This window comes from Sulfitobacter sp. R86518, assembly GCF_042466275.1.
GTDB classification, from domain to species: Bacteria; Pseudomonadota; Alphaproteobacteria; order Rhodobacterales; family Rhodobacteraceae; genus Sulfitobacter; species Sulfitobacter pontiacus.
Genome location: NZ_JAXHCA010000005.1, coordinates 2,501 through 117,843 on the forward strand (window position 1 = coordinate 2,501; position 115,343 = coordinate 117,843).

Consider the following 115,343-nt stretch of genomic DNA (forward strand, 5'->3'; position numbering starts at 1 on the left):
TCGTAAAGAGAGATACAGTTACTTTGAGAGTAATCTTGAAGTAACAAACAACACGATCTGATCGCACCGCGTTAGGTGATGATCTCGGTTGCTGCTCCTTTTGGAGCCGGCGTTTACTTGACTGTTTCCTCGGTCTTTTGAACGTATCGCGACTGAAAGCGACGTGTTGTCCAAGTCAAGTACACTAACCAGAGTAGTGACGCCTGCTTCCTGCACGGAAGGTAGGCTAGATGCACTACTCGCTGTCCACTCTGAGAGAGTGGGCGGGTAAAAGTATGCTTTTGATCTGGAATAAGGGAAGACAGTTTCTTACCAGCTTCTGTCTCCCGCGTTGGACTGACGTCCTGCACTCTACCGGCCGTTTGAGGGTCTAAATTGTCCTCAAGTAGCCGAATAGGCGGTAGGACATTAAATCAGTCTTTCTTTTTCTGGATCAAATCAAGCGCGAAAAGGGCGTTTGGTGAATGCCTTGGCAGTAAGAGGCGATGAAAGACGTGATACTCTGCGATAAGCCATGGGGAGCTGAGAATAAGCTTTGATCCATGGATTTCTGAATGGGGCAACCCACCTGATTGTTTATTGTTGTCCTACCGCTTTGCTACTTGAGGACGTAAGTTCGCAGGTAACAGACGGTGGGTTCATCAGTAAGCAGAACCAGGTATTTATAGACTGAATACATAGGTTTATAAAAGCAAACCCGGGGAACTGAAACATCTAAGTACCCGGAGGAAAGGAAATCAATTGATACTCCCCTAGTAGCGGCGAGCGAACGGGGACCAGCCGAGCCATGAATGTGGTTAGAATGCGTTGGAATGCGCAACCAAAGTGGGTGATAGTCCCGTATAAGAAGCATGATTGGACGTATTAAGTAGGGCGGAACACGTGAAATTCTGTCTGAAGATCGGAGGACCACCTTCGAAGGCTAAGTACTCCTTACTGACCGATAGTGAACCAGTACCGTGAGGGAAAGGTGAAAAGCACCCCGACGAGGGGAGTGAAACAGTACCTGAAACCGAACGCCTACAATCAGTTGGAGGGTCTTTACGGCCTGACAGCGTACCTTTTGTATAATGGGTCATCGACTTGGTCTCACAAGCAAGCTTAAGCCGTTAGGTGTAGGCGTAGCGAAAGCGAGTCTTAATAGGGCGTTGAGTTTGTGGGATCAGACCCGAAACCGAGTGATCTAGGCATGGCCAGGTTGAAGATAAGGTAACACTTATTGGAGGACCGAACCCACATCCGTTGAAAAGGATCGGGATGAGCTGTGCCTAGGGGTGAAAGGCCAATCAAACTCGGAGATAGCTGGTTCTCTGCGAAATCTATTTAGGTAGAGCGTCATCCGAATACCCTCGGGGGTAGAGCACTGGATGGGTAATGGGGCCCCACAGGCTTACTGATCCTAACCAAACTCCGAATACCGAGGAGTACTAGATGGCAGACACACAGCGGATGCTAACGTCCGTTGTGAAGAGGGAAACAACCCTGACCTACAGCTAAGGCCCCTAATTCATGGCTAAGTGGGAAAGCAGGTGAGACGACCAAAACAACCAGGAGGTTGGCTTAGAAGCAGCCATCCTTTAAAGATAGCGTAACAGCTCACTGGTCTAAATAAGTTGTCTTGCGGCGAAGATGTAACGGGGCTCAAGCCATGAGCCGAAGCTTAGGATGCATTAATTGCATGGTAGCAGAGCGTAGTGTGACATAGTTCCATGTCTCCTTAGCCCTTCGGGGTATTGGAGACGCGGAGCTTTCTGTGAAGCCGGCGCGTGAGCGATCCGGTGGAGAGATCACTAGTGAGAATGATGACATGAGTAGCGACAAAGAGTGTGAGAGACACTCTCGCCGAAAATCCAAGGGTTCCTGCTTAAAGCTAATCTGAGCAGGGTAAGCCGACCCCTAAGGCGAGGCCGAAAGGCGTAGTCGATGGGAACCAGGTTAATATTCCTGGGCCAGATGGAAGTGACGGATCTCGAGGGTAGTTCATCCTTATCGGATTGAATGGGCTGCTTAGAGGTCCCTGGAAATAGCTCCATCGCTAGATCGTACCCTAAACCGACACAGGTGGATAGGTAGAGAATACCAAGGCGCTTGAGAGAACTATGTTGAAGGAACTCGGCAAAATACCTCCGTAAGTTCGCGAGAAGGAGGCCCGGTTCCTAGGCAACTAGGGGCTGGGGGCACAAACCAGGGGGTGGCGACTGTTTATTAAAAACACAGGGCTCTGCGAAGTCGTAAGACGACGTATAGGGTCTGACGCCTGCCCGGTGCCTGAAGGTTAAAAGGAGGAGTGAGAGCTCTGAATTGAAGCCCAGGTAAACGGCGGCCGTAACTATAACGGTCCTAAGGTAGCGAAATTCCTTGTCGGGTAAGTTCCGACCTGCACGAATGGCGTAACGACTTCCCCGCTGTCTCCAACATAGACTCAGCGAAATTGAATTACCGGTCAAGATGCCGGTTACCCGCGGTTAGACGGAAAGACCCCGTGCACCTTTACTACAACTTCACACTGGCATTAGGCCGAACATGTGCAGGATAGGTGGTGGGCTTTGAAACGTGGACGCCAGTCTGCGTGGAGCCTCCCTTGAGATACCACCCTTGTTCTGCTTGATGTCTAACCGCGGTCCGTTATCCGGATCCGGGACCCTGTGTGGTGGGTAGTTTGACTGGGGCGGTCGCCTCCTAAATCGTAACGGAGGCGCGCGAAGGTTGGCTCAGAGCGGTCGGAAATCGCTCGTTGAGTGCAATGGCAGAAGCCAGCCTGACTGCGAGACTGACAAGTCGAGCAGAGTCGAAAGACGGCCATAGTGATCCGGTGGTCCCAAGTGGGAGGGCCATCGCTCAACGGATAAAAGGTACGCCGGGGATAACAGGCTGATACTGCCCAAGAGTCCATATCGACGGCAGTGTTTGGCACCTCGATGTCGGCTCATCTCATCCTGGGGCTGGAGCAGGTCCCAAGGGTACGGCTGTTCGCCGTTTAAAGAGGTACGTGAGCTGGGTTTAGAACGTCGTGAGACAGTTCGGTCCCTATCTTCCGTGGGTGTAGGATACTTGAGAGGAGTTGCCCCTAGTACGAGAGGACCGGGGTGAACGATCCACTGGTGGACCAGTTGTTATGCCAATAGCAGTGCTGGGTAGCTATGATCGGACAGGATAACCGCTGAAGGCATCTAAGCGGGAAGCCCCCCTCAAAACAAGGTATCCCTGAGAGCCGAGATAGACCATCTCGTCGATAGGCCAGAGATGTAAGCGTAGTAATACGTTCAGTTGACTGGTACTAATTGCTCGATAGGCTTGATTTGATCCAGTAGAAGAAAGACTTTCTACTCGGACAAAAGCATACACATACAATCAGTCGTACTGACTTGGACAAATCCTTACCCAGAATGGTGAGGGGGGCGGGAACGCGCATCCTTCGGATACGCTCTCTCCCGCTTGTTGCTCTTTTGCCAATGGCAAAAGCAGCAACATAGAGGTTTTACTCGGTTTGGTGGTCATAGCGTAAGCAAAACACCCGATCCCATCCCGAACTCGGCAGTTAAGTGCTACTGCGCCAATGGTACTGCGTCTTAAGACGTGGGAGAGTAGGTCACCGCCAAACCTAGCAAAACCTCTACGTATCTCTCAACGATGACAATTAATAAGCCAATACAATAACATTGGCCACAGCCGCGGGATGGAGCAGCCCGGTAGCTCGTCAGGCTCATAACCTGAAGGTCGTAGGTTCAAATCCTACTCCCGCAACCAAATACAAAAAATACGATGTAAAAAACGCCGCATCACCTGCGGGCCTTGTGGAGTTTTGAGCCAACGTAATGGGGCGACGGGTGACCTGATAGTAACGTAGGTACCGCGACTTATAGCTGAATTTTCGGAAGTGGGATACTTCGGAAACACGAAGATTTGCACAGAGACACCTCAGCAAGAGCGCAAACTGTAACCGCTCCGCTCCATAAACCTGAACGCGCCCTAGAGCCGCAGCAGGCGTGCCTCATGGCGTTTCAGCGTGTTACGCGCGGCGTTGTATTGCTTTATCCCGATCTGCTCGGAAAGCGAGGGGAACAGCGCCAGGATCTCGTCGCGTTGCGCTTGGCCGATACTTTGGAGTGTCCTTACTCCCGGCTGAAAGCTTTCTGTCCATGCCCCGTCCGACAGCACAAGCTGATGGCTTTCGAACATCAGGTGCACGTATTGAACAGAAGGAGGCGTGAACGTCCGGATCGTGTCACCATTCACCAAGTGCTTCGCGGCGACGAGGACTTCATCCTGACCAAAATGTAGCATCGATCGCGCATCGGAAAGCAATATTCGGTGGTTGGGTGAAACGATAAGGTCCCGTTCTGGCGTTCCAGCGCCGAGAGCACCCGCCGTGATCAAAACGGGGCGCAGGTGTGGATAGACGACCAGCTCCGCCGCTGTCAGCTGACGTGCACCGACCCAAGAGACTTTCTGCATTCCGTGGTCGCGTGTGATGACAGCGTCACCGGCTTTCAAGTGCTCTACAGGGGTTTCGCCTTTTGCAGTGGCGATCAGGCTGCCAGCGGTGAAACATGGGACGGTATTTCCGACATAGAACTTGCCGTTGCCATCCTCCAAAGTACCGGATGCGATGGAGCCGTCGCCGTCAAAATCCTGGTCCGTATTGCGGTCAATCTTGAGTGTGCCGATATTGTCGCCCGCATTGGTACCTGGTGCCACCAGTAGATTCCCAAATGTCGGCGCGCTTGGGTCGTTGGCACCGCTTTCAGTGCGGGGCACCAGAACGTTGGCGTTGAACCGCACGTAGGTGTCGCCAAGTCCGCTGACATCGCTTTGGATATTCGCCGATTGGCCGGGATTCATCGGAACGTAATTATATTGGACGATGCCGGCGTTATAGTCGGCAGCACTGGCATAGACCTTGATCCCGATGAAGGACGAGCCCCCGTCAAGTTCACCGTCTGCCGTTTCATTCTGTGTAATGAATTCGATGATGGCATCGTCAGCGAAAGGCTGGCTGCCACCGGAAAGTGTCATCTGACCAGCGCCGTCTTGGCCTGCGCTGGAGTTTGTGGACACAGCGGGATTGTTGATAACATCGATACCAAACGCAAAAAAGCTCGCCATCTCTTTATCCTCTGCTGGCCTGTGGGTCGGTCAAATGATCCGGATCGGCCTAGTTTATAGTAATCTCCGCAAATTCATTAGCGATAAGTGGCGACAAATCGACTTAACTTTTGACATATCACATGGATGTGAAGCGGGTCTGACGCCTGTGGGGCGTCTTTGATGGCGCTGTCGATGGTGGCTGGTATGCCGCAGATGCGATGCTGATTTGAAAGGGCAGTTCGATGGGCAGGGACAACGATCGCTAAGGCATCACTAAGTAACAGTGAAACAAAACAGCGACTTATCGGGGATAAGTGGTGCCCAGGAGAGGACTCGAACCTCCACACCGTTGCCAGTACTAGCACCTGAAGCTAGCGCGTCTACCATTCCGCCACCTGGGCACAGGGGGGTTGTGAGGGAGCGTTTATTGTTGTGGGGCGGGGGTGTCAATTGGATTCTCGCAACAAAATGAAACGGCGTTAAAATAAATCCGGAAAACCGAGGTTTGGTGCGGTGGGTCGGGCTTTCGAGGCGATCTCTGCCGGAATTGCTGCTTGTTCCCGAGGGGGGCTGGATGTATCTGTAGCGCTAGATTTTCTGGTCAGGGGTATCATCATGGCAAAGCTGGTCACGGTTTACGGCGGCTCCGGGTTTGTGGGGCGGTATATCGTTCGTCGCATGGCGTTGGCGGGATGGCGGGTGCGCGTCGCGGTGCGTCGCCCGAACGAGGCGCTGTTTGTGCGCACCTACGGCACCGTCGGCCAGGTCGAACCGGTCTTTTGCAACATCCGTGATGACGCGTCGGTACGCGATGCGCTGCAGGGCGCTGATGCGGTGGTGAACTGCGTCGGTATTCTGGCCGAGGCGGGGAAAAACACCTTTGACGCCATTCAGGCCGACGGGGCAGAACGCATTGCGCGCTTGGCCGCCGCCGAAGGGATCGCGCGTTTGGTGCAAATCTCTGCCATCGGGGCGGATGCCGAGGCGGATAGCGAATACGCCCAGACCAAGGCGATGGGGGAGGCCGGTGTGCTCAAGCATATGCCGCAGGCTGTTATCCTGCGCCCCTCGATCGTGTTCGGCCCCGAGGATGACTTCTTTAACCGTTTCGCTGGTATGACGCGGATCAGCCCCGCGATCCCTGCTGTAGGGGCGGATACGCTGTTCCAGCCCGTCTATGTAGATGATGTGGCCCACGCGGCGGAGCTTGCGGTGACAGGCAAGGCCCCTGCCGGTATTTACGAATTGGGTGGCCCCGAGGTCGAAAGCTTTCGCGGCCTGATGCAGCGTATGCTTGACGTGGTGAACCGTCGCCGCATGGTCGTCGCCTTGCCGACTTTCGTGGCGAAGGTGATCGCCTTTGGCCTTGATGTGTTGCAGTCGGTGACGCTAGGCCTGGTTAAGAACAACACGCTGACCCGCGATCAGGTCAAGAACCTGGCGCATGACAATGTTGTGGGCGAGGGGGCGCAGGGCTTTGATGCTTTGGGGATCAGCCCGGTGTCCATGGGCTCCGTCCTGCCCGAGTACCTGTGGCGGTTCCGCCCCTCGGGCCAGTATGACGAGATCAAGCAATCCGCGAAGAACCTGCGGACCTAACGATTTTGATGTCGAATTTGGAAAGGCCCTGCCGGCGACGGCGGGGCCTTTTGCGTTAGCTGTAGGCGTATACCAAAAGCGCTGTCCCCAGCAGGATGCGATAGATGACGTAGGGGGTGAAATTCACGCTGCGCAGCAAGCGCATCATCAGGACCAGTGCCGCCAGTGCGGCAACAAAGGCAAAGCCCGCAGCGATCGACGCGTCGCGCGCGAGCTGCGCGTCGGCTTGCCCGATCACATCCAGTGACAAAAGCGCGCCAGAGGCGAGGATCGTGGGAATCGACATCAGCATAGACAGTGTGGCAGCGCTGGCGCGGTCGTAGCCCAGTTTGCGGGCGGCGGTGATGGTGATGCCCGACCGCGACGTGCCGGGGATCAGCGCAAGGGCCTGCGCCAGACCCATCCAGGCGGCACCTTTGATATCCCAGTCGCCGGACTCCCGATCGCTGCGCCCCGTGTGATCCGCCCAATAGAGCACAATACCGAAGAGCAGCATGGTCCAGCCGATCACCGCGACAGAGCGGAGCATCTCGTCAATCCCCAGCAATTTGATCACCAGCCCGGCGACCAGCACCGGTAGTGTTGCGAGGATCAGCAGGGCGGCCAGCCTTGCGCCGGGGGTGTCCATCTTGCCGCGCAGCAGGCGACCAAGCCCGATGGTGGCTTCTGCGACCTCGGACCGGAAATAGAGCACGACCGCGAGAAGCGTGCCCACATGCACCGCGACATCAATCGCAAGCCCCTGATCCGGCCCGCCGGTCAGCGTGGGCAGCAGGATCAAATGACCCGAGGAAGAGACGGGCAGAAACTCTGTCAGACCCTGAATGATTGCGACAAGCAGCAGTTGGAACAGGGTCATAAGGGTGGCGGCCTTTGGGTCATTTGCGATGCCACAGGCGTATAACTTTGGGGGGCTGGAAGGGAAGTCCGTTGTTGGGTCCGAATCGGACATAAATATGTGATAAATTTGCGGGAGTTTTGGGGTCGATATGAAATAAACCGCATATAGGTCAGCAATGCTGCCTTTATAATCGTTTGGCCCCTGTGTATGAGGGGGCAGCAACGTGTTTCAGGCGGAGAGATCCAAGATGGCAAAGCAGCCAATGCTCAAGTTTACAACGGTTTCCCGGGATATGCCCGAAAAACGGATGCCGAATCTGCGTCGTGAAGACTTTAAAGAGATTTATGCGGAATACGCGGATGAGAAAGCGCAGGAGCAGTCCAGCCGCTGTAGCCAATGTGGCGTTCCCTATTGCCAGACCCATTGCCCGCTGCACAATAACATCCCCGACTGGCTGCGCCTGACCGCCGAAGGGCGTCTGCAAGAGGCCTATGAGGTCAGCCAGGCCACCAACACCTTCCCCGAAATCTGCGGCCGCATCTGCCCGCAGGACCGTCTGTGCGAAGGCAACTGTGTGATCGAACAATCCGGCCACGGCACTGTGACCATCGGCTCGGTCGAGAAATACATCACCGATACCGCGTGGGAAAATGGCTGGGTGCAGCCGATCAAGCCCAAGACCGAACGCGCAGAATCCGTTGGCATCATCGGCGCGGGCCCCGGTGGTCTGGCCGCAGCGGACGTGCTGCGCCGCGCGGGTGTGCAGGTCACCATCTATGACCGCTATGACCGCGCGGGTGGTTTGCTGACCTACGGCATCCCCGGTTTCAAGCTGGAAAAAGATGTGGTCATGCGCCGTAACGACCAGCTGGCCGAAGGTGGCGTTAACTTTGAATTGAACTGCGATGTGGGCGTCGACATCAGCTTTGCCGATATCCGCGCCAAGCATGACGCCGTGATCATCGCGACGGGCGTCTATAAAACACGTGACATCCAGGCCCCCGGCGTGGGCGGCGTTGGTCTTGAGCGCGCGATTGATTTCCTGACCGTGAGCAACCGCAAAAGCTTTGGCGACAAGGTAGAGGAATTCGATTCCGGTCGTTTCAATGCCGAAGGGAAGCGTGTCGTCGTGATCGGCGGCGGTGATACCGCGATGGACTGTGTACGGACCTCGATCCGTCAGGGGGCGACCTCGGTCAAATGTCTGTACCGCCGTGACCGCGCCAACATGCCCGGCTCGCAACGCGAAGTGCAAAACGCCGAGGAAGAAGGCGTGGTCTTCGAATGGCTATCAGCGCCCAAAGGGTTCGTCGGTGATCCGGTGACCGGCGTCGTCGTGCAAAAGATGCGCCTTGGCGCGCCGGATGTCTCGGGTCGTCAGGCCCCCGAGGTGATCGAGGGTGCCGATTATGTCGAAGAGGCGGATCTTGTGATCATGGCGCTTGGCTTTGAACCCGAAGACCTGCCCACGCTGTGGAACACGCCCGAGCTGCCGGTCAACCGTTGGGGCACGGTCAAGGCCGACTATATCACCGGCGCGACCGAGCTGGATGGCGTCTATGCCGTGGGCGATATCGTGCGCGGTGCGTCGCTGGTGGTCTGGGCCATCAAGGACGGGCGCGACTGTGCGCAGGCGATCCTTGAAAAGATGGGGGCCAGCGTGGCCATCGCGGCCGAATAAGCGCCCCTTTCAACTGATATTTCGCGCCTCGGGCGCGCCCGATTTAGGAGATTCCAAATGACCAAATATGATGACGCCTGGGTAGCACGCGAAGAAGCAAAACGCGCCTTCATGGCAGAAAACGGTCTGTATTCCGAAGAAGAAGAGCATTCATCCTGCGGGGTGGGTCTTGTTGTGAACATCGACGGCTCCAGCAGCCGCGCGGTTGTCGAAAACGGGATCAAGGCGCTCAAGGCGATCTGGCACCGTGGTGCGGTGGATGCCGATGGCAAGACCGGCGACGGCGCGGGCATCCACGTGCAGATCCCCGTCAACTTTTTCTACGATCAGGTGCGTCGCACCGGTCACAGCCCCCGCGAAGGCGAATTGATCGCCATCGGTCAGGTCTTTCTGCCGCGCACCAACTTTGCCGCGCAGGAAACCTGCCGGACCATCGTTGAAACCGAAGTGCTGCGGATGGGCTACTATATCTACGGCTGGCGCCACGTGCCCGTGGACACCTCTGTTCTGGGGGAAAAGGCCAACGCGACCCGTCCCGAGATCGAACAAATCCTGATTTCCAACGCCAAGGGCGTGGACGAGGAAACATTCGAGCGCGAGCTTTACGTCATCCGTCGCCGCATCGAAAAAGCCGCGCTGGCGGCTCAGGTGCCGACGCTTTACATCGCGTCGATGTCCTGCCGGTCGATCATCTATAAGGGCATGATGCTGGCGCAGGATGTTGCCAACTTCTACCCCGACCTGATGGATGAACGCTTTGAATCCGCGTTTGCGATCTATCACCAGCGCTATTCGACCAACACCTTCCCGCAGTGGTGGCTGGCGCAGCCCTTCCGCATGCTGGCCCATAACGGCGAGATCAACACGCTCAAGGGTAACGTCAACTGGATGAAAAGCCACGAGATCCGGATGGCCTCGGGCACCTTTGGCGACATGGCCGAAGATATCAAACCGATCGTCGCCGCGGGGTCGTCCGACTCTGCCGCGCTGGATTCGGTGTTCGAAGTCCTGGTGCGCGCGGGTCGTTCGGCCCCGATGGCGAAAACCATGCTGGTGCCTGAAAGCTGGTCAAAGCAGGCGGTCGAGCTGCCCCAGGCATGGCGCGACATGTATTCCTATTGCAACTCGGTGATGGAGCCTTGGGATGGTCCCGCAGCGCTGGCCATGACCGATGGCCGCTGGGTCTGCGCCGGTCTTGACCGAAACGGCCTGCGCCCCATGCGTTTCGTCGTCACCGGTGACGGCATGCTGATCGCGGGTTCCGAGGCGGGGATGGTCCCGCAGGACGAGGCGAATGTCGTGCGCAAAGGCGCGCTTGGCCCCGGTCAGCTGCTGGCGGTCGACATCGAAGAAGGCAAGATGTTCGGCGACACCGAGATCAAGGACAAGCTCGCCGCGTCGCGTCCCTTTGGTGAATGGGTCGGCAAGATCAACGAGCTGGACAAAGCGCTTGGCGATGTCGAGGAAAAGGCCCTGTTCTCGGGCGATGAGCTGCGCCGCCGTCAGGTGGCAGCGGGCTATACCATCGAAGACCTCGAGCAGATCCTGGCACCGATGGCCGAAGATGCGAAAGAGCCCTTGGCGTCCATGGGCGATGACACCCCGTCGGCGGTTCTGTCGAACCAGTACCGCCCGCTCAGCCACTTCTTCCGCCAGAACTTCAGCCAGGTCACCAACCCACCCATCGACAGCCTGCGCGAATTCCGCGTCATGAGCCTGAAAACGCGGTTCGGGAACCTCAAGAACGTGCTGGATGAATCCAGCGCCCAGACCGAGATCCTCGTGCTCGACAGCCCGTTCCTCGCGAACGCGCAGTTCGATCAGTTGATGACCGAATTCAACGCGAACTCCGTCACCATCGACTGTACGTTCGAGCCGGGCGGCAACAACCTGAGCGAAAACCTGCGCCGCATCCGGGACGAGGCAGAAGACGCCGTGCGCTCGGGCGCTGGTCACATCGTGCTGACCGACCAGTTCAGCGATGCGACCCGCGTGGCGATGCCGATGATCCTTGCGACATCTGCCGTGCACAGCCAGCTGACCCGCAAGGGCCTGCGGACATTTACCTCGCTCAATGTGCGCTCGGCCGAATGTGTGGACCCGCATTATTTTGCCGTGCTGATCGGCTGTGGTGCCACCGTGGTGAACGCCTACCTTGCCGAAGATTTGCTGGCGGATCGTATCGGGCGTGGTCTGCTGGACATGACCCTGACCACCGCAATGGCCCGCTACCGCGAGGCGATTGATCAGGGCCTGCTGAAAATCATGGCGAAGATGGGCATCAGCGTCATGTCCTCCTACCGTGGCGGCCTGAACTTCGAAGCCGTAGGGCTGAGCCGTGCGATGTGCGCGGAATACTTCCCCGGCATGACCAGCCGTATCAGCGGGATCGGTGTGACCGGTATCCAACGCAAAGCCGAAGCGGTCCACGACCGTGGTTGGCAGGGTGATGGCGTCGTCATGCCCATCGGCGGCTTCTACAAGGCGCGCAAATCCGGCGAGACCCACGCATGGGAAGCATCGTCGATGCACATGCTGCAAATGGCCTGCAACAAAGCGTCCTACCAGATGTGGAAGCAATATAGCGCCAAGATGCAAAGCAACCCACCGATCCATTTGCGCGACCTGCTGGATATCAAGCCGCTGGGGGCCCCAGTGCCCATCGAAGAGGTCGAATCCATCACCTCTATTCGCAAGCGTTTCGTGACGCCGGGCATGTCCCTTGGCGCGCTGTCGCCCGAGGCACACAAGACCCTGAACGTCGCGATGAACCGCATCGGGGCCAAGTCCGACTCTGGCGAAGGCGGCGAAGATCCGGCGCACTTCGTGCCCGAGGCCAACGGCGACAACCCGTCGGCCAAGATCAAGCAGGTGGCGTCGGGCCGTTTCGGTGTGACTGCCGAATACCTGAACCAGTGTGAAGAGCTTGAAATCAAGGTCGCTCAAGGGGCCAAGCCCGGCGAGGGTGGTCAGCTTCCGGGCATGAAGGTCACCGACTTGATCGCCCGTCTGCGCCATTCGACCAAGGGCGTGACCCTGATCTCGCCCCCGCCGCACCACGATATCTATTCGATCGAAGACCTTGCGCAGCTGATCTATGACCTCAAGCAGATCAACCCGCGCTGTAAGGTGACCGTGAAGTTGGTGGCGTCCTCGGGCGTTGGCACGATTGCGGCCGGTGTGGCGAAAGCCAAGGCGGATATCATTCTGATCTCGGGCCACAATGGCGGCACGGGTGCCTCGCCTGCGACCTCGATCAAATATGCGGGTCTGCCGTGGGAGATGGGCCTGACCGAAGCGCATCAGGTTCTGGCGATGAACAACCTGCGCGACCGCGTCACCCTGCGCACCGACGGTGGTTTGCGCACAGGGCGTGACATCGTGATGGCCGCGATGATGGGGGCCGAGGAATACGGCATCGGCACTGCCGCGCTGATCGCGATGGGTTGTATCATGGTGCGTCAGTGCCAGTCCAACACCTGCCCCGTCGGCGTCTGCACCCAAGACGAAGCGCTGCGTGGCAAGTTCACCGGCAACGCGGATAAGGTTGTGAACCTGATCACCTTCTACGCCACCGAAGTGCGTGAATTGCTCGCCTCTATCGGGGCGCGTAGCCTGGATGACGTGATTGGCCGTGCCGATCTTCTGGCACAGGTCAGCCGTGGGTCTGCGCATCTTGACGATCTGGATCTTAACCCGCTGCTGATCACCGTCGATGGCGCGGCAGAGATTGTCTATGACCGCAACAAGCCACGCAACGCTGTGCTGGACACGCTGGACTCTGAAATCGTGCGCGACGCCGCGCGCTTCCTTGAAGATGGCGAGAAGATGCAGCTGAGCTATGCGGTGCAGAACACGCACCGTACCGTGGGCACCCGCGTCTCAAGCCACATCATCCGCAACTTCGGCATGAACAACCAGCTGCAGCCCGATCACCTGACGGTCAAGCTGACCGGTTCGGCAGGGCAGTCGCTGGGGGCCTTCGCGGCACCGGGGCTCAAGCTTGAAGTGTCCGGCGATGCGAATGACTATGTCGGCAAGGGTCTGTCGGGCGGCACCATCGTCGTGCGCCCGTCTATGGCGAGCACCATCGTCGCCTCTGACAATACCATCATCGGCAACACGGTGCTTTATGGTGCGACCAAGGGCTTTTTGTTCGCAGCAGGCCGTGCCGGTGAACGTTTCGGCGTTCGGAACTCGGGCGCGCATGTGGTGATCGAAGGCTGCGGCAGCAACGGGTGTGAATACATGACCGGCGGTGTGGCCGTGATCTTGGGCGAGATCGGCGCGAACTTTGGCGCGGGTATGACGGGCGGTATGGCCTATCTCTACAACCCCGATGGAAAGGCCGACAAAATGCTGAACCGCGAAACGCTGGTGACCTGCCCTGTCACGGTCGAGCATTGGGAAAACCAGCTGAAGGGCCTGATTGAACGGCACCTGCAGGAAACCAACAGCCGCAAGGCCGAAGACATCCTGCAGCACTGGGACATTGAAAAGGATAACTTCCTGCAGATCTGCCCCAAAGAGATGCTGGTCCATCTGCCCGCCCCGCTGAGCGTCGAAGAACACGCGATCCCGGCGGAGTAAGCAAAACGGATAGATCGGGCGCGGGGGAAACCTCGCGCCCGATTTCTTTTGTGCGTCGCCCACGCTTTACCAGGGCCGCAACCGGCCTATAGTTACGGGATGATCAAAACACTTACCTCTCGCGTCCGGCTGATGGCGCTTTTGCTGGTGGGGCTCGCGCTTGCGGCCTGTACCGATGCTGCGCCCAAGGGCGGCGGCGATATTCTGGTGATTGGCGACTCCGTCATGGCGTGGAACGGATCAAGCGATCAGGCGATCCCCGATGCGATGGCAGCCAGCCTCGGGCGCAATGTGGTCAGCAAGGCCGTCCCCGGGGCGCAGTTCAGCAATGACAGCACGCTCTTGTCCGCTGTCGGTTTCGACATTCAGGATCAGTACCCCGGCGGGCGGTGGAACTGGATCGTGGTGAACGGCGGGGCCAATGATCTGGGGTTCAACGACTGCAAATGCGGGGCCTGCACGCCTGTGGTCGACACGCTAATCGCGGCGGATGCCGCTACTGGGGAAATCCCCGCCTTCCTGTCGCGATTGCGCAGCACGGGCGCGCAGGTGATGTGGATGGGGTATTACGCCGGCAATGGCAAAGGGTCATTCGAGGGCTGTCGCGATGATCTGGTGCTGCTGGAACGCCGCATCGCGCGGTTTGCGGCACAAAACCCGGGGGTGACATTCCTTGATTCCGAAACCGTCATCGACCGTCAGGATCCCAGCCTGTTTGCCAGCGATAACACCCACCCGTCGCCCAAGGCCTCGGCGCTGATCGGGGCCTATCTTGCAAAAGGGATTTCCGCCCGCAGTGCCCGTTCACAATAAGCCATTGCCACGATATAGCTGATGGCTATGGCAAAACGCGCATCCTCCAAATCCAAGGGCAAAGCCAAGTCCAAGACCCCGTCCCCTGCGGCGCAGCTGCGGTCGCTCAAAAGGCGTGTGGTTCGGGGCGCGTTCAAGCTGGTGCTCGCCGTGCTTGGCCTGTTGATCGCCCTGGTGTTGCTGTTTGCGGTGATCAACCCGCCGACGACCCCCTATATGTTCAGCGAAGGCCGTAGGCTGGGGGGCGTGGACCAGCAATGGGTCGCGCTGGAAGACGTGGCCCCTGTCATGGCGCGGTCTGTCGTGGCGGCGGAAGATGCGAATTTCTGCGAACACTGGGGCTTTGATCTGGCCGCGATCAAACGTGCCATCGCCGAAGGATCGAACCGCGGGGCATCCACCCTGTCGCAGCAGACGGTCAAGAACGTCTATCTCTGGCATGGCCGCACATGGTTGCGCAAAGCGCTTGAGGCCGGGATCACGCCGCTGGTTGAAACCGTCTGGACCAAGCGGCGCATCATCGAGGTCTATCTGAACGTGGCCGAGTTCGACGAAGGCATCTTTGGTGTCGATGCTGCGGCGCAACATTACTTTGGGGTGATTCCCGCCAAGCTGACCGCAACCCAAGCGGCGCGGCTGGCCGCGATCCTGCCGTCGCCGAAAACCCGTTCGGCCGCGCGCCCCTCTGCCGCGGTGCGCAAGCGCAGTGCCCAGATCCGCGATGGTGCGGCGACAATCAGCAAGGACGGACGGGCAGCCTGTTTCGAGAGTTGAAAAACCCAACCAAGACGGGCATGAGGATGAAACCCCTGTTTGTTAGTACCGGAACCCCTTATGGCTCGCCTGTTTCACGTCCCGCTTTCGCCGTTCTGCCGCAAAGTCCGGCTGAGCCTCGCTGAAAAGAAGATCGAGGTCGAACGCGTCGAAGAGCGGTATTGGGAGCAAGACCCAGATTTCATGCGCCGCAATCCGGCGGGCAAGGTGCCCGTATTGCAGCTTGACGGCATCATCATGTCCGAAAGCGCCGCGATCTGCGAATATATCGAAGAGACTCGCCCCGAACCGTCGCTGATGCCCTCTGATCCGGTTCAGCGGCTTGAAGTGCGTCGTCTGGTCAGCTGGTTCGACGACAAGTTCCACGACGAGGTCACCTCGAAGCTGCTCTACGAACGGGTGAACAAAAAGGTGATGAAACAAGGGTTTCCCGACAGCCGCAACGTCAAGGACGGGGCCAAGGCGATCAAGTATCACATCGACTATATGGCGTGGCTGCTGGACCACCGGCGCTGGCTGGCAGGCGACGTGATGACGTTGGCCGATTTCGCGGCGGCGGCGCATCTGTCTTCGCTCGATTATATCTCGGATGTGGACTGGAACCGGTCCGACGTGGTCAAGGACTGGTACGCCAAGATCAAGTCCCGCCCCGCGTTCCGGTCGTTGCTGGCCGATCAGGTGCCGGGCTTCCCGCCGCCAAAGCATTACAATGACCTTGATTTCTGATCCACGCCGCGCCCGATGTCTGTGACATCGGCTGCCGATACGGACGCCCTGCGGGGCCGGTTGGTGGCGCAGGCGCTGGACGAAGGCTTTGTCTCCTGCCGGATTTGCCGCCCCGACGCGGTGCCTGATGTGCCCGCACGGCTGCAGGCGTTTGTTGATGCAGGCTATCACGGGCAGATGGCGTGGATGGCGGACCGCATGGCGTGGCGCGGCAACCCTGCCGCCCTTTGGCCCGAGGCGCGGTCAGTGATCATGCTGGCCGAAAGCTACACCCCCGAATACGACCCGACCGAGGTGCTGAACCACCCCGACAAGGCGGGCGTATCTGTCTATGCGCAGGGGCGCGACTACCACGACATCGTCAAGAAACGGCTCAAGCGGGTGGCGCGATGGCTGGTGGCGCAGGAACCCTGCGAGGTGAAGGTCTTTGTCGACACGGCCCCCGTGCCGGAAAAGGCGCTTGGGCAGGCGGCGGGGCTGGGCTGGCAGGGCAAGCACACCAATCTGCTAAGCCGCGACTGGGGGAACTGGGCCTTTCTGGGCGCGATTTTCACCACGTTGGATTTCACCCCCGACACGGCAGAGGTGGATCACTGCGGGTCGTGCCGGTCCTGCCTCACGGCGTGCCCGACCAATGCCTTCCCCGCGCCCTACCAGCTGGATGCGCGGCGCTGCATTTCCTATCTGACGATCGAACACAACGGGCCGGTCGACCTAGAGCTGCGCAGCAAGATGGGCAACCGCATCTACGGCTGTGACGATTGCCTTGCCGCCTGCCCGTGGAACAAATTCGCCGTCGCAGCGAGCGATTTGCGCTATCACGGCGGTGTCGGAGCCCCCGATCTGGCAGAGCTGGCGACGCTGGATGATGCGGCCTTTCGTCTGCGGTTCAGCGGCTCGCCGATCAAGCGGATCGGGCGCAACCGGTTCATTCGCAATGTGCTTTATGCCATCGGCAATTCCGGTCAGGCGCGTCTGACCCCTGTGGCGCAGGGCTTGTTGGACGATCCGGACGCCACTGTCGCCGACGCGGCGCAATGGGCCGTGGCCCGTCTGCGCAAAAACCACGGCTGACAGGGCTGGACCGCTGGGCCGGAACAGGTAAACCCTAGGAAAACGGTGCAAGGATAGTTGAATGGCGCTTTTGCTTGGGGTCGATACGGGCGGCACCTATACGGATGCGGTGCTGATCCGCGATGAAACCACGGTGATCGCATCGGCCAAGGCGCTGACCACCCGCGCCGATCTGGCCATTGGTGTGGGGCAGGCCGTGCGCCGCGTGCTGGCGGCGGGCGATGTTTCAGCGGGTCAGGTGGCGATGGCGTCGCTGTCGACCACGTTGGCAACCAATGCGCTGGTCGAAGGGCAGGGCGGGCGTGTCGCGTTGATCTATGTCGGCTTCAAGGAACGGGATCTTGAGACGCACGGGCTGGCAGGGGCGCTGAACGGTGACCCTTATCTGATCCTTGGCGGGGGTCATGACCACGCAGGCGCAGAGCGTGCCCCGCTGGACGAAGCCGCGCTGATCTCCTTTTTGACCGAGCAGCGTGAACAGGTCAGCGGTTTTGCCGTCGCCAGCCAGTTCGCCACGCGCAACCCCGCGCATGAACAACGCGTCGCCGCCTTGGTGACGCAGGTGACGGGGCGGCCCGTGTCGGCCTCGCATCAGCTGTCGGCCAAGCTCAACGGGCCGAAACGGGCGCTGACGGCGGTGCTGAACGCGCGGCTGATCGGGATGATCGACCGGTTGATCGGGCGGGCCGAGGATGTGTTGACCGACATTGGCGTCGCGGCCCCGTTGATGGTCGTGCGGGGGGACGGGGCGCTGATCTCTGCCGCGCAGGCACGGGAACGGCCGATTGAAACGATCCTCAGCGGGCCTGCGGCCTCTATCGTGGGGGCGCGGTGGATGACCGGTGCGGCCCGTGCGTTGGTCAGCGATATTGGCGGCACCACCACCGATGTGGCCCTGTTGCGCGATGGCCGGCCTGCGATCGACCCCGCAGGGGCCCGTGTCGGCAGCTACCGCACGATGGTAGAGGCCGTTGCCATGCGCACCACTGGTCTGGGGGGCGACAGCGAGGTGCATTTCCTGACCGAAGGCTTGCAGGGGGGTGTGACGCTGGGGCCCAAGCGGGTCTTGCCCATTGCCCTCATCGCGACGGAGGCACCCGAGGTGGTCCATGCAGCGCTTGATGCGCAGCTGCGCAGCACCACCCCCGGCGAATATGACGCACGCTTTGTGCGTGCCGTGGCAGGTCAACCGCGCGAGGGGATCTCGGCGCGTGAACAAATGCTGCTGGACCGTATTGGTGACGGGCTGCACCCGATGGCCGACATCCTGCGCGCCCGCATAGAGACAGGCGCGCTGAAACGTCTGGTAGAGCGTGGCTTGGTCCAGCTGGCCGGCGTTACGCCATCGGACGCAAGCCATGTGCTGGGACGGGTCGCGGCGTGGGACGCAGAGGCCGCAGGCAAGGCGCTGCGGTTGTTTGGACGGCGACGCACAGGCGCGGGGCAGATGCTGGCCCCTGATCCCGCCGCTATGGCGCAGATCATTGTGGATCAACTGACCGAACAGACCGCACTGGCCATGCTGGAAGCGGCGCTGGCGGAAGAAGAGCCCGCCTTTGATACAGACCCCGAAACGCTGGCCCGCCACGAGCTTTTGCAGCGCGGGTTGCGCGGGCACGCGGGGCTTGTGCGGATCGAGGCGGCGTTGAACGTGCCGGTGATCGGGCTGGGGGCCTCTGCCGCGGCTTATTATCCGGCGGTGGGGGAACGGCTGGGCACGCAGATGATCCTGCCCGAACACGCGGCAGTGGCCAATGCCATCGGAGCAGTCGTGGGCCGGGTGACCATGCGGGAAAGCGGCACGGTGACCTCGCCCGCAGAGGGGCGGTTCAGGGTGTATCTGGCCGACGGGCCGCAGGATTTCACGGATCAGACACAGGCGCTGAGCACGCTTGAGGCAACCCTGCGCGACAAGGCAGAGGCGGCGGCGCGGGCGGCGGGGGTGGTCGATGTGCAGATCGACGTGCAACGCGACATCCGCCACGCAGAGGTCGAAAGCCGCAAGGTCTTTATTGAAGCGCTGCTGACGGTCGAGGCGACAGGCAGGCCAAGGGTCGCATCGGCCTGACGCCGCCCAAAAGAAAACGGCGCAAACCCGAGGGGCTGCGCCGTTTTGCGTTTATTCTGCTGCCGCGCGTTTGGGCAGGACCCAATCGGGGCGCGGGAAGTGGCAGGTATAGCCGTTTGGAATACGCTCCAGATAATCCTGATGCTCGGGCTCTGCTTCCCAGAAATCGCTGACGGGTTCTACCTCTGTCACGACTTTGCCCGGCCAGATGCCCGATGCCTCTACATCGGCAATCGTGTCCAGCGCGGTGGCTTTCTGGTCCTCGTCGACATAGTAGATCGCCGAACGATAGCTCAGCCCGCGGTCATTGCCCTGACGGTTCAGCGTTGTCGGGTCGTGGATCTGGAAAAACAGTTCCAGCAGATCACGATAGCTGATTACGTCGTCGTCAAACATCACCTCGATCGCCTCGGCATGGGTGCCGTGGTCGCGGTAGGTGGCATTGGGCACATCGCCGCCCGAATAGCCCACGCGGGTCGATAGAACCCCGTCGCGTTTGCGGATCAGGTCCTGCATGCCCCAAAAGCATCCTCCGGCCAGTACTGCGCGTTGTTCGCTCATGCTACATCCTCCACTTGGTTGATATAATCGCCATAGCCTGCGTCTTGCATGTCGTCACGATGAATAAAGCGCAACGAGGCGGAATTGATGCAATAGCGCAGCCCGCCACGATCCGCGGGACCGTCGGGGAAGACGTGGCCCAGATGGCTGTCCCCATGGGCGCTGCGCACTTCGGTGCGGATCATCCCCAGCGACGCGTCACGCAGTTCGGCGACATGGGCCGGTTCTATGGGTTTGGTAAAGCTCGGCCAGCCGCAGCCGGAGTTGTATTTGTCCGAGGACGCGAACAGCGGCTCGCCAGAGACGATGTCTACGTAGATGCCCGGCTCTTTGTTATCAAGCAGCTTGCCCGTGCCCGGCCGTTCGGTGCCGTTCTGCTGGGTGACACGGAATTCTTCGGGGGACAGAGCGTTAATGGCGGCGTCGGTCTTTTCATAGGTCGGCATGCGAGGCTCCTTTGCGGTTTGATACATTAAATGGGGCCTGCGCGGGTTTTTCAAAGGGGTAATGCACCGACGCACCGATCTGTGACCGCCCGCCTATCGCCCAACCCCTTGGCTTGCAGGTCAGGCCCGGCGCTGCCGCGAGACCTGAACCGCAAGAATACCCAAGGCAATCACAGCGACACCGATGATATCCTGAACCCCCAGCGGTTCGCCCAGCAACAGCCAGGCAATCGCCACCCCAAAAAACGGGTTGAGGAAATGGAAGGTCGCGGCGCGGGTGGCTCCGATACGGTTGACCAGCCAGAACCAGACCACCGTCGCCAGCAGCCCCGGCACCAGACAGGTATAAAGGAAGGCCAGCGCCAGCGGCCAGCTTGGGCTGATGTGCGGCGTCTCGAACAGCAAGGTCGCAATCGACAGCGCGACGCAGCCGACAAGCATCTGCAAGCCCACCACCATCAGGAAGTTCCCGCCAGAGGTCGCACCGCGCACCAGCAGGGTCGCCGCAGAGAGCGCGACCACACCGACGCCGCATAGCAGCAGCCCTGTCAGATCGACGCCGCCGCTGATCCTTGCGCCCATAATGATGGCCACCCCGATCACACCTGCGATCAGCCCTGCGATGCCCAACGGCTTGAGCTTTTCCCCCAGAAACAGCCATGTCGCCAGACCGACCAGCAACGGCATGGTCGAGGCGATGATCGCCGCCAGTGACGCCTGTACGGTCTGCATCGCGACAAAGTTCATCCCCAGATAGACCGCGTTTTGCAGCACGCCGAAAATGATCGTTGCCCGCCATTGCGCAGGCGTCAGCCGCCACGTCTGCCCAAGCGCCAGCGCGACCCCCACGCCGATCAGGCCAGAGATCAGATACCGCGCCGACAAAGCCATCAAGGGGGACGCGTCCGCGACGATGATCCGTGCCGACGTAAAGGCAGAGGACCACATGACGGCGAAGGCCAGCCCCATGAGAATTGCACGTATATCCATGAGGGGGCCTTTCAGGTTTTCCAGTGGGCGGAGACTTCCGCAGTTGCCCGACAGGGGCAAGCGCATTCAGCGCAACGCAGACCTGCGCCAAACGCAAAGGGCCGCCCGTGGGCGACCCTTTGTCAGAACAGACTGTGATCAGTCTTATTCGTTAACGCTATCTTTCAGCGCTTTCGCGATGGTCATCTTAACAACCTTGTCCGCGTCTTTCTTGAACTGTTCGCCGGTGGCAGGGTTGCGCACCATACGCTCGGGGCGTTCGCGGCAGTAGATTTTGCCAATGCCGGGAAGTGTCACAGCGCCACCGCCGGAGACTTCTTTGGTGATCAACGCGCAAACCGCGTCCAGTGCCGCGCTTGCTGTTTTCTTGTCTTCGCCCATTTCCTCAGCCAAAGCCGCGACGAGCTGGGTTTTTGTCATTGGTTTAGTTGCCATCTTGTTTTTCTCCTTCGTCCGCCCGGATTAGGGCCTCACGCGCAGAATGTAACGGTATGTTGTGGCTGAACACAACGAATAGGTCGCAAGAAACCGCGAAAACATGCTATTTTCAGCCGATTTCGGCCTTTAGAGAAAGGCAGTTTCGTCAAACGAGCGCAATTTTCGGCTATGCAACCGCTCTAGCGGCATATCGCGCAGCTGTTCCATCGCGCGAATACCGATCATCAAGTGTCGTGCGACCTGCGTTTTGTAGAAATCAGACGCCATACCGGGCAGCTTCAACTCGCCATGCAAGGGTTTGTCCGAGACGCATAGAAGCGTGCCGTAGGGCACCCGGAAGCGGTAGCCGTTGGCCGCAATCGTTGCGCTTTCCATATCCAGCGCCACGGCGCGCGACTGGCTGAGCCGTTGCACCGGACCGGATTGATCGCGCAATTCCCAGTTGCGGTTGTCGATGGTGGCAACGGTGCCCGTGCGCATGATCCGCTTCAACTCGTAGCCCTCAAGCTGGGTGACCTGTTCAACGGCGTCCTCCAGCGCGATCTGGATCTCGGCCAGCGCGGGGATCGGAACCCAGACCGGCAGGTCGTCGTCCAGCACGTGATCCTCGCGCAGATAGCCATGCGCCAGCACGAAATCCCCAAGCGCCTGTGTGTTGCGCAAACCGGCACAGTGGCCGACCATCAGCCACGCATGGGGCCGCAGCACGGCGATGTGGTCGGTCGCGGTTTTCGCGTTGGATGGGCCGACGCCGATGTTGACCAGCGTGATCCCGGACCCGTTCGCGCGCTTGAGGTGGTAGGTCGGCATCTGCGGAGTCTTGACCGACGCAGGCAGCGGCGCGTCGCCGTCCGAAATCTCGACATTGCCGGTAGAGACGAAGGACGTGTAGCCGCTATCGGGGTCACGCAACATAGCGCGGGCGTATTCCTCGAACTCGGTGACGTAGAACTGGTAGTTGGTGAACAGCACGTGGCTTTGGAAATGTTCGGGATCGGTCGCGGTGTAATGCGTCAGCCGTGCCAGCGAATAATCGACGCGCTGCGCGGTGAAGGGGGCCAGCGGGCGCACGTTGTCCAGCGGCAGATAGGTGCCGTTGACGATGTCGTCATTGGTTGTGCTCAGGTCCGGCACGTCAAACACATCGCGCAGGGTGAAATCCGCGGCACCTTCCTGCGGGATCGTCACGCTGTCGTCATTGCTGACCGCGAAATGCACGGGGATTGGCGTGTCGGATACCGCGATGGTCACGGGCTGGCCGTGGTTTTCGATCAGCAGACGGATTTGTTGTGTCAGGTAATGTTTGAACAATTCTGGCCGCGTGATCGTGGCCGAGAAGGTGCCGGGGGACGACACATGGCCGAACGACAGCCGTGAATCCACCTGCGCATAGCTGGAGGTGGTAAACCGGATCTCGGGGTAGAAGGCCCTGATCCGCGTTTCCGGGGCGGCGCTGTCCATCGCCTTCTGGAAATGCGCGCTCAGAAAGCCTGTCGCTTGGCTGTATAGCTCGATCAGCCGCGCAACGGCGGCAGCGGCATCGGTGAACTGTTCGGCGGGGCGGGCGTCTGGGGTAAGGATTCTGGTCATGAAACAGGCTCTAACAAAGGAATAAATTCAAAACTGCGCACATCGACCAAGCCGAGGTCAGAGATGCGCAATTCGGGAATGACAACAAGCGCCAAAAGCGAATGCTGCATATAGGCGTTGTTCAGCGTGCAGCCACAGTCGCGCATTGCCTGCATCATCGCCTCGGTCTTGGCGGCGACGTCGGAGGCCGGGTTGTCGGACATCAGGCCAGCGATCGGCAGCTCGACCATGGCCAGCTCTGCCCCGTCCTTGAAGATGGTGATCCCGCCGCCAACCTCGCGCAGACGGTTCGCGGCCATCGCCATATGCTCGGTATCGGTGCCCACCACGATCATGTGGTGACTGTCATGCGCCACGGTGGACGCCATCGCCATCGGCCCCCGATAGCCAAAGCCCGACACAAGTGCGTTGACGACAGTGCCGGTGCCGCGGTGCCGTTCGACCAGCGCGATCTGGCACACTTCGCCCGTGGACTGCACGCGGCCTTCGGTCACCGGCAGCTCGAATTTCAGCGCGCGGGTGGGGGCCTGATTCTCGACCACGCCGATGACATTGGCGGTGACGGCATTGGCCCCCGCAGGTGCGGTGATCTGGAAATCATCCGCGCCAAGGGCTTTGCCCATGTTGACGGTCTGCCGCGCATGGGGCGGCCAGTCGTAATGCGGGCAGTCTACCAGACACGCGCCATCCTCGGCCACGATCTGCCCCCGCGCGATCACCGTCTCGATGGGGAGTGTCTTGAGGTCAGAGGTCAGGATCACATCGGCCCGCCGCCCGGGCGTCAGCGACCCGATCTCGCGTTCCAGCCCAAAGTGGGTCGCGGTGTTGATCGTCGCCATTTGCAGCGCGACCAAAGGATCGCAGCCGCAGTCAATGGCATGGCGCACCACGCGGTTCATATGACCGTCATTCACCAAGGTGCCGGAATGGCAGTCATCGGTGCACAGGATCATGTTGCGCGAATCCAGCCCTTTTTCGGTGATCGCGGTGATCTGTGTTTCCACGTCATACCACGCGGACCCCAGCCGGATCATCGACCGCATCCCCTGACGCATCCGCGCAATGGCATCCGCCTCGCAGGTGCCCTCGTGATCATCCGCAGGGCCGCCCGCCACATAGGCCGCAAAGGCAGGCCCCAGATCGGGTGAGGCATAGTGCCCGCCCACTGTCTTGCCCGCGCGTTGCGTTGCGGCAATCTCGGCCAGCATCTTGGGGTCGCCCGCGGTCACACCGGGGAAGTTCATCATCTCGCCCAGACCGATGATACCGGGCCAGTGCATGGCCTCGGCGACATCCTCTGCCGTGATTTCAAAGCCGGTGGTTTCCAGACCGGGGGCAGAGGGCGCACAGGACGGCATCTGGGTGAAGATGTTCACCGGCTGCATCAGGGCTTCGTCATGCATCATGCGCACGCCTTCCAGACCCAGCACATTGGCGATCTCATGCGGGTCGGTGAACATCGACGTGGTGCCATGGGGGATCACAGCACGGGCAAATTCCGCCGGTGTCAGCATGCCGCTTTCGATGTGCATATGCCCGTCACACAGGCCGGGGATCATATAGCGGCCCTTTGCCTCGATCACCTTGGTCGTGTCGCCTTTGCAATGGCTGGCGTCCGGCCCGACAAAGGCAATGCGCCCCGCCTTGATCGCGATATCATGGTCCGGCAGGGTTTCGCGCGTGTGCACGTTGACCCAGATACCGCCGGTGATAATCGTATCCGCAGCACTGCGTCCTGCCGCAACAGCGACCAGTTGATCGGCCACATCGGGCCACGAGGGGAATGTGTGTTCTTTCATACCTGACGTTGACACGAAGATCGCCCGAGGTTCAAGCCAGAGCCGTCCAGCGCCGTGGCGTTTGCACTGTCCGTGCCGACTGGGCTAACTGTCTGCAACCGACAGGACATAAGGCGACCCCATGAAGATCATGTTTGTGCACCAGAATATGCCCGGCCAATACCGCGAACTGGTGCAATGGCTGGCCGATCAACGCACACACCAGATCTATTTCCTGACCCAACGCAAAAACCCGCCCCGTTTTGATGGCGTCGAGACACGGGTCTACAAGGCGCACCACAGACCGGCAGAGAATGCATATGGGCTGTCGAAGAACTGGGAGGAATCTACCGGCAACGGCTTGGGGGCCGCCCGCGCGGCCAAACAGATCGAGACCCGCGAAGGGTTCAAGCCCGATATCGTGGTGGGGCATGTGGGCTGGGGGGAGCTGACGTTTTTCAAGCAGATCTGGCCCGATGTCCCGATCATCGGCTTCTTCGAGTATTACTACAGCGATACCGGCGGCCCTGTGGGGTTCGACCCCGAAGACCCCGTGACCGAGAATACCCCCTTTCTATTGCACGCGCGCAATGCCGTGCCGCTGGCCAATATCGAAACCGTCGATGTCGGGCTCAGCCCGACCTACTGGCAGCGTGACCGTTTCCCGCAAAGCTTTCACCGCAAGCTCTATGTCTGCCACGACGGGATACGCACAGACCACCTGCGCCCCGATCCGGCGGTGACGCTCAAGCTGGGGCGGATGGATCGCGCGCTGACCAAGGATGACGAGGTGCTGACCTTTGTGTCGCGCAACCTTGAACGCACGCGGGGCTTTCATGTGTTCATGCGCGCATTGCCACGCATTCTGAAACAACGCCCCGATGCGCGGGTGTTGGTGGTGGGGGGCAACGACACCTCTTATGGCGGCAAAAGCAAACACCCCGGGGGACTGCGCGCCGAGATGGAGGCAGAGGTGGGCAAGCACGTCGATTGGTCGCGGGTGCATTTTCTGGGCAAGCTGTCCTACGAGGATTACCAGAGGGTTATTCAGATCAGCCGCTGCCATCTTTATCTGACGATGCCATTTGTGCTGTCGTGGTCCCTGCTCGAGGCGATGGCGATGGGCGCGACGATTGTCGGCTCTGACGTGGCCCCCGTGCGCGAGGCGATTACCCACGGCGAAACCGGTCTGCTGTGCGATTTCTTCGATCCCGATGCGCTGGGCGATCAGGTGGCGGAAGTGTTGGGCAATCCGGCGGCCTATGCGCATCTGGGGCCTGCGGCGCGGGCGCATGTGGTCCAGACGTACGACTTCCTGACCAAATGCCTGCCGGAACATATCGCGCAGATGAATGCATTGGTCCCCGAGGGGCAGCGGATCGCCTTGCCCCGGACCCCCACCACATAGAAAGGACGCCTCATGGAGAAAACCCTGTTGTCGATCGGGCATGGCTTTAGCGCGCGCGCCCTCGCCGCACGGCTGGTGCCGCAGGGCTGGCGCATCGTCGGCACCACGCGCAGCCCCGACAAGGCAGATGCCATCGCGGACACAGGCGTTGAACCCGTCGTCTGGCCGGGGGCCGATCTGGGGGCGTTGATCGCGCAGTTTCCCAATGTGCTCGTCTCGGCCGGACCGGACAGCGCAGGCGATCCGGTTTTGAATGCGGTCGAGGATGCGGTCATTCGCGCCGCGCCCGATCTGCGGTGGGTCGGCTACCTGTCGACAACGGGGGTTTACGGTGACCACGACGGCGATTGGGTGGACGAGGACACGCCGCTGACGCCCTCGACCAAGCGCGGACGCGCCCGTGTCACGGCAGAGGCACGGTGGCAGGCGATCCCCGATCTGCCGCTGCATATCTTTCGCCTCGCAGGGATCTATGGCCCCGGACGCGGCCCCTTTGCCAAGGTACGGGCCGGAACGGCGCGGCGGATCATCAAGCAGGGGCAGGTCTTCTCTCGCATCCATGTCGAGGATATTGCCCAAGCGCTTGAGCTGTCCTTGCAGCGGCCCGACCCGGGCGCGGTCTATAATCTGTGCGACGATGACCCCGCGCCGCCGCAAGACGTGATCGCCCACGCGGCAGAGCTGCTTGGCCTGCCCGTGCCCCCCGCGATCCCCTTTGATCAGGCCGATATGACCCCCATGGCCCGCAGCTTTTACGCGGAAAGCAAGAAGGTTCGGAACGACCGTATCAAGCAGGCGTTAGGCTGGGCACCGCAGTTCCCCACCTATCGGGCCGGGCTGGCGGCATTGCTTGCACAAGACAGCTGACCTTTGGGGGGTATATGCACAATATCGAGGAGCGTAGCCTCACCCATCTGCTGGACGGGATGGAGCAAGCGGCCAGCCGCGAAATGGTCACGATCAACGATGTGCTGAACGAATTCGGAGAGCGGTCCCTGCTTCCGTTCATTCTGCTGGCCGCGCTACTGTTGGTGTCGCCGCTGTCCGGTGTCTTTGGTGTGTCCAGTTTCATGGCGATGGTGATCATCGTGCTGTCGGCGCAGGCGGTCTATGGGCGCAAACGTCTGTGGTTGCCGCAGTTCCTGCTGCGCCGGGAGGTCAAGTCATCGCGGTTGCTGTTCTGCGTGCGGTGGCTGCGCAAGCCTGCGGCGTTTTTTGATCGCCACTCGGGCAAAAGGCTCCAGTTTCTGACGACAGGCCCGATGCGTCTGCTGACGTTGGTGACCTGCGTGATCCTGCCTGTGGGTTGGCCCTTGCTTGAATTCGTGCCCTTCGCGTCGTCCTTCGGGGGCGGGACGGTGGCGCTGTTCGCCTTCGGTCTGTTCACCCGTGACGGGCTTTATGTGCTGCTGGGGTATCTGACGATCCTGCTGACATCGCTGACCTTTTACGCCGTTATTTTCTGATTACCCCAGATAGGCGCGCAGCGCGTCGGGCGGGTTGTCCATCAGCGCTGCGGCAGGCTGCGGCGGATGCGCGGTGCCACCTTCGACAAAGATCACCTGATCTGCGATGCGGCGCACGTCCTCGGGGGCGTGGGTGACCATGATCAACGCGGCTTTGGTCTCTGCGGCGAGGGCGGCCACCAGATCCAGCATGTCGTTGCGCAGGGCGGGGCCAAGTGCGGCAAAGGGTTCGTCGAGCAGCACAAGCGGGCGGGCTTGCACCAGCACCCGTGCGAGGGCCACACGGCTTTGCTGCCCGCCGGAAAGCTCGGCAGGCTTGCGGGCAGCCATCCCCTGAAGCCCGACGCGATCGAGCGCCTCGTGTACACGGGTTTGTTCCGCGGTGCCGAGCCGCACGTCGGGGCGCAGCCCCAGCCCCACATTCTGCATCACGCTGAGATGGGGAAAGAGGTTGTTATCCTGAAAAAGCATCGTCATCGGCCGCGCACCAGGGGCGGCTTGGGTGATGTCCTTGCCCTGCCACAGCAGCCTGCCGGACCTGAGCGGAATGAACCCGCAAAGCGCCCCCAGCAGGGTGGATTTCCCCGCACCCGAGGGGCCGATCACCGCATAGGTCTGCGCGGGCGCTAGGGTCAGGTCAGCGTGCAGGGTAAAGCTGCCTTGGGTGATCTGTGCGGTCTCAAGCGTCAGCATGCCAGCGCCCTCCCTTGTCGAATATCCAGAAAATCCCAAGCGACAGCGCCAGCAGGATCAGGGCCGCACCGGCCGCGGCCTCCATCCGGTAGGCCCCCATCAACCGGTACATCTGCAGCGGCAGGGTGGCACTGTCGGGGTCGGCGAACAAGGCGATGACCCCCAGATCCCCCATCGACAGGGCACCGGTCAGCCCCGCGGCAAAGCCGATCTGCGGGCGCAAGCGTGGCAGGATCAGCCAGCGCCAAAGCGGCCATCCGGTCAGTCCCAGCATCTGCGCCTGCCGGCCATAGATCTGCACCGTGTCGCGCAGTCGGGGCACCAGAATACGCAGGGCAAAGGGCAGGGCCATCAGCGCATTGACCAGCGCCGTGACGGGTAGGGCCAGCGCAAAGGGGCTGGCGAAAGGATTGATCAGAATGAACCAGCCGGTGCCGATCATCAGCGGAGAGGCGGCTAGACCCAAGAGGCCGACGGCCTCTACCCCGCCGCGGGCGCGGGTCGCGATCCATCCGGCAAGGGGCAGGGCCAAGGCCAGCAAAACCACCACGCTGATCAGCGCCACGGTGAGTGAGGTGCCCGCTGCCTGCCACACGCTGGCGGGCATTTGCGGCAGGCCGATCACCCCGCGCAGCACGACCGAGGTCAGGGGCAGCAGCAGAAACCCCGCCGCCAACGTGATGAACAGCGCGTCGAGCCCGCGTTGCAGCCCACCACGTGCGTCCCAGCGGTGCAGGGGTCGGTCCTGCCCGCCGCCCAGACTGATCGCGGGGATGATCCACAGCGCCAGCGCGGCGGTGCTGCCCGCAAGCCCAAGCTGCACCAGCGACAGCAGGGCTGCACGGTTCAGGTCAAAGTCGAAACGGAACGCCTGATAGATCGCAAGCTCGATCGTCGTGGCGCGGGGGCCGCCGCCGAGGGTCAGCGCGACCGCAAAGCTGGTCAGGCAGATCACAAAGATCAACGCTGCGGTGCCGGGCAGGATTTGCCGCAGGAGGGGAAGCTCGATGCTGCGAAATACCGCGCGCGGGGTCAGGCCAAGCTGTGCGGCCAGCCGGAACCGTTCCGCGGGCACGGTCTGCCACGCCTGCAACAGTAGCCGCGTGGCCAGTGGGAGGTTAAAGAAGACATGCGCCAGCACCACGCCGTGCAGCCCGTAGATCGTGATGCCGGGCAATCCGACCGCCGCCAGCGCCGCATTGAGCCAGCCCGCGCGGCCAAAGACCGCAAGCACCCCCAGCACGGCGACAATCACCGGCAGGATGAACGGTGCCCCCAGCAGCGTGACCAGCAACCCGCGCCCGACAAAGCGCCGTCGCGCCAAGGCGCGGGCGACAGGGATCGCCAGCACGGTAGACAGCAGGGCGGAAAGCGCGGCCTGTTGCACAGTAAACCGGATCGCGGACCAATCGGCCGGGCCAAGCCCGCTGCCGAACTCGGCCCGCCACAGCACCGCCCCCACCGCAGCAAGGATCAGCGCCGCAACCAGAATGGCGGCGCTGACGCCGGATTTCGTGCTTATTGCGACAGCGCGGAGAGCCATTCGGCCAATGCTTCCTCGCGCAGGGCGGGCACGTCATCGTTTGGGATCAGCAGCGCCTTGCCCGGTTCGATCAACTGTTCAAAGCCTTCGGGCAGCCCGCCTTGGGGCGTGACGGCAGGGTACATCCAGTTGGTCGTGGGCAGCACCGATTGCGCCGCGTCCGATACCATGAACTGCATGAACTGATCGGCCAGCTCGGGCTGGTCGCTGCCCGCCAGCTTGCCGACCACTTCGATCTGCATGTAGTGGCCTTCGTCAAAAGCGGCAGCGGCTTTGGTCGCGTCCTCTTCGGCGATCAGGTGGTAGGCGGGGGATGTGGTATAGCTCAGCACCATGTCGGCCTCGCCTTCAAGAAACAGGCCGTAGGCTTCGGACCAGCCCTTGGTCACGGTCACGACGTTATCTGCCAGACCTTCCCAGATCGCAGGGGCCTCGTCGCCATAAGCGTCCTTGACCCACATCAGCAGGCCCAGACCGGGGGTGGAGGACCGCGGGTCCTGGATCACGATCTTGAGGTCACTGTCGGCCAGCGCGCGAAAATTCGCGGGCGGGGTCAGATCAGCGTTATGGACAAAGGCGAAATAGCCCCAGTCATAGGGGGCAAAGCTGTCGTCTTCCCATGTGACCGGCAGGTCATAATCCGCGTTCACTGTGGCGGGCGCGAACAACCCTGTTTCCTTGGCCGCCGCGATCAGGCTGGTATCAAGACCCAGCACCAGATCGGCGTCAGACCGCGCGCCTTCCAGCTTGAGCCGCGCCAACAGCGCCGCGCCATCGCCCATGCCTACGAATTTCAGATCGCAAGCGCATTCCGCCTCGAAGGCCGCTTCGATCACAGGGCCGGGGCCCCATTCGGCGACAAAGCTGTCGTAGGTATAGACCACCAGTTCGGGCGTCTCGGCCCATGCCTGCGTGGCGAAAAGCGTGGTGGCAGCAAGTGTAAGATACTTCATGGCATCCTCCAAAATGCGGCGTCAGAAAGCGTTGGAGGTGTATCCAGACCTTCCCTCCGCCGGTGTTAACCGGTTCAGGTTCAACGGGTCCGTGCGCGCACATCTCAGCCTGTCAGGCCCCCCGAGGTGTCTTATCGGTAGAACGCCTGTCGCCCGCGCGCAAGGTGAAACCCCTTGAGGCATGGTGCAGCCCCCGTTAAGGATCACCGCCAAAGGAGCACCGCCCATGTCGATCAACAGCTTTGGCCATCTTTTCCGCGTGACCACCTGGGGCGAAAGCCACGGGCCTGCTTTGGGGGCCACGGTGGACGGCTGCCCTCCCGGTGTGACGATCACCGAAGAGATGATCCAGCACTGGATGGACAAGCGCAAACCCGGCCAGAACAAATACACCACACAACGCCGCGAGGCGGATGAGGTGCGCATCCTGTCGGGCGTGTTCGAAGGTGTCACCACCGGCACGCCGATCCAGCTGATGATCGAGAACACCGACCAGCGGTCGAAAGATTACGGCGACATCAAGGACAAGTTCCGGCCCGGTCACGCCGACATCACCTATTTCCAGAAATACGGCATCCGCGATTATCGCGGGGGCGGGCGGTCCTCGGCACGTGAAACCGCATCGCGTGTGGCGGCGGGTGGACTTGCGCGCGAAGCGATCAAGGCGATTGCGCCGAATGTGCAGATCACCGGCTACATGGTGCAGATGGGCCCCCACAAGATCGACCGCGATGCGTTCGATTGGGACCAGATCGAACAAAACCCGTTCTGGGTGCCCGACGCCAAAGCGGCAGAAGAGTGGGCGGCGTATCTGGACGGTCTGCGCAAATCCGGATCCTCCGTCGGTGCGATCATCGAGGTGACAGCGCGCGGCGTGCCCGCGGGCCTTGGCGCGCCGGTCTATGGCAAGCTCGACACCGATCTTGCCGCCGCGATGATGAGCATCAACGCCGTCAAAGGCGTGGAGATTGGCGAAGGCATGTCCGCCGCCATGCTGACCGGAGAGCTGAACGCGGACGAGATCAGCATGGGCCCCGACGGCCCTGTCTATTCGTCGAACCACGCGGGCGGTATTCTGGGCGGCATCAGCACCGGTCAGGACATCGTGCTGCGTTTCGCGGTCAAGCCAACGTCAAGCATCCTGACCACGCGCAAGACAATCACCAAATCCGGCGAAGATACGCAGATCATTACCAAAGGCCGCCATGACCCCTGCGTTGGCATCCGCGCCGTGCCGGTGGGCGAAGCGATGATGGCCTGCGTCCTGCTTGACCATATGCTGTTGCACCGCGGTCAGGTTGGCGAGAACCGCGGCATCATCGGCTAAGTCGCGCGGAACGCTTGGATTTTCCGCATGTTGGCGGGAATACGACGCGCAAGTTGACGCGGGGTCTTGCAACTTGAAACCTGCAGGCGCAAGCATGCGCCATGCAAAGCACCACGACAGAGCACCGCCCCGGCCGGGCCATCGCCCTTAAACTGGGGGCAGTCTTTCTGTTCTCGGTCATGGCGGCCCTCATCAAGATCGCGACGGCAACCGTGCCCGCCGCCCAAGCGGTGTTCTACCGGTCGTTCTTTGCCTTCCCGATGATCATCCTGTGGCTATGGCAAAGCGGCGACCTGCGCGACGGGCTGAAGCCCAGCAATCTGATGGGTCACGTCTGGCGCGGCGTTTTCGGGACCACGGCGATGGCGCTGACCTTTGCCGGGCTTAGCCTGCTGCCCCTGCCAGAGGTCACCGCGATCGGCTATGCCACGCCGCTTTTCACGGTAATCTTCGCCGCGATATTCCTGGGCGAACAGGTGCGTGTGTTCCGACTGTCTGCGGTGGCCGTGGGGTTGATCGGCGTGCTGATCGTTCTGTACCCCCGCTTTACCGTAGGCGGGGATAGTGTGTCGCAGCTTGCCATGCTGGGCGCGATGATGGTGGTTGCCGCGTCGATCATGCGCGCGCTTGTCCAGATCCACGTGCGCCGATTGGTGCAAACCGACAGCACGGCGGCCATCGTGTTCTATTTCTCGCTCACCGCAACCTGCCTGTCGTTCCTCACGCTGCCCGCAGGCATGGTGATCAACTGGGAGCCGCTTTGGTGGGTGAACCCCGGTTGGCAAGTCTCGGCGCTGTTGATCCTGTCGGGCATGATCGGCGGGGTATCACAGATCATGATCACGGCCTCTTACCGCTTTGGCCCGGTGTCGATGCTGGCCCCGTTCGACTATGCCTCTATGCTGTTCGCGGTGTTGATCGGCTGGGTGCTTTTCAGCGAAATCCCGACGCCTGCAATCCTAATCGGTGCCGGTCTGGTCATCGCCGGCGGTGCCGCGATCATCTGGCGGGAACGGCAGTTGGGACTGGATCGATCCAAATCCAAGGCCAGCAGCACGCCGCAGGGAACGCCCAGCTGACCGGTTGAAATTACGTGCCCTGATTGAATTTCATGTTAGCCTAACCCTCTAGGGTGTGGAGCAGCGGATATCCCGTCGGTGCTGCACCCTGTTTTCTGGGAGGGAAGAAAGATGAAATTTACCAAGATTATCGCAACTGCCGTGTCCATCGGCGTCGGGGCATCTGCCGCATGGGCGCAAGACTGTGACCATTCGCATTGGGGCCCTGACGACCAGCTGGGATCGGCGAACCTGATCTCGACCGAGCGCACGTTGCAGGCCGCCAAGCTGATCAAGCAGGGCAAATCGATGCCGCTCGGGATCGTGATCGGGCCGGATACACCTGCCTTCCCGCCCCGTTCGCTGAGCCTTCAGGTGGTCCAGCCGAACCAGCACGGCGGCCAAAAGCTGTCGTCCTTTGGCTACGAGGGCAATTATAACGACGATCTGCTGCAAACCTGGATCGGTATCGGGTCGCAGTTGGACGGGCTTGGGCATCTGGGCGAAGACGGGATGTATTATAACTGCCTGGACGAAAAGGAAATCTCGGCGATCAGCGGCCTGACCAAGTTGGGAACGCATGCCGTGCCGCCCTTGGTCGGGCGCGCCGTGATCATCGATATGGCCAAGCACATGGGCAAAGATGTGTTGGCCGCCGGTGAGCATTTTGGCGAGGCAGAGATTACCGCCGCGATGGAGGCGCAGCAGATCACGGTAAACGAAGGTGATATCGTGCTGTTTCACACGGGCTGGACCGACGGCATGATGGAAAGCGACCCGACGGCCTGGGGGTCCACCGAACCGGGGCTGAATAACGAAGGCGCGGTGTTTATGGCATCGATGAACCCGATGGCCGTGGGCGCAGACACATGGGGCCTAGAAGCCATTCCACCGAAAGAGGGGGACAAGGTGTTCTATGGCCATGTCACGCTGCTCAAGGATAACGGCATCTATATTCTGGAGACGATGAACACAGGCCCGCTGGTCGCGGAAGGCGTGCAAGAGTTCATGTTTGTGCTCGGGCAGCCGCTGATCAAGGGCACGGTACAGGCGATGATCAATCCGGTCGCGCTTTACTAATACGACGTGCTGCACCGCAGGCGCGGATATGAAAACGGCGCGGGGGGAGATCCCCTCGCGCCGTTTGTTTTGATGGGGCAGTTCAGGACCGGACGAGCTTTTCGTAGTCTTCCGAAATCTCGCGGGTGAGCGCGCCGACCTCGAAGGTGTAGTCGCCGATCTGTCCGACGGGTGTGACCTCGGCCGCGGTGCCGGTCAGCCAGCATTGCTCGAAGCCTTCCAGCTCTTCCGGCATGATGTGGCGTTCGTGCACGGTCAGGCCCTTTTCCTTGAGCATCCCGATGACGGTCTGACGGGTCAGCCCGTTGAGGAAGCAATCGGCCAGTGGCGTGTGCACTTCGCCGTCCTTGACGAAAAAGATGTTCGCGCCGGTCGCTTCGGCCACATAGCCACGGTAGTCCATGAACAGCGCGTCGGAACAGCCCTTGGCCTCTGCCGCGTGTTTGGAGGTGGTGCAGATCATATACAGGCCCGCTGCTTTGGCGTGCACGGGGATCGTTTCGGGCGACGGGCGCTTCCACTTCGAGATGTCGAGCTTGGCGCCCTTCATCTTGGCGTCGCCGTAATAGTTGCCCCATTCCCAGCCCGCGATGGCCAGACGTACAGGGTTGCGCGCCGCCGAGACCCCCATGTCGGGGCCGGCACCACGCCACGCGACCGCACGGACATAGGCATCGGTCCAGCCGTTCGCCTTGAGCATTTCGTATTTTGCGGCTTCGATCTCGTCCACGGAATACGGGATTTCGAAGTCGAGGTATTGCGCCGATTTGCGCAGCCGTTCCGAATGCTCGCGGCCTTTGAAAATCTTGCCATTGTAGCAGCGTTCGCCCTCGAACACCGATGACGCATAGTGCATGGCGTGGGTCAGGATGTGGACATTGGCGTCGCGCCAATCGACCATTTTACCGTCCAACCAGATTTTGCCGTCGCGATCGTCGTATGCGCCGTCCATGATGTATCCTTCCTCAAAGCACCTCGGGATTTATGAAAATTGCGTGAAACCCGCTGCGTGCAGACATATAATTACGCAAAACATGGGATTCGATAGCCTTTGACTCTTGGAAAGTCAATAACGCTGACGTAAGCTCTTGGCGCAGCAAGGGGAGAGTATAATGGCAGACGGACGCGGCCCATCATCACACACGGGCGAGAACCTGCTGTTCCTGACGGATGAACAGCTGCGGCAGGGGATCGAGGCGATGTTTTTTGCCTACCGCGGTTTTACAGCCGACCCTGACAAGATCCTTGTGGATATGGCCTATGGCCGTGCGCACCACCGTGCGATCCACTTTATCAACCGGGCGCCGGGCACAACGGTAAACAACCTTCTGGGGATTTTGGGTGTTACAAAACAATCCCTTAATCGTGTATTGCGCACGCTAATCGCCGATGGTCTTGTCAAAAGCCAAGTGGGAAAAGCAGACAAGCGGGAGCGGCACTTGTATCTGACTGACGCCGGGCGCGCGCTCGAACAGACATTGTCTGATGCACAACGGATGCGGATGCGCAGTGCGTTCCGCGACGCGGGCCCCGAGGCGGTCGCCGGTTTCCGCACCGTGCTAGAGGCGATGATGGACCCCGAAATGCACCATTGTTACACCCGTCTGAAGGAAAACGGCGCGTGAACGAGGCCGACGCACACCTGCTGATCGTCGATGACGACGAACGTATTCGCACGCTGCTGCAGAAGTTCCTGATGCGGCACGGATTCCTTGTGACCTCGGCCCGCGATGCCGCCCATGCGCGGCGTATTCTGGCGGGGCTGGATTTTGACCTGATCGTGCTGGATGTGATGATGCCGGGCGAGGATGGTCTAAGCCTGACCCGCAGCCTGCGCGAAGACATGCAAACGCCGATCCTGCTGCTGACCGCCAAGGGCGAGACGGGCAACCGGATCGAAGGGCTGGAAGCGGGGGCGGATGATTACCTTGCCAAACCGTTTGAACCCAAAGAGCTGCTGTTGCGGATCAACGCGATCCTGCGGCGTATGCCCGACACCCGCGTGGCTGATACCGCGCCCAAGGTGCTGTCGATGGGGCCGATCCGCTATGACATCGAACGCGGAGAGCTGTGGCAGGGCGACGATCTGGTGCGGCTGACCGCCACCGAAATCCAGCTGATGCGCATTTTCGCGGCCCAACCGGGTGCTGCGCTTAGCCGGTCAAAACTGGTGGAGGAACTGGGCCGTGACCGCGGGCAGGCGCAGGAACGTGCTGTCGATGTGCAGATCACCCGTTTGCGCCGCAAGATCGAAGACAATCCCAAACAGCCCCGCTATCTGCAAACCGTGCGCGGCGCGGGCTATATGCTCGCCCCCGACTGATCACCCGCTGCCTTGGCGGTAAATGTGGTGTCGTGGCGTAAGAGAATTTGCGCCCAAGAAATCGGCACGGTCACTGGAAGCCATGGCGCGGGCGGGCTATGGTCAGGCCAAGTTTGATTGATGGGATTCACGGCAATGACGGATACTCCGGTAGAAGAGATGAGCTTTGAGGCAGCGATGGCCGAACTGGAAAAGGTTCTGGGCCAGCTGGAACGCGGCGATGTGGCGCTGGATGAAAGCATTTCGCTTTACGAACGCGGGGCCAAGCTCAAGAAACGCTGCGAGACCAAGCTGAAGGAAGCCGAAGAGAAAGTCGCGCAGATCACGCTGGATGGCGACGGCAACCCTGTCGGAGTGGCTCCCGTTGGCGGGGTTTGACATCTCGCTTGAGACAGAGCTGACGCGCAAACCGTTTCATGCGGCCATGCCCCATGCTGCGGATCTGGCGATTGGCCAGATCCTGCACGGGCTTGGCGGGTTGGACGGCACCGTGGCCGAGGCGATGCGCTATGCCGTGACAGGCGGCAAGGGCCTGCGGGCCTTTCTGGTGATCGAAAGTGCGCGGCTGCACGGGGTGATGGACGCGCAGGCCGCCCCCGCCGCCGGCGCGATCGAGGCGCTGCACGCCTATTCGCTGGTGCATGATGACATGCCTTGTATGGATGATGACGCCCTGCGTCGGGGTCAACCCACGGTCCATGTGAAATGGGACGAGGCGACGGCGGTTCTGGCGGGCGATGCGCTGCAGACATTGGCGTTTGAACTGGTCGCGGCAACGGGCTGCGGCGACGCTGAGCGGGTTGCGCTGGTCACGGGGCTGGCGCGGGCTGCCGGTGTGCGCGGCATGGTGGGCGGGCAGGCGATGGACATCGCCGCCGAAACCGCGCGCCAGCCGCTGACGCTGGACCAGATCACAACGCTTCAGGCCGGCAAGACCGGTGCGCTGATCGAATGGGCCGCGACGGCGGGGCCGGTGATGGCGGGCGATGATGCCGCCGCGCTGCGCAGCTATGCGCACAACCTCGGGCTGGCGTTCCAGATCGCGGATGACATTCTAGACGTCGAAGGCGATGCCGCCACGGTGGGCAAGGCCGTGGGCAAGGATGCCGATGCGGGCAAAGCGACCTTTGTGTCGCTGCTGGGGCTGGACCCCGCCCGCGCCCGTGCCCGTGATCTTGTCGATGCTGCCTGTGATGCCCTGTCCCCCTACGGCAGTGACGCCGAAACCTTGCGAGACGCGGCCCGCTTCGTTATTGCCCGCAAAAGCTGATCCGGTGGAGAGCCAGATGACCGATAGACCAGATACGCCCCTTTTGGACCGGGTGAACCGCCCTGCCGATCTGAAGAATTTCTCGGATGCAGAGCTGGTGAAACTGTCCCATGAACTGCGGGCAGAGACGATTTCTGCCGTATCAGAGACGGGCGGCCATCTGGGCGCGGGTCTGGGCGTGGTTGAACTGACGGTCGCGATCCATTCGGTGTTTGATACGCCCAAGGACAAGCTGATCTGGGACGTCAGCCACCAGTGCTACCCGCATAAAATCCTGACCGAACGCCGCGACCGTATCCGCACCCTGCGGATGAAAGACGGGTTGAGCGGATTTACCAAACGCAGTGAATCCCCCTACGACCCCTTTGGTGCTGCGCATTCGTCGACCTCTATCAGCGCGGCTTTGGGCTTTTCGGTGGCGCGTGATCTGGGCGGCAATGTCCCCGAAGGTCTGGGCGATGCGATTGCGGTGATCGGCGATGGGTCGATGTCGGCGGGCATGGCCTATGAGGCGATGAACAACGCGGGTCATCTGAAAAAACGGATGTTCGTCATCCTGAACGACAACGAGATGTCGATCGCGCCGCCGGTGGGGGCGATGTCGACCTACCTCAGCCGTCTTTATGCCGAAGAGCCGTTTCAGGATTTCAAAGCCGCGGCCAAGGGCGCTGTCAGCATGTTGCCCGGCCCGTTTCGCGAAGGGGCCAAGCGCGCCAAGGATATGCTCAAGGGCATGGCCGTGGGCGGTACGTTGTTCGAACAGCTTGGGTTTTCCTATCTCGGGCCGATTGACGGGCATGACCTGAACCAGTTGCTGCCGGTGTTGCGCACGGTCAAGGCGCGGGCGACGGGACCGGTGCTGATCCATGTGATCACCAAAAAGGGCAAGGGCTATGGCCCCGCCGAAGCCGCCCGTGACAAGGGCCACGCGACCGCCAAGTTCAATGTGCTGACGGGCGAGCAAAAGAAAGCGCCGTCAAACGCGCCCAGCTATACCCGCGTCTTTGCGGACAGCCTGATCGCCGAGGCTGCAAAAGACGACAAGATCTGCGCCGTGACGGCCGCGATGCCGGATGGGACAGGGCTGAACCTTTTCGCCGAACGCTACCCCAGCCGGTGCTTTGACGTGGGCATCGCGGAACAGCACGGTGTGACATTCTCTGCCGGATTGGCGGCGGGCGGGATGAAGCCGTTCTGCACGATGTATTCGACCTTCCTGCAGCGCGGCTATGATCAGGTGGTGCATGACGTGGCGATCCAGCGCTTGCCGGTGCGCTTTGCGATTGATCGCGCGGGGCTGGTGGGGGCCGATGGGGCCACTCATGCCGGTGCCTTTGACGTGGCGTTTTTGGCGAACCTGCCCGATTTCGTCGTCATGGCCGCCGCGGATGAGGCAGAGCTGGTGCATATGGTTGCCACCGCCGCGGCCTATGACGACGGGCCGATTGCCTTCCGCTTCCCGCGTGGCGAAGGCGCGGGCGTGACCATGCCCGAACGCGGCGAACCGCTGGAGATCGGCAAGGGGCGCATCATCGCCGAGGGCAAGCGCGTGGCGTTGCTGTCCTTTGGCACGCGCCTGTCAGAGGTGGAAAAAGCCGCCGAGGCGCTGCGGGCCAAGGGGATCACACCGACCATTGCCGACGCCCGCTTTGCCAAGCCGCTGGACCGCGAGATGATCCTGTCGCTGGCCGCCGATCACGAGGCGCTGATCACCATCGAAGAGGGTGCAATCGGCGGTTTTGGCAGTCATGTGGCACAGCTTCTGGCGGATGAGGGCGTGTTCGACGCGGGGCTGAAATACCGGTCTATGGTGCTGCCCGATATATTTATCGATCAGGCGAGCCCCGCGGATATGTATGCGGTCGCGGGGATGAACGCCGAACATATCGAGGCCAAAGTGCTGGATGTGCTGGGCATCGCCAGCATCGGGGCGCAGCGGGCCTGACGCACAGGCCCGCGCAGTAAACCCGTCTTACGCGTCAAGCAGTTGACGCGCCGCGACGATGCCAAGCGCTGCCGAAGCGGCCTCGCGGCCCTTTTCGACGAAATGCGCGCGGTAGATCGCATTGTGGTGGTCGGTTTCCTGATAATGGTGCGGCGTCAGCGATACGGATAGCACGGGCACGCCCGTATCAAGGCCTACGCGCATCAACCCGTCAACCACGGCTGTCGCCACGAAATCATGCCGGTAGATGCCGCCATCGACCACGAAGGCCGCGCAGATCACCGCATCGTATTTGCCCGATTTGGCGAGGGTTTGCGCCATCAGCGGCATCTCGAACGCGCCGGGGACATCGACAACATCGATCTGGCTAGCGGGGATGGTTTCGGAAAACCCGTCATAGGCACGATCTACAATATCGGCGTGCCAGCGTGCTTTTACAAAGGCGTAGCGGGTGTGTGTCATAGTGATCTCCTTTTTTACGTCAGCGACACAAGTCACCCAAGGCGATCACGATTGCGGACGGCCCCAAGGGGCCGCAACAAACGCATTCTCTTTCATCCGGACTATGACCGTCGGCTCTGGCATCTCACCAGATCTGCTGACCCGGCGCATCCCGAAGGGATGTCGCCAGCGCTCGCGGGCTCGTGGCACTGAGGCCACATACCGCCGGTGGGGAATTGCGCCCCGCCCTGAGAATAGGGATACGTTGCCAAGGCAGGGGCGCGTCTGCAATACCAAAAGCGCGTTTGCAGTTTGGACCCTACGTTATGCACCCGAATCCCGTTTACCACGACGCCGACACCGCCAAGAACATCGCCTTTGCCCGCGACCGCAGCTTTGGCGTGCTTGCAGCCAATGGCAGCGACGGCCCGTTGATCAGCCATGTCCCGTTTTTGCTGAACGAAGCAGGGGATCAGGCGGATCTGCATCTGGTCCGGTCAAACCCGATTGCGCGGGCGCTCAAATCCACGTTGCCGGTCAAGCTCGCCATCAGCGGGGGCGATAGCTATGTCTCGCCCGACTGGTACGACATCGACGATCAGGTGCCGACGTGGAACTATGTGGCGGTGCATCTGACCGGCACGCTAGAGCTGCGCCCGCAAGAAGAGCTGCTGGACCTGCTGGATCGCCAGTCTGCCTGGTTCGAGGACCGCCTGCTGCCCAAGCCGCCGTGGACTACCGCCAAGATGAACCCCCTGACCATGCAGAAAATGATGCGCATGATCGTGCCCTGCCGGATGCGGATCACCGGCGTCGACGGGACGTGGAAGCTGAGCCAGAATAAACCCGATGCGGTGCGACTGGCCGCTGCCGACGGGGTAGAGGCGCACGGCTTTGGCGCGGGAACAGGCAGTTTGGCCGACCAGATGCGCGCGGCAAAAGGCACCTGATCAACAAGCGATTGCACCGCGCGCGGATGACGGTGATAGTTCGCCCAAACCCCGAGGAGGAGACACCCGTGAAACTATCCTATTCCCCGACATCGCCCTATGTCCGCAAGGTCATGGTATTGCTGCACGAAACCGGCCAGATCGAAGATGTGACGCTTGAAAATATCTCGACCACGCCGCTGGCGCCTGATGCCGCGCTGCTGCCGAACAACCCGCTAGCCAAAGTACCGGCACTGGTGCGCGACGAGGGGCCTGCGCTGTATGATAGCCGTGTGATCTGCGCCTATCTGGATGATCGCGCGGGCGGCAAGCTTTATCCCACGGGCAACCGCCGCTGGGACACGCTGACGCTTGAGGCAACGGCGGATGGTATGCTCGATGCGGCCCTATCGATGGTCTACGAGGGCCGGATGCGCCCCGAAGGCAATCAGATGCCGGAATGGGTCGAGGGTCAGTGGTCCAAGATCGAACGGGCGTGCGCGGCGCTGAATACACGCTGGATCAGTCAGCTTTCCGGTCCGCTGGATATGGGGCAGATCGCCGTCGGCTGCGCTTTGGGATACCTTGATTTCCGGCATGACGCGCGCAATTGGCGTAAGGGAAACGACGCCTTGGCCGATTGGGCGCGCCGCTTTGATTCGCGAGCATCCATGCAGGCCACTGCCCCTCCGGCAGGATAAAAGCGCAAAAAATCCGGTCTGCACCCTTGAAGGAATGCAACACTGCGACGGTTTGCGCGACAAAGGTATCTGGACGTGCGCGACGCAGCCCGCTAGTAACCAAAAGAATTGTGGGAGGTGCGTCAGCGCCGCCCCTTGATTTAATGGCCGTCAGGCCCTCGATTTGGAGTTAACCCGTGTCCCAAGCAGAAGATCACGCAGGCACCCGGAGGGATTTCCTCTATTACGCCACAGCTGGTACAGGTGCGGTCGCCGTCGGCGCGGCAGTCTGGCCATTGGTCAATCAGTTGAACCCATCCGCAGATGTGAAGGCGCTGTCGTCCATCCGCGTCGATGTGTCCGCTGTTGAGCCAGGTACACAGCTCACGGTCAAATGGTTGGGTAAGCCGGTGTTCATCCGCCGCCGTACCGAAGAAGAAATCGCCAAGGCACGTGACGTTGAAATGTCCGAGCTGCCCGATCCGGGCGCAGAGAACGCCAACATCGCAGCCGGTGCCCCCGCGACGGATGAAAACCGCGCCATGGCCGGTAAAGAAGACTGGCTGGTGATGATGGGCGTCTGTACCCACCTGGGCTGCGTGCCTTTGGGCGACGCAGGTGACTTTGGCGGCTGGTTCTGCCCCTGCCACGGGTCGCACTATGACACTGCGGGCCGTATCCGCAAAGGGCCAGCACCGCGCAACCTGCCGGTGCCAATCGCAGAATTCGTGGATGAAACCACGATCAAACTAGGTTAAGGGAGAACGGGAATGGCTGGAATTCCTCACGACCATTACGAGCCGAAATCTAACGGAGAGAAGTGGCTGCACACCCGTCTTCCCGTTGTTGGGCTGCTGTATGACACATTGATGATCCCGACACCGAAGAACCTGAACTGGATGTGGATCTGGGGCATTGTTCTGACGTTCTGTCTGGCACTGCAAATCGTGACGGGCATCGTGCTGGCGATGCACTACACACCCCATGTCGATGTCGCCTTCTCGAGCGTTGAACACATCATGCGGAACGTGAACGGCGGCTACATGCTGCGCTATCTGCACATGAATGGCGCGTCGCTGTTCTTTGTTGCGGTCTACGCGCACATCTTCCGCGGCCTGTACTACGGGTCGTATAAAGCGCCACGTGAAATCACATGGATCGTCGGCATGCTGATCTATCTTCTGATGATGGCAACCGGCTTTATGGGCTATGTTCTGCCTTGGGGTCAGATGTCCTTCTGGGGCGCAACGGTTATCACCGGTCTGTTCGGTGCGATCCCGTTCATCGGGGAAAGCCTGCAAACGCTTCTGCTGGGCGGGCCTGCGGTCGATAACGCCACGCTGAACCGTTTCTTCAGCTTGCACTACCTGCTGCCCTTCGTGATTGCCGGTCTGGTGATCGTGCACATCTGGGCCTTCCACACCACCGGGAACAACAACCCCACGGGTGTCGAGGTCCGTCGCACAAGCAAGGAAGACGCAGAGAAAGACACGCTGCCCTTCTGGCCCTACTTCGTGATGAAAGACCTGTTCGCGCTGGCCGTGATCCTGGTTGTTTTCTTTGCGATCGTGGGTTTCATGCCGAACTATCTGGGCCACCCCGATAACTATATCGAGGCGAACCCGCTTTCGACGCCTGCGCATATTGTGCCTGAATGGTACTTCCTGCCGTTCTACGCGATCCTGCGTGCCTTTACTGCCGAAGTCTGGGTTGTTCAGATTGCGTCTTTCGTGACCGGTGGCATCATCGACGCCAAGTTCTTTGGTGTTCTGGCGATGTTCGGTGCGATCGCGGTGATGGCACTGGTGCCTTGGCTGGACACATCCTCGGTTCGTTCGGGCCGCTATCGTCCCATGTTCAAGTGGTGGTTCGCGCTGCTGGTGATCGACTTCTTCGCGCTGATGTGGCTGGGTGCCATGCCTGCGGAAGAGCCCTATGCCAGCTTCTCGCTGATCGCTTCGGCCTATTGGTTCGCATACTTCCTGGTGATCCTGCCGCTTCTGGGTGTGATCGAGAAACCAGCGCCGCAGCCTGAAACCATCGAAGCCGACTTTGACGCGCATTACGCGCCAAAAACCGGCGGCACCAAGACGCTGGTCAAGCCAGCAGAGTAAGGACCATGACAATGATCAAGAAAACCTTCCTTTCGGCTGTTGTCGCCTTGGGCTTTGCAGGTTCCGCTGCTTTCGCCGCCGGTGGCGAAGCGCATGTCGAAGACTTTGACTTCTCTTTCGAAGGGCCTTTCGGGTCCTTCGATGCCAACCAGCTGCAACGCGGTCTGCAAATCTATACCGAGGTATGCTCTGCCTGCCACGGCATGAAGTTTGTGCCGATCCGTACACTTGCGGATGAAGGTGGCCCCCACCTTCCCGAAGATCAGGTCCGTGCCTATGCCGCGAACTTTGATATCTTCGACCCCGAGCTGGACGACACACGCCCCGGCACGCCGGTTGACCATTTCCCTGAGTTCGCGTTGGATACCGCGCCCGACCTCAGCTTGATGGCCAAGAAGCGCGCCGGTTTCCACGGGCCTTATGGTCTGGGGATCAACCAGTTCTTCAAAGGCATCGGCGGACCCGAGTACATTGCGTCCCTGATGGTCGGCTACGAAGAAGCGCCTGCCTGTGCCCCCGAGGATTTCCCCGGTCACTACAACACAGCGTTCCCAAGCGGCGGTATCCCCGAATCCTGTAAGGACGAGAATGGCCACGCCACAATCGAAGGCAGCTGGATCGCAATGGCACCCCCGCTGTACGGCGATGACGTGACCTATAACGACGGCCACGATTCTGACCTGCACCACGAAGCCGAAGACGTTGCGGCCTTCCTGATGTGGACAGCCGAGCCCAAGATGATGGCGCGCAAGCAAGCCGGTTTTGCTGGCGTTCTGTTCCTGACGCTGTTGTCGGTACTCCTGTACCTGACCAACAAACGTCTGTGGGCTCCTGTGAAACACAAGGAAGACTGATCTTCCTTCACACGGCCAATGCCTGAATATAGCCCCCCGATCCATTGTGGTTCGGGGGGCTTTCTTTTTGGGGGTAATCGGCTGGTCGCCAAGCTCGCTGGTAAAGTACCGCTAGCGACGGTGCCCGTGGCTTAGCGGTGGAAGCCTGCCACGCGGTCCAGCCGCACACCGCCATAGCCCGCAAGCACGGACATCACCGCGGCGGTGGCAGGGCCGTAGACGGTTAAACGCACCGGCATAAACAGCTCTGTAAACCGGTCAGCAAAGCGGCCACCGAACTGCGCAAAATGCGCCATCACGGCTGCGTTGTCCGCATAACGTTCCAGCACAGTGCAGGTGCGTCGGTCGTCGGACATGTAGAATTCGCAATGCAGTGTGCGCGGTTTGTCTGCCTCTGCAGCCTGTACCATTTCCTCAAGCAACGGTTGGACATTGTCGCCCTGACCATCCCGCACGTCCATCTCGAGGACCCATTCGATAATTTCGCTCATGTTAACCCTTTCTCGCTAGGGAATCACCCTAGAGGAGAAAGGTTTACAATCTGCAACGTCTCACACAGCCAGCAGATGCCCTGCATTCTGGCCGGTGATCGTGGCCGAAATGATCGCGCCCTCGGTCTGGGGGGTGGCAAAATGGGTTTCGGTAAATTGTTCGGTCCGGCCCATGGTGGGGCTTTCCATCAACACCTGATGGGCGCGTCCTTGTTGGGCCGCCAAATGGCGCGCGACCTGCGCGTCACCCGCAGCACGCAGCTGCGCCGCGCGTTCCTTGATGAGCGTGCCGTTCACTGCTGGCATCCTTGCAGCGGGCGTGCCTTCGCGCGCCGAATAGGGGAAGACATGCAGCCATGTCAGATCGCAGTCCGTCACCAGCTTGAGCGAGTTTTCGAACATCGCGTCCGTTTCGGTCGGGAAACCGGCGATGATATCGGCCCCAAAGGTCATGTCGGGACGAAGTTTGCGGGCCTCTTGGGCAAAACGGATCGCATCGTCGCGCAGGTGGCGGCGTTTCATCCGTTTCAGGATCATGTCGTCGCCGTGCTGCAAGGACAGATGCAGGTGCGGCATCAAACGGGGCTCGGTGGCGATGGCCTGCATCAGGTTCTCGTCCACCTCGATCGAATCGATGGAGCTGATGCGCAGGCGTGGCAGGTCGGGCACCAGCCGCAGGATGCGCATCACCAGATCCCCCAGCTTGGGCGTCGCGGGAAGGTCCGCACCCCAACTGGTTAGATCGACGCCGGTCAGAACGACTTCGTTAAAGCCCTTGTCGACCAGCCGCTTGATCTGATCCACCACGACCCCCGCGGGAACCGAGCGGGAATTGCCGCGGCCATACGGGATGATGCAGAAGGTACAGCGGTGATCGCAGCCGTTCTGGACCTGCACATAGGCCCGGCTGCGTGCGCCGAATCCGTCGATCAGATGCCCCGCCGTTTCGGTCACCGACATGATGTCATCGACCTGCAGCGCCTCTGTCTCGCCGATGAAATCTGCCGCCAACCCCTGCCACGTCGCGCCCACCATCTTTTCGGTGTTGCCGATGACCGCGTCGACCTCTGCCATCTTGGTAAAGGTCTCCGGTTCGGTCTGGGCGGCGCAGCCGGTGACGATCAAACGCGCGTCGGGGTTGGCCTTGCGCAGTTTGCGGATGTCCTGACGCGCCTTGCGCACGGCCTCGGCGGTGACGGCGCAGGTGTTGACGATAACCGCGTCTTTCAGGCCAGCCTGTTCGGCCAGTTCCTTCATCGCTTCGGTCTCATAAGCGTTCAGGCGGCAGCCGTGATTCGAGAAGATCGGGGCGCTCATGTCAGGCTTTCCAGAAACGAAGGGGTCAGCACGCCGCTGAAGACATGGGCCGAGGGGCCGGTCATCCAGACGCCATCCTCGCGCCAGTCGATGTGCAGCGTGCCACCGTCCAGATCAATACGCACGGCGCGGCCTGTCAGCCCTCTGCGTGCCGCTGCCACGGCCGTCGCACAGCTAGAGGAGCCGGAGGCCAGCGTGATGCCCACACCCCGTTCCCACACGCGCATACGGATGTGATCGGGGCCGATGATCTGGGCGATCTGCACATTGGTGCGTTCGGGGTAAAGCGCGTGATGCTCGATACCGGGGCCAAAACCGGCCAGATCAATCGCGTCGACATCATCAACAAAGAAGGTGCAATGGGGGTTGCCCATGCCAGTGGCTGTCGGCGCACCGTCGATTGGCAGCTCAAGCGTATCCATCTGGTGTGCCAGCGGAATTTCGTCCCAGTCAAGCTGTGGATGACCCATGTTGACCGATGTCAGCCCATTGCCTGCATCCCGCGCCGCCAGATCGCCGCGGTCGGTGGTCAGGTGCAGTTGGGTTTTGCCCGTTTCCTCCATCAGGAACCGCGCGATGCAGCGCGTGGCGTTGCCGCAAGCGGCAGAGGTGGAGCCGTCGACATTAAAGAACGTCAGATGCGCATCAGCCGCGCCATTGGTGATCACAGCCAGCTGGTCGAAGCCCACGCCGAACTGGCGATGCCCGATGGCCTGCGCAAGGGCAGGGGTCACCTTCGGGAGCGCCGGGGTACCGTCGGCACGCACAGCACCCTCGCGCGCATCCAGCACGACAAAATCATTGCCCAGCCCATGCATCTTCATGAAGGGCAAACCGTTGGTCAGATCACTATACATTCGGCGCATATAACGCGGCATTTGAAACTAATCCAGCGAGAGTGAAATTTTTCGTAAGTTTCCGCTTGACCCCAAGGCCGCACCTTTCTAGATACCCGCCTAGTGGGCCGTTAGCTCAGTTGGTAGAGCAACTGACTTTTAATCAGTAGGTCGATGGTTCGAACCCATCACGGCTCACCACTACTTTCCAGTCTGACTGGAACGGATAAAAACAGCGCCCCTCGAGGCGCTGTTTTTCGTTTCAGGTGTTGGGTTTAGGACTTAGCCCGTATGGCCTTCAAAACATTTCAGCGCGATCCCTGCTTCTTGCAGTGATGATTTGACAGCGCGGGCAATATCGACGGCTTCGGGGGTGTCGCCGTGCAGACAGATCGTATCGATCGCGGCAGGAATTGTTTGGCCGCCCTCGGTCAAAATCGCACCGGCTTTGACCATTTTGACCATCCGTTCGCCCGCCAGTGCCGCATCGTGAATCACCGCACCGGGTTTAGAGCGGTCGACCAGCGTCGCGTCGTCGTTATAAGCGCGGTCGGCAAAGATCTCTCCGGCCCACTTACAGCCAAGCGACTGCACCGCGTCCTGCTGCGCCGTGGCGGCCAGCACCATGACGATCAGATCAGGCGCGACGCTGAGCGCGGCCTCATAAAGATCACGGGCCAGTATCTCGTCCTCTGACGCCATATTGGCGAGCGCGCCGTGCAGTTTCAGGTGGCGGACCGATGTGCCAAGGCTGCGGGCCATGCCGACGCTGGCGGCGACCTGATAGCGGACCTGATTTTGCAGCGTGCCCCGTGGCACCGACATGCGGTTGCGGCCAAAACCGGCCAGATCCATGAAACCGGGGTGCGCACCGATACCGACGCCATTGTCACGCGCCAGCGCCATTGTGGCAGACATCACATCGGCGTCACCCGCATGGCCGCCACAGGCGATGTTGGCAGAGCTGATGATTTGCAACAAAGCGGCATCATCGCCCATTTTCCATGGGCCAAAGCTTTCGCCCATATCGGCATTCAGATCGACGGTCGGCATTTAATGCTCCTCTTCAAAGGGGTTGTCGGTGGCAGAGATCGCGCCCCCCACCAGCTGATAGGCCAGCAGGTTGCGGATTTTGGCAGGGTCGCGGACCAGCGGCGTGACCTGCCCGCCAAGCGCCTTGATGTCTTGGCGGTGCTGCGTCTCGAGGGTGATGGCCTGTTCCAGCGTGATGAATTCGAACCGGATCGCGGTGCCCGATGCGGCTTGCGCCACGCGGGGCAGGTCGCGGGGAATCACGGTCCCGATGCGGGGATAGCCGCCGGTGGTCTGGCATTCGCCCATCAGCACGAAAGGTGCGCCGTCCCCGGTGATCTGGATGTCGCCAGGCACGATGACCTCGGACAGGATGGACAGACCGCCCTCGGCGCTGAAACCGTCGCCGTCGTGGTCCATGCGCACGCCCATGCGGTTGGCACGCGGGTCGCGGGTAAAGGCGGTGGTCTCGAAGCGTTTGCGTTCATCAGCGGTAAAGTGGTCGGTCTGCATGCTGGCCACGACGCGCACGGTGCCGCCGTCAAAACGACTGTCGCGGGGCAGTTGTAGCCCCGTTTCGCGCGACTTGTCCGGCCCGAGGGGCAGCGCGCCGCCCGCAGCAAGCGGCTGGCCCAGACCTGCGCTCAGGTGGCTGGCCCGTGCCCCCAACAGTGTGTCAGAGGCGATGCCCCCGCCCACATGCAGATAGCCATAGGTGCCGCCCGTGGTGCCGCCAATGGTCAGCTTTGCCCCAGCGGGCAGCATGTGGCTGGCGTTCCAGGCGATGGCATCCCCGTCGATGCTGGCGGCCATGGTGGCCCCTGTCAGGGCGATACGGATGTCGGCGTCAGCCGTGAAGGTCCCGCCGGTGCCTGTCATCTCTATCACCGCAAGCTCGGGCGATTGGCCCAGCAGGGCGGCCCCTTCATAAAGCGCCACGGGATCGGCGGCACCGCCCTTTGTAAGCCCTTGGGCACGCCAACCGGGACGGCCCATATCCTGTATCGTCAGGGCGGGACCGGCTTGGGAAATGGTGAGGGTCGCGCTCATGCCAGCACCTCTGTCTCTGCGCCGCCCTGGCCGGTTTCATCTGTCGCGGTGATCTTGTCATATTCGGCGCGCGATATTGAGGGGAAGCACAGCTCGTCCCCCGGTGACAGGGCAAAGGGCGTGTCGCTGCGCGGGCGGAATGTCTTGAACGCGGTCTGCCCGATATGGCGCCAGCCGGTGGGGGAGGCATTGGTGAAGATAATCAGCTGCCGGATCGCCACGATCAACGCGCCGGCGGGGACGGATTTTGTCAGCCCCTGCTGGCGCGGAATATCCCAGTTCTGCGGCAGTTCGCCCATATAGGGCTGGCCGGGGGCAAAGCCGATGGTCAGCACCCGCACGCGCGCCTGCGACAGCTGCGCAATCGCCGCATCGGGGTCCAGCCCCGCAAGCTCTGCCGCTTCTTCAAGCTGTGGCGCAAGGTCGGTGCCATAGACCGTTGGCACATGCCACAGCGTCCGCCCCGTCGGCAGGTCAGAGGTGTACCAGTCGCGCGTTGCCAGCAGGTCGTGCAGCCGGTCCAGCAGGGTGTCCACCGAAGCCGCCACCAGATCGATCTGCAGGAAGGTGGACACCAGCGAGGTGCTCGTTTCTGTCACCTCGGGCCAGTCGGCGGCATCCACGGCGGCGCGAAACGACAGGGCGGCGCGGTTCGCGGGCTCTGACATCGTGTCGGCGAAACGCACCAGCACGCCGGACAGGCCAACGGTCTGGATCAGGGGGAAGTCGGTCATTGGGGCACCTGCCTTAGATTTTCGGGCAGCCAGGTCGCGATGTCGGGGAAGAAGATCAGGACAAAGACCATCACCACCATGATCAGGAACATCGGCAAGGCGGCTTTGGTGATATATCCCATCTCGTGATCCGTCATGCCTTGCAGCACGAACAGATTGAACCCGATCGGCGGCGTGATCTGCGCCATCTCAACCACGACCACAACAAAGATGCCGAACCAGATCAAGTCGATCCCCGCACCGCGCACCATCGGTTCAACCACAGCCATCGTCAGCACGACCGACGAAATACCATCAAGGAACATGCCCAGTACGATATAGAATACCAGCAGCGCCATCAGCAGTTGAAAGCGCGTCAATTCAAGCGCTGCGATCCCGTCCGCCAGCGCACGCGGCAGGCCGGTAAAGCCCATCGACAGCTTAAGAAAGGCCGCGCCTGCAAGGATCAATGCGATCATGGCAGAGGTGCGCATCGCCCCCATCAGGCTTTCCTGAAAGCTGGTCCAGTTCAGCGACCCCTGCATCAACGCCAGTGCCAGCGACCCCAGCACGCCGATGGCCGCCGCTTCTGTCGCGGTGGCGTAGCCCAGATACATCGACCCGATCACCACCGTGATCAGCCCGAAGACCGGCAGCAGAAAGCGCGAGTTGCGCAGCTTGGCGGCAAAGCTCATCCCTGTCTCGACGCGGGGGGTCCAGTCCTTCGAGGTCAGCGCGATAAAGGCGACATAGGCCATGAACATCAGCGCCAGAATAAGCCCCGGCAGGACGCCGGCAAAGAACAGTTCGGTGATGCTTTCGTTCACGGTGACGCCGTAAACGATCAGCGCGAGCGAGGGCGGGATCATCAGCCCCAGCGTGGCGGCACCGGCCAGCGTGCCGATGATCATCTTTTCGGGATAGTTGCGTGCCCGCAGTTCGGGGATCGACATTTTGCCCACGGTTGACAGCGTCGCGGCAGATGACCCTGAAACGGCGGCAAAGACGGTGCAGCCGACGATATTGGTATGCACCAGCCCGCCGGGCAATTTCGCCAGCCACGGCGACAGCCCCTTGAACATATCCTCGGATAGCCGCGTCCTGAACAGGATCTCCCCCATCCAGATGAACAGCGGCAGCGCGGTCAGCGTCCACGAGCTGGACGAGGCCCAGATCGTCGTGACCATAGCATCGCCAACGGGGCGGGTGGTAAACAGCTCCATCCCGAACCAGGCGACGCCCATCAGCGCCAGACCAACCCAGACGCCGGTGCCCAGCAAGAACAGCAGCACAGTGATAAACAGAATGATCGCGTAAAGTTCCGTCACAGCGTCACTCCCCAAAACTTTGATCGACAAGATCGCGGGTGAGACGGTGTTCGCCTTTTACGATCAGATAGAGCAGGTTATCGGTCAGCGCGATGGCAAGGATGCCGCCGCCCACAACCATCACCGACTGCGGAATCCACAAGGATGTGGCGTCTTGCGACTGGCTGACTTCGTTGAATTTCCACGACCAGTAGACGAACCAATAGGCGTAGTAGGTGAAATACCACGCAATCGCCGCGGCAAGGCCGAAGCACCATATTTCAAGCAGCCGTTTCGGGCCTGCGGGCAGGGCGTTCAGCAGCACAGATACGCGGATATGCGCGCCACGGTTCAGCGCGTTGGCGAAAGCGAGGAAGCTGGCGGCGGCCATCGCATAGCCGGCATAGCTTGCCGCACCGGGGAAAACCTCGCCGGTCCAGCGGGCAACCATCTGCACCACGATCAGCAGCAGGATCGCGACAAGACTGACGGCAGCCAGGGCGCCGGATGCGAAATAGATGAAATCAAACAGGCGTCGCAGGATGTTCATGGGAAAGGTCTCCGGATTGGCGGATCGAAGGTCAAACGGCGGCACCTGTGTGGGGCGCCGCCGTTCGTTGATTTACTGCATGGATTTGTAGCTATCGACGATCGCCTGACCGTCCTCGCCCGCATTCTCCAGCCATTCGGAGGTCATGGTGCCGCCGATGTCACGCAGGCCGGACATCAGCTCTTCGCTCGCGGGTTCTACGGTCATGCCGCCTTCGCGCAGCCCGTCATAGGTGAACTGTGTATAGTCCTTGGAGGCTTGCAGCCCGCGCGTTTCCGCATCGCTGGCACAGGTGGTGATGATCGCCTTGTTCTCTTCCGAGACATCGTTCCACACGTCATTGTTGATCATGATGTAGTTGCGCGGCAGCCAGGCGTCGACCTCGTAGAAATGGGTCAGGCTTTCCCAGACTTTCTGGTCATAGCCGGTCGCACCGGACGAGATCATCGATTCCGCAACGCCGGTGGCAAAAGCCTGGCTTAGCTCGGCGGCTTCGATGGTGACGGGCAGCATGCCTGTCAGCTCTGCCAGACGGCTGGTGGCGTTGTTGTAGGACCGGAACTTGACGCCCTTCATGTCCTCGATCGTGTTGACATCTTTCTTGAAGTACAGACCCTGTGGCGGCCATGGCACGTTATAAAGCAGTGTCAGGTTCTGCTCTGCCAGCAGCTCTTCGATCTTGGGTTTCGCGGCTTTCCACAGCTTGTCGGACGCCTCGAAGGACGGCGCGAGGAAGGGGATGGAATCAAAGCCGAAGATCGCGTTTTCATTCTGGTGCCCCGACAGGATGCGTTCGCCCAGCTGGACCTGACCGGTCTGAATCGCGCGTTTGATGTCGGCACCCGCGATCAGCGACCCGCCGGGGTGCACGGTGATCTCGATCTCGCCCGCGGTGCCTTCGGTCACGCAGTTGGCAAATTCAACGCCGTTCTCGGAATGGAAGTTCGACGCCGAATAGGCCATCGGCATGTCCCATTTCTCAGCCGCGAAAGCGGGCAGGGCGGTGGTGACCGTCAGGGCGGCGGTCGCGACGCCTGTCATCAATGTGGTGGTCCGTTTCATGTGGTTCTCTCCTTGTTGGTATGTCTTTGGCTTGCGGGGTTAGCCCCTGCTAAACCGTTGTGGTGCATAGGGCTGCAGGTCGGTGTTGACGGGTTGCCCCATAACCAATCCTGCGACGAGGCGGCCTGTTTTGGGCCCGCCTGTCAACCCGATGTGGTGATGCCCGAAGGCGGTAAAGACCCGGCTTGTGCCAACCTGTCCGATCAGGGGCAGGCTGTCGCTGGGGGCAGGTCGGTGCCCCAGCCATTCGATTTCGCGCGTGGCCTCAAGCTGTGGAAAGGCCGCCTTGGCCTGTCGCCGCAGCAGCGCCAGCGGTGCCTTGGACGGGGCTGCGTCAAGCCCGCCGAATTCCAGAATACCCGCGCAGCGTAGGCCCTGCGCCATGGGGGTGGCAACGAATTTCCCGCTGGCGATCATCACGGGGCGCGCGGGTCCGCCCGTCGCGCCCTCGAATATCACATGATAGCCGCGTTCGCTTTCCAGCGGGACGTTCAGCCCCAGCTTGGCCATCAGCGGTTTCGACCAGACGCCGGTGGCCAGCACGATATCGTCACAGGCCACGCGGCCTTGGGTCGTCTCGACCCCGGAAATCGCGCCGCCGGACAGGTCGAAATCCTTGACCTCGGCCTGCAGGATCGTGCCGCCGCCCTGTTCGAACGCCCGCGCCAGCGCGCCGACATAGCCGCCGGGGTCGCGGACAAAGCCGTGGTCCTTCATGGTGGCAAGCAGGTGTATGTCCGGCCCGAGCGTCGGTTCATACTCGTGTATCTGCGGCCCCTCGATCAGCTCTGGCGCGAACCCCGCCTCCGCCCGCAGCGCCCAGGTGTAGGCTTCGGCGTCAAACGCGGCGCGATTGCGATAGGCGAAGACATAATCGCTGTCCCTCACCCAGTCGGACAGGCCCAGATCAGCGGTCAGGCTTTTGTGTTGGTCCACACTGTCGCTGACAATAGGGGCGAGCCCCTGCGCAATCCGGCGGGTGTCGCGGTCGTTCGCGACCCGCAGATACTTTGCCAGCCACGGCAGCAGACGTGGCAGATAGGGCAGGCGCAGGTAAAGCGGCACATCCGGGTTCAGCAGCATCGCGGGGGCTTTGGCGATCAGGCCGGGGCCGGTGACGGGTGCCACGGCGCAGGCCGCCAGCACGCCCGCGTTCCCATGTGACGTGCCTGTCCCCGGTGCCGCGCGGTCAATGATCGTGACCTGCGCGCCTGCGCGTTGCAGCCAGATCGCGGATGACGCACCGACGATACCCGCCCCCACGACGACCACATGGCGCGTCATGGGCGACCCTTGGGATGAAAGCAAAGACGGTTCGACATGGTTCTTGATTCCTTTCCGCTCACTTTGGCAGGGAAAAGCAATACGTCAACAAAATGTTTACAAATTGTCATCGTTGTTGCCTGCGCAGGCATGTGCCGCCAATTTGTTCATCGAAACGGGGTGGGTTAGCGAAGCCAGCCGTCTTCAAAGTCGATCTGACTGACGCCTGCCAGACGGATGATGCGGGCCAGCTCTGCCTCGAAGGCGGCTTGTTTGCCTTTGCCCCAACGGCTGCCCGGCTCTGGCCAAAGGGCGCGTACCACCAGCGTATCGCGGTCACGGTGTGCTTTCATATCCACCCGCGCGACGATGCTGTCGCCCTGCAGGATCGGAAAAACATAATAGCCATAGACCCGTTTGGGCGCGGGCACGAACATCTCTATCCGGTAGCGGAAGCCGAACAGACGTTCGGCGCGTTTGCGATCGCGCAAGGCCGGGTCAAAGGGGCTAAGCACGCGCAGCCGTGCGGTCGGAGCCATGTCTCTCGCGGGGTCGCTTGCCAGACCGGGACGGGCAAAGCTGCGATGGACTGTGCCGTCGGCACCCGCGATCTGCACCTGCTCGACACGTCCGGCGGCCTGTTCACGCTGGACCCATGCCTTCGCCTCTGCCGGAGAGATATGCGCCCAGAATGCTGCCAGCTCTCCCGGTGTGGCAAAGCCCAGACGATCCAGCGCGCCGTTGCAGCACCAATCAATGGTCTGCGCCTCATCCGGTGCCTGCGACGGGTCGCATAGCGCCGCGTCAATCACCCGCTCTGTCAGGTCATAGCGTTTCTGGAAACCGTCCCGCCCCACGACGCAAAGCGCACCGGCGCGCCACAGATATTCCAGCGCGGTTTTGGAGGGATGCCAATCCCACCACCCGCCATTCGAGCGTGGTTCATCCTGCCCGACATCAGACGACGACACCGGCCCCTGTGCGCGGATCTGGTCCAGCACGGTCTGGAACCGCCCCTCGAAATCATGTTGGTGCCAGTTCTTGTACCGCTGGCGCAGCATCTGCGCGTCCCGCTGGCGGCGTAATTCCCAATGGGGGTAGTATCCCATCGGGATCACCGCGGCGTCATGGGTCCAGTGCTCAAACAGCGCCCCATCGCGTTCATACAGCGTCTTCAACGCTTGCGGGCGATAGCGTTGGCGGCGCGAGAACAGGATCAGGTCATGCGCCCGCGCCACGGTATTGATGCTGTCCAACTGCACAAAGCCCAGGCCCTGGATCAGCTGCAACAGGTCGTTCCCGCTGGCGGGCCCCTGGGGCGCATCGCTTAGTAGATGGCGATGCAGAAAGATGCGACGGGCGTCGCGGTTGCCGATCAGCGGCAGGGTCATACCTTGCGGTTGCGGCGCAGCGTGTCCCCCAGCGACAGGGTCGGTGTCAGCGTAATCTGCGTTTGCAGGTCGGGGTCCGGTTCATCCAGCGTATCGTTCAGAATGATACGCGCCGCGGCCTGTCCGATCTCGAGCCGACAGGCGTCCATCGTGGCAAGCTGACGGGGCAAGCCCTGTAGCAGTTCGACGTTGTTGAAACCGGCAAGGCCGATCTGGCCCGGAATATCGATGCCCTGATCGATCAGATACAGCAATCCGCCCGCGCCGATCATGTCGTTTGAATAATACAGGAAATCCAGCTCGGGCGACCGCTCAAGCATGTCTTGCGTCATCTCGCGCCCCTTGGCCAGCGCAGAGCCGCCAGAGTAGAACGCGCGGTCCTCGATCTCTATCCCCGCTTTGGCGAGCCCTTCGGTAAACCCTTCGAACCGTTTGCGGGCGCGGTGGTCAAGCGGCATCTTGGTGCCCATGAAACCGATGTGCTCATAGCCTTCCTTTAGGATCGCCTTGGCCATCTCCTGCCCCGCACGGCGGTGCGAGATGCCGACCATCGCATCGATCGGACGCCCGTCAACATCCATGATCTCGACCACGGGGATGCCCGCGTTCTTGAGCATGGCACGCGTCGCATCGCTATGTTCCAGCCCCGCGATGATCACACCCGAGGGCCGCCAGGACAGCATCTCATAGAGAACACGCTCTTCTTTTTCGGGCATATAGTCCGTGACGCCCACGACCGGCTGCAGCGGCGTGTCTTCAAGCACCTGATTGACGCCGTTCAGCACCTCGGGAAAGACCATGTTCGACAGCGACGGGATAATCACCGCGACAAGGTTCACCCGTTGGGACGCCAGCGATCCGGCAATCTGGTTGGGCACATACCCCAGCTCTTTCGCCGCAGCCAGCACCCGCCGCCGCGTCGCTTCGGACACGTCACCGCGTTTTCGCAGAACCCGGCTGACCGTCATTTCCGACACCCCGCAGGCATCGGATACATCACGAAGGGTCAACGGGCGTTTCGGAGGCTGTGTCAAAGGCGCTTGTCCTGCTTGAAAGTGGTATTCTATCAACAGCGTAGTGCGTCGGTCGGGCGCAGGCAATCACCATATCAAGCCCCCCACCACAGCGCCGCCATACCACCGTGCAGTGTGACTGGATCACCACCCCGTTTTGCGCTAAGCCAAACCCGTGGCCCCGTGGCTCAACTGGATAGAGCAGCCCCCTCCTAAGGGGCAGGTTGCAGGTTCGAATCCTGCCGGGGTCACCATTCCTGCCTGAGAACGTGACTTATTTGCGGGGACAGCCGAACGCGTGGGGGTAAGGGGGCGGCCTAACGTCATCGGCCAGCAGGACGTATTCGACACGCCTTGCAGCGATTGCGCATTTCATGATGGCAGAATGCGAGACGTTCTCACGGTCCGTGCGAAACCGGACCTCCACGCCATCAGCGGCGAAGGTCCGGAGCGATGCTTGTGAGCAGGCCGTGCCTTATGCAGGCTGTAACCTGTGCCTCGTGTCTGTCAGTCTGCGATTGTCACGCCGATTTTACCCATGTGCGACTTTTCCAGAAATGCCTTCTGCGCCGCGTGCAAGTCAGCCAAGGGATAGGTTTCGGCGACCACGGGCTTGATCTCGCCTGCTTCGATGTAGCTGACCAAATCAGTGAATACGCGTGGGTCTTGCCGGGTGCTCCCGATGAGGGTCAGATCCTTGAGGTAGAGGGTCCGCAGATCAAGTTCGACGATCGGACCGGCAATCGCGCCAGACGTGACGTAGCGCCCCTGTGGCACCAAAGCATCAAGCAGTTCGGGCCAGCGCGGCCCCCCTACAAGGTCGAGCACGACGTCGAAGACGTCATCCGGATAAGGCTCATTGCGGTCGATCACCGCATCCGCGCCGAGGGTTTTCAGCGCCTCCATTTTCGCCGGGCTGGTAGAGGCCGTGACATGGGCACCGCGCCGCTTGGCCAGTTGCACCGCCGCCGATCCGACGCCGCCGGATGCGCCGGTGATCAAGACGCGCTCGTCCCCCAATCCGGCGCGTTGGATCATGCCTTCGGCGGTGGAGAATGCGCAAGGAAAGGACGCGAGCTCGACATCCGAAAGCGGGCTTTCGATCCGTAGTGCGTTTTCCTCGCCCACGGTGGTGTATTCCGCGAAGCCGCCATTGCGCTCGGAGCCGAAGGTCACAAGCGCATCTGGTCCGGCACCAGCAGGATGATACATCGGCCGCACCAGCACGCGCTGACCGATCCGCGCAGCGTCCACACCGCCCCCGACCGCAACGATCTCTCCGCAGCAATCCGCGCCCTGGATGCGCGGAAAGCTGAGCGCACCGGACCAGCCGCCGTCGGCATCAGACGCCCCCGCGTAGCCCTCGGTTGCGGCCGACCCTGTGTCGCCCCGCACCGCTTTCGAATACCAGCCGGTTCGGGTGTTGACGTCGGTATTGTTCACCGCCGATGCGCCCACACGGATCAAGACCTCGCCAGCGCCGGGTTGCGGAACCGGAACGTCGTCACACCATTCAAGCTTGTCCAGCCCGCCATGGCCGGTGAGGCGTACAGCTTTCATCGTTTCAGGAAGCGTCATAGGGAAATCTCCGATGTAGAATGATTGCTCTACTTGCGTAGGTAGAGGGATCGTTCTACATCGTCAAGCATGACCGATATGATGAGCAAGATATCCGCAGGGCTTGAACGCGCCTTCGCCAATCGGGGCTTTGCCGAGCCTAGCGTCGAAGACCTGCGGGATGCTGCGGGTGTGAGCCTTCGCACGCTTTACAAATACACGCCGTCGCGGGCGGAAATGGTGCTTGCTGCCTTGGAGAACCGGCATCAGCGCTATCTCGCCCGCGTGTTTGATGACCTGCCAGAGGCGCCTAGCGAGGCGCTTGATACGATACTGACTCGCGTTGGAAACTGGATGGTGACCGAGAGCGCGCATGGCTGTCTCTTTCATGCTGCAGTGGCCGCTGAACCGGGCAGTCAGCCGCTGCGCGAATTACTGGAACGTCACAAGGCAGAGGTCGCGGAAAGGGCCGCAGCGGCGACCGCGTTGAAGGGGGCCGATACCGCGCTGTTGTTGATCATCGAAGGGCTGACGCAAGCATGGCCCCTGCATCATGAGGCCGCGCTGGATGCGGCCAAGCGATTAGGGCTGTCGCTGCTGTCACCGGATCATTGACGGCCCCACAGCCGGATGTCGCGGCGGTACCACGTTCCGGCCCGCGGGTGTTTTTGCGGGGGCTGCCGATGGCTCTGGTGTAAACCTGCATGGCTGGCACCGCTGTAGTCGAGCGGCTGTTTTATTCTGCACAACAGATTGGCACATGCGTCTTTTCTGCTCACTGTTTGGGCTAAGCATGTCGTCAGCCGCTGGCGCACGAGGGATGCCGGATTGAAGTTGCACCGATGATCGCGGATCAAAATGCATGAATGCAGATCTGCGTATCCTGGTTGTAGAGCCAAACCCCGAGCGCGTGCGTGACATCGTGGATGCGTTGCGCGAAGCGGGTTGGTCTGACGTCAAGGCTTTGCTGCAGATGTCGGAGCTGAACCAGACGGTGCGGGAATTTTCACCGGATATCGTTCTTATCGACCTGACAAATCCAGACCGCGATACGCTTGAACATATCTCTCACGCGACCGAGACGACCAAGCGGGCGGTCGCGCTGTTTGTGGACCAGACCGATGAGAACCTGACGCAGGCGGCGCTGAATGCCGGGGTCAGCGCCTATGTGGTGGATGGTCTTCAGATGGACCGGATCAAACCCGTGCTGCAAACGGCCATCGCGCGCTTCAAAATGATGCGTCAATTCCACTTTGAACTGAATGCTGCCAAGCAAGCGCTGGAGGATCGCAAGACGATCGACCGCGCAAAGGGGATCTTGATGCGCCAACGCGGCATGTCCGAGGATGACGCCTATAAGCTGCTGCGCACCACCGCGATGCGCCAGAATCGCAAGGTCATCGATGTGGCACAAGCATTGGTGACGGCAGCGGATCTGTTGTCATGAGCGAGGTTGTTCTGAACTGTGGCTATGTTCCGTTGGTTGATTGCGCCCCGCTGGTCATCGCGAAAGAGCTGGGATTTGCTGCCGAGCAGGGTCTCGCGCTTAATCTTTTGCGTCAGCCTTCGTGGTCTGCGCTGCGCGATATGCTGGCACTGGGGCATCTGGATGCCGCGCATATGCTGTCACCAATGCCGGTGGCCATGTCCATCGGGATGGGCGGATTGCCCGCGCGGGTAGATGCGCTGATGGTCTTATCCGTGAACGGCACGGTGTTCGGGGTCTCTAACGCGGTTGCTTCCACATTGGAGGACGTGCGCTTTGGGGACACGACCGCATTGCTGTCGGGGCTCAGCGCGCGCGGTGCTAAACCGCTGCGTGTGGGTATCCCGTTCCACTATTCCATGCACCGGCTGCTGCTGTCCTATTGGGCCGCGCAAGCGCCCGACCTGCAGATCGAGGAAGTCACCGTGCCGCCGATGCGCATGGCGGATGCAGTCTCGGACGGGTTTGTCGACGCCTTTTGGGTGGGCGAGCCCTGGGGCGGTGTGGCCGTGCAGAATAATGTTGCCAAGCTAATGATGGCGGGCCGCGATGTCTGGCAGTTCGCGCCGGAGAAGGTGCTTGCCGCGCGCCATGAGTGGGCCTCGCAGAACGAGGACAGCGTGCGTCGCCTGATGCGGGCGGTATACCAAGCGTCGGCCTGGCTTGATGCGCCGGGAAACAAACCGCTGGCGGTCGAGATTTTGGGGCGCAGTGAACACCTGAGCATGTCGCCCGATTTGATCGATCCGGCGCTGACCGGGCATATCGTCCCCCGAACGGGGGCCTCTCCGGTCACGGTGGACCGGTTCTTGCAGTTCCACAGCCATGCCGCCTCTTTCCCGTGGCGCAGTCAGGCGGCGTGGATCGCGCATCACCTTGGTGCCGACGCCGCGGGAATCGAGAAAGCCAAAACCTGTTTTCGCGCCGATCTTTTCCGCCAGAATCTGTCTGATATCGGCGCTGATATGCCCCAATCCTCCGAGAAAACCGAAGGGGCGATGACGTTGCCAACATCTGTAGCATCTGCACGGGGAGAGATGATTCTTTCGCCCGACGCCTTTTTTGACGGCAGAACGTTTGATTTCACCGCAGCTGTGCGATGAATTCTTAAGCGGCTTCTGCATGGGGCTCTGAAAAACTGCCGCAATGCAGAAAATTCGTTGCGTGAAGCCGCGTCTATGAGCCACCCTTGATGCCAAGGGACAACGTTGTCCGACCTATACCGCTGACCAATGCTGGTCGCACATCACTCAGAGCAATGCCGCTCGTACGGAGCACGGATTTCTTCCCCGTGAACCATACGTGCGGCTTTTTTCGTTTCTGCCCTTCGGGGCCATGAAAGGACATGACCCATGAAAAATACATTCGCACTCCTGCTCGCCTCGACAAGTCTGCTGGCGACGGCGGCGTCGGCCGAAATGCTGGCGCTCGAGAAAGAGGAGCTGACCTTTGGCTTTATCAAGCTGACCGATATGGCACCTTTGGCCGTGGCCTACGAGCTGGGATACTTTGAGGACGAGGGGCTTTTTGTCAGGCTTGAGGCGCAGGCCAACTGGAAAGTGCTGCTGGACGGCGTGATCGACGGCCAACTGGACGGCGCGCATATGCTGGCGGGCCAACCGCTGGCGGCAACGATCGGCTATGGCACCAAAGCGCATATCATCACGCCCTTCTCGATGGACCTGAACGGCAATGCGATCACCGTTTCCAATGACATCTGGGACGAGATGAAGCCGAACGTGCCCACGATGGACGATGGTCGGCCGCAGCATCCCATCAGCGCCAGTGCTTTGGCTCCGGTGGTCGAAGGCTACAAGGACCGCGGCGAGCCTTTCAATATGGGCATGGTCTTTCCCGTTTCGACCCACAACTACGAGATCCGGTACTGGCTTGCGGCGGGCGGATTGAAACCCGGCTATTATAGCGCGCAAGATATTTCCGGTCAGATTGATGCGGATGTGCTGCTGTCCGTGACGCCGCCACCGCAGATGCCTGCCACAATGGAAGCGGGGACGATATCGGGCTACGCCGTGGGTGAGCCTTGGAACCAGCAGGCGGTTTTCAAAGGGATCGGCGTGCCGGTGATCACCGACTACGACATGTGGAAAAACAACCCCGAGAAGGTCTTTGGCATTACCGCCGAATTTGCCGAGGAAAACCCCAACACCACGCTTGCATTGACCAAGGCACTGATCCGCGCGGCAATGTGGCTTGATGACAACGACAACGCCAACCGCGAGGAAGCGGTAGAGATGTTGTCGCGCTCTGAATATGTGGGCGCGGATGCGGATGTGATCGCCAACTCCATGACCGGCTTTTTCGAGTTCGAGAAAGGGGATGTGCGCCCCGCCCCCGACTTCAACGTCTTCTTCCGCTACAATGCGACCTATCCGTTCTATTCAGACGCGATCTGGTATCTGACACAGATGCGTCGCTGGGGCCAGATCGACGAGACAAAGCCGGATGAATGGTATTTCGAGACTGCCGCAGACGTGTATCGCCCGGACATCTACCTACAGGCCGCAAAGCTGCTGGTGGACGAGGGTATGGCCGACGAAGCGGCGTTTCCTTGGGATAGCGACGGCTTCAAAGCACCGACACCGGCTGCCGATATCATCGACGGGATCAGCTACGACGGGCGCGCGCCGAACGCCTATATAGACAGCCTGCCCATCGGTCTGAAGTCCGGTCAAACGGTCGTCGACAGCAAGGTCGAAGGCTAAACCCCGCCCCCGCGCTTTGCCACACCGCAAAGCGGAGGGGGGAGGGAGCCACTTTCATCAAAAGCAGCAATTGGACAGCCGATATGACCGCGATTGACACAAACACACTCGATATCGAAGCCCGCCGCGCGCGGCGCTTTGCCCGGATCAACAAGGCCGACGCATGGTTCAGCGTCTTTGGCCTGTCTTGGATGACACCGATCCTGAAGGCCGCCGCGGGGGATAATCCGCGCGCGCAGGCGGGCGAGATCTGGCGGCTTCTGGGCGTGCCGCTCTTGGCGATTGCGATCTTCCTGACCCTCTGGGCAAGCTTGGCCCCCAAGGTTCAAACCTCGCTCGGGGCTGTGCCGGGCCCTGCCCAAGTCTGGGAGCAGGTCGGCGAGTTGCATCAGGACGCCATCCGCGAGGGCGAACGCGAAGCCGCCTTCTACGAGCGGCAAGAGGCGCGTAACGCCAAGCATATCGCAAGTGGCAACCCAGATCGTGTGCGTGATCGCGCCTATACAGGCAAGCCAACCTACTACGACCAGATCTGGACCTCGATCAAAACCGTGCTTTTCGGTTTTCTCATTGCGTCGATCGTTGCGATCCCATTGGGCATCGCTGCGGGCCTGTCTGTAACGGCGAATGCGGCGCTGAATCCGCTGATACAGATCTTCAAACCGGTCTCGCCACTGGCATGGCTGCCCATCGTGACCATGATCGTATCAGCCGTCTATAGCACCAATGACGGTATGTTCTCCAAGTCATTCCTCATTTCGGCGATCACTGTTACGCTCTGCTCGCTCTGGCCCACGCTGATCAACACATCCCTTGGCGTCGCCAGCATCGACAAGGATCTTGTCAGCGTCAGTCGCGTGCTGAAAATGAATACCTATACCAAGATCACCAAACTGGTGCTGCCCTCGGCGCTGCCATTGATCTTTACCGGGCTGCGGCTGTCGCTTGGTGTGGGCTGGATGGTTTTGATCGCGGCGGAAATGCTGGCGCAGAACCCCGGGCTTGGAAAATTCGTCTGGGATGAATTTCAGAACGGCAGCTCGCAAAGTCTGGCGCGGATCATGGTCGCGGTGCTGACCATCGGCATCATCGGCTTCCTTCTGGACCGTGTGATGTATGCGCTCCAGTCCATGTTCACCTTCTCGAATAACCGGTGATCGATATGGGTATCTTGAACTTCAACAATGTCACCAAAACCTATGGCACCCAACCCGTTCTCAAGGACATCTCCCTTGAGGTTGCCGAAGGTGAATTCGTCGTCATCCTCGGGTTTTCGGGCACCGGCAAGACCACGTTGATCAATCTGATGGCGGGGCTTGAGCAGCCGACCTCGGGCAGCGTGACCTACAAGGGAAAGCCCATCACCGAACCGGGCCGCGAACGCGGTGTGATCTTTCAGAACTATTCTCTGATGCCGTGGCTGACCGTGCAGGGCAATGTCAGGCTTGCTGTCGATACGATGTTCCCTGATCTCTCCAAACTCGAACGGGCGGCCAAGGTCGATCACTATGTCAACATGGTGGGTCTGTCCCATGCGGCCACGCGCCGCCCTGCTGAATTGTCCGGTGGGATGCGCCAGCGGGTCAATGTGGCACGCGCCCTGGCGATGGACCCCGAAATGCTGCTGCTGGATGAGCCGCTGTCGGCGCTCGACGCCCTGACCCGCGCCAATCTCGCGGATGAGATCGAGGCGATCTGGGACGAAGACAAGAAAACTTGCGTCCTGATCACCAATGATGTGGATGAGGCGATCATTCTGGCGGATCGGATCATTGCCCTTAATCCGGACGGCACGCTTGGGGACGCATTCAAAGTCGACATTCCCCGCCCCCGCGACCGGATTGCGATGAACAATGACGCGGCATTCAAGGCGCTGCGCGGGCAGGTGACGACCTATCTGATGGACATCGGTATCGCCGCGAAAGTCGAAGAAACGCGTATGCTGCCCAATGTCACGCCGATCCATTCAGTGCCCGCGGCAGTCTCCAAGGCGCAGGAAGGTGCCATCCAGGAAAAATTCCTGAATTTCTCGCAGCTCGACAAGGTGTATCCGACGCCGAAAGGGCCGCTGACCGTGGTCGAGAACTTTGATCTCAAGATCAACAGGGGCGAATTTATCTCGCTGATCGGGCATTCGGGCTGCGGTAAATCCACTGTGCTGACGATGGCTGCGGGGCTGAACCCGATCTCGAAAGGTGCGATCCGTCTGGACGGGTGGAACGTCCAAGGTGCAGACCCCGAACGCGCCGTCGTGTTCCAGTCGCCCAATCTGTTCCCGTGGCTCTCGGCCAAAGAGAACGTCGCCATTGGTGTCGACAAGGTCTATCCCCGCGCGTCGCAGGCGGAACGTCAGGATGTGGTGGAATACTACCTTGAACGTGTCGGATTGGCCGACAGCATGGACAAGAATGCCGCCAGCCTGTCGAACGGGATGAAACAGCGCGTCGGCATCGCCCGTGCCTTTGCCCTATCGCCCAAACTGCTGCTTCTGGATGAACCGTTCGGCATGCTCGACAGTCTGACCCGCTGGGAATTGCAGGAAGTGCTGATGGAAGTCTGGTCGCGCACCAAAGTGACGGCGATCTGCGTGACCCATGATGTGGACGAGGCGATCCTGCTGGCCGACCGCGTGGTGATGATGACCAACGGACCCCAAGCCACCATCGGCAAGATTACCGACGTGAACCTGCCGCGTCCACGCACCCGCAAGGCGCTGCTCGAACACCCCGACTATTACAGCTACCGGCAAGAAGTGCTCGATTTCCTTGAGGAATACGAACACGGCAATGCGCCAAAATCACCTGCCTCGGGCGGGACACCGAAACCCAAAGCAATCGCGGCGGAGTGAGACCATGAAACAGAAACTTGTCGTTATCGGTGCCGGTATGGCCTCCGGTCGGGTGCTGGAGCATCTTCTGGAACAGGACCGCGAAGCCTATGACATCACCCTTTTCAATGCAGAGGCACGGGGCAACTACAACCGCATCATGCTGTCCCCGGTCCTGTCGGGGGAAAAGACCTATGCCGACATCGTGACCCATGATGATGGATGGTACGCCGAAAATGACATCACCTGCCGTTTTGGCGAAAAGGTGATGGAAATAGACCGTGCAGCTAAGACGGTCACGGGCGAGAACGGCACGGTGTCCTATGACAAGCTGGTTCTGGGCACCGGATCGAACCCCTTTATGATCCCCTTGCCGGGTCACGATCTGGACGGCGTCATCGCCTACCGCGATCTGGAAGACACCGAACGGATGATGGGGCTGGGCGAAGGCAACAAATGCGTCGTGATCGGCGGCGGGCTGCTGGGGTTGGAGGCGGCGGCAGGCATGGCGGCCCGCGGCGTCGACGTGACCGTTGTGCACATCATGGGGCATTTGATGGAGCGGCAATTGGACGAGGCCGCAGGCTATCTGCTGCGCCGCGCCCTGACGGATAAGGGCATCACCGTCAAATGCGCCGCAAACTCCAAGGAGATCTTGGGCGAGAACGGAAAGGTCCGTGCCTTGCTGCTGGATGACGGGACGGAACTGCCCTGCGATTTGCTGGTCATGGCCGTGGGCATCCGCCCCAACGTGGCACTCGGGCAGGACGCAGGCTTGGCCGTTGGAAAGGGCATCCATGTGGATGACCAGATGGTGACCTCCGACGTCGATGTGCTGGCTGTCGGGGAATGCGTGGAACATAACGGCGCGCTGTTCGGTCTGGTGGCACCGCTGTACGATCAGGCAAAGGTGGCGGCGCAGACCCTGCTGGGGCAGTCATCGACCTTTGTCCCGAAAGAGCTGTCGACCAAGCTCAAGGTGACGGGCTGTGATCTGTTCAGTGCGGGCGATTTTGCCGATGGCGAGGGGCGCGAGGATATCGTCTTTCGCGATCCGGCGCGGGGTGTCTATCGCCGTCTGGTGATCAAGAACAATGTGGTGATCGGGGCAGTCATGTATGGCGACACCGCCGACAGCAACTGGTTCTTTGGCCTGATACGCGACAAGACCGACATCGCGGACATGCGCGATACGCTGATTTTCGGCCCGGCCTACCAAGGGGGGACCCCCCTGGACCCTTTAGCAGCTGTTGCAGCCTTACCGCGTGACGCGGAGATCTGTGGCTGCAACGGTATCTGCAAAGGACAAATTGAAGACGCCATCGCGGCGGGCGCCTCTGATCTGGGCGCGATCAAAGCGACGACCAAGGCCAGCGCATCCTGCGGGACGTGCACCGGGTTGGTCGAACAGGTATTGGCGGTCACGCTGGGGGATGATTTCGTCGTGCCTGCCGCGGCGTCGATCTGCGGCTGCACCGACATGACCCACGAAGACGTGCGGCGGATGATCAAGTCGCAGCGACTGACCTCGATGCCGGCGGTCTGGCAGGAGTGCGGGTGGAAGACGCCCGACGGTTGCCATGTCTGCCGCCCCGCGTTGAACTTCTATCTGCTTGCTGATTGGCCGCTGGAATACCGCGACGATCCGCAATCGCGCTTCATCAACGAACGCAAACACGCCAACATCCAGAAGGACGGCACCTACAGCGTCGTGCCGCGCATGTGGGGTGGGATCACCACGCCCGACGAACTGCGTGCCATTGCCGATGCGGCGGATAAATACAGGGTGCCGACGGTCAAGGTCACCGGCGGGCAGCGGATCGACCTATTGGGCGTAAAAAGCGAGGATCTCCCCGACATCTGGGCCGATCTGAACGCGGCCGGCATGGTGTCGGGACATGCCTATTCCAAAGGGCTGCGCACGGTCAAAACCTGTGTCGGCACGGATCATTGCCGCTTTGGCACCCAGGACAGCACCGGACTGGGCATCCAGCTTGAGAAAGAGCTCTGGGGTGCCTGGACGCCGCATAAGCTGAAACTCGGGGTGTCGGGCTGCCCGCGCAATTGCGCAGAAGCGACCTGCAAGGACATCGGGGTCATCTGTGTCGACAGCGGATACCAGATCAGCATCGGCGGGGCGGCCGGTATGGACGTCAGGGAAACCGAATTGCTGATCCAGGTGCCGACCGAGCAAGAGGCGATCAATGTGATCAAGGCGGTGACCCAGCTGTATCGCGAGAATGCCAAATACCTTGATCGCATCTACAAATGGATGGCCAAGGTCGGTCTGGACTGGATCAAGGAACGGGTTGCTGCCGAAGGCGACGCTTTGGTTGATCGCTTCGAGCTGAGCCAGACGATTTACCGCAAAGACCCGTGGGCCGAACACGTGACCCAGCAGGCCGAGCGCTACAAACCCCTTGCAACCCTGTCACTGGAGGCTGCGGAATGACCAGCTGGATCGATATCGCAGCACTTGATGATGTGCCACAGCGCGGTGCGCGTATGATCAAGACCACGCTTGGCTGTGTCGCGGTGTTCCGCACGGCTGAGGATGAAGTCTTTGCGCTTGATAATGCCTGTCCGCACAAGGCGGGGCCGCTGGCCGAAGGCATCGTGCATGGCAAATCCGTGACCTGCCCGCTGCACAACTGGGTATTCTCTCTCGAGACCGGAGAGGCGCAGGGCGCGGACGCGGGCCGCGTCGCGACCTATCCGGCGCGGGTGGAAAGCGGGCGCATCCTGCTGGACCGGACGTTCCTGCACGCGCGGAGCGCCGCATGACCCTCACGCGCACCACTTGCCCTTATTGCGGTGTAGGTTGCGGTGTGCTGGCGGCCGCCGATGGTACAATCAAGGGGGATCCGGATCATCCGGCCAACTTCGGGCGGCTCTGCTCCAAAGGCGCTGCCTTGGGGGAAACCATCGATCTGGACGGGCGGCTTTTGCATCCGCAGATCAACGGGGTGCGGTCAAACTGGGATACGGCGCTGGATATGGTGGCGCAGAGGTTCAGCGATGCCATCGCGCAGCATGGGCCGGAAAGCGTCGCCTTTTACGCCTCGGGCCAGATGCTGATCGAAGACTATTATGTCGCCAACAAGCTGATGAAGGGGTTCATCGGGGCGGCCAATATCGACACGAATTCACGTCTGTGCATGGCGTCCTCTGTCGCGGGTCACAAGCGTGCCTTCGGCACCGATACCGTTCCCGGCACCTATGAAGATCTGGAGCAAGCCGATCTGGTTGTGCTTGTCGGGTCCAATCTGGCGTGGTGCCATCCGGTCCTGCACCAGCGTATTGCCGCCGCAAAGCAGGCGCGCCCCCATATGCGGATCGTCAATGTCGATCCGCGCCGGACGGCGACCACCGATCTGGCGGATGTGCATCTGAGGATTTCCCCCGACGGGGATGTTGCCTTGTTCAATGGGTTGCTGGCGTATCTGGCAGAGACTGGAAAACTCGACACGGCCTATACGGAAAACCATGTGAACGGGCTGGATGCGGCACTGGCGGCGGCACAGGCCAGTGATCCGGCGGACAGCGGGTTGAACGCTCGGGAATTGGCCGATTTCTATGCGCTTTGGGCAAACACGCCCAAAGTCGTCACCGCATACTCCCAAGGCGTCAACCAATCGGTCTGTGGCACGGATAAGGTAAACGCGATCCTGAATTGCCATCTTGCCACAGGGCGCATCGGCAATCCGGGGATGGGCCCGTTCTCATTGACTGGCCAGCCCAATGCCATGGGGGGGCGCGAAGTTGGCGGTCTGGCCAATATGCTGGCAAACCACCTAGAGATCGGGGACGAAGCGCACCGCAGCGCGGTGCAGGGATTCTGGCAAAGCCCGACGATCTGCACCAAACCGGGACTGAAGGCTGTCGATCTGTTCGAGGCCTGTGCCAATGGGCGGATCAAGGCACTGTGGGTTATCTCGACCAACCCCGCGGTGTCGTTGCCCGATGCCGATGGCGTGGCGGCGGCAATTGCAAATGTGCCCTTTGTTGTTACGTCTGACATCATGGAGAAGACGGATACCAACGCTTTGGCTGACGTCCTGCTGCCCGCCACCGGTTGGGGTGAAAAAGACGGGACCGTGACCAATTCCGAACGGCGCATTTCGCGCCAGCGCGCCTTTCTGCCCGCCCCCGGTGATGCGCGGCCCGACTGGAAGATCATCAGCGACGTGGCCAAGCGTATGGGGTTTTCGGGTGCCTTTTCCTATGGCTCATCCGCGGATGTCTTTGCCGAATATGTCGCGCTTGATCGGGCTGCTTCGGCCTTCCCGCGCGATCTTGATCTGAGCATTTTTGCCGATGCGGATTACGCGAAAATGGTGCCCACCCAATGGCCGCGAAACGGGGCGCGTTTCTTTGCGGACGGGCAATATTATCATCCTGACGGCAAGGCGCAGATGGTTGCCGTGACATCGCCTGCGTCGCTGAATTCACGCTTTACGCTCAATACAGGACGGAACCGCGACCAGTGGCACACGATGACGCGCACGGGCAAATCGGCGCGGCTTGGGGCACATCTGGCCGAACCTTATGTAGAGATGAACCCGGTTGATGCCGCCGCGTTGGGGGCGCTCCCCGGTGCGTTGATCGCGCTGCAAAATAGCCGTGGTCGCGTTTTGATGCGGGCGCTGATCACCCCGCGCGTCGCCCAAGGCGCGCTGTTCGCGCCAATGCACTGGACACGTCAGCGCAGCACCGCGGGCACGGTCAATAGCATCATGACGCCGCTGACCGATCCGATTTCAGGTCAACCCGCCTTGAAGGCCAGCGCTGTCACTGCCGAGGTTTTCAAGGCGAAATGGTACGGCTTTCTGGCAAGCATCGCGGAACCCGCCCCGCGCACCACCTATGCCGCCGTGGCCCGCACCAATACCGGCTGGCAGGCAGAGCTGGCGGGCAGTAAAAAACCCGAGGATTGGGAGGCAGAGGCTCGCCTTCTGACGGGGCAGGCGGAGGGTGATCTTTCGCTCCAGTCCGACGCGGCAACCGGCGGCGTTCGGATTGCGATAACCCAAGGTGGGCAGATCACCGGGCTGCTTTTCGTATCCCCCAATCCGGTGGTCGTCTCGCGCAGTGCGATTATCGCGCTGATCGGGACGGACACATCCGCGTTGGCAGCGCTCGCCGGGCGCAATGCCGCTGACCGGCCGGACCCGGGTGCTACGGTCTGTGCCTGCTTTGATGTGGGGCGCAACACTTTGCTGGCCGCGATCGCCGGCGGGGCCTCTACCGTCGCGGCCTTGGGCGACGCCACCTGCGCGGGGACAAACTGTGGGTCGTGCAAACCCGAACTCGCCGCCCTGCTGGATCAGACCTTGCAACGGATGGCCGCAGAATGAGCCTGGCCCCCTATGTCCGGATCGTCGCGCGCGGCAAGAGGCGTGCCCGCGCTATGACCTTGGCCGAAGCTCAGGACGCCATGGCGCTGATCTTACGCGGTGATGCTGCCCCCGAAGCGGTCGGCGCGCTGTTGATGGTCATGCGTCTGCGCGGCGAAACCCCCGAAGAGATTGCCGGTTTCACCGCGGCATTACGCGCACATGTGGTGGGCAAACTGCCCAAAGCGGATCTGGACTGGCCGTCCTACGCCGCAGGCCGCAGCCGGGGGGTGCCGCTGTTCCTACTTGCTGCGCGGCTGGTAGGGCAGGCCGGTTACAGCATTTCGATGCACGGGTGGAATTCGCATCAATCGGCCAATGCATCGGTGCGCGAAGTGATCGATCTTGCCGGGCCGCAGGTGGCCTATACCCCGCTAGAAACCCTAAGCCCTGCGGCTTTCAGCATCTTGAACCTGCGCGATACGCTCGGCCTCAGATCGTGTTTCAATACGGTATTGCGGATGTGGAACCCGTCCGAGGCCCCGGCGACGGTGCAAGGCGTGTTCCACCCGTCGTACCGCAGCCTGCAGGCCCAAGCCGCGCAGCTATTGGGCCAGCAGGATCTGAGCATCATCAAAGGGGGCGGCGGCGAATTCGAGCGTCATCCCTCCAAGGACATCGCCCTGTTCGGCCTGCGCGACGGGGCGCACATCCAGCAGACCGCCGCGCCAATCCTGGATGACACCCGGCGTTTGCATGAAACAGGCGATATCATCGACCTGCAGGGCCTGTGGCAGGGGCGCGTGGACGACCCTTTTGCAATCGCCACGGTGACCGGTACTGCGGCACTTGCGCTGTGGACGCTGAAGGCGTCTCCGACACTTTCTCAAGCCGACCAAATGGCGCGCAGCCTTTGGGACCAGCGACACCAGCCAAAGGAGCAATCCGCATGAAGACATTTCCAATGTTCCTGCAAATGGCGGGCCGCCGCGTCGTGATCGTGGGCGGGGGCGAACAGGCCGCCCAGAAGGCGCGACTGATCCTGAAAACCGAGGCGACGGTCGAGATCTGGGCGGCCACATTCGATGCCGAACTGTCGGACCTTGCTGCATCGGGCCGTGTCACACTTCACGACAGTCCAATCACCCCGAACAGCTTTTCAGACACCGCGCTGGCCTTTATCGCCACTGGCTGCCCTGGTGCGGACATGGCGCTGCATGTTTTGGCCAAAGAGGCCGGGGCGATTGTGAACGTCGTCGACCAGCCACAGCTTTGCGACGCGATCACGCCTTCGATCGTGGACCGTGATCCGGTGGTCGTGGCCATCGGCACCGAAGGGACAGCCCCGGTGCTGGCCCGCCAGATCAAGACGAAAGTAGAGGAAATGCTGGAGCCGCGGCTGGGGGATCTTGCTGCTCTTGCGGGCCGGTTGCGGGGCAAAGCGTCTGCGCGCCTTGATCCGCGCGCGCGTCGCGATCTGTGGCGTTGGGTCTTCAACGACAGCCCGCGCTGGATGTTTGCCGCCGGTGCCGAACGCGCGGCGGCCAAGCGTATCAAGTCGGCCATCGAAACGGGCGACTTCGGCACCGCTGCGGGCGGCAGCGTCAGCCTTGTTGGCGCAGGGCCGGGGGCGAAGGATCTGATCACCCTGCGCGGCGTGCAGCGCCTGCAAGAAGCGGATGTGATCTATTATGACCGGTTGCTTGACCCTGAAATCCTTGAATTGGCCCGTCGTGACGCCGAGCGCATTTACGTCGGGAAGGCTCCGGGCTGTCACAGTTGGCCGCAAGAGAAAATCACACAGACCCTGGTGATGGCTGCCAAACGCGGCCAACGCGTCGTGCGCCTGAAATGTGGTGATCCGGGGGTGTTCGGGCGCAGCACTGAAGAAGTCGATGCGCTGAAAGCCAGCGGTATCGCATTCGAGATCATTCCCGGCGTCACCGCGGCATGCGCCGCGGCCGCGAGCATCGGTGAAAGCTTGTCGGATCGGGGCAAGATCGACACCGTGGTGCTGACGACCGGCCATCGCCAAGATGGATATGCGGTGCCCGAACCGATCAAGGATATCAGACCCGGCACATGCGTGGCGCTTTACATGGCCGTGGGGGCTGCGCCACAGATTGTAGATCACCTAAAGACAGCGCATCCGGGGGTTCAGTTCGACCTGCAAATCGCCGCGAAAGCGCAGCGCAAGGAAGAGAAGATTTTGCGCTGCTCCCTGCAAAATCTGGAAGCGACGCTGAACGCCAATAAGATCGCAGGCGAGGCCATGCTGTTCATCCGGTGGCCTCGGGAGGCACAACAGGCTCATATGCCCTTGGCGCAAAGCGCAGTTGGGCGCGTCGTATCGATGGTGCAAGACTGACCCTGGGTGACGATCCCCGCGGGGATGTTGCGGAATTGACTTATCCGAGTAAATTTGTCAGAAAATGGTTTCAGAATTCTGGAGCTGTCTCAGCGCGTCGTCATGTCATCCGCCCCTCTATCAAAATCCTATGTGCCACAGGTTTTTGTCCCTCGTATGGAGGCACAGACCCGGAACCTGCGCACGATCAAGCCCTTGCGGTTTCGGCCCTTGTCGGGGGCTATCGCAGATGTCTGGCACGTCGACGGGGACCAAGGGGGCGGCGGGTATTACACCGCGCCAGATCCGCGCCTTGTCGTCTTTCTGGATGACACCCCGCCGCTGATCGCGCTTCGAACGGGCGAGGGAGCGACGGCTCAATTCGGAACGCGCGCTTTCTTTGTACCGGCAGGCACCCCGTTGTGGAGCAAGCTGGGCAAGGCCCAAAGGCTCAGCCATATTGATTTCCATTTTGACGCGGCGGCATTGCAGACACGGCTTGGTGCGATCGGGGTATCAGATCTGCCCCGCCGCGTGATGTTTGCGCCGGAGGATAGCGTGCTGCTGACCCTTGGCCGTCTGGCGGCCAGCGAAGTGGAGACCCCTCAACGTGGGACGATGGTCTTGGAAGGCCTGCTGCAATCGCTTTTGGGCGCAGTGATGGACCCGCCGTCGCAAAACGCCCTGCCTGCGTCCGGCGGACTGTCGCCTCAGCATATGACGGCGGTTCGGAAGTACATGGCGCAGAATATATTTCGCCCCGTCGGGGTGGGCGAACTGGCGGATTTGGCGGGGCTCTCCGAAAGCTGGTTCAGCCGCGCGTTCAAGCAAACCTCGGGTCTGTCGCCCCAACGCTGGATCGCCGAGTGTCGCGTCGTCGCCGCCAAGGAGATGATGGCCGACCCCGGACGCCCCCTTGCCGACATCGCCGCGGCAACCGGTTTTTCCGATCAAGCCCATCTGTCACGGGTCTTTCGCCGGTCTGTCGGGGTGCCGCCATCGCAGTGGCGACGCGATATTCAGTGATACGTTTACAGCGGATTGGGACAAATGACGGCGGATGCGTTCAAGACGTCGCCTTATGACTGAGTTAAATACTCGGAAAAATAAGCAGCGGGACGTATATCCATGAAATTCACCTTTTTCTTGATGCTGGGGACCAGCGCGCTGGCCCTATCTGCCGGTGTGGCGACGGCGCAGGACGCCGTTGATCTGGGCGAGATCATTATCCAGTCCGAAGAAGACCCGACCGGTCCGGTGGTGGGCTATGCCGCGGGCACCACGGCGTCGACCAAAAGCGGGCGGTCCTTGCTGGAAACGCCGTCCTCCGTCACGGTGGTCACCACCGACCAGATCGAGGATACGGCCGCCAATAATCTGTCAGAGGCGCTTGGCTATGCGGCGGGTGTCGTGACCGAAGCCTATGGGGCGGACCCGCGGTTTGATTCAATTTCGGTCCGCGGGGCTGACCTGCAAAACCAGATCTACCTTAACGGGTTGCAATTCAGCCGCTCTACGCGCCCGAACTATGGCGCGCCCTCGCTTGATCTTTACGGCATGGAACGGGTGGAGCTTCTGCGCGGCCCAAATTCGGTGCTATACGGGGCAGGGTCGCCCGCCGGGCTGGTGAACCTGATCCAGAAACGCGCGCAATCTGATGGCGACACGACCGAGCTGGGCCTGCATGCGGATGGCAACGGGTCCTATTATGTCTTTGGCGATGCCAACCGCGTGGTCGATGACCGCTTTGCTTACCGGATCGTCGGCAAGGCGGGCAATCGTGTTTTGGGGATCGATGAATACGACAACCCCGGGGCCTATCTGGGCTTTGCCGCCAAATACCAGGCGACCGATGCAACGACGGTAGAATTCCTGCTGTCCTATCAGGATGACGACCCGGATTCCCCCTCGGGCGTGCCCAACGGGTTGGTCGGCACCCGTTCCGACGAAGACCTGCGCGACTTCTACTTTGGCAATGAGGCATTGGAGTACGGCGACCGCAAAGTGCTTAATCTGGGCGCGCAGGTCACCCACACGTTCGATAATGGCTGGCGGCTGGTCAGCAACACGGGCGTGACGAAATTCGACTGGTCCTATTCCAACCTTTCTGTCGGCGGGGTGACCGGCACCGATGTGGCGCGCACACAGCTGTTGCAAGACGAAGATGTGACGTCTTATGCCACGGACCTGCGGCTTGAAGGCTCGGCGCTGACCGGCGATGTGCTGCATAATCTCGCCTTTGGTATCGATGCCAGCCGGTTCGAAGAATCTGCGCTCAGCGTGTTTTACTATGGTCAGGACAGCATTGATGTTGCCGCGCCAGACTACAGCCCGATCACGCCGGTGCGCGACGGGGCAAGCTGGTATGCGAACAAGAATGTGACCGTGGAACAGGTCGGCATCTACGCCAGCGACGAAATCGAATATGGCCATTGGCGCGCGGGTCTGGCCTTGCGCCATGATCGCAACAAATCCGAAGGGCAGTCCAACACGCTCTACACCGTTCCGGGCTCTGGCGGCACGCCCGGCACCGTTGATCTGACACGCGACGACAGCGCCACCACCGGTCAGGCAAGCCTTGGCTATGTCTGGGACAATGGCGTGTCGGCCTATCTGTCCTATGGCACCTCGTTCCAGAGCTTTGCAGAACCGGGCGACACGGGCACAGCGCTTGACCCGACCACGGGCGAGCAATGGGAAGTTGGCGCGAAATACCTGCCCGCCACCCTTGATGCCTATTTGTCGGCTTCGGTCTATCAGCTCGAAGAACAGAACCGCCCCGTCTATGTACAGAATGGGGCCGGGGTGCGGGCCTATGATCAGGTCGGCAAATCCCGCATCCGCGGGCTAGAGCTGGAAGGCCGTGCCAATCTGGCCGACGGCTGGAGCGTGACGGGCGGCTATTCCTATACCGATAGCGAGATCATCGGCGGTGACAACAATGGCAACGAACTGGGGCTGACCCCGAAACATACCTTCAAGCTGTGGGCATCAAAAGAAATACAGGGCGGGCCGCTTGCCGGGCTGACCGTGGGCGCAGGCGCGCGGTTCATCGGGGAACGCTATGCGTTCAACGCCAATGCCAATCAGCTCGACTCTGTGACGCTGCTGGATGCGGCTGTGTCCTATGACTTTGACGACGGCACAGAGCTGCAGGTCAATGTGACCAACCTGACAGACGAGGCCTATGTATCGTCGGTGGGCTATTTCTCGACCTACTATGGCGACGGGCGCACGATCTCTGCGACGCTGTCCAAGAAGTGGTAAAGCGCCTCGCCCTCACGCGCCGCGCGATCATTGCCACAGGAGCCTGCGCTCTTGTGGCATCTCGCGCGCGCGGCGCGCGCGGTTGGGGGGGATCGCGCCTTGCCGCGATTGACTGGGCGATGGCGGAAACCGCTGCCGCCCTCGACCTGCCGCTGGTTGCCGTGGCAGAGAAACGGCAATTCCTGCGCGGTACGGCGGTGACGCTGCCCCCGAACTGTGAGGATGTCGGGTTGCGCGGCAGCCCCAACCTCGAAGCGCTGAGCCTTGTCGCCCCCGACCTGATCCTGTCGTCGAATTTCTACAGTTTCGTTGAACCGCAGCTGGGACGTATCGCACCGGTGTTCACGCAAAATATGTTCATCCCGACCGAACCGGCGCTGCCCAAGGCGCTGTCGGCGCTGGAGACATTGGCCATACAGCTGGACCGCGGAGAGGTTGGTCACCTGGTGCGTCAGGACTTTGAGGCCGCTTTCGATGCGCTGCGCGCACGCGCGACAGGCTTTGCCGCGCGCCCCGTTGTGGTGATGACGGTGGGGGATGCGCGTCATGTGCAGATCTATGGCAGCGATAGCCTGTATGGCGGGGCGCTTCGCCGGATCGGCCTGACGAATGCCTGGCGCGGCGATACTGAATTCGGATTCAATGCCCCGGTCCCTCTGTCCAGATTGATCGATTTTCCGCAGGCGCATCTGGTCATCGCGGGCGCTTTGCCAGTGACTGCACGGCGCGCGATTGGCCAAAGCGCGCTTTGGTCCGCGCTGCCGCCCGTGCGGGCGGGTCGCGTGTCGTATCTGCCCGATCAGATGCCCTTTGGCGGCGCGCCTTCCGGGCTGCGTTTTGCGTCCCATCTTGTGACGGCGCTGGAAGCCGCATGATCCGTCCGCCCTTTTTAACGCTGCCCCTTGTGGCCGCCCTCGGCGCGGCGTGCCTATGGACCATCGCAGCGCTTGCCGCCCTGCCCGCTGCGCAATGGGTGCTGCCCGTCGCAGGTCCGCAAGACCTGTCACCCGAACAGATCCTCTTTGCCTTCGGGTTGATGCCGAGGGCCGTGATTGCCCTGCTGATCGGGGCGCTTCTGGGGCTGTCGGGTGCCTTGATGCAGGCGGTGCTGCGCAATCCGCTGGCTGATCCAACGACCCTTGGCGTGGCCTCGGGTGCACAGCTGGCGCTGGTCTGCGCCACGCTGCTATGGCCGAATATGCTCGCCCTTGGTCCCGGCCCTGTCGCATTGGTCGGAGGCGGGCTTGCAGCGCTCATTGTCATGGCGCTTGGCGCGCGGCGTGGCTTTGCGCCTGTTACGGTCACCATCGCGGGGATGCTGGTGGGCATGCTTGCTTCCGCCATCTCTACCGCGCTCACACTGGGGCAGGGGCATTACCTGCTGTCGCTGGTGATCTGGAACGGCGGGGCGCTTTCACAAGACAGTTGGTACGGGGTGATCCGACTGACTGTGGTGCTGGTGCTGGGGGCGGCAGGAGCCGCCTTACTGGTGCGGCCACTGGTGGTCCTAAGTCTTGGCGGGGCCACGGCCAAGGCGCTTGGGGCGCAGGTCGGGGCGATACGGGTCGCGGCGCTGGCGTTGGCGGTGTTCGTCTCGGCCATGGTCTCTGCCGAGGTGGGGCTGGTCGGGTTTGTCGGGCTGGCGGCACCGGCCTTGGCACGGCGTTTGGGCGCGCGCAGCGTGGCGCAAGTCCTGCTGGCCGCGCCACTGGCGGGCGCGCTGCTGCTGTGGCTGGTGGACAGCGCGCTGCTGGCGCTTGCCGCCTTTGGGCTGCCAGAACTGCCGACGGGCGCGCTGACCGGGCTGATCGGCGGGCCGCTTTTGATCGCTTTGCTCCCGCGATTGCGCAACATTGTCCCGCCCGACGCCGAGCGTAACGACACCCTGCCACCGCGCGCGCCGCACCCGTGGCGGCGGGTTGCTCTGCTGGCCTGCGCGACGGTCGCCTTTGCCGTGCTGAGCCTGTTTGGCACCCGCGGACCCGAGGGCTGGGGTGTGATATCGGGCGCGATTGCGGCGAGTTTCGTGCCATTGCGGGCCACGGCCATTCTGGCGGCTGCCGCGGCCGGAGCGCTGCTGGCGCTTTCGGGGGCGGCATTGCAACGGGTGACGGCAAACCCGATGGCCGCGCCCGAGGTTCTGGGTGTGACCGGTGGTGCCGCGCTTGGCTATGCGGCGACGCTGTTCCTGCTGCCTGCCCCGTCGCCCGTGGCGCTGGCGCTTGGGTCTTCCGGCGGGGCGGCGGCGACGCTGATCATCCTGTCCGCCTATGCGGCGCGCAGTGATATGGCACCGGCGCGGCTGTTACTGGCAGGGCTGGCGATCGGAGCCTTCGCTTCGGCCCTGCTGGCAGCGATCATGGCGTCAGGTGATCCCAGAGCATGGTCCCTGCTGGGGTGGCTTGCGGGAAGTGCGACGCGGGTCACGGTCGCAGGGGCGGTGGCGCTTGCCGCGATGGCGGTGGCGGCGCTTGGCGCGGCGCTGTTGCTGTCGCGCTGGTTCGACATCCTGCCGCTGGGATCGGGTGTCGCGCAGGGTCTGGGGGTGCCGCTTGGCACCGTACGGCTTGCCGTTGTGCTGGCGGCAGGGCTGGCCACTGGCGCGGCAAGCGTGCTGGTCGGCCCGGTCAGTTTCGTTGGCCTGATGGCCCCGCATATCGCCCGCAGCCTTGGCCTGCTGCGCCCCGCGCCGTTTCTGGCGGCCAGCTGGTGTCTGGGTGCGTTGCTCATGAGCCTCGCGGCCTTTGGCGCGCGCACCGCCAGCTACCCCTACGACCTGCCGCTGGGGCTTTTCGCGACGCTGATCGGCACGCCCTGGCTTTTCATTGCCCTGCTCGGACGGAGACACGCATGACCCTCTTTACGCTCGAAAATGTCTGCTTTGACGTGCCCAAGCGGCGGCTGGTTGATCACCTTTCCTTGGCGATCAAACCGGGGATCACGGCGCTTGTCGGGCGCAACGGGTCGGGCAAATCAACGCTGCTGAAAATGCTCGCCGCGCAAACCAGGCCGAGCGCCGGAACCATCCAATATGGCGGCCAGGACCTGAGGGACTGGAAGCCGCGGGATTTTGCCCGCGATCTGGCATTTCTGCCGCAGGTAACCCCCCCGACCGAAGGGCTGTGGCTGGAGGAGCTGGTCGCGCTTGGCCGATACCCGTGGCGCGGCGCCTTGGGTCGATTGGGCCCCGAGGATCGCTTTATGATTGATACGGCGATTGCTCAATATGGTCTGGAGCACAAGCGCGGCCAGATGGTCGACACCATGTCAGGTGGGGAAAAACAACGGTCGTGGATAGCGATGATGCTGGCGCAGGGGGCGCGTAGCTTGCTGCTGGATGAACCGATTTCGGCGCTGGATGTGGCCCATCAGATCGACGTGCTGGGGCTGCTGCGTGAAACGGTCAACGCCGGTGCGCTTTCTGCCGTGGTGGTGCTGCATGACGTTAATATGGCGGTGCGCTTTTGCGATCATGTGATCGCGCTGGATGCCGGGCGCGTGGCGCTTGAGGGCGCTGCGCACTCCTTGCTCGACCCCGACGCGCTACGGCGGATCTACGGGCTGCCGATGCAGGTCATCGACACAAAGCCCAGCCCGGTCGTTCACCCGATTTGACCCCGACCATATTCATCCGAAAGCCAGCCTTATGCTCCGCCAATTTTTCGAATACTATCGTCCCCACACGCGCCTGTTCTGGGTGGACTTCGGCTCTGCCGTGCTGTCCGGCTTGCTGGAGCTTGCCTTCCCGCTCGCCATCACCGCCTTTATCGACCACCTGCTGCCGCTTGGCGACCTGAGGCTGACGATACTGGCCGCGATTGGGCTTTTGCTGGTGTATCTGGTCAATACCGCCCTGATGGGGGTGGTGATCTATTGGGGGCACCGTCTGGGGATCGAGATCGAGACCGAGATGCGCCGCCGCGCTTTTTCGCATCTGACGCGGCTCTCGTGGCGCTGGTATGACCGGGCGCGCACCGGCAAGCTTGTCGCCCGCGTGACCCGCGACCTTGAAGAAATAGGCGAGGTCGCGCACCACGGACCCGAAGACCTGTTTATCGCGGTGGTCACTTTTGTCGGGGCCTTTGCGTTGATGATCAATCTGCATGTCACCCTTGCGTTGATCACCGTGGTGATCGTGCCGCTGATGGTCTGGGTTGTGGCCGTTTACGGGGCGCGCATGACACGGTCCTGGCGCGATATCTATGCGCGTGTGGGGGCCTTTAACGTGCGCCTGGAGGAAGCCATCAGCGGCATCCGGGTCGTGCAGGCCTTTGCCAATGAAGATCACGAAGAAACGTTGTTCGCGCGTGACAACGCAGCCTATCGCAGGACCAAACTGTCGGCCTATGCGATCATGGCGAAGGCCAGTGCGATCCATTACATGGGCCTGCGTTTCGTGCAGGTTGTCGTGATGGTGGCGGGTGCGGGTTTTGTGCTGGAAGGGTCGCTGACCACGGGCGGCTTTGTCGGCTTCCTGCTGCTGGTCAGCGTCTTTTTCCGCCCGCTGGAGAAAATTGCCGCTGTGATCGAAACCTATCCCCGCGGTATCGCCGGTTTCCAACGCTACACCGAATTGTTGCAGACCGACCGCGATGTCAGCGATCGGCCGGATGCCGTCGCAGTGACCGTCACGCAAGGCGAGGTCGCTTTTGAAGATGTGTCATTTGCCTATGACAGCCCATTGCCCATTCTGCACAACGTCACCTTGACCGCCAAAGCCGGTGAGACAGTGGCTTTCGTCGGCCCGTCGGGTGCAGGCAAGACAACGCTTCTGGCATTGCTCCCGCGGTTTTACGACCCTTCCGGCGGGCGGATTACGATTGATGGGATCGACATTGCGGATATGACCCTGAACAGTCTGCGGTCTCAGATCGGGTTGGTCTCTCAGGATGTGTTCCTATTCGGGTCCACCCTGCGCGAGAATATCCTGTACGGAAAACTCGATGCCACGGCGGCGGAACTGGATGCCGCGGTCGAGAATGCCCAGTTGGGGGCGCTCGTCTCCGCGCTGCCCCAGGGGCTGGAAACCGTCGTGGGCGAGCGGGGTGTCATGCTGTCGGGCGGGCAGAAACAGCGTGTCGCCATCGCCCGCGCTTTCCTGAAAAACCCGCCGATCCTGATCCTGGACGAAGCAACATCGGCGCTGGATCGCGAGACGGAGCGCGACATCCAGCAGGCGTTGGAGCGGCTTTCAAAGGGCCGCACCACGCTCATTATCGCGCATCGGCTTGAGACGGTGAAACATGCCGACCAGATTATCGTCATGGAGGCAGGGCGCAAGGTCGAAGCCGGAACGCACGACAGCTTGCGCGCGCGCAATGGCCTTTACGCGCGGCTGACCTGACACGCATTTTACAACGCGTGGTGCCGTTTGGGCGTGCTTCTGATCAGCTGGGGAAAGTCACCTTCGGTCGTTCGCCGTCTCGGGCAGGCGCAAGACGGCAGCAAAACCGCGCGGGCTCAGTTCCCGGGGTACGTAAATTTCAAGTTGGCATCCGGATTGGGCGCATAGATCTTGTATGATCGACAGTCCCAGCCCGTATCCGTCTGACAGCGCGCCACGCCGGTTGAACCGCTGCTTTATGCGGTCGAGGTCCGCGGGTGAGAGAGGGGCGCAATCGTTCACGACGGCAATTCTCCCCGATTGGCTGGCGTCTACAACCGTGGGTAAAGGGCCGCGAGCGTGCTTCAGGGCGTTGTCGAACATATTGTTCAGGATGATCCCAAGGGCATCCGGATCAACGCGCGTTGAAAAATGTGTTTCGGGAAACTTCAATTCGATCTTTTCCGGGGTGCGGCTTCGGCTGCGCATCTCGGACATCAAAAGCGTGATCACCGGGGAAACATCCGTCGCGACCGCATTGAGGCCCAGTCCTGATTGCGCCCTTGATAATTGCAATAGGCGCTCGATCAAGCGCTCAAGCCGCTTCAGACCTGTTTCGATTTCGACGATATTGTCGATCTTTGCGGGGTCGCTCAGCTTTGCCCGCAGCCGCTGCGCCTGCGCCAGACAAATGGCAACGGGGGTGCGCAATTCATGCGCGGCATTCGTGGCAAAGGCACGTTCTGCGGTGATGGCGCGGTCAAGTCGCCCCATGAGCCCGTCAAGCGTATCAATCGCCGGGGTTATTTCGGAAAAGACATTCTCGCGTTCAATCGGAGAAAGGTTGTGTTCGTTCTTTTCTGCGATGTTCCGGCTGAGCTCGGCAATCATCGCGACTGATCGTCGAACCGCCCAGAAGGAGGATAACGCAAATAGCGCTCCCAACAGGCCAAAACCGATCGCCACAGCGATCACCACATCGGTTATCGCCTCATTGCGTTCCACCATCGGCTCGGCCACAACGACGCTGCCCGTCTCGGGCTGATCTGAACGGAGCATGATAAAGCGATGCCCGGCGGCGGTGCTTAGCCCGGTGGCCAATGGCGTGGGAAGCGCGAAAGCACCAACGCTTTTTGACTGCGCGTAGACCTGACCATCCGGATCCAGATACCACATCAACGCGCGTTCATCCGGCTTACGCAGTTTGCTTTCAAAATCCAGCAAGCCGCCCACGTCAAAGCCCGCGTCGCCTTGGGCCGTTTCGATGAACTCTACCAACAGATGCGCCTTGCCAATCAGGCTGGCATCAAGCAGCTCGTCATACTCGTCCTTGAAGATATGCTGGACGATCAAAACGCCAATCACCATCACCGCCAGCCCGGGCACAAGCAGCGACCCAAGCAGCGACTGAACCAGACTTTTGTGGCGGCGTGTCATGAGGTCAAGGCGTAGCCTAAACCACGGTGCGTGGCGATAAGGTCTTTGCCTAATTTCGTGCGCAAACGGCTGATATGTGCCTCGATCGCGTTGCTTTCGACTTCTTCGCCGTAGTCATAGATGGCAGCTTCAAGGCTCTCCTTCGGTACGATCTGGGGTTTGCGGCGCAGTAGCGTTTCGAAGACACCCCATTCCTTAGCGGTCAGACGTACGGGCTGTTCAGCGCGCATGACGGTGTGATCGGACAGATTGACCACCACATCGTGCAGCTGAACCGTTTGGGCAAACTGGTTGGCGCTGCGTCGACAGACGGTATGGATGCGCGCTTTGACCTCATCTAGGTCAAAAGGCTTGATCACATAGTCATCAGCACCCCTGTTCAACCCCTCTATCCGGTCCGACACCTTGTCGCGGGCAGTGAGAATGAGGATCGGCGTGCGTATGGCCTTTGCCCGCAGTTTGCTTAAAAAGTCCAACCCGTCGCCATCAGGCAACTGCAGGTCCAGAAGTACCACATCATAGGATAGCGTACGCAGCGCGGCGTCTGCCTCGTCCAGGGTGCAGAACCATTCGACAATGTGAAGATCCGCCTCCAGATGCTCTTTCAGCGGCCGCGCCAAAGCTTTTTCATCCTCGATCAAGAGTATGCGCATAATGTTACTGTCCAGTTCCGAGACGCGGCTTAGCCAATTCGGCTGCCGCTGACATGATCATAGTTTCAGGCTTAGGGCATTCTATTTTCTGCGACCGGTTCATCGGCATATCTCAGGCCATCCCGAAATAGCGCAAAGCGACCACAGCCATGAAAAAACCGTTCGCGAAAAGCAAACACATGGTCGCGAGCGAACCAAGGTCTTTGGCGTCACGGGCGAAAACTTCCCACTGTGGAGCGAGGTGGTCGACGATGCATTCGATCGCCGTATTCAGAGCCTCGACCGCGACAAGCGCCGAAAAGAGGACCAGAAAGACCAGAAAATCAGCGACACCCGCATCCATGATGTAGAGCAGAACACTACCGATTGGCAGCGCCACAATGATATGCCTGAACGCGGTTTCCATCCAAAGACGTCGCAGCCCGCCAATCGAATAGCCCGCAGCGGCAAACAGATGGGCGACCCCCGTAACGCGTTCGGGTTTCTCAAGCGGTTTGATAATTTCCGGCTTCATATCTCGGCCACCTCAGTATTTGTTTTGCAGGAAGCGAAGATATCCAGATCGGGGTTACGCTCTGCGGTGTTGATGTCGAGCATCCCAAGTAGGGAATGGAACAGGTTGTCGTGTGACAGCGGCTTGTCCTTCTGTTCCGCCACACAGCTTTCATCGATGCCAAAGCGGGTTCGGAATGCGTCTGACATCCATAGGAGCATCGGGACATGGGTCTGCGTGTCCGGGGCCATGAAATAGGGTACCCCGTGCAAATACAGCCCGCGTTCGCCAAGCGATTCACCGTGGTCGGACACATAAAGCAGTGACGTGGCCAAAGCTTCATTCGCGGCAAGCATTTTTATCGTCTGGGCAAGGATCTGATCCGTATAGGCGATGGTGTTATCATAGGCATTGGTGATCTCCTGCGGGGTGCATTTCTTGAACTCCGCCGTACGGCATGCGGGTGTGAAGCGTTCAAGTGCCGCCGGATAGCGCTGATAATAGGTCGGCCCGTGACTGCCGATCTGGTGCAGAACCAGGACCGTGTCCTGCTTGATCGATGCGATGTAGTCTTTCAACGGCTCAAGGAATATGCCGTCGATACATTCTCCCGTTGCACAGAACTCCGGGTCGGTCAGATCGTTGAACCTGCGCGTCTTGAACCGTGCGGCAATCGCTTTGTCGCCGGTGTTATTGTCCCACCATTCGACCTGCAGCCCGGCATGCCCGAAGACATCTAACACATTCTCGGTCGAGGTGCCTTTTTCAAAGCTGTAGTCATCTCGGCTGTATTTTGAGAACATACAAGGCAGTGACACCGCCGTGGCAGTGCCACAGGACTGGATATTGCTGAAGTTGATAATTGGCAGCTTGGACAGCTCTGGGTTCGTGTCGACGCCGTATCCGTTCAAGCTGAAATTCTGCGCCCGCGCGGTTTCCCCCGCAACGACAACGGTCAGCATAGGCTTTTGCGGCGCGTCATAGGCAGAACCGCCCCTTGCATCCGCTCCGGTGCTGGTGAGGACCAGATTGGCCGAACGCGACATCATCTTGGCGTATCGGATCGCGCCTACCAACGGGGCACCGGGCTGGTAGCTGCTCATGAAATCCTTCCGCTCGCGCAGGATCGACGCATAGGATTTCAGGTCTGACATCAGCAACCCTGCGGCCAATGCAAGGCTGACAACAAAGGTCACGATCGGCGTTACAGCCGCCCTGATCCGCGTCTGCGGTCGAATGGGCACCCAGATCACGACGAGCGCGGGCAACACACCGAAGACAATAATATGGGTGATGTAGCCAGGTGTTATCAGATGCCGGGATTCCGCGACGGTGGTCACCATGACATTCTGGATCATGTCGCGGTCAACGATAATGCCAAGTGTATCGACGTAATAAGACGTCATGGCGGCCAGTATAAGCATCGAGATTAGAAACGGTTTAACCGTCCATGGGTATGCGAACAGGCTGAAGGCGGCCAGCGTCAAACAGAACACAGCCCCCATAAAGCCCGCGAGCGACAATAGGTGGCCCGAGAAGACATCCCTTGAGATGTTCCAGAATGTGCTATTATCGACACTGAACACGAATGCGATCGAAAAAACTGTCAGCAGCACGGGGGAGATGCTTATCCGTTCACGCAGAACGGCTAGCCGGGATAAAAGGGTCTTCACAGAGGCCATAATAGAGCTTTCGCAGATTTAGATGCGTGCTCATGACCAGCGTAAGCTTACGAAAAGCTTACGATCGGAATTTTTCATTTCTAAAAGGTAAATTGTACATGGAGAACGAAATCGGCGACGCAGCAGTTCGAGAAAGGCCCGGGCTCGTGCGCCTCCTTGCGTGGTACGCGATATTTGGCTGCATCCTGTTTTCGGTGATGATCCTGATCGCGGATTTTGTTGTTCCGGACCACGACTGGATCGCCGACACCATCAGCGATCTTGGCGCGGGGAAATATGAATATATTGTCGATATCGGCATCTATGCGTTTTCGGCTTCACTGATATCGGTCGCTTTACTTGCCGCGCATATTCATCTGGGCAACTGGCGCTGGAGCGTCGGGATCGTGGGCTTCACCGTTTTGGGGCTGATTGTCTTCCTTGTTGGCGCGCGGAATGAATACGGCGACAACGACAGCGATGGCGTCGTGATCCATAGCTACCTGGTCTATGCTCTTGGCTTTCTTATGGCGATCTTGCCGTGGTCCATGTCAGAAGGGGCGCGCTGCTGCGGTGCGATATACGGCAGAATTCTTGTCGGTCTCTCCGCGCTCTGGGCCGTCTCGGCACCGGTCTTTTTCATGCTACCCACCGATGTTGACGGTCTTTACGAAAGGTATCTCGGTGTGATTGCGATGGCGACGGTGATCACTCTGGCGACGTTGTTTCTGCGCCGGCAGGGTCGCGGATAGGGTCACGACTGCTGCATTCGCTTATGCCCGCTTCAACGGGCGTGGCTGCGGCATGTGGCAGCGTCTGATGCGTCTGGCGAAAGCAAAGCAGCCCCGCCGGTCATCCGGCAGGGCTGCTCTTTAGGTCTTACAGGCTCGCGTCCAGCGCGGCGAGGATTGCGTCACCCATTTCGGAGGTTGAGATGGGGGAGCCGCCTTCGGGGCCCATCAGATCCGCGGTGCGTGCCCCATCGGCGAGCACTTTTTCAACGGCTTTTTCCAGACGCGCGGCTTCATCGCCCTGGTCGAAGGAATAGCGCAGCGCCATTGCAAAGCTGAGGATACATGCGATGGGGTTCGCCTTGCCTTGACCCGCGATATCGGGAGCAGAGCCGTGGACGGGCTCGTACAGCGCTTTGGGGCGGCCATCGGCATTGGGCGCACCCAGCGAGGCAGAGGGCAGCATCCCCAGCGAGCCTGTCAGCATCGCGGCGCAGTCGGACAGGATATCGCCGAACAGGTTGTCGGTGACGATCACGTCGAACTGCTTGGGCGCGCGCACCAGTTGCATCGCGCCGTTGTCGGCGTACATGTGGGACAGCTCGACATCGGGGTAGTCTTCGTCATGCACCTTCTGCACGACTTCGCGCCACAGGATGCCGCTTTCCATGACGTTGGCTTTCTCCATCGAGCAGACTTTGTTGCCCCGACGACGCGCCAGTTCAAAGGCTGACCGTGCGACACGGTCGATCTCGGATTCGGTGTAGCGCTGTGTATTGATGCCGACGCGTTCGTTGCCTTCCTCGAAAATACCGCGGGGTTCGCCAAAGTAGACACCCGATGTCAGTTCGCGCACGATCATGATGTCGAGCCCGGCAACGAGGTTTTTCTTGAGCGAGGAGAAATCCGCCAGCGCGTCAAAACACTGTGCCGGACGCAGGTTCGAAAACAGGTCCATTTCCTTGCGCAGGCGCAGCAGGCCGCGTTCGGGTTTGACGCTGAAATCAAGCTCGTCGTATTTCGGCCCGCCAACGGCACCCAGCAGAACAGCATCCGCCGCCAGCGCTTTGGCCATCGTGTCGTCATGCAGGGGGGTGCCGTGTTTGTCATAGGCGGCACCGCCGACCAGATCGTGATCCACGTCAAAGGCCAGATCGCGCTTGTCGCCAAACCAGTCGATGATGCGAACAACCTGGCCCATGACCTCGGGGCCGATGCCGTCACCGGCGAGGATTAGCAATGTGGGGTTGGCCATGCGATGTCTCCTGAAAAATACGTTGATAGCGGGGTAGCGCGGGGAGCCAGAGGGGTCAAGAACGGCTAGCGGTCAAGATCGGCCCAGACCACGCCATGGCGGCTGGCAGCGAGGTCGCGGGCCACGCCAGCGGCGACGATGCGCCAGTCGGTTGAGGGCAGTAGATAATCGACACGCATATCGCCCAAACCGTCGAAGGTGACGGTGGGCTGACCCGCCAGCGGGTCTTGCAGCGCGGGGTGATCCAACAGCGTCTGGATCGCGGCGTGCAGCCCTTCGCCTTTCGCCGGATCAAGATTTGCATCCCCCAGCAGGATAAAACGGTCTGTTGGCGGCGGGCCGAAGCTGCCCGCCAGATAGTGATCCCAGAACAGGATTTCATCATGGTTGCGTTTGCCGTTGCGGTCCTCTGGTCCGTCGAACACAGGGGGCGTCGCATAAAAGGTCAGCAGGGTCAGGGGCGCTTGGTCCGGGATGTCGAGGGGCACGACCCATGCCCCGTGCGAGGCAAGCCGCTGCACCTCTTGCGCCGCGGCAGAGGGGAAGGGGGCACCGTCCGTCTGCGGCAGCAGCGCATCAGGCAGATCACGCCACAGAAAATCGCTGTAATCCTGAACATCGGTGCGCAGCACGGGATAGCGCGACAGGATCGCCATCGCGCCCGCGCCGAAGAAGCGGCCATAGCCCTGACCATCGCGCGCGCCGCCCGTTTTACCGTCGCCGTCCATATCCAGGCCCGTGGGCAGTCCCGCATTCGGGGGCAGCGCGAAACGGTAGGGGTAGCTGGGGCCAGCCTCGCCAAGCCTGTCCGCCAAAGCGCCAAGCGTTGTGCCGCCAAGATCGTAATCCACCCCCTGCAGCACGATGATATCGGCACCGACATCCGTTAGCAGGCGCGTCACAGCGGTAATCTGCGGGTCCGACCCTTTGGCAATGTCGCGCAGCAGCAGACCCGGTCCGGCCCGCGATAATTCGGTGTTGAAGGTGGCGATGCGCAGAGGCTCTGCCACCGCGGGGGATGCGGCCAGCAGGGCACCTGCGATCAGGCCGGCTGCAAACCGTGATCTTTCTCCGCCTCGTCGGCATAAGCGCGACGGCGTTTCTCTTCGATCATCTCGGCGATCTTGCCCATGGCAATGCCGCGCATGATGATGCTGGCAGGAAGGAAGGCCCATGCGGCGACTGTCCAGATCTGGGTATGCGGGTTTTGCAGTGTAATCGGGTCTAGCAGATCGGCCGCCGCTTTGACTACTGCGGGGATCAGGAAGGGCAGAAGGAAGCCAAGCGCGATATTGATCCGTGCGTCCCGTTGCAGACGATAGATGACATCGCCGCCCGCGGTCGGGTCGAACAGCGGCAGGTTCACCCAGACGTTAAAGGCCCCCTGACGCACGGGCCAATTCATGATGCGCACAAGCACCAGAAACGCCCCCATCGAGATCAGCGAGATCAGATAGGCCATGCCCGCGGACGTACGGACCGATGTCACCAGTGCGTCGCTGGCGCTTTCGGGCAGCATCAGGACAATCATGCGCACCGGCGAAAAGGGGAAATCCATCGCATTGCCAAGGATCGTCCCGATAGAGGTCATGGCACCGCCCAGAACCGAGGGGCTGACCTTTTGCTTCAGGATCAACGTCAGCAGGATGATGGTGACCAGCAAGCAGACATAGCGCAGCCGGTTGAAGGGGGCCGCGTCGCGGAATTCGATGATGCTGGGGAAGTTCGAGTTGTATTCGATGAACGTGAGGAAACAGGCGATCAGCGCCACCAGCATTGTGATCTGGCTGGAATCGTTCAACGCATCGGGTAACATGAGGGCGGGCGTTGCAATCAACAATGCCACCAGAATGCCACGCGCTGCCGCGCCGGATATACGTGCAATCACAAAACTACCCTTCCAAACTGGCCAGCCACGATTCTTTGCCGCGTGCTTGTTCCAACTTGATGCCCTCGGGTGTCGAAGGCCTGCCTCAGAATTGCCTCAATTGTGTCTTCTTTCGCCACATTCCTCAAGCCCGTTCCTGACGATGCGCGCGGATCTGAGACATTTTGAGCGCAGGTGTGGTGCGATATTGCATCATAGCTGCGGCGAAAATGACGCAACCCGCGGTCTCTTGTGGGCAACAAAGCGGTGCCCACAACCATGTATAGAACTCAACCCGTGGTTAGGTCAAGCGCGCCAGCCCGTCGGGCCGGGCCCGTGAGGGTCAGACCCAGGGTCGTGCCTGTGCAGCGGCAGATTCGAAGCTGTCGATAGAGGCCGCTTTTTCCAGCGTCAGACCAATATCGTCGAGCCCGTTCATCAGGCAGTGCTTCTTGAACGCGTCAACCTGGAAGCTGATGACCTCGCCGTCAGAGCTGGTGATGGTCTGCGCCTCAAGATCCACTTCGATCCGCGCGTTAGAGCCTTTTTCAGCGTCTTTCATCAACAGGTCTACCTGCTCTTGCGGCAGGGCGATCGGCAGGATGCCGTTCTTGAAGCAGTTGTTGTAGAAGATGTCCGCAAAGCTGGGCGCGATGACACAGGTGATGCCGAAATCGGCGATGGCCCAAGGCGCGTGTTCCCGCGAAGAACCACAACCGAAGTTATCGCCTGCCACAAGAATCTGCGCGTCACGGTATTGCGGTTTGTTGAGCACGAAATCCGGTACTTCGTTGCCGTCGCGGTCATAGCGCATCTCGTCAAACAGGTTCACGCCAAGGCCCGACCGTTTGATCGTTTTCAGGAACTGCTTGGGGATGATCATATCGGTGTCGATATTCACCATCGGCATGGGGGCCGCGATCCCGGAAAGTTTGTCGAATTTGTTCATGGTTTTGTTGTCCTTTGATCTGCTGGCCGCTTACGCGTCGAGCTTGCGGATATCGGTCAAACGTCCGGTAAGAGCGGCAGCGGCAGCCATCGCGGGGGACATCAAATGGGTGCGCCCCTTAAAGCCCTGTCGGCCTTCGAAGTTGCGGTTCGATGTCGATGCGCAGCGTTCACCCGGTGCCAGTTGGTCGGGGTTCATCGCCAAACACATGGAGCACCCCGCAAGGCGCCATTCGAAACCGGCATCCTTGAAGATATCGGCAAGCCCTTCTTCCTCGGCTTGCGCCCGCACAAGGCCGGAGCCCGGGACGATCATGGCGCGCATCCCGTCCTTGATCTTCTTGCCCTTCAGAACCGCCGCCGCAGCGCGCAGGTCTTCGATGCGGCCGTTGGTGCAAGACCCGATGAACACGGTGTCGATCTCGATGTCGGTCAGCGCCATGCCTTCGGTCAGGCCCATGTATTCGATCGCGCGTTTCGCCGCGTCGACCTTGCCGCCGGTGAAGTCGGATGCCGCGGGCACTTTGGCGGTGATGGGCAGAACATCCTCGGGCGAGGTGCCCCAGGTGACGGCTGGTGCGATGTCTTCGCCCTTGATCGTGATGACCTTGTCCCAATGGGCGTCGTCATCGGAATACAGAGTTTTCCACCAATCCATCGCGGCTTCCCACTGGGCACCCTTGGGCGCGTGGGGACGGCCTTTGCAATATTCGAACGTCTTGTCGTCCGGCGCGATCAGGCCAGCGCGCGCGCCGCCCTCGATGGCCATGTTGCAGACGGTCATGCGGCCTTCCATCGACAGGTCACGGATCGCCTCGCCGCAATATTCAATGACATAGCCGGTGCCGCCCGCCGTGCCGGTTTCACCGATCACGGTCATGGTGATGTCCTTGGCGGTCACACCGGGGGCAAGTTTGCCGGTGATCTCGACCTTCATGTTCTTGGATTTCTTCTGGATCAGCGTTTGCGTCGCCAGCACGTGTTCCACCTCCGAGGTGCCGATCCCGTGGGCCAGCGACCCAAAGGCACCATGTGTCGCCGTGTGGCTGTCGCCGCAGACCACGGTCATGCCGGGCAGGGTCCAGCCCTGTTCAGGGCCGACGATATGCACGATGCCCTGACGCACGTCGGACACGGGGTAGTAGTGCAGGCCGAATTCCTTGGCGTTTGTATCAAGGGCTGCAACCTGAACGCGGCTGTCTTCGGTCATTGTCGCGGCGTTGGCGCGGTCCAGCGTGGTCGGCACGTTGTGATCGGGCACAGCGATGGTCTGGTCAGGGCGGCGCACGGTGCGGCCCGTCATCCGCAGCCCTTCAAAGGCTTGCGGGCTGGTCACTTCGTGGACGAGGTGACGGTCGATGTACAGAAGGCAGGTGCCATCGTCGGCCTCGTGCGCGACATGGGCATCCCAGATTTTATCATAGAGCGTTTTGGGGGACATGTGGTCCTCTCCCGTATGTTATGTAAGCGAAGAATAGGGGTGTACGAAAGACGAGCGCCAAGGCGCGGGCGGGCGTTTATAGTCGCGCCAGCACGGTGTGGGTTGCCCCGAAAAAGCGTTCGCGCAAGCGGGCGCGGTCGCAAATGTTGAACAGATCGTCTGAAACATGTGTCATAGCGGCTTAGCTAGACGCTTTCGGCCATGTGATCAAGGATTCTGACGGTGCGCGGTGGTGGCGCGGCTGCATCGGATCACGTGCTTGTGCACGGACGGGGGTATCCCTTCTTGCGCGGTGCGCGGGATTGTCCCACCATTGAAGCCCTGTACAAGTTTCTTGCCTTGAAAGTTCATGATGACCCCAGACCCCTTTGCCCATTTCCTTGAGAGTATCCAGGCGTTGATCGCAGGGGGGATCGGATTGGCGGAAAGCCTGATGCAGCCCGGCTGGCGTCAGTACCAGATGTTCATCCTGCTCGGGCTTGCGCTGATATCATGGGGGCTGCATCACGCCACGGGCAACTGGCTGCAAAACTGGGTCCGCTCGCGCGAGGGGTGGTCCAAGTGGCAGTTGCGCATGGTGGTGCAGGTCAAGCGGCGTCTGGGGCTGATGTGGTTCGCCCTGCTGGCAGGGACGGTCTATCTGGTGATGCAGAACATCACCTGGCCGTCGCGGTCCTATCTGATCGGCATATTCGCAACGCTGGTGGCGGTCTGGGTCTGTATCGCCTTTGCAGCGCGGCTGGTGCGCAACCGCCCCATGCGGCGTCTGGTGACATGGGGGCTGTGGATCTACGCCACGCTCTATGCGCTGAACGTGGTCGATGATGTCTCGGCGTTTCTGGATTCGGTCGCGCTGTCGATCGGGGATTTCCGGCTGTCGCTGCTGACGGTGATCACCGCGCTGGTGGTGATCGGTCTGTTCTTCTCTGTGGCGCGGATCATCAGCCAGACCAGCGCTGCCACGATCCGCAAGAACGAAGACATCAGCCCCTCTATGCAGGTGCTGGCGGTGAAGGGCGTACAGCTGACGCTTTATGGCATCGCGTTCTTTATGGGGGTCAAGGCCGTCGGGATTGACCTGACCGGGCTTGCGGTCCTGTCGGGGGCGATTGGTGTGGGCCTTGGTTTCGGCCTGCAAAAGGTCGTGTCGAACCTTGTGTCGGGGATCATCATCCTCATCGACAAGTCGATCAAGCCGGGGGATGTGATCAGCCTTGGCGATACCTTTGGCTGGATCCAGACCTTGGGCGCGCGCTATGCCTCTGTCGTGACGCGGGACGGGAAGGAATATCTGATCCCGAACGAGGACCTGATCACTGGTCAGGTGGTGAACTGGTCCCACTCCAACGATTTTGTGCGGCTCGATATCTATTTCGGCACGGCTTACGGGGATGATCCCCATGTGGTGCGCAAGCTTGCGGTAGAGGCCGCAAGCGGGGTCGAGAGGGTGCTGAGCTTCAAGGCACCGGTCTGTCATATCGTGGGCTTTGGGGATAGCAGCGTCGATTATATCCTGCGCTTCTGGATCAAGGACCCGACAGGCGGTCTGACCAATATCAGGGGCAATGTTTATCTGGCGCTTTGGGATGCGTTCAAAGAGCACGGCATTTCGATCCCCTTCCCGCAGCGCGAGGTCAAGGTTCTGGACGACAGCAAGCTCGCCCTGTCCCGCGCCGGAGCAGGTGCCGGATCAACACAGGAATGAGCGGCGGGAATCAGCGGGGCCGTGGGCCTGTCGTGACTGCGCCCGAGCCGCCATATCCCCCTGTCGCGGGCGCATGGCAGCTTTGCGACGCTGTGGCACGACTGCCAACCCGAGCCGGACAGATGGCATATGCAGACCTTCATGGCGCTGCGGGGAAGGTGGTCTTCCTACCCCTGACAACGCCAGTGTCGTCAACAAAAATGCACAGCGGACAAGAGTTTGCCCGTCAGGGCATGCCATTCTCTCGCCGCGTTACGGGCGGCCCGTCAAAGCGGTGGTGTCGCGGCTCTCGGAACGGCCCCGACTGGCGCGCGCCGGTAAATGCCGGTCATGGCCGCTTGTCATTGAAATTTCACTTCGGCGTGCCTATTCTAGGACATCCCCAGCGCCGGGGGACTGTCGGCGCGTCTAAAGGAGGACAATGTCCTGTCAACGCTTTCAAATGCAGTTCCGACTGCTACCCCGCAGGCAGCCCTGATGACTGCTGAACAAAACACAGCCACAAGCGACGCTCTGCTGGCTTCAATCCTTTCCCAACTTGACGGCGACAAAGCCGAAGAAGTTGTGCAGATCGATCTGCGCGGCAAAACGGCGATCGGCGACTATATGGTTGTGTGCTCCGGCCGGTCTTCGCGTCAGGTTTCGGCAATCGCTGAAAAGCTGGCCCAGATGGTCAAGGACGACTATGGCCGTTCGCCCAAGGTCGAAGGCAAGGAAACCGGCGACTGGGTGCTGATCGACACAGGCGATGTGATCGTTCACGTGTTCCGTCCGGAAGTCCGCGAATTCTACCAGCTGGAGAAGATGTGGATGACCACAGAAGCCCCAGCCGTGATGCCGCATTAAGCTGCCTTTCAGGCAGGGTTCATGCGTGTTCACATCTGTGCGGTCGGGCGTTTGCGCGCCGGACCGGAAAAAGACCTCATTGATGATTATCTGAATCGGTTCGATCGAACCGGTCGCGCGCTGGGCCTAGGGCCCGCGCGCGTGATCGAGGTTGAGGATAAGAAAAATGGCGGTATGCCCGCCGAAGCCGCGTTGCTGCGCCGTGCCATTCCTGCGGGGTCGTTGATCTGCGTGATGGACGAACGGGGGAAGGTCGAAACCTCACCGGATTTCGCCAACCGTCTAGGGGGCTGGCGCGATCAGGGGCGGGGGGATCTGTGCTTTGTCATCGGCGGCGCGGATGGCATCGACAAAGAGCTACGCCGCGAGGCGGATCATGCGCTGTCATTCGGCAAGATGGTCTGGCCGCACATGCTGGTGCGCGTCATGCTGGCAGAACAGCTGTATCGCGCCGCCTCGATCCTGTCGGGCGGCCCATATCACCGCGTATAAAGCCGCCAGCTCTGGGGTCCGGCAGGGCCCAAACCTTACTTGATCTGGACCTTCTTGATCTCTTTCCCCCAACCGGCCTGCGTATCGCGGGCCTGAATGCCGACCTCCGTCGTGCCTGCGGGCAGCTCAACGCCAGACAGGGAACGAGTTAGCGGTTGTTCGTCCACGTGGGGGTGGATCAATTCGCGGATTGCTAGCTGGTTGCCATCGGCATCCAGAATGCGCCACGCGTCCGAAAAGTGGTCCCAGCCGGTATCATTGTGGCTGATCGTCACGTCGAACTTATAAAGGCCGCCCTCTTTCGACACGCGCACCGAGTTGATGGAGGTCGGGTCCGCCGCAGCGACCTGTGCTGCAACCAGCAGCGGAATGGAAAGGATCAATTTGTACATGAATACACCAATGTCTGAAAACAGACATATAGACTAGCCTTGCTCATTTTCCAATAGAATGCGCCGTGACAGTGACGTGAACTCGCGCCGCCAGATGATGATGACGGTGACCATGGCCGCGACGGTGAGGGGGATCGGGCCGACGATCCAGCCCAGACTGGCCAGCGCAAAATAAAGCGACCGCAACCCCCGATTGAAACTGCGTGCGGCGGTGATGTTGATCTCTGCCGCCTTGGACGCCAACGGGGGTGCGCGGCGGTCCTCGGGGTCATTTGGGACGGCGGCCATGAGCACCGAACAATAGCCAAACAGCCGGTTTGACCAGACGAATTTCAGAAAGCCGTTGGTCAGAAAGAACAGCGGCAGCAGCATTTTGAATTCCCACACCACGGTGGGCAGCTCGGTCAGGGCAAGGTCTTCGACCACCGTGGACAGACGCTCGCTGTTGCCCAAAAGCGCCAATGTCCCGCCCAAAGCGATCATGCTGGTAGAGGCGAAGAAAGCCGTGCTTTGCCGCAGGGTGCTGATCATCTGCGAATCAAAGATACGCGGCTGACGGGTGATCATCTGGGTCATCCATTCGCGCCGGTATTGCGCCATGATCAGCGACACAGAGGGCTTCGCGGGGTTCGGGTGTTCGATGCGCCAGCCAATGGCCAGCCAGGCGCAAAAGATTATCGCCAAAGCGGCATAATCCAGGGGTTGAAACAGGGCGATGCGATCCATCCAAGTCATGCTAAGCTGCATACGCCGACTGGTTCTGTGTTGCCAATGTCTTTAATTGGTCATATTATTTTACCAAAGTGGAGGTTCGCCATGGAAATGCCTATTCCCAGCCAAGCCGTGATCGCGCGCAAGACGCGTGTGGTTGATCGGCTGCGTCAGGTTTTGCCGGCTGATGCTGTCATCTCGGATGAGCGTGAGACGCGGGCCTATGAATGTGACGCGCTGACCGCCTATAAATGTGCGCCGATGGTGGCGGTGTTGCCCTATACCACACAGCAGGTGTCGGACGTGTTGCGCATCTGCCACGAAGAAGGCGTTCCCGTCGTGCCGCGCGGCTCGGGCACGTCGCTGGCGGGGGGCGCGCTGCCCACGGCGGACTGTGTGATCCTTGGCGTGGCGCGTATGAACGAGGTGATCGAAACCGATTACCCCAACCGCATCATCAAGGTGCAAACCGGGCGTACCAACCTGAGCGTCACAGGCGCGGTCGAGGAAGACGGTTTCTTTTACGCGCCCGACCCTTCAAGCCAGCTGGCCTGTGCCATTGCGGGCAATATCGCGATGAATTCGGGCGGGGCGCATTGTCTGAAATACGGGGTAACGACCAACAACCTCATGGGCGTTACGATGGTCTTGATGGATGGCGAGGTGATCGAGGTCGGCGGCGCGCATCTGGATGCGGGCGGGCTGGACCTGCTGGGGCTGATCTGCGGCTCTGAAGGGCAGCTGGGGGTCGTCACCGAAGCCACGCTGCGCATCCTGCATAAACCCGAAGGTGCGCGGCCCGTGTTGATCGGGTTCGACGATAACGAGGTCGCGGGGGAATGTGTCTCTGACATCATCAAGGCGGGTGTCTTGCCCGTCGCCATCGAATTCATGGACCGCCCCTGTATCGAAGCGACGGAAGCCTTCGCCAAGGCTGGGTATCCCATGTGCGAGGCATTGCTGATCATTGAGGTCGAAGGCTCTGACGCGGAGATCGACCACCAGTTGGGTCTGATTTCCGACATCGCGCAGCGGCACAATCCGGTGGAGCTGCGGCAATCCAAATCCGCTGAGGAAAGCGCCAAGATCTGGCTGGGTCGGAAATCGGCCTTTGGCGCGATGGGGCAGATCAACGACTACATGTGTCTGGATGGCACCATCCCTGTGTCCTCGCTGCCCTTCGTGCTCAAACGTATCAAGGAACTCAGCGATCAGTTCGGGCTGAAGGTCGGCAATGTGTTCCATGCAGGCGACGGCAATATGCACCCGTTGATCCTGTTTGATGCCAACAAACCGGGCGATCTGGAGCTTTGCGAGGAATTCGGGGCCGAGATCCTCAAGCTCTGCGTCGAGGTGGGCGGCTGTCTGACCGGCGAACATGGCGTCGGGATCGAGAAACGCGATCTGATGCATGTGCAATACGCCCCCGACGATCTGGAGGCGCAGATGGCGGTGAAGGATGTGTTCGACCCCGCATGGCTGCTGAACCCCGCCAAGGTCTTTCCGCTGGATGCGTCGGAGACACGCCGCGCCGTGGCGCTGGCGGCGGAATAACCTGCGCCTGATTAACTGATGATCTTCAACAGATCACACGCACGACGAAGGAGCCGAGACATGGCCATCACATCCGAAGAGACGCTGGTCGATGCGGTCAAAGGTGCCGCTGGCCCGATCTCTGTTCAGGGGGGCGGCACGCGCGGCCTGCCTGCGACAGGTCAGGTGATGAGCCTTGCGGGGCTGCAGGGGATCACGCTGTATGAGCCCGGTGCGCTGACGCTGGTCGCGAAACCCGGCACCCCCGTGGCCGAGATCGAAGAGGCGCTGGCCGCCGAAAACCAGCGTCTCGCGTTCGAACCGATGGACCATCGCGGGTTGTTGGGCACCAGCGGCACGCCGACGATCGGTGGGGTGATGGCAGGCAATATCAGCGGGCCGCGGCGGATCTCGGTCGGGGCGGCGCGGGACTTTCTGCTGGGGGTGCGCTTTGTCGACGGGCGCGGTGCCGTGGTCAAGAACGGCGGGCGCGTGATGAAGAATGTCACCGGCTATGATCTGGTCAAGCTTATGGCGGGGTCTTACGGCATTTTGGGTGTGCTGAGCGAGGTATCGATGAAGGTGCTGCCACGCCCTGAAACGCAGGCGACCCTGGTGTTGCACGGGCTGGACGATAGGGCCGCTGTGGCCGCGATGGCCCGCGCCCTTGGCAGCCCGTTCGAGGTGACAGGTGCCGCCCATGACCCTGCCACCCGCGAAACCGCACTGCGCATCGAAGGGTTCGAGGCATCGGTCAGCTACCGTCTGAGCCAGCTTCAATCGTTGCTCGCCGGCGCGGGGGCAGAGATTGAGCAACGCGACGCAGCGGCGACGCAGGCGCTTTGGTCCCGCATCCGTGATGTGGCGGCGTTTCACGACGGGCAGGGTGATGTGTGGCGCGTGTCGTGCAAACCCTCTGACGCGCCGGGGATCGCGGCGCGGTCGGGGGCAGAGCGCTGGACCTATGACTGGGCGGGCGGGCTGATCTGGCTGCGCAGCGCCGCGGGCCATGATCTGCGCGCGGCCATCGGGCCGATGGATGGGCATGCAACGCTGGTGCGGGCCGATGCACAGACCAAGGCGCGCTTGGGCGTGTTCCACCCCGAATCCGCCGGTGTGGCGCGGCTGACAGCGGCCCTGCGGGCGCAGTTCGACCCCAAGGGCATCTTCAACGCGGGCCAGCTGGACCGTGCGGCATGACCTTGCTTGCGGTCTTCCTTGTCGTCTTTATCGGCGGGCCGTTGGTGTTCCGCCTCTTGACCCGTGGCAAGCCTGACCGGCGCAGCCTGCGTGCATTGGTGCTCTTGGCTTTTCTCTGTGCCGTGGCGGGGATGGCGATACGCTATGGCGTGGCGCAGTATTGGGGCGAAAACCTGCTGGCGTCGACGGGGGCGATTGCCTGTATCTGGCTGGGCTGGATCGCCGTTCTGGCCTTTGTCGCGCAGGTGTTGCGCCGCGCCTATCCCGGCCCCGTTACGCAGCGCTGGACCAATGTGCTGGGGATCTTGGCCACCACGCTGCCCTGGTTCGGCCTGATCTGGGCCAGCACCGTCGCCGCTTAACTCTTTACCTCGTCAGGGTCTCGTGCCCGCAACGCCGGAGCTTTCATGCAAACCACATTCACCGCAGAACAGTTGAAAAACCCCGCGACGGCGCGCAGCAACGAGATTCTGCGCGCCTGTGTGCATTGCGGCTTTTGCACCGCCACATGCCCCACGTATCAGGTGTTGGGTGACGAATTGGATAGCCCGCGCGGACGTATCTATCTGATCAAGGACATGCTCGAAAACGATCGCGATCCGGATGAAAAGACGGTCAAACACATCGACCGCTGCCTGTCCTGTCTGGCGTGTATGACGACCTGCCCCTCGGGCGTGCACTATATGCATCTGGTGGATCACGCCCGCGATTACATCGAAAAACGCTACAAACGGCCCTTCAGCGACCGTGCCCTGCGGTGGATTCTGGCGCGTATCCTGCCCTATCCGACGCGGTTCCGGTTGGCACTTCTGGGGGCGAAGATCGGGCGGCCCTTCGCGCGGTTGATGCCCGACGCGCGGTTGCGTGCGATGATCGAAATGGCCCCCAAGACGATCCCGCCGGTCAGCCGCAACGATGACCCGCAAAGCTTCCCCGCGCAGGGGGCACCGCGTAAACGGGTGGCGCTGATGACGGGCTGTGCGCAAAAGGCGCTGAACACCGACATCAACGACGCCACCATCCGCCTGCTGACACGGCAGGGCTGCGAAGTGGTCGTCGCCGAAGGCGCGGGCTGCTGCGGGGCGCTGACCCATCACATGGGCAAAACCAGCGAAAGCCACGCCACCGCGGCGCGCAACATCAAGGCATGGTGCGCCGAGATGGACGGGCAGGGGCTGGACGCCATCGTCATCAACACCTCGGGCTGTGGCACCACGGTGAAAGACTACGGCCATATGTTCCGCAACGGCCCGCTGGCAGCGGATGCGGCGCGGGTGTCGGCGATCGCCAAGGATGTATCCGAGGTGCTGCACGATCTTGCGGGGAACGCAGACCCAGACGCCATGCCCAACCCCGCCAAGGGGGATATCGCGGGCATTGATGCGCCAAAGGCCCCCACGCCTGCCCATCACGGCCTGACCGTTGCCTATCATGCGGCCTGTTCCCTGCAACACGGCCAGCAGATCAAAAGCTACCCCAAGGATTTGCTGAAACGCGCAGGCTTTACCGTGGTTGAGCCTGCGGATTCACACCTGTGCTGCGGGTCGGCGGGGACGTACAACCTGATGCAGCCCGAAATCTCTAAGCAGTTGAAAGACCGCAAGGTCAAAACCCTGCAGGCCAAGAACCCCGATGTGATCGCGGCAGGCAATATTGGCTGCATGATGCAGATCGGATCGGCGGCGGGCGTGCCCGTGGTACACACGGTAGAGTTGCTGGATTGGGCGTCGGGTGGGCCGAAGCCTCCGGCGTTGTCGCGAGAAAAAGGCGCAAATTTGCAGATTCCTCGCCTCCGCTAGGGTTTTCGCCGCATTTTCGCCTTATCTCGCGGCTAGGAGAGGCTAAAGACCAGACCTCACCGAAGTAGGAGCGATATCCGTGCGCCGTTGGGTAGCCATCTCTATCATGTGCCTGACCGTTGCGACGGCCGGGCTTGCTCAGGATGCGCGGCTGCGCAGGCTGGACACGGGGGTGGATGCAGGCGCGTGGGAGGCCGTGGGCCGTCTGGATATCGGCGGTAAAGGGTTTTGCACCGGCGCGTTGATCGCGCCCCGTCTGGTGCTGACAGCGGCGCATTGTCTGTACGACAAGGAAAGCAAGCAGCGCATTGATCATGGCGAGGTGGAATTCCTTGCCGGTTGGCGCAACGGGCGGGCGGGGGCCTATCGCAATGTGCGCCGTGCGGTGGTGCATCCCGATTATGTCTACGACGGCGTCGTGTCCTCGGACCGTGTGCGCAACGATCTGGCCCTGCTCGAACTCGACCGGCCGATCCGCAATACCACGATCAAACCCTTCGACACCGCCCGCCGTCCGCGCCGCGGCGACCAGTTAGGGGTGGTGAGCTATGCCAAGGACCGGTCAGAGGCGCCGTCCCTGCAAGAGGTCTGCAGCGTTCTGGCCCGCCAAGAAGGCGTGCTGGTGACCACATGCTCCGTCGATTTCGGGGCCAGTGGTGCGCCGATCTTTACCTTTGAAAACGGGGTGCCGCAGATTGTGTCTGTCGTATCCGCCAAGGCCCATGTCGAGGACAAGGAAGTGTCCCTTGGTACCGCGCTTGGTGCGCCGCTGGCCCGGCTTCAGGCGGATCTGGTGGCAGGCAAGGGGGTGTTCCAAGGCGGAGGTGTTGTCAGCAAGCGCATCACGTCAGAAGGATCGCCGCCGCACCACGGGCGCGAAATTCGTCAAACCCTGACCTTGTCATCCGGGGTGATTTTGTCCCCTTGAAACGCGATTTATCCATCCCCACATGCTTGTCATCGGAACGCCTGTTGAGGGTTCCGGCAGACAACCCAGGGTCTGTCCATGGTGGAAGGCCTGAATGATTATCGCTCAAACGAGGATGAATACCTATGCGTAGTTTTGATTTTGCACCGCTGCACCGTTCGACTGTCGGCTTTGACCAGATTGCCAATCTGATGGATCGCGTGATGGCCAACGACGCACCGCAGCCAAGCTATCCCCCTTACAACATCGAAAAACTGGACGATGATTCCTATCGTATCAGCATCGCCGTCGCCGGCTTTACCGAAGGCGACCTGAGCGTTGAAGTCCGTGAAAAATCGCTGATCGTCTCGGCGCGCAAAGCTGATGAAGATACGGACAAGACCTATCTGCATCGTGGCATCGCGACCCGCGCGTTCGAACGCCGCTTCCATCTGGCGGATCACGTGCAAGTGACTGGCGCGGCCCATGCCGACGGTATGCTGCACATCAATCTTGAACGTCAGGTGCCCGAAGCGCTGAAGCCGCGCCAGATCCAGATCGCGCGTGCGCCAAAGGCGATTGAAAAGGATGTGGTTGACGCGAACACCGTCAACTAACCGTCCCCTCTGTGACAGACGAAGCCCGGTGCATTTGCGCCGGGCTTTTTTGTGCGCGCACGGGGGCTAGGTCACAGTTGTTGACTTAAAATAGCGCAATGGGCACAGTGCCCCGATCCAGTCGGGGGAGGAACGCCGGATGTCACTGCAGGAAATATTTGCCACACGCGCCAATCGCATGAAGGCGTCGGAAATTCGCGAGCTGCTCAAGCTGTTGGACCAGCCGGATATCATCTCTTTCGCGGGTGGTATTCCTGACCCTGATCTGTTTCCAAAAGCGGCGTTTCAGAACGCTTTTGCCGAGGCGCTGAACGGGCCGATGGCGGCGCAGGGGTTGCAGTATTCCACCAGCGAGGGGCACAAACCTTTGCGCGTCTGGATTGCCGCGCAGATGCAGGCGATCGGTATTCCGGCGACGCCGGACAACATCCTGATCACCTCGGGCTCGCAGCAGGCGCTGGATTATCTGGGCAAGCTGTTCCTGTCGCCGGGGGATACCGCGCTGGTGGGCTGGCCGACCTACCTGGGGGCCTTGGGCGCCTTTAACGCCTACGAGCCGCGCTATGACAAGCTGGACCCGCTGAGCAACCGCAGTGGCGCGGATTATACCGCCGCCGCGAAAGAGGCAGGTGGCGCGGCCAAGTTCGCCTATCTTTCCGTTGATTTTGCCAATCCGACAGGGGCCACCGTCAGCCGCGCCGCGCGCGAGCGGGTGATTGATCTGGCCGAGGAAATGGACATTGCCGTGATCGAAGACGCGGCCTATCAGTCGCTGCGCTTTGACGGCGACGCGATCCCGCCGATCCTCGCGCTAGAGGCCGAACGCCGGAACGGTGATCTGGAAGCCTGTCGAACGATCTATTGCGGCAGCTTTTCGAAAACACTGTCGCCCGGGCTGCGTGTGGGCTGGGTCTGCGCCGCGATGCCGGTGATCTCGCAACTTGTGCTGATGAAACAGGCGGCGGATCTGCACAGTGCCACATTGAACCAGATTGCCGTGGCCTCGGTCGCGGAACAGCATTTCGACAGCCATATCGACACGATCCGCAGCGCCTACCGTGCCCGTCGCGATGCTATGCTGGAAGCGCTGCAGGCGCATATGCCCGAAGGGGTGAGCTGGACCAAACCCGAAGGCGGCATGTTCATCTGGGTGACACTGCCCGACACGCTGGACGGGGCCGATCTGCTGAAACAATCGCTGGAAAGCGAACGGGTCGCGTTTGTACCGGGGCACGCGTTTTTCGCGGACGGGTCGGGGCGTAATACGTTGCGGCTCAGCTACTCCACCTCGACCGAAGGCAAGATCGCGGAAGGGATCGAACGCTTGGGCCAGTTGATCACCCGCGCGCTGAACGGCTGATACGAAAACGGGCAGCAGGATGATCCCGCCGCCCGTTTCTAATGCCAGATGATCCGCAGGTCAGACCGACATGCAGATGTATTTCATCTCCAGATAATCCTCGATCCCGTGGTGGCTGCCTTCGCGGCCCAGACCGGACTGTTTGACGCCGCCAAACGGCGCGACCTCGGTCGAGATGATGCCGGTGTTCACACCCACGATGCCATATTCCAGCGCCTCTGCGACCTTGTACACGCGGCTCAGGTCTTTGGCGTAGAAGTAGGACGCAAGACCAAAGATCGTGTCATTGGCCATCTCGATCACGTCGTCTTCGTTGTCGAACTTGAACAGCGGGGCGAGCGGGCCGAAGGTTTCCTCTTTCGAGACTTTCATATCCTGCGTCACACCGGTGATGATGGTCGGCGCGAGGAAGTTGCCCTCCATCTTCTCTTCTTTGCTGCCCAGCAGGATTTCGGCACCTTTCGACACCGCGTCCTCGACATGTTCTTTCACCTTCTCGGAGGCATCGCCGTTGATCAGCGGCCCCAGCTCTACGCCGTCTTCAAAGCCGTCGCCGACCTTCATCTTCTCGACGCGGGCTTTCAGCTTTTCGGCAAAGGCGTCGTAGACACCGGCCTGCACATAGATGCGGTTCGCGCAAACACAGGTCTGGCCGTTGTTGCGGAACTTGCACAGGATCGCGCCTTCGACAGCGGCGTCCAGATCGGCGTCGTCAAAGACGATGAACGGCGCGTTGCCTCCCAGCTCCATCGAGCATTTCATGACCTGATCGGCAGCCTGTTTCAGCAGGATGCGGCCCACTTCGGTCGAACCGGTAAAGGTCAGTTTGCGCACGGCGGGGTTTTCGCAGAACTCCTTGCCCACGGCAGAGGAGGACGACGACGGCAGCACGTTGAACACGCCTGCGGGGATGCCCGCGCGTTCGGCCAGCACACCCATCACGATTGCCGACAGCGGTGTTTCCGCAGCGGGGCGCGCCACAAAGGCGCAGCCGGCGGCCAGCGCGGGCGCGGCCTTGCGGGTGATCATCGCGTTGGGGAAGTTCCAGGGCGTGATCGACGCGGCCACGCCGATGGGCTGCTTGATCACGGTAATCCGCTTGTCGCGCTGGTGGCCGGGGATGGTCTCACCGTAGACGCGCTTGGCCTCTTCGCCGAAGAATTCGATAAAGGACGCCCCATAGGCGATTTCGCCTTTGGCCTCGCCCAGAGGTTTGCCCTGTTCAGCGGTCAGGATGGCCCCCAGATCGTCTTGGTTTTCCATCATCAGGTCGAACCATTTGCGCATGACGCCGGCCCGTTCCTTGCCGGTCCAGCTGGCCCATTCCTTCTGTGCCTTTTCCGCCTGGGCGATGGCACCGGCCACCTGCGCACGGCTGAGGTTGGCGACCTTGGCAATCACATCGCCGCGGGCGGGGTTCACCACATCAAAGGTGCCATCGTCGCCATCCACCCATTCGCCACCGATATAGGCGCGGGTCTCTAGCAGGCTTGGATCCTTGAGCATTGATTTCAGGTCAGTCTTTGCGTCAGTCATTTTGATCTCTCCGCTTTTGTCTGTGGTTACCCAAAGCAACAAACGCTATGATTGTCTAGTTCCAGTTCGTATCGGGACGCTGACGGAGGACCACATGCAGCTAGACGACGCCTATGCCAACGCCGCTTATATCGATAACGCAGAGGCATATCCGCCCCGCTGGAAAGACGCCGCAGCGGCATTCCGCAAGAAGCTGGGGTTTCGTGCGCAAAAGAATATCTCTTACGGGCCGACCGACCGCGAAATCTATGATCTGTTTGAACCCGAAGGCGTGTCGCGGGGTACGGTGATCTTTGTCCACGGCGGCTATTGGAAAGCGTTTGCTCCTGCCGATTGGTCCCATCTGGCGGCGGGCCCCCTGGCGCGCGGCTATGCGGTTGCGATGGTCGGCTATGACCTGTGCCCCGATGTGCGGATCAGCCAGATCACCGGACAGGTCGCTCGCGCCATTTCCGAGATCGCCAAACGCACCCAAGGTGCGCTGGCGCTTGTCGGCCATTCCGCAGGTGGGCAGCAGGTTGCCCGCATGACCGACCCGCTGATCCTGTCCGGCGATGTCCGCGACCGGATCGAGAATATCGTGTCCATCTCGCCCGTGGCAGACCTGATGCCGCTGTTGCAGACCTCTATGAACGACATCCTTCAGCTGGACGAAGCCGAAGCGACGGCGGAAAGCCCCGTGAACATGACGCCGCCCCATGGGGTGAACGTCACGATCTGGGTCGGGGCCGATGAGCGCCCCGCCTTTCTGGAGCAGGCCGAGCAATTCTCGCGCGTGTGGGGGGCCAAGCAGTTCGTCGTCGAGGGGCGGCACCACTTTGACATTATCGATCTGCTGGAAGACCCCGACAGCGATATGGTGAAAGCGCTACTTGGCATAAAGTGAGCCTTGATCGGGCCGCGCAAATCGGCGAGACAGGGGGCGGGTTGGGACGATGGCGTCGTCCTGCATTTCACGGCCCTTGCGTCCTGCACGCCGGGACCTTTCTGAGAAGGAGGGTCTGATATGACCAATACATCCAAAACCGCCCGTCCCGATATGTACCGTTTCCATAACGGCACAAAGTCTCCGCTGCCGTTTGACACCGCTGAATACCAAGCGCGTCTGGAAGAGCTGCGCGAACGGATGGATGCGGCCGGAGCGACGGCGGCGGTCTTCACGTCGATGCACAATATCGCCTATTATTCGGGCTTTCTGTATTGCGCCTTTGGCCGCCCCTATGGGCTGGTGGTGACCGAGACAGACTGTGTGACGATTTCCGCAGGCATCGACGCCGGTCAGCCGTGGCGCCGTAGCTTCTGCGACAACATCACCTACACCGACTGGCAGCGCGACAATTACTGGCGCGCCGTCGCCTCGGTTACGGGCAAGGGCGCGGTGATCGGCTATGAGGGGGACCACCTGACGCTAATGCAGCGCGACAAGCTGGAAGATTTCCTTGAGCCGGTGGTGATGATCGACCTGTTCGAGACGACCATGCGCCAGCGGATGCACAAGTCTCCGGCAGAGATTGCGTTGATCCGTCAGGCCGCTCAGGTTGCTGATGTGGGCGGCTATGCGATCCGCGATGCGGTCAGGATCGGCGCGCGCGAGATCGACATCGCAATGGCAGGCCGCGATGCGATGGAGCTTGAAATCGCCAAGCGGTTCCCCGACGCCGAATACCGCGACACCTGGGTGTGGTTCCAATCCGGCATCAACACCGATGGTGCGCATAATCCGGTCACTGCGCGGCAACTGGAGCGCGGCGATATCCTGTCGCTGAACACCTTCCCGATGATCTCGGCCTATTACGTGGCGCTGGAACGCACCATGTTCGCCGGAGAGGTGGACCCCGCCAGCCTGAAAATCTGGGAGGCAAATGTCGCTGCCCATGAATACGGGATGAGCCTGCTGAAACCCGGTATCAGCTGCGCCGACGTGACCCACAAGATCAACGCCTTCCTTGAAGAGCGTGACCTGCTGCAATACCGCACCTTCGGCTATGGTCATTCGTTCGGCGTGCTGTCGCATTTCTATGGCCGCGAAGCAGGGCTGGAGCTGCGCGAGGACATCGACACGGTGCTTGAACCCGGCATGGTCATCTCGATGGAGCCGATGCTGACCCTTCCCGAAGGTCAACCCGGCGCGGGCGGCTACCGCGAACATGATATTCTGGTGATCACAGAAGACGGTAACGACAATATCACCGGCTATCCTTATGGCCCTGATTTCAACGTCATAGGCTGATTGCGCTGCCCCCTTTTACGGGGGGCAAACGCCCTTTTGGCGGTTGGGGGTAACCGCGAGTACAAACAGGGAATATGGCTTGACGTACCCTGTCACGTCGATATCTTGACGCATCGCTGTCGCGGGATGGGGGTGTCAGGCCATATCCGTGCCTATCGCCTGCATCCTTAGTCTTGGTTAAAAGTGCTTTCCGCACGCTGTTTCGTGAGTGTTCCCGATGAAAGCATCTTTGATAGAACAAGAAGAAATGCGCCTCGCGTTGCTGCGGGGATATAATATTCTGGATACCGCCCCCGAAGAAGGGTTCGACGACATCACGCGCCTCGCGGCAGAGATTTGCGAGGTGCCGATCGCGCTGATCTCTTTGGTGGATGAAGACCGCCAGTGGTTCAAATCCAAGGTCGGGCTTGAAATTGACGGCAGCGACATCACCGACAGTATTTGCGCCCATGCCATCGCGGGGGATGACTACCTGGAGGTGAATGACACCACCGCCGATCCGCGCACCGCTGACAATAATTTCGTCACCGGCGAGGATTCGATCCGGTTCTATGCCGGTGCCTTGCTCGAGGATGACAAGAATCTGCCGCTCGGGACGCTCTGCGTGCTGGATAAGAAGCCGCATCAGCTGAATGATTTTCAGCGCCGTGCGCTCAAGGTGCTGGCGGGGCAGGCGATGCGGCAGATCGAGCTGCGCAAGGCACTGGCCGATGCCGAGGTGCTGCGCAAAGAGGTCGACCACCGCGTGAAAAACTCGCTCCAGTCCCTAGAGGCATTGATCCGCATCCAGATCCGCAGCGAAAAATCCCCCGAAGCCCGCGCCGCGCTGGACACCATTCAGGGTCGCCTGTCGACCATCAGTAGCCTGCATGAAGCGTTGTACCTGACTGAAACCGGTGCCGCGGTGGATATCGCAGCCTTCCTGAAGAAGGTCGCCCATTCCACCAGTGAACAATTGCCCGACGGGGTGCAGGTGAACATAGAGGTCGATCAGGCGCATCTGTCGTCCCGCTCTGCGTCATCCGTGGGGATGATCGTGAACGAGGCGATGACCAACGCTGCGAAATACGCCTATGAGGGCCGCAAGCGCGGGACGCTCGACCTGCGCGGCGAACGCAAGGGCGGCTTCTACCACCTCAGCTGCATTGACGACGGCCCCGGTATTCCCAAAGATCGGACCACGGGCACGGGGCTCGGCATGCGCATCCTGCTTGCCGCCGCGCAGCAATTGGGCGGAGAGCTGGAAACCCCAGAGCGTGAAAGCGGCGGCGAGATCAAGATCGTCTGGCCCGTCACCGACTGACACCCGGCCCGGGGCACAAGAGAGGCGCAGGGATTATGCTGGCTTTGTTAAGGTTGATCGTCATCGGGTTCGTCGTTCTAACAATCATCTATATCGCCCTGTCGATCTATTCGCGTCGGGTACGGCGCGGCAAGCTCTACCAGAAGTGGGCGGACGGGCCGCGTCTTGTGGATCGCGACATTTTCGTGCAACGAGGGCTCAAACGATATGACGGGTCGATCCGTCGCAAGTTGATCCTTGGGGTCTATATTGTCCCGGTGGGGCTGGTCATCCTGACCGTCTACCTCACTAACTTTAACTAAGGGGTAACGCCGATGGCGATCATCAAATGGACCTTCTGGGGTGTGATCTGGCTGATCATTGCCGCGTTCTTTCACTATACGCTGCCTCAGGTCGATATCGTACGGATCACCGACACCTATGAAAAGCGCATCGACTTTGGCGAGAACTCTATCTTCTGGTCGCATGCGGATGTGGGCAACAGCACCGCCTTGGGCAACCGCGATGTTTTCTTCATCCAGACGCGTCGGGCCAAAGGCGACGTCATGGTCTACCGCAACGAGGATACCGGCTGGGGCTGGCCGCCGTATTTCAAGTTCGACACGACCAACCTGCAGGCCGAGGCATCTGACCTGAAGTCCGCCGCCGGTACGCCGCAGTATGTCGCGGTCAAACATTACGGCTGGCGCAACGAGTTCCTGTCGATCTTCCCCAACGCGGTGTCCGTGCGCGTGGTGGACGGCCCGGATGCGAGCAAGGGAATCCCGTTCCTGAATATCATCATCCTGATCCTGTTTGCCGCGGTGGTCTATGCGATCTGGGTCCGCTGGCGTCGGTTCAAACGCGCGCGCATCGATCCGACGTTAGAGCGGCTGGAAGATGACATCGCCGAAAAGCAGGGCCGTTTCGCGCGCTGGCGGGCGGGTCGGAAAAACAAATAAGCGCGGCGCAAGATCACGCCGCGCCTTTTGCGCACAGATTAATGTCGTGACGGGTTAGCTGGGGCGCGCCACCATGCGCCCCATGGGCCGACCGCCCAGAATATGCACATGCAGGTGCGGGACTTCCTGAACCCCGTGCGCGCCAGCATTGGCGATCATGCGAAACCCTTCGCCCGCGTCCAATGTGACACCTTCGGCTTTGCAGACTTCCGAGATGGCGCGCACATAGCCGACGATTTCGGCATCGCTCGCCTCTGCCGCGAAGTGGTCAAAGCTGATGTAGGGGCCCTTGGGGATCACCAGCACATGCGTCGGCGCTTGGGGTTCGATATCGCGAAAGGCAAGCGCGTGGTCGGATTCATAAACGGTGTTGTTCGGGATTTCGCCGCGCAGGATTTTGGCAAAGATGTTCTGGTCGTCGTAGCTGTAAGCCATGGAATGTCCTTAATCGGTGAAAAGATAATGTGTGTCGGCAATGGGCTGCGCCTGTTCCGGAGAGATGCGCAGGAAAGCGGCCAGCGCCTCGGCATTGTCCTGCGCCGAGGCTGTTTCGCGCATCCGGGCGTAGTTTTCAAACTGCGCGTCGCGGATGCGGTCGGATTCAAGGGTCAGGTCGTTCCGGATGGTGGGCAGCAGCCGTTCCAGCGTGTCGGCCGAGGTGCGTTCGCCCGCCAGCCCCACGCGCATGGCGTGGCCGATCAGGTAGTCATCCGAGAACTGGCATTCGATCTCGAGAACCCGTGTCATCGACCGGTCAGAGGCAAAGTCGTTCAGCAGGTCGATATCGCCGGGGTCCATGCAGACGATCAGCCGGTCGGCCTCGTAATAGTCGAACAGCATCCGCATCAGGGACCGCCGGTGGCGGGTGCGCTTGCCCAGACTGTTCTGGATGCCGCCAAGATCGGGCAGGGGGGTGTCCTGTTCGCTGAAAAGATATTCGATCGCGGGCAGGTTGGTGACCTGACGCATCTGCTCTAGCACGCGTTTGGCGACATGCCACTTTTTGCACACGACAATCAGCAGCTCGCGCTCGCGCCCCAGCGTGCTCTCCGTCTCCCAGAAACGGGTAGAGAACCGCCGCCCGATCCGACCCCGACCGGTCAGGAACTTGAACAGGTTGCGCCCTTCGTTGCTGATCTGCAGTTCGACATCCTTGGCAGAATAAAGCAACCCCAACCGGCGCTTGAGGTCCGTCGCCTCGCTGCTGATCTTGCGTGCGAACAGATAGTCTTGGGCCAGCAGCAGATCGTAGTGGTCGTTATAGAAGGTCACCGGCATGCCGTAGTCGGTAAACATCAGGAACGTCAGCGTGCGCGCACGAATTTCGTTATCGGGCACGATATGGCGCACAATGGTCTGAAAAAACGTCTCGTCCGGAATCCAGGTGGTCCTGAAAAACCGCATCACGTCTTTGCGCTTGCGGGTGAAGGCCATCACCGCCTCTATGGTCTGGCGGCGCAGGCACCACCACTGGCTGCCGATCTGGATTTGCAGGTCCGCAGGAATGTCGCGCGTCAGACCAAGGCGTTTCTGAAGCTCGAACATGCCGTAGAACCGCTTTTTCTGGGTGCGCTCGTTGAACCAGTGACGGTAGATCAGCCGCTCTTCCTTCCAGCCGGTCTTGATCCAGTCGCTTTCAAAGTAGTCAAAGCTTTCGATAAAATCGACGTCGTTATCATCAAGGTAGTCGTGGATGTATTCGGCGGATTTGATTGCCATGCAATCGCCCGACAGCATGTAGAAGTGTGTGGCACGCGGAAAGGCATCAATCGCGCTTTCGACGGCGTTCAGCGTCGCCTGTACCAGCGACCATTCTCCCCAACCGCAGCGGATGCGTTTGCTTGCGAAGGTCACATTGGGGTTCTTGCCAAGCGCTTGGGTGATCTGTGCAAAATCGGTCGGGCTGGCCGAGGCGTCAAAGTGGATCGACATGTAATCGCCAGACGCCGTCAATCTCTCCGCCTGCTTGATGATTGCAACGGGGTCTTTGTGACACAAAAGGATATAGGCAATTCTGGCCATCGCGAAACACGCATCCCCTCTGCTCTGGACGAGTTTGTTAGATAAAGGCGAACAGCGATTGAATAAACCGCGAATATTTGCTTTTTCTATATTTCAGGCCATTCTGTCGCCATAAATGGCAGCATAAGTGCGAAAAAATTTAGGAGGCAGAGCCGATTATGGGTTTCCCAGGGACATGGATGACAGAAAGCGAAAGCGTGGTGTACCGCGTGGTGCCCAAATGCGCCTGTTCGACGATCGGGCAGATCATGTTCTATTCGGACCATGGAGAATTCTTTGACGGCGACATCCATGACGCGAAATCGGGCATGCACAAATGGGCGCATGACAACTCTCAGCCGTTGATCACGCGCAATGTGGAAAACCACAAATCCTACGCCTTCACCTGCGTGCGCAATCCATATACCCGCATCCTCAGCTCTTTCTTCGACAAGATCTGCGGCATCCAGCGCAATGGCCGGCGATATCGCGGCAATCTGGTGCCGCTCCTCGTGCAGAAATACGGGATCGAGGTCGGCGGCGATGACGGTAAGCAAGAGTTTGACCAGATCGCCAGCTTCCGCCGTTTCCTGCTGTTTGCCCGCGACACCATCCGCTGGCGTCGCCCGATGGACCCGGACATCCACTGGTCCGCGCAATCGGGGCATGTCAGCACGTTCATCGTGAACGGCGGCACCTATGACAAGATCATCTGGACAGAGAAGTTCAACGACGGCATGCAAAGCGTGCTGGATGCCATCGACACGCCCCATGCGGTGAACCTGTCCGACATTCCGCGGTTTAACGAATCCGAAGGCCACGGCCCCAAGCGCGCCCACCCGGTTGAGGACTACTTCGACGATCTGTCGATGCATCTGATGCGCGAGATCTTCAAAAAGGATTTCGAGCTGTTCAAATACGATTTCGACAATCCGGCAAACAAGATGCCCACGGGCGAGATCGACCTTGCCGAGGTGCACGCCAAGCTGGGCGACTAAGCAGGCAGGGCCGGCGCGCCCCGCCTGACGGTCCATGCGGTTATGCCCGCTGCGGCATCTTGCGCGCAGGGCCGCAACGCCCTACATCCTTGGCATGTCACAGGTTAAATCATCTTCCAAATCCGACCCGAACTACAAGGTCATCGCCGAAAACCGCCGCGCGCGGTTCGATTACGCGATCGACGATGATGTCGAATGCGGCATCATCCTTGAAGGGTCCGAGGTCAAATCCCTGCGCAACGGCGGTGCCAATATCGCCGAAAGCTATGCCGCCGTGGAAGATGGCGAGCTGTGGTTGGTGAACTCCTACGTCGCGCCTTACACGCAGGCCAAGACCTTCACCCACGAGGAACGCCGCCGCCGCAAGCTCTTGGTGTCCAAGAAGGAACTGTCGAACCTGTGGAATGAAACCCAACGCAAAGGCATGACGCTGGTCCCGATGGTGATGTATTTCAATCACCGTGGCATGGCCAAGATCAAGATCGGCATCGCCAAGGGTAAAAAGCTGCACGATAAACGGGAAACTGCCGCCAAGCGCGACTGGTCCCGCCAAAAGCAGCGTCTGCTGAAAGACCACGGCTGACGCCCTGTCCTGCTCTCGGGGCCTGAACGGAACACAATATGCCCATTTCCGGCCTGTGCTGCATGTGCACAGTCGCGGGCTCTTGCTTGCGGGGGCCGTCGCGGGTAGGCATTGAAAAACCTGTTCTAAAAGGGGGTGGACCCATGGCTGACAACCCGAAAACGCTTGTTTCAACCGATTGGCTGGCGCAGCACCTCAAGGATCCCGACCTGCGTCTGCTGGACGCGTCATGGTATCTGCCCGATGCAGGACGCGACCCCAAAGCCGAATATAATCAGGCGCATATCCCCGGTGCCCGCTTTTTCGACATCGACGAAATCTCGGATGGGCGCTCGGATATGCCGCATATGGCCCCGCCTGCTGAAAAGTTCATGTCGCGGATGCGCGCTATGGGTGTGGGCGACGGGCATCAGGTGGTGGTCTATGACGGGGCCGGCCTGCTGTCGGCCGCGCGTGTGTGGTGGCTGTTCCGTCTGATGGGGCAGGAAAATGTCGCCGTGCTGGATGGGGGGCTGCCCAAATGGGTCGCCGAAGGTCGCCCCACCGAAGACATGCCCCCGATCCCCCGCGACCGCCATATGACCGTGCGTTTCCAGAACCAACTGGTGCGTGATGTGACGCAGGTCGCTCAGGCGTCCAAGCTCAAGGCACCGCAGATCGTGGATGCCCGCGCAGCGGCCCGCTTTCGCGGCGACGCGCCCGAACCCCGCGAAGGCCTGCGCGCCGGCCACATCCCCGGGTCGCGCAACCTGCCCTACACAGAGCTGTTGAACGACGACAAAACACTGAAATCCGTAGCCGAGACCAAAGCGGCTTTTGAAGCGGCGGGCATTGACCTTTCGCACCCTGTGATCACGACCTGCGGGTCCGGCATCACTGCGGCGATACTCGCGCTGGCACTGGAACGGATGGGCCATACCGATTGGTCCCTTTACGATGGATCTTGGGCAGAATGGGGGATGTTCCCCACCGTGCCCGTTGCGACCGGAGACGCATAATGTTCGAAACCCTACAGGCGCAGCCCGCCGATAAAATCCTTGCCTTGATGCAGATGTACAAGGATGACCCCCGCGAGACCAAGATCGACCTTGGCGTGGGCGTGTACAAGGATGCCACGGGGCTGACGCCCGTCATGCGCGCGGTCAAGGCGGCTGAACACCAACTGTGGGAAGCCCAGACCAGCAAGGCCTATACCGGTCTGGCGGGCGATCCTGCCTTTGGCGATGCGATGGTGCAGATGGTGCTTGGCGATGCGGTCCCCCGCGCACAGGTTGCCGCCGCCGCGACCCCGGGCGGGACCGGCGCGATCCGTCAGGCGTTCGAGCTGATCCAGATGGCCCGTCCGCAGGCGCGGGTGTTTGTGTCGAACCCGACATGGCCGAACCATCTGTCGATCCTGAAATATCTGGGGATGGAGATGATCCCCTACCGCTATTTCGACGATGAAACCCGTGGCGTCGATTTTGACGGCATGATCGCCGACCTAAAGACCGCGCAAAAAGGCGATGTGGTCCTGCTGCACGGCTGCTGCCACAACCCGACAGGGGCCAACCTGAACGCCGCCGAATGGGACGCGGTGATCAAAGTGTTGCAAGACACCGGTGCCACCCCGATGATCGATATCGCCTACCAGGGCTTTGGCGACGGGCTTGACGCGGATGCGGCGGCTAC

General features: G+C 60.8%; 101 protein-coding genes, 4 tRNA genes, 2 rRNA genes, 1 pseudogene and 2 riboswitches (1 of these 110 cut by a window edge). Of the genes and pseudogenes, 66 read left to right on the forward strand and 42 right to left on the reverse strand.

Translation table 11 applies throughout. The features are described 5' to 3' along the window. Positions 1-436: 436 nt before the first annotated feature. The 3 genes from SJY36_RS00770 to SJY36_RS00780 all read left to right on the forward strand — a co-directional run bounded on the left by SJY36_RS00770 (position 437) and on the right by SJY36_RS00780 (position 3,747). Positions 437-3,302: ribosomal RNA gene (locus SJY36_RS00770) — 23S ribosomal RNA — on the forward strand. A gap of 184 nt (positions 3,303-3,486) precedes the next feature. Continuing rightward, positions 3,487-3,601: ribosomal RNA gene (gene rrf, locus SJY36_RS00775) — 5S ribosomal RNA — on the forward strand. A gap of 69 nt (positions 3,602-3,670) precedes the next feature. Continuing rightward, positions 3,671-3,747: transfer RNA gene (locus SJY36_RS00780), tRNA-Met, on the forward strand. Positions 3,748-3,969: 222 nt separating this feature from the next. Here SJY36_RS00780 and SJY36_RS00785 read toward each other — a convergent pair. Beyond that, complete coding sequence (locus SJY36_RS00785; RefSeq protein WP_386172449.1) at positions 3,970-5,106, reverse strand: Hint domain-containing protein; 1,137 nt, start codon at positions 5,104-5,106, stop codon at positions 3,970-3,972. A 297-nt stretch (positions 5,107-5,403) separates the two neighbouring features. After that, positions 5,404-5,489: transfer RNA gene (locus tag SJY36_RS00790), tRNA-Leu, on the reverse strand. Between the two features lie 214 nt (positions 5,490-5,703). On the opposite strand from SJY36_RS00790, the gene SJY36_RS00795 reads away from it, so the two are divergent. Beyond that, the gene (locus SJY36_RS00795; protein WP_286698217.1) at positions 5,704-6,687 is read left to right on the forward strand and encodes a complex I NDUFA9 subunit family protein; all 984 of its coding nucleotides are present in this window, start codon (positions 5,704-5,706) and stop codon (positions 6,685-6,687) included. 55 nt (positions 6,688-6,742) lie between these two features. On the opposite strand, the gene SJY36_RS00800 is transcribed toward SJY36_RS00795, so the two are convergent. Further along, a complete protein-coding gene (locus SJY36_RS00800) occupies positions 6,743-7,546 on the reverse strand; it encodes an undecaprenyl-diphosphate phosphatase (protein ID WP_386172452.1) in 804 nt (267 codons plus the stop codon). Positions 7,547-7,775: 229 nt separating this feature from the next. Here SJY36_RS00800 and SJY36_RS00805 point away from each other — a divergent pair, with 229 nt between their 5' ends. The 7 genes from SJY36_RS00805 (at position 7,776) to SJY36_RS00835 (ending at position 19,254) form a co-directional block, all read left to right on the forward strand. Then, positions 7,776-9,209: an NAD(P)-dependent oxidoreductase gene (locus tag SJY36_RS00805; protein WP_037954057.1), complete on the forward strand. Its 1,434-nt coding sequence runs from the start codon at positions 7,776-7,778 to the stop codon at positions 9,207-9,209. Between the two features lie 57 nt (positions 9,210-9,266). After that, entirely contained in the window at positions 9,267-13,799 is a 4,533-nt protein-coding gene (gene gltB, locus SJY36_RS00810) for a glutamate synthase large subunit (RefSeq protein WP_386172455.1), read from the forward strand. Positions 13,800-13,898: 99 nt separating this feature from the next. After that, positions 13,899-14,612: an SGNH/GDSL hydrolase family protein gene (locus tag SJY36_RS00815; protein WP_386172458.1), complete on the forward strand. Its 714-nt coding sequence runs from the start codon at positions 13,899-13,901 to the stop codon at positions 14,610-14,612. Positions 14,613-14,639: 27 nt separating this feature from the next. After that, complete coding sequence (gene mtgA / locus SJY36_RS00820) at positions 14,640-15,386, forward strand: monofunctional biosynthetic peptidoglycan transglycosylase (protein WP_005850932.1); 747 nt, start codon at positions 14,640-14,642, stop codon at positions 15,384-15,386. Between the two features lie 60 nt (positions 15,387-15,446). Then, on the forward strand, positions 15,447-16,112 hold the full coding sequence (locus SJY36_RS00825; protein ID WP_005850934.1) for a glutathione S-transferase family protein: 666 nt from the start codon (positions 15,447-15,449) through the stop codon (positions 16,110-16,112). A 15-nt stretch (positions 16,113-16,127) separates the two neighbouring features. Next, the gene (queG, locus tag SJY36_RS00830) at positions 16,128-17,186 is read left to right on the forward strand and encodes a tRNA epoxyqueuosine(34) reductase QueG (RefSeq protein ID WP_386172461.1); all 1,059 of its coding nucleotides are present in this window, start codon (positions 16,128-16,130) and stop codon (positions 17,184-17,186) included. A 61-nt stretch (positions 17,187-17,247) separates the two neighbouring features. Then, complete coding sequence (locus tag SJY36_RS00835) at positions 17,248-19,254, forward strand: hydantoinase/oxoprolinase N-terminal domain-containing protein (protein WP_386172464.1); 2,007 nt, start codon at positions 17,248-17,250, stop codon at positions 19,252-19,254. Between the two features lie 51 nt (positions 19,255-19,305). Here SJY36_RS00835 and msrA read toward each other — a convergent pair whose 3' ends face one another. The 6 genes from msrA to ade form a co-directional block, all read right to left on the reverse strand. Continuing rightward, positions 19,306-19,815, reverse strand: coding sequence for a peptide-methionine (S)-S-oxide reductase MsrA (msrA, locus tag SJY36_RS00840; RefSeq protein ID WP_037964640.1), 510 nt, complete (start codon positions 19,813-19,815; stop codon positions 19,306-19,308). Then, on the reverse strand, positions 19,812-20,261 hold the full coding sequence (gene msrB / locus SJY36_RS00845) for a peptide-methionine (R)-S-oxide reductase MsrB (protein ID WP_386172466.1): 450 nt from the start codon (positions 20,259-20,261) through the stop codon (positions 19,812-19,814). Before msrB ends, msrA begins: the two co-directional genes overlap by 4 nt. Before the next feature lie 120 nt (positions 20,262-20,381). Then, a complete protein-coding gene (locus SJY36_RS00850; RefSeq protein WP_184584175.1) occupies positions 20,382-21,251 on the reverse strand; it encodes a DMT family transporter in 870 nt (289 codons plus the stop codon). Between the two features lie 144 nt (positions 21,252-21,395). Next, complete coding sequence (locus SJY36_RS00855) at positions 21,396-21,671, reverse strand: HU family DNA-binding protein (protein ID WP_005850942.1); 276 nt, start codon at positions 21,669-21,671, stop codon at positions 21,396-21,398. A gap of 144 nt (positions 21,672-21,815) precedes the next feature. Then, positions 21,816-23,279 carry an AMP nucleosidase gene (locus SJY36_RS00860; RefSeq protein ID WP_005850943.1) on the reverse strand — a complete coding sequence of 488 codons (1,464 nt, stop codon included), beginning with the start codon at positions 23,277-23,279 and terminating at the stop codon, positions 21,816-21,818. After that, complete coding sequence (gene ade, locus SJY36_RS00865) at positions 23,276-25,078, reverse strand: adenine deaminase (protein ID WP_386172470.1); 1,803 nt, start codon at positions 25,076-25,078, stop codon at positions 23,276-23,278. The genes SJY36_RS00860 and ade overlap by 4 nt, the downstream gene beginning before the upstream one ends. Before the next feature lie 121 nt (positions 25,079-25,199). Here ade and SJY36_RS00870 point away from each other — a divergent pair, with 121 nt between their 5' ends. From SJY36_RS00870 to SJY36_RS00880, 3 genes are read left to right on the forward strand one after another with little or no spacing between them, the layout of a single operon-like run. Further along, positions 25,200-26,465: a glycosyltransferase family 4 protein gene (locus tag SJY36_RS00870; protein WP_386172473.1), complete on the forward strand. Its 1,266-nt coding sequence runs from the start codon at positions 25,200-25,202 to the stop codon at positions 26,463-26,465. A gap of 12 nt (positions 26,466-26,477) precedes the next feature. Continuing rightward, positions 26,478-27,332: an SDR family oxidoreductase gene (locus SJY36_RS00875; RefSeq protein ID WP_304951008.1), complete on the forward strand. Its 855-nt coding sequence runs from the start codon at positions 26,478-26,480 to the stop codon at positions 27,330-27,332. Between the two features lie 14 nt (positions 27,333-27,346). Next, positions 27,347-27,931, forward strand: coding sequence for an exopolysaccharide biosynthesis protein (locus SJY36_RS00880; RefSeq protein WP_009825800.1), 585 nt, complete (start codon positions 27,347-27,349; stop codon positions 27,929-27,931). Here SJY36_RS00880 and SJY36_RS00885 read toward each other — a convergent pair whose 3' ends face one another. From SJY36_RS00885 to thiB, 3 genes are read right to left on the reverse strand one after another with little or no spacing between them, the layout of a single operon-like run. Beyond that, a complete protein-coding gene (locus SJY36_RS00885) occupies positions 27,932-28,624 on the reverse strand; it encodes an ATP-binding cassette domain-containing protein (RefSeq protein ID WP_386172477.1) in 693 nt (230 codons plus the stop codon). Next, the gene (locus SJY36_RS00890; protein ID WP_386172480.1) at positions 28,611-30,167 is read right to left on the reverse strand and encodes a thiamine/thiamine pyrophosphate ABC transporter permease ThiP; all 1,557 of its coding nucleotides are present in this window, start codon (positions 30,165-30,167) and stop codon (positions 28,611-28,613) included. Before SJY36_RS00890 ends, SJY36_RS00885 begins: the two co-directional genes overlap by 14 nt. Further along, entirely contained in the window at positions 30,143-31,120 is a 978-nt protein-coding gene (gene thiB, locus SJY36_RS00895) for a thiamine ABC transporter substrate binding subunit (RefSeq protein ID WP_341205209.1), read from the reverse strand. The genes SJY36_RS00890 and thiB overlap by 25 nt, the downstream gene beginning before the upstream one ends. A gap of 34 nt (positions 31,121-31,154) precedes the next feature. Then, positions 31,155-31,254, reverse strand: a riboswitch (TPP riboswitch). 92 nt (positions 31,255-31,346) lie between these two features. Between thiB and aroC the strand changes: the two genes are divergently transcribed. The 3 genes from aroC (at position 31,347) to SJY36_RS00910 (ending at position 34,585) form a co-directional block, all read left to right on the forward strand. Then, positions 31,347-32,447, forward strand: coding sequence for a chorismate synthase (gene aroC, locus SJY36_RS00900; protein ID WP_132997436.1), 1,101 nt, complete (start codon positions 31,347-31,349; stop codon positions 32,445-32,447). Positions 32,448-32,548: 101 nt separating this feature from the next. After that, positions 32,549-33,526: a DMT family transporter gene (locus tag SJY36_RS00905; RefSeq protein ID WP_037942940.1), complete on the forward strand. Its 978-nt coding sequence runs from the start codon at positions 32,549-32,551 to the stop codon at positions 33,524-33,526. A 111-nt stretch (positions 33,527-33,637) separates the two neighbouring features. Further along, complete coding sequence (locus SJY36_RS00910) at positions 33,638-34,585, forward strand: cyclase family protein (protein WP_386172485.1); 948 nt, start codon at positions 33,638-33,640, stop codon at positions 34,583-34,585. An 82-nt stretch (positions 34,586-34,667) separates the two neighbouring features. Here SJY36_RS00910 and SJY36_RS00915 read toward each other — a convergent pair whose 3' ends face one another. Next, complete coding sequence (locus SJY36_RS00915; protein ID WP_005850954.1) at positions 34,668-35,537, reverse strand: branched-chain amino acid aminotransferase; 870 nt, start codon at positions 35,535-35,537, stop codon at positions 34,668-34,670. Positions 35,538-35,697: 160 nt separating this feature from the next. On the opposite strand from SJY36_RS00915, the gene SJY36_RS00920 reads away from it, so the two are divergent. The 5 genes from SJY36_RS00920 to dxs all read left to right on the forward strand — a co-directional run bounded on the left by SJY36_RS00920 (position 35,698) and on the right by dxs (position 40,123). Continuing rightward, the gene (locus SJY36_RS00920) at positions 35,698-36,210 is read left to right on the forward strand and encodes a MarR family winged helix-turn-helix transcriptional regulator (RefSeq protein WP_005850955.1); all 513 of its coding nucleotides are present in this window, start codon (positions 35,698-35,700) and stop codon (positions 36,208-36,210) included. After that, positions 36,207-36,908 (forward strand): response regulator, encoded by a 702-nt coding sequence (locus tag SJY36_RS00925; protein ID WP_005850956.1) that lies wholly within the window; start codon positions 36,207-36,209, stop codon positions 36,906-36,908. The genes SJY36_RS00920 and SJY36_RS00925 overlap by 4 nt, the downstream gene beginning before the upstream one ends. A 135-nt stretch (positions 36,909-37,043) precedes the next feature. Further along, positions 37,044-37,286 carry an exodeoxyribonuclease VII small subunit gene (locus SJY36_RS00930; protein ID WP_005850957.1) on the forward strand — a complete coding sequence of 81 codons (243 nt, stop codon included), beginning with the start codon at positions 37,044-37,046 and terminating at the stop codon, positions 37,284-37,286. Beyond that, positions 37,240-38,178: a polyprenyl synthetase family protein gene (locus tag SJY36_RS00935; protein ID WP_386172488.1), complete on the forward strand. Its 939-nt coding sequence runs from the start codon at positions 37,240-37,242 to the stop codon at positions 38,176-38,178. The genes SJY36_RS00930 and SJY36_RS00935 overlap by 47 nt, the downstream gene beginning before the upstream one ends. Before the next feature lie 16 nt (positions 38,179-38,194). Beyond that, positions 38,195-40,123, forward strand: a complete 1,929-nt coding sequence (gene dxs, locus SJY36_RS00940) for a 1-deoxy-D-xylulose-5-phosphate synthase (protein WP_386172491.1) — start codon at positions 38,195-38,197, stop codon at positions 40,121-40,123. A 27-nt stretch (positions 40,124-40,150) separates the two neighbouring features. Here the strand turns inward: dxs and SJY36_RS00945 are convergent, their stop codons facing one another. Continuing rightward, a complete protein-coding gene (locus SJY36_RS00945) occupies positions 40,151-40,585 on the reverse strand; it encodes a 6,7-dimethyl-8-ribityllumazine synthase (protein ID WP_005850960.1) in 435 nt (144 codons plus the stop codon). Between the two features lie 80 nt (positions 40,586-40,665). Then, positions 40,666-40,824, reverse strand: a riboswitch (FMN riboswitch). Between the two features lie 66 nt (positions 40,825-40,890). Between SJY36_RS00945 and SJY36_RS00950 the strand changes: the two genes are divergently transcribed. The 5 genes from SJY36_RS00950 to SJY36_RS00970 all read left to right on the forward strand — a co-directional run bounded on the left by SJY36_RS00950 (position 40,891) and on the right by SJY36_RS00970 (position 45,141). Further along, entirely contained in the window at positions 40,891-41,514 is a 624-nt protein-coding gene (locus SJY36_RS00950) for an FMN-binding negative transcriptional regulator (protein WP_386172494.1), read from the forward strand. A gap of 68 nt (positions 41,515-41,582) precedes the next feature. Continuing rightward, on the forward strand, positions 41,583-42,194 hold the full coding sequence (locus SJY36_RS00955) for a glutathione S-transferase (protein WP_386172497.1): 612 nt from the start codon (positions 41,583-41,585) through the stop codon (positions 42,192-42,194). Between the two features lie 176 nt (positions 42,195-42,370). Continuing rightward, complete coding sequence (petA, locus tag SJY36_RS00960) at positions 42,371-42,931, forward strand: ubiquinol-cytochrome c reductase iron-sulfur subunit (protein ID WP_037942947.1); 561 nt, start codon at positions 42,371-42,373, stop codon at positions 42,929-42,931. 12 nt (positions 42,932-42,943) lie between these two features. Further along, positions 42,944-44,287, forward strand: coding sequence for a cytochrome b (gene petB / locus SJY36_RS00965; RefSeq protein WP_005850964.1), 1,344 nt, complete (start codon positions 42,944-42,946; stop codon positions 44,285-44,287). A gap of 5 nt (positions 44,288-44,292) precedes the next feature. Next, the gene (locus SJY36_RS00970) at positions 44,293-45,141 is read left to right on the forward strand and encodes a cytochrome c1 (RefSeq protein ID WP_386172501.1); all 849 of its coding nucleotides are present in this window, start codon (positions 44,293-44,295) and stop codon (positions 45,139-45,141) included. A gap of 131 nt (positions 45,142-45,272) precedes the next feature. Here SJY36_RS00970 and SJY36_RS00975 read toward each other — a convergent pair whose 3' ends face one another. From SJY36_RS00975 to dapF, 3 genes are read right to left on the reverse strand one after another with little or no spacing between them, the layout of a single operon-like run. Continuing rightward, positions 45,273-45,632, reverse strand: coding sequence for a putative quinol monooxygenase (locus SJY36_RS00975; RefSeq protein ID WP_386172503.1), 360 nt, complete (start codon positions 45,630-45,632; stop codon positions 45,273-45,275). 60 nt (positions 45,633-45,692) lie between these two features. Then, the gene (gene mtaB / locus SJY36_RS00980; RefSeq protein WP_386172505.1) at positions 45,693-46,949 is read right to left on the reverse strand and encodes a tRNA (N(6)-L-threonylcarbamoyladenosine(37)-C(2))-methylthiotransferase MtaB; all 1,257 of its coding nucleotides are present in this window, start codon (positions 46,947-46,949) and stop codon (positions 45,693-45,695) included. Then, positions 46,946-47,806, reverse strand: a complete 861-nt coding sequence (dapF, locus tag SJY36_RS00985; RefSeq protein ID WP_386176411.1) for a diaminopimelate epimerase — start codon at positions 47,804-47,806, stop codon at positions 46,946-46,948. Before dapF ends, mtaB begins: the two co-directional genes overlap by 4 nt. Positions 47,807-47,910: 104 nt before the next feature. Here dapF and SJY36_RS00990 point away from each other — a divergent pair. Next, a tRNA-Lys gene (locus SJY36_RS00990) sits at positions 47,911-47,986 on the forward strand. Positions 47,987-48,067: 81 nt separating this feature from the next. Here SJY36_RS00990 and SJY36_RS00995 read toward each other — a convergent pair. The 9 genes from SJY36_RS00995 to SJY36_RS01035 form a co-directional block, all read right to left on the reverse strand. Beyond that, positions 48,068-48,838: a LamB/YcsF family protein gene (locus SJY36_RS00995; protein WP_132997445.1), complete on the reverse strand. Its 771-nt coding sequence runs from the start codon at positions 48,836-48,838 to the stop codon at positions 48,068-48,070. Next, complete coding sequence (locus SJY36_RS01000; protein WP_386172507.1) at positions 48,839-49,867, reverse strand: biotin-dependent carboxyltransferase family protein; 1,029 nt, start codon at positions 49,865-49,867, stop codon at positions 48,839-48,841. It abuts the gene before it with no gap. Further along, positions 49,864-50,601 (reverse strand): allophanate hydrolase subunit 1, encoded by a 738-nt coding sequence (locus tag SJY36_RS01005; protein WP_005850971.1) that lies wholly within the window; start codon positions 50,599-50,601, stop codon positions 49,864-49,866. Before SJY36_RS01005 ends, SJY36_RS01000 begins: the two co-directional genes overlap by 4 nt. Next, a complete protein-coding gene (locus SJY36_RS01010) occupies positions 50,598-51,908 on the reverse strand; it encodes a TRAP transporter large permease (protein WP_386172510.1) in 1,311 nt (436 codons plus the stop codon). Before SJY36_RS01010 ends, SJY36_RS01005 begins: the two co-directional genes overlap by 4 nt. A gap of 4 nt (positions 51,909-51,912) precedes the next feature. Next, positions 51,913-52,437, reverse strand: a complete 525-nt coding sequence (locus SJY36_RS01015) for a TRAP transporter small permease (RefSeq protein WP_386172512.1) — start codon at positions 52,435-52,437, stop codon at positions 51,913-51,915. Positions 52,438-52,509: 72 nt separating this feature from the next. Beyond that, positions 52,510-53,499, reverse strand: a complete 990-nt coding sequence (locus tag SJY36_RS01020) for a TRAP transporter substrate-binding protein (protein WP_386172514.1) — start codon at positions 53,497-53,499, stop codon at positions 52,510-52,512. A 39-nt stretch (positions 53,500-53,538) separates the two neighbouring features. Next, a complete protein-coding gene (locus SJY36_RS01025) occupies positions 53,539-54,783 on the reverse strand; it encodes an NAD(P)/FAD-dependent oxidoreductase (protein ID WP_386172516.1) in 1,245 nt (414 codons plus the stop codon). 164 nt (positions 54,784-54,947) lie between these two features. Beyond that, a complete protein-coding gene (locus tag SJY36_RS01030; RefSeq protein ID WP_386172518.1) occupies positions 54,948-56,153 on the reverse strand; it encodes a winged helix-turn-helix domain-containing protein in 1,206 nt (401 codons plus the stop codon). Then, positions 56,150-57,187, reverse strand: a complete 1,038-nt coding sequence (locus tag SJY36_RS01035; RefSeq protein WP_037942958.1) for a LacI family DNA-binding transcriptional regulator — start codon at positions 57,185-57,187, stop codon at positions 56,150-56,152. Before SJY36_RS01035 ends, SJY36_RS01030 begins: the two co-directional genes overlap by 4 nt. A gap of 156 nt (positions 57,188-57,343) precedes the next feature. Here SJY36_RS01035 and SJY36_RS01040 point away from each other — a divergent pair. Continuing rightward, positions 57,344-57,420 (forward strand) — tRNA-Arg (locus SJY36_RS01040). Between the two features lie 253 nt (positions 57,421-57,673). Here SJY36_RS01040 and SJY36_RS01045 read toward each other — a convergent pair. Then, positions 57,674-58,744, reverse strand: a complete 1,071-nt coding sequence (locus tag SJY36_RS01045; protein ID WP_386172520.1) for an alcohol dehydrogenase family protein — start codon at positions 58,742-58,744, stop codon at positions 57,674-57,676. A gap of 81 nt (positions 58,745-58,825) precedes the next feature. Between SJY36_RS01045 and SJY36_RS01050 the strand changes: the two genes are divergently transcribed. From SJY36_RS01050 to SJY36_RS01130, 17 genes are all read left to right on the forward strand, one after another. Then, positions 58,826-59,338, forward strand: coding sequence for a TetR/AcrR family transcriptional regulator (locus tag SJY36_RS01050; RefSeq protein ID WP_386172522.1), 513 nt, complete (start codon positions 58,826-58,828; stop codon positions 59,336-59,338). 247 nt (positions 59,339-59,585) lie between these two features. Then, the gene (locus tag SJY36_RS01055; protein ID WP_037942963.1) at positions 59,586-60,170 is read left to right on the forward strand and encodes an ANTAR domain-containing response regulator; all 585 of its coding nucleotides are present in this window, start codon (positions 59,586-59,588) and stop codon (positions 60,168-60,170) included. Then, positions 60,167-61,312, forward strand: coding sequence for an ABC transporter substrate-binding protein (locus SJY36_RS01060; protein WP_386172524.1), 1,146 nt, complete (start codon positions 60,167-60,169; stop codon positions 61,310-61,312). Before SJY36_RS01055 ends, SJY36_RS01060 begins: the two co-directional genes overlap by 4 nt. A 249-nt stretch (positions 61,313-61,561) precedes the next feature. Further along, on the forward strand, positions 61,562-62,932 hold the full coding sequence (locus SJY36_RS01065) for a CmpA/NrtA family ABC transporter substrate-binding protein (protein WP_386172526.1): 1,371 nt from the start codon (positions 61,562-61,564) through the stop codon (positions 62,930-62,932). A gap of 83 nt (positions 62,933-63,015) precedes the next feature. After that, positions 63,016-64,089, forward strand: a complete 1,074-nt coding sequence (locus SJY36_RS01070) for an ABC transporter permease (RefSeq protein WP_286759661.1) — start codon at positions 63,016-63,018, stop codon at positions 64,087-64,089. Positions 64,090-64,094: 5 nt separating this feature from the next. Then, the gene (locus tag SJY36_RS01075; protein WP_206338402.1) at positions 64,095-65,780 is read left to right on the forward strand and encodes an ABC transporter ATP-binding protein; all 1,686 of its coding nucleotides are present in this window, start codon (positions 64,095-64,097) and stop codon (positions 65,778-65,780) included. A gap of 4 nt (positions 65,781-65,784) precedes the next feature. Beyond that, the gene (nirB, locus tag SJY36_RS01080; RefSeq protein ID WP_386172528.1) at positions 65,785-68,211 is read left to right on the forward strand and encodes a nitrite reductase large subunit NirB; all 2,427 of its coding nucleotides are present in this window, start codon (positions 65,785-65,787) and stop codon (positions 68,209-68,211) included. Beyond that, positions 68,208-68,543: a nitrite reductase small subunit NirD gene (gene nirD / locus SJY36_RS01085; protein ID WP_005850994.1), complete on the forward strand. Its 336-nt coding sequence runs from the start codon at positions 68,208-68,210 to the stop codon at positions 68,541-68,543. The genes nirB and nirD overlap by 4 nt, the downstream gene beginning before the upstream one ends. Further along, the gene (locus tag SJY36_RS01090) at positions 68,540-71,116 is read left to right on the forward strand and encodes a molybdopterin-dependent oxidoreductase (protein ID WP_386172531.1); all 2,577 of its coding nucleotides are present in this window, start codon (positions 68,540-68,542) and stop codon (positions 71,114-71,116) included. Before nirD ends, SJY36_RS01090 begins: the two co-directional genes overlap by 4 nt. Next, on the forward strand, positions 71,113-72,048 hold the full coding sequence (locus tag SJY36_RS01095) for a glycosyl transferase family protein (protein ID WP_386172533.1): 936 nt from the start codon (positions 71,113-71,115) through the stop codon (positions 72,046-72,048). The genes SJY36_RS01090 and SJY36_RS01095 overlap by 4 nt, the downstream gene beginning before the upstream one ends. Further along, a complete protein-coding gene (cysG, locus tag SJY36_RS01100; protein ID WP_386172535.1) occupies positions 72,045-73,463 on the forward strand; it encodes a siroheme synthase CysG in 1,419 nt (472 codons plus the stop codon). Before SJY36_RS01095 ends, cysG begins: the two co-directional genes overlap by 4 nt. A gap of 156 nt (positions 73,464-73,619) precedes the next feature. Next, on the forward strand, positions 73,620-74,468 hold the full coding sequence (locus SJY36_RS01105; RefSeq protein ID WP_386172537.1) for a helix-turn-helix domain-containing protein: 849 nt from the start codon (positions 73,620-73,622) through the stop codon (positions 74,466-74,468). 102 nt (positions 74,469-74,570) lie between these two features. Further along, the gene (locus SJY36_RS01110) at positions 74,571-76,709 is read left to right on the forward strand and encodes a TonB-dependent siderophore receptor (protein ID WP_386172539.1); all 2,139 of its coding nucleotides are present in this window, start codon (positions 74,571-74,573) and stop codon (positions 76,707-76,709) included. 53 nt (positions 76,710-76,762) lie between these two features. Further along, the gene (locus SJY36_RS01115; RefSeq protein ID WP_386172541.1) at positions 76,763-77,584 is read left to right on the forward strand and encodes an ABC transporter substrate-binding protein; all 822 of its coding nucleotides are present in this window, start codon (positions 76,763-76,765) and stop codon (positions 77,582-77,584) included. After that, complete coding sequence (gene fhuB / locus SJY36_RS01120) at positions 77,581-79,563, forward strand: Fe(3+)-hydroxamate ABC transporter permease FhuB (RefSeq protein ID WP_386172543.1); 1,983 nt, start codon at positions 77,581-77,583, stop codon at positions 79,561-79,563. Before SJY36_RS01115 ends, fhuB begins: the two co-directional genes overlap by 4 nt. Beyond that, positions 79,560-80,324, forward strand: coding sequence for an ABC transporter ATP-binding protein (locus SJY36_RS01125; protein ID WP_386172545.1), 765 nt, complete (start codon positions 79,560-79,562; stop codon positions 80,322-80,324). Before fhuB ends, SJY36_RS01125 begins: the two co-directional genes overlap by 4 nt. A 31-nt stretch (positions 80,325-80,355) precedes the next feature. After that, a complete protein-coding gene (locus tag SJY36_RS01130; RefSeq protein WP_386172547.1) occupies positions 80,356-82,053 on the forward strand; it encodes an ABC transporter ATP-binding protein in 1,698 nt (565 codons plus the stop codon). A 57-nt stretch (positions 82,054-82,110) separates the two neighbouring features. Here the strand turns inward: SJY36_RS01130 and SJY36_RS01135 are convergent, their stop codons facing one another. The 4 genes from SJY36_RS01135 to SJY36_RS01150 all read right to left on the reverse strand — a co-directional run bounded on the left by SJY36_RS01135 (position 82,111) and on the right by SJY36_RS01150 (position 86,231). Continuing rightward, on the reverse strand, positions 82,111-83,469 hold the full coding sequence (locus tag SJY36_RS01135; RefSeq protein ID WP_386172549.1) for a sensor histidine kinase: 1,359 nt from the start codon (positions 83,467-83,469) through the stop codon (positions 82,111-82,113). Beyond that, positions 83,466-84,122, reverse strand: coding sequence for a response regulator transcription factor (locus tag SJY36_RS01140; RefSeq protein ID WP_037942989.1), 657 nt, complete (start codon positions 84,120-84,122; stop codon positions 83,466-83,468). The genes SJY36_RS01135 and SJY36_RS01140 overlap by 4 nt, the downstream gene beginning before the upstream one ends. 112 nt (positions 84,123-84,234) lie before the next feature. Next, the gene (locus SJY36_RS01145; RefSeq protein WP_009825846.1) at positions 84,235-84,636 is read right to left on the reverse strand and encodes a diacylglycerol kinase; all 402 of its coding nucleotides are present in this window, start codon (positions 84,634-84,636) and stop codon (positions 84,235-84,237) included. Then, the gene (locus tag SJY36_RS01150) at positions 84,633-86,231 is read right to left on the reverse strand and encodes a phosphoethanolamine transferase (protein ID WP_386172552.1); all 1,599 of its coding nucleotides are present in this window, start codon (positions 86,229-86,231) and stop codon (positions 84,633-84,635) included. The genes SJY36_RS01145 and SJY36_RS01150 overlap by 4 nt, the downstream gene beginning before the upstream one ends. Before the next feature lie 164 nt (positions 86,232-86,395). Between SJY36_RS01150 and SJY36_RS01155 the strand changes: the two genes are divergently transcribed. Then, positions 86,396-87,028 carry a DUF998 domain-containing protein gene (locus tag SJY36_RS01155; RefSeq protein WP_386176413.1) on the forward strand — a complete coding sequence of 211 codons (633 nt, stop codon included), beginning with the start codon at positions 86,396-86,398 and terminating at the stop codon, positions 87,026-87,028. Positions 87,029-87,155: 127 nt separating this feature from the next. On the opposite strand, the gene leuB is transcribed toward SJY36_RS01155, so the two are convergent. From leuB to SJY36_RS01185, 6 genes are all read right to left on the reverse strand, one after another. Then, positions 87,156-88,262 carry a 3-isopropylmalate dehydrogenase gene (leuB, locus tag SJY36_RS01160; protein ID WP_386172554.1) on the reverse strand — a complete coding sequence of 369 codons (1,107 nt, stop codon included), beginning with the start codon at positions 88,260-88,262 and terminating at the stop codon, positions 87,156-87,158. A 65-nt stretch (positions 88,263-88,327) separates the two neighbouring features. After that, positions 88,328-89,272, reverse strand: a complete 945-nt coding sequence (locus SJY36_RS01165; protein WP_386172556.1) for an endonuclease/exonuclease/phosphatase family protein — start codon at positions 89,270-89,272, stop codon at positions 88,328-88,330. Between the two features lie 32 nt (positions 89,273-89,304). Then, the gene (locus SJY36_RS01170; RefSeq protein ID WP_005851026.1) at positions 89,305-90,150 is read right to left on the reverse strand and encodes a hypothetical protein; all 846 of its coding nucleotides are present in this window, start codon (positions 90,148-90,150) and stop codon (positions 89,305-89,307) included. Positions 90,151-90,472: 322 nt separating this feature from the next. Next, entirely contained in the window at positions 90,473-91,078 is a 606-nt protein-coding gene (leuD, locus tag SJY36_RS01175; protein WP_005851028.1) for a 3-isopropylmalate dehydratase small subunit, read from the reverse strand. A gap of 30 nt (positions 91,079-91,108) precedes the next feature. Further along, a complete protein-coding gene (gene leuC / locus SJY36_RS01180; RefSeq protein ID WP_037942994.1) occupies positions 91,109-92,518 on the reverse strand; it encodes a 3-isopropylmalate dehydratase large subunit in 1,410 nt (469 codons plus the stop codon). Positions 92,519-92,594: 76 nt separating this feature from the next. Further along, on the reverse strand, positions 92,595-92,693 hold the full coding sequence (locus tag SJY36_RS01185; RefSeq protein WP_037954076.1) for a hypothetical protein: 99 nt from the start codon (positions 92,691-92,693) through the stop codon (positions 92,595-92,597). Positions 92,694-92,867: 174 nt separating this feature from the next. Here SJY36_RS01185 and SJY36_RS01190 point away from each other — a divergent pair, with 174 nt between their 5' ends. From SJY36_RS01190 to rlmH, 3 genes are all read left to right on the forward strand, one after another. Continuing rightward, complete coding sequence (locus SJY36_RS01190; RefSeq protein ID WP_005851033.1) at positions 92,868-94,223, forward strand: mechanosensitive ion channel family protein; 1,356 nt, start codon at positions 92,868-92,870, stop codon at positions 94,221-94,223. Between the two features lie 477 nt (positions 94,224-94,700). After that, positions 94,701-95,069: a ribosome silencing factor gene (gene rsfS, locus SJY36_RS01195; RefSeq protein WP_386172559.1), complete on the forward strand. Its 369-nt coding sequence runs from the start codon at positions 94,701-94,703 to the stop codon at positions 95,067-95,069. Positions 95,070-95,090: 21 nt separating this feature from the next. Beyond that, on the forward strand, positions 95,091-95,561 hold the full coding sequence (gene rlmH / locus SJY36_RS01200; RefSeq protein WP_009825853.1) for a 23S rRNA (pseudouridine(1915)-N(3))-methyltransferase RlmH: 471 nt from the start codon (positions 95,091-95,093) through the stop codon (positions 95,559-95,561). A 35-nt stretch (positions 95,562-95,596) separates the two neighbouring features. On the opposite strand, the gene SJY36_RS01205 is transcribed toward rlmH, so the two are convergent. Next, positions 95,597-95,953: a hypothetical protein gene (locus SJY36_RS01205; protein WP_005851038.1), complete on the reverse strand. Its 357-nt coding sequence runs from the start codon at positions 95,951-95,953 to the stop codon at positions 95,597-95,599. Between the two features lie 33 nt (positions 95,954-95,986). Beyond that, a complete protein-coding gene (locus tag SJY36_RS01210) occupies positions 95,987-96,700 on the reverse strand; it encodes a DUF599 domain-containing protein (RefSeq protein WP_005851039.1) in 714 nt (237 codons plus the stop codon). A gap of 69 nt (positions 96,701-96,769) precedes the next feature. Between SJY36_RS01210 and SJY36_RS01215 the strand changes: the two genes are divergently transcribed. The 7 genes and pseudogenes from SJY36_RS01215 (at position 96,770) to SJY36_RS01245 (ending at position 104,080) form a co-directional block, all read left to right on the forward strand. Continuing rightward, positions 96,770-98,218 (forward strand): FAD-linked oxidase C-terminal domain-containing protein, encoded by a 1,449-nt coding sequence (locus SJY36_RS01215; protein WP_005851041.1) that lies wholly within the window; start codon positions 96,770-96,772, stop codon positions 98,216-98,218. Between the two features lie 60 nt (positions 98,219-98,278). Continuing rightward, the gene (locus SJY36_RS01220) at positions 98,279-99,397 is read left to right on the forward strand and encodes an FAD-binding protein (protein ID WP_386172562.1); all 1,119 of its coding nucleotides are present in this window, start codon (positions 98,279-98,281) and stop codon (positions 99,395-99,397) included. Continuing rightward, entirely contained in the window at positions 99,394-99,759 is a 366-nt protein-coding gene (locus SJY36_RS01225; protein ID WP_386172564.1) for a hypothetical protein, read from the forward strand. The genes SJY36_RS01220 and SJY36_RS01225 overlap by 4 nt, the downstream gene beginning before the upstream one ends. Before the next feature lie 45 nt (positions 99,760-99,804). Next, the gene (gene glcF, locus SJY36_RS01230; RefSeq protein WP_386172566.1) at positions 99,805-101,196 is read left to right on the forward strand and encodes a glycolate oxidase subunit GlcF; all 1,392 of its coding nucleotides are present in this window, start codon (positions 99,805-99,807) and stop codon (positions 101,194-101,196) included. Positions 101,197-101,302: 106 nt separating this feature from the next. Continuing rightward, positions 101,303-102,092: pseudogene (locus tag SJY36_RS01235) on the forward strand (trypsin-like serine peptidase). Between the two features lie 157 nt (positions 102,093-102,249). After that, positions 102,250-102,720: an Hsp20 family protein gene (locus tag SJY36_RS01240; protein WP_386172568.1), complete on the forward strand. Its 471-nt coding sequence runs from the start codon at positions 102,250-102,252 to the stop codon at positions 102,718-102,720. Positions 102,721-102,859: 139 nt separating this feature from the next. After that, complete coding sequence (locus SJY36_RS01245; protein WP_386172569.1) at positions 102,860-104,080, forward strand: PLP-dependent aminotransferase family protein; 1,221 nt, start codon at positions 102,860-102,862, stop codon at positions 104,078-104,080. A gap of 60 nt (positions 104,081-104,140) precedes the next feature. On the opposite strand, the gene SJY36_RS01250 is transcribed toward SJY36_RS01245, so the two are convergent. After that, on the reverse strand, positions 104,141-105,616 hold the full coding sequence (locus SJY36_RS01250) for an NAD-dependent succinate-semialdehyde dehydrogenase (protein WP_037964723.1): 1,476 nt from the start codon (positions 105,614-105,616) through the stop codon (positions 104,141-104,143). A 94-nt stretch (positions 105,617-105,710) separates the two neighbouring features. Here SJY36_RS01250 and SJY36_RS01255 point away from each other — a divergent pair, with 94 nt between their 5' ends. From SJY36_RS01255 to SJY36_RS01275, 5 genes are all read left to right on the forward strand, one after another. Beyond that, positions 105,711-106,502 carry an alpha/beta hydrolase gene (locus tag SJY36_RS01255; RefSeq protein WP_037943008.1) on the forward strand — a complete coding sequence of 264 codons (792 nt, stop codon included), beginning with the start codon at positions 105,711-105,713 and terminating at the stop codon, positions 106,500-106,502. Between the two features lie 120 nt (positions 106,503-106,622). Continuing rightward, on the forward strand, positions 106,623-107,846 hold the full coding sequence (locus SJY36_RS01260) for an aminopeptidase P family protein (RefSeq protein ID WP_386172572.1): 1,224 nt from the start codon (positions 106,623-106,625) through the stop codon (positions 107,844-107,846). 229 nt (positions 107,847-108,075) lie between these two features. Continuing rightward, positions 108,076-109,149, forward strand: a complete 1,074-nt coding sequence (locus tag SJY36_RS01265; protein ID WP_260004623.1) for a histidine kinase dimerization/phosphoacceptor domain -containing protein — start codon at positions 108,076-108,078, stop codon at positions 109,147-109,149. Between the two features lie 35 nt (positions 109,150-109,184). Further along, entirely contained in the window at positions 109,185-109,451 is a 267-nt protein-coding gene (locus tag SJY36_RS01270) for a hypothetical protein (RefSeq protein WP_005851057.1), read from the forward strand. A gap of 12 nt (positions 109,452-109,463) precedes the next feature. After that, entirely contained in the window at positions 109,464-110,090 is a 627-nt protein-coding gene (locus SJY36_RS01275; RefSeq protein ID WP_005851059.1) for a DUF1523 family protein, read from the forward strand. A 54-nt stretch (positions 110,091-110,144) separates the two neighbouring features. Here SJY36_RS01275 and SJY36_RS01280 read toward each other — a convergent pair whose 3' ends face one another. Together SJY36_RS01280 and SJY36_RS01285 are read right to left on the reverse strand one after the other, a co-directional pair. Further along, positions 110,145-110,525, reverse strand: coding sequence for a histidine triad nucleotide-binding protein (locus SJY36_RS01280; RefSeq protein ID WP_005851062.1), 381 nt, complete (start codon positions 110,523-110,525; stop codon positions 110,145-110,147). A gap of 9 nt (positions 110,526-110,534) precedes the next feature. Further along, on the reverse strand, positions 110,535-112,112 hold the full coding sequence (locus tag SJY36_RS01285; RefSeq protein ID WP_037964727.1) for a DUF5928 domain-containing protein: 1,578 nt from the start codon (positions 112,110-112,112) through the stop codon (positions 110,535-110,537). A 158-nt stretch (positions 112,113-112,270) separates the two neighbouring features. Between SJY36_RS01285 and SJY36_RS01290 the strand changes: the two genes are divergently transcribed. From SJY36_RS01290 to SJY36_RS01305, 4 genes are all read left to right on the forward strand, one after another. Next, positions 112,271-113,089, forward strand: a complete 819-nt coding sequence (locus tag SJY36_RS01290; protein WP_386172575.1) for a sulfotransferase family protein — start codon at positions 112,271-112,273, stop codon at positions 113,087-113,089. 94 nt (positions 113,090-113,183) lie between these two features. Continuing rightward, positions 113,184-113,672 (forward strand): SsrA-binding protein SmpB, encoded by a 489-nt coding sequence (gene smpB, locus SJY36_RS01295; protein ID WP_009825868.1) that lies wholly within the window; start codon positions 113,184-113,186, stop codon positions 113,670-113,672. Positions 113,673-113,815: 143 nt separating this feature from the next. Further along, complete coding sequence (gene sseA / locus SJY36_RS01300; RefSeq protein WP_009825869.1) at positions 113,816-114,670, forward strand: 3-mercaptopyruvate sulfurtransferase; 855 nt, start codon at positions 113,816-113,818, stop codon at positions 114,668-114,670. Then, positions 114,670-115,343: the 5' portion of an aromatic amino acid transaminase gene (locus tag SJY36_RS01305; RefSeq protein WP_386172577.1), read on the forward strand. Its footprint extends 511 nt past the window's final position; 674 of the gene's 1,185 nt are visible here — the first part of the coding sequence; its start codon is at positions 114,670-114,672; the stop codon falls past the right edge of the window. Before sseA ends, SJY36_RS01305 begins: the two co-directional genes overlap by 1 nt.

Coding starts and splice junctions, on each gene's coding strand:
- SJY36_RS00785 (WP_386172449.1), bottom strand. CDS start 5,106: ATGGCGAGCTTTTTTGCGTTTGGTATCGATGTTATCAACAATCCCGCT.
- SJY36_RS00795 (WP_286698217.1), top strand. CDS start 5,704: ATGGCAAAGCTGGTCACGGTTTACGGCGGCTCCGGGTTTGTGGGGCGG.
- SJY36_RS00800 (WP_386172452.1), bottom strand. CDS start 7,546: ATGACCCTGTTCCAACTGCTGCTTGTCGCAATCATTCAGGGTCTGACA.
- SJY36_RS00805 (WP_037954057.1), top strand. CDS start 7,776: ATGGCAAAGCAGCCAATGCTCAAGTTTACAACGGTTTCCCGGGATATG.
- gltB (WP_386172455.1), top strand. CDS start 9,267: ATGACCAAATATGATGACGCCTGGGTAGCACGCGAAGAAGCAAAACGC.
- SJY36_RS00815 (WP_386172458.1), top strand. CDS start 13,899: ATGATCAAAACACTTACCTCTCGCGTCCGGCTGATGGCGCTTTTGCTG.
- mtgA (WP_005850932.1), top strand. CDS start 14,640: ATGGCAAAACGCGCATCCTCCAAATCCAAGGGCAAAGCCAAGTCCAAG.
- SJY36_RS00825 (WP_005850934.1), top strand. CDS start 15,447: ATGGCTCGCCTGTTTCACGTCCCGCTTTCGCCGTTCTGCCGCAAAGTC.
- queG (WP_386172461.1), top strand. CDS start 16,128: ATGTCTGTGACATCGGCTGCCGATACGGACGCCCTGCGGGGCCGGTTG.
- SJY36_RS00835 (WP_386172464.1), top strand. CDS start 17,248: ATGGCGCTTTTGCTTGGGGTCGATACGGGCGGCACCTATACGGATGCG.
- msrA (WP_037964640.1), bottom strand. CDS start 19,815: ATGAGCGAACAACGCGCAGTACTGGCCGGAGGATGCTTTTGGGGCATG.
- msrB (WP_386172466.1), bottom strand. CDS start 20,261: ATGCCGACCTATGAAAAGACCGACGCCGCCATTAACGCTCTGTCCCCC.
- SJY36_RS00850 (WP_184584175.1), bottom strand. CDS start 21,251: ATGGATATACGTGCAATTCTCATGGGGCTGGCCTTCGCCGTCATGTGG.
- SJY36_RS00855 (WP_005850942.1), bottom strand. CDS start 21,671: ATGACAAAAACCCAGCTCGTCGCGGCTTTGGCTGAGGAAATGGGCGAA.
- SJY36_RS00860 (WP_005850943.1), bottom strand. CDS start 23,279: ATGACCAGAATCCTTACCCCAGACGCCCGCCCCGCCGAACAGTTCACC.
- ade (WP_386172470.1), bottom strand. CDS start 25,078: ATGAAAGAACACACATTCCCCTCGTGGCCCGATGTGGCCGATCAACTG.
- SJY36_RS00870 (WP_386172473.1), top strand. CDS start 25,200: ATGAAGATCATGTTTGTGCACCAGAATATGCCCGGCCAATACCGCGAA.
- SJY36_RS00875 (WP_304951008.1), top strand. CDS start 26,478: ATGGAGAAAACCCTGTTGTCGATCGGGCATGGCTTTAGCGCGCGCGCC.
- SJY36_RS00880 (WP_009825800.1), top strand. CDS start 27,347: ATGCACAATATCGAGGAGCGTAGCCTCACCCATCTGCTGGACGGGATG.
- SJY36_RS00885 (WP_386172477.1), bottom strand. CDS start 28,624: ATGCTGACGCTTGAGACCGCACAGATCACCCAAGGCAGCTTTACCCTG.
- SJY36_RS00890 (WP_386172480.1), bottom strand. CDS start 30,167: ATGGCTCTCCGCGCTGTCGCAATAAGCACGAAATCCGGCGTCAGCGCC.
- thiB (WP_341205209.1), bottom strand. CDS start 31,120: ATGAAGTATCTTACACTTGCTGCCACCACGCTTTTCGCCACGCAGGCA.
- aroC (WP_132997436.1), top strand. CDS start 31,347: ATGTCGATCAACAGCTTTGGCCATCTTTTCCGCGTGACCACCTGGGGC.
- SJY36_RS00905 (WP_037942940.1), top strand. CDS start 32,549: ATGCAAAGCACCACGACAGAGCACCGCCCCGGCCGGGCCATCGCCCTT.
- SJY36_RS00910 (WP_386172485.1), top strand. CDS start 33,638: ATGAAATTTACCAAGATTATCGCAACTGCCGTGTCCATCGGCGTCGGG.
- SJY36_RS00915 (WP_005850954.1), bottom strand. CDS start 35,537: ATGGACGGCGCATACGACGATCGCGACGGCAAAATCTGGTTGGACGGT.
- SJY36_RS00920 (WP_005850955.1), top strand. CDS start 35,698: ATGGCAGACGGACGCGGCCCATCATCACACACGGGCGAGAACCTGCTG.
- SJY36_RS00930 (WP_005850957.1), top strand. CDS start 37,044: ATGACGGATACTCCGGTAGAAGAGATGAGCTTTGAGGCAGCGATGGCC.
- SJY36_RS00935 (WP_386172488.1), top strand. CDS start 37,240: ATGGCGACGGCAACCCTGTCGGAGTGGCTCCCGTTGGCGGGGTTTGAC.
- dxs (WP_386172491.1), top strand. CDS start 38,195: ATGACCGATAGACCAGATACGCCCCTTTTGGACCGGGTGAACCGCCCT.
- SJY36_RS00945 (WP_005850960.1), bottom strand. CDS start 40,585: ATGACACACACCCGCTACGCCTTTGTAAAAGCACGCTGGCACGCCGAT.
- SJY36_RS00950 (WP_386172494.1), top strand. CDS start 40,891: ATGCACCCGAATCCCGTTTACCACGACGCCGACACCGCCAAGAACATC.
- petB (WP_005850964.1), top strand. CDS start 42,944: ATGGCTGGAATTCCTCACGACCATTACGAGCCGAAATCTAACGGAGAG.
- SJY36_RS00970 (WP_386172501.1), top strand. CDS start 44,293: ATGACAATGATCAAGAAAACCTTCCTTTCGGCTGTTGTCGCCTTGGGC.
- SJY36_RS00975 (WP_386172503.1), bottom strand. CDS start 45,632: ATGAGCGAAATTATCGAATGGGTCCTCGAGATGGACGTGCGGGATGGT.
- mtaB (WP_386172505.1), bottom strand. CDS start 46,949: ATGAGCGCCCCGATCTTCTCGAATCACGGCTGCCGCCTGAACGCTTAT.
- dapF (WP_386176411.1), bottom strand. CDS start 47,806: ATGTATAGTGATCTGACCAACGGTTTGCCCTTCATGAAGATGCATGGG.
- SJY36_RS00995 (WP_132997445.1), bottom strand. CDS start 48,838: ATGCCGACCGTCGATCTGAATGCCGATATGGGCGAAAGCTTTGGCCCA.
- SJY36_RS01000 (WP_386172507.1), bottom strand. CDS start 49,867: ATGAGCGCGACCCTCACCATTTCCCAAGCCGGTCCCGCCCTGACGATA.
- SJY36_RS01005 (WP_005850971.1), bottom strand. CDS start 50,601: ATGACCGACTTCCCCCTGATCCAGACCGTTGGCCTGTCCGGCGTGCTG.
- SJY36_RS01015 (WP_386172512.1), bottom strand. CDS start 52,437: ATGAACATCCTGCGACGCCTGTTTGATTTCATCTATTTCGCATCCGGC.
- SJY36_RS01020 (WP_386172514.1), bottom strand. CDS start 53,499: ATGAAACGGACCACCACATTGATGACAGGCGTCGCGACCGCCGCCCTG.
- SJY36_RS01025 (WP_386172516.1), bottom strand. CDS start 54,783: ATGACGCGCCATGTGGTCGTCGTGGGGGCGGGTATCGTCGGTGCGTCA.
- SJY36_RS01030 (WP_386172518.1), bottom strand. CDS start 56,153: ATGACCCTGCCGCTGATCGGCAACCGCGACGCCCGTCGCATCTTTCTG.
- SJY36_RS01045 (WP_386172520.1), bottom strand. CDS start 58,744: ATGACGCTTCCTGAAACGATGAAAGCTGTACGCCTCACCGGCCATGGC.
- SJY36_RS01050 (WP_386172522.1), top strand. CDS start 58,826: ATGAGCAAGATATCCGCAGGGCTTGAACGCGCCTTCGCCAATCGGGGC.
- SJY36_RS01055 (WP_037942963.1), top strand. CDS start 59,586: ATGAATGCAGATCTGCGTATCCTGGTTGTAGAGCCAAACCCCGAGCGC.
- SJY36_RS01060 (WP_386172524.1), top strand. CDS start 60,167: ATGAGCGAGGTTGTTCTGAACTGTGGCTATGTTCCGTTGGTTGATTGC.
- SJY36_RS01065 (WP_386172526.1), top strand. CDS start 61,562: ATGAAAAATACATTCGCACTCCTGCTCGCCTCGACAAGTCTGCTGGCG.
- SJY36_RS01070 (WP_286759661.1), top strand. CDS start 63,016: ATGACCGCGATTGACACAAACACACTCGATATCGAAGCCCGCCGCGCG.
- SJY36_RS01075 (WP_206338402.1), top strand. CDS start 64,095: ATGGGTATCTTGAACTTCAACAATGTCACCAAAACCTATGGCACCCAA.
- nirB (WP_386172528.1), top strand. CDS start 65,785: ATGAAACAGAAACTTGTCGTTATCGGTGCCGGTATGGCCTCCGGTCGG.
- nirD (WP_005850994.1), top strand. CDS start 68,208: ATGACCAGCTGGATCGATATCGCAGCACTTGATGATGTGCCACAGCGC.
- SJY36_RS01090 (WP_386172531.1), top strand. CDS start 68,540: ATGACCCTCACGCGCACCACTTGCCCTTATTGCGGTGTAGGTTGCGGT.
- SJY36_RS01095 (WP_386172533.1), top strand. CDS start 71,113: ATGAGCCTGGCCCCCTATGTCCGGATCGTCGCGCGCGGCAAGAGGCGT.
- cysG (WP_386172535.1), top strand. CDS start 72,045: ATGAAGACATTTCCAATGTTCCTGCAAATGGCGGGCCGCCGCGTCGTG.
- SJY36_RS01105 (WP_386172537.1), top strand. CDS start 73,620: ATGGAGGCACAGACCCGGAACCTGCGCACGATCAAGCCCTTGCGGTTT.
- SJY36_RS01110 (WP_386172539.1), top strand. CDS start 74,571: ATGAAATTCACCTTTTTCTTGATGCTGGGGACCAGCGCGCTGGCCCTA.
- fhuB (WP_386172543.1), top strand. CDS start 77,581: ATGATCCGTCCGCCCTTTTTAACGCTGCCCCTTGTGGCCGCCCTCGGC.
- SJY36_RS01125 (WP_386172545.1), top strand. CDS start 79,560: ATGACCCTCTTTACGCTCGAAAATGTCTGCTTTGACGTGCCCAAGCGG.
- SJY36_RS01130 (WP_386172547.1), top strand. CDS start 80,356: ATGCTCCGCCAATTTTTCGAATACTATCGTCCCCACACGCGCCTGTTC.
- SJY36_RS01135 (WP_386172549.1), bottom strand. CDS start 83,469: ATGACACGCCGCCACAAAAGTCTGGTTCAGTCGCTGCTTGGGTCGCTG.
- SJY36_RS01140 (WP_037942989.1), bottom strand. CDS start 84,122: ATGCGCATACTCTTGATCGAGGATGAAAAAGCTTTGGCGCGGCCGCTG.
- SJY36_RS01145 (WP_009825846.1), bottom strand. CDS start 84,636: ATGAAGCCGGAAATTATCAAACCGCTTGAGAAACCCGAACGCGTTACG.
- SJY36_RS01155 (WP_386176413.1), top strand. CDS start 86,396: ATGGAGAACGAAATCGGCGACGCAGCAGTTCGAGAAAGGCCCGGGCTC.
- leuB (WP_386172554.1), bottom strand. CDS start 88,262: ATGGCCAACCCCACATTGCTAATCCTCGCCGGTGACGGCATCGGCCCC.
- leuD (WP_005851028.1), bottom strand. CDS start 91,078: ATGAACAAATTCGACAAACTTTCCGGGATCGCGGCCCCCATGCCGATG.
- leuC (WP_037942994.1), bottom strand. CDS start 92,518: ATGTCCCCCAAAACGCTCTATGATAAAATCTGGGATGCCCATGTCGCG.
- SJY36_RS01185 (WP_037954076.1), bottom strand. CDS start 92,693: ATGACACATGTTTCAGACGATCTGTTCAACATTTGCGACCGCGCCCGC.
- SJY36_RS01190 (WP_005851033.1), top strand. CDS start 92,868: ATGATGACCCCAGACCCCTTTGCCCATTTCCTTGAGAGTATCCAGGCG.
- rsfS (WP_386172559.1), top strand. CDS start 94,701: ATGACTGCTGAACAAAACACAGCCACAAGCGACGCTCTGCTGGCTTCA.
- rlmH (WP_009825853.1), top strand. CDS start 95,091: ATGCGTGTTCACATCTGTGCGGTCGGGCGTTTGCGCGCCGGACCGGAA.
- SJY36_RS01205 (WP_005851038.1), bottom strand. CDS start 95,953: ATGTACAAATTGATCCTTTCCATTCCGCTGCTGGTTGCAGCACAGGTC.
- SJY36_RS01210 (WP_005851039.1), bottom strand. CDS start 96,700: ATGCAGCTTAGCATGACTTGGATGGATCGCATCGCCCTGTTTCAACCC.
- SJY36_RS01215 (WP_005851041.1), top strand. CDS start 96,770: ATGGAAATGCCTATTCCCAGCCAAGCCGTGATCGCGCGCAAGACGCGT.
- SJY36_RS01220 (WP_386172562.1), top strand. CDS start 98,279: ATGGCCATCACATCCGAAGAGACGCTGGTCGATGCGGTCAAAGGTGCC.
- SJY36_RS01225 (WP_386172564.1), top strand. CDS start 99,394: ATGACCTTGCTTGCGGTCTTCCTTGTCGTCTTTATCGGCGGGCCGTTG.
- glcF (WP_386172566.1), top strand. CDS start 99,805: ATGCAAACCACATTCACCGCAGAACAGTTGAAAAACCCCGCGACGGCG.
- SJY36_RS01240 (WP_386172568.1), top strand. CDS start 102,250: ATGCGTAGTTTTGATTTTGCACCGCTGCACCGTTCGACTGTCGGCTTT.
- SJY36_RS01245 (WP_386172569.1), top strand. CDS start 102,860: ATGTCACTGCAGGAAATATTTGCCACACGCGCCAATCGCATGAAGGCG.
- SJY36_RS01250 (WP_037964723.1), bottom strand. CDS start 105,616: ATGACTGACGCAAAGACTGACCTGAAATCAATGCTCAAGGATCCAAGC.
- SJY36_RS01255 (WP_037943008.1), top strand. CDS start 105,711: ATGCAGCTAGACGACGCCTATGCCAACGCCGCTTATATCGATAACGCA.
- SJY36_RS01260 (WP_386172572.1), top strand. CDS start 106,623: ATGACCAATACATCCAAAACCGCCCGTCCCGATATGTACCGTTTCCAT.
- SJY36_RS01270 (WP_005851057.1), top strand. CDS start 109,185: ATGCTGGCTTTGTTAAGGTTGATCGTCATCGGGTTCGTCGTTCTAACA.
- SJY36_RS01275 (WP_005851059.1), top strand. CDS start 109,464: ATGGCGATCATCAAATGGACCTTCTGGGGTGTGATCTGGCTGATCATT.
- SJY36_RS01280 (WP_005851062.1), bottom strand. CDS start 110,525: ATGGCTTACAGCTACGACGACCAGAACATCTTTGCCAAAATCCTGCGC.
- SJY36_RS01285 (WP_037964727.1), bottom strand. CDS start 112,112: ATGGCCAGAATTGCCTATATCCTTTTGTGTCACAAAGACCCCGTTGCA.
- SJY36_RS01290 (WP_386172575.1), top strand. CDS start 112,271: ATGGGTTTCCCAGGGACATGGATGACAGAAAGCGAAAGCGTGGTGTAC.
- smpB (WP_009825868.1), top strand. CDS start 113,184: ATGTCACAGGTTAAATCATCTTCCAAATCCGACCCGAACTACAAGGTC.
- sseA (WP_009825869.1), top strand. CDS start 113,816: ATGGCTGACAACCCGAAAACGCTTGTTTCAACCGATTGGCTGGCGCAG.